We start from the raw sequence: 111,426 nt of genomic DNA on the forward strand, positions 1-111,426 counted from the left end.
CTGCAGCAGGCGCGCCACGAGCTTGGCCACCACGGTCTTGCCGTTGGTGCCGGTGATGCCAACCACGGGAATGCGGCCGTCGTCGGCCACGCCGTTGCGGGTCGGGAACAGGTGCTCGACGATGGCGGGGCCCACGGGGCGCGGTTCGCCGTCGGCGGGCTTGATGTGCATCAGCAGTCCGGGGCCGGCATTGACCTCGACGATGGCACCGCGCTGCTCGGCGAGCGGGCGCGAGATGTCCTCGGCCACCAGGTCCACGCCGGCGATGTCCAGCCCGACGATGCGCGCGGCCAGCGCGGCATGCGCAGCCACGCTCGGGTGCACGCGGTCGGTCACGTCGAAGGCCACGTTGCCGTTGCGCTGGATCAGCACGGTGCGGCCCTGGGGCGGTACGGCGCTGCCATCGGCATAGCCCTGGCGCTTCAGCTCCAGGCGGGCGGCCGAATCCAGGCGCACGCGGTTCAGCGGATGATCCTCGGTGCTGCCACGGCGCGGGTCGGAATTGATCTGCGATTCGATCAGTTCGTCGATGGTCTGCTTGCCGTCGCCCACCACGGAGGCGGTCTCGCCCATCGCGCAGGCCACCATGCGGCCCCCCACGATCAGCAGGCGGTGCTCGTTGCCGGGCACGAAGCGTTCGACGATGACACCGTTGCCTTCCTCGATGGCCACGGCGTAGGCGGTCAGCACTTCGTCGCGCGTCATCAGGTTGGTGAACACGCCACGGCCATGGTTGCCGTCGTACGGCTTGACCACCACCGGCAGGCCGATGCTTTCGGCGGCGTCCCAGGCGTCTTCGGCGCTATCGGCCATGCGGCCTTCCGGCACGGGCACGCCGCACGATTCCAGCAGCGACTTGGTCAGGTCCTTGTCGCGCGAGATCGATTCGGCGATGGCGCTGGTGCGGTCGGTCTCGGCCGTCCAGATGCGGCGCTGGCGCGCGCCGTAGCCAAGCTGCACCAGGTTGCCGTCGGACAGGCGGATCGACGGAATGTCGCGGTCGTCGGCGGCATCGACGATGCAGGCGGTGCTGGGCCCGAGGCAGTGTTCGTCAACGAGGTCGCGCAGCGTTTCCACGGCGGCGTCCACGTCGAACGGGCGGTCCTCGATGGCCGCCATGACCAGGTCACGCGCGGCAAACAGCGCGGCGCGTGTCACCTGCTCGTGCCAGGCCCGCACGATGACCTTGTAGACGCCACGGACCGGGGTCTCGCGCGCCTTGCCGAAACCGCCGGGCATCCCGGCCAGATTCTGCAGCTCAAGCGTGACGTGTTCCAGGATATGGCCGGGCCAGGTACCTTCCTTCAACCGCATCAGAAAGCCGCCGCGCACGCCCGGGCTGCAGCGGTGCTCGATCAGCGTGGGCAGCCACGCCGACAGGCGCTCGTAGAACCCCGGAATCTTGTTGGAGGGAAAATCCTCCAGTTCGCCGATATCGACCCATGCCTCCAGCACTGGCCGATATGTCCACATATTCGGGCCGCGCAGCGACATGACATCGAAAATCTCAATGTCCTTCTTTTTCATTGAATTTGCTTGAGGCTGTGGGCGAGTGCCCGGGAAATGGAAAGCTAATCTTTCGTTAACGTTACTGTAGCCTCAGGGTTGACCCGTCATTACCCTTTGAGACCGGCAACGCATTGTGCAGCGCACCAAGGTGCCCGCCTGTTTGCGTTATGTATACTTGCGGGCAAAATTGCGGGCCGCCAGCCTGGCGAACCGCTTAATTGTTTCAAGTTATGTCCGTATTTGATCTGTTTTTGTGTCTGCGGACGCGCTTTTATCGCTTTTTGCGCCAACAATGACCCAGTCCTCCCCGTCTGCTTCCAACCACCCCGGCCCGCAAGGTCCCTGGGCCGCCGAACTCGGCGCCGGCCTGCTGCCCGGGGAAATCGTCCTGGCCGGGCTCATGCTGGACCTGGACGCAAGGCTGCATTTTACCCAAGGGTGGCTGGTTGTGACGGATCGTCGTCTGATCTGTCGCGCCCCCGGCGAAACCGCCCTGCGAAGCTGGGACATCACGCCTGACCTGACGCTTGCCCACGGCGACCATGCCGGCGTGGGCACGCTGGAACTGGGCGATGGCCGGGAGCGCCTGGCCACCTGGCGCTACACGCTTGGTTACAATCCTGACGCATTGCGGCTGGCCGACCAGTTCGATGCACGCCGCAATCTGCTGGCCACCGGGCATTCCGCCGAGCCCGATGCCGAAATCTGCCCGACCTGCAAGGCGCCCATCCCGCCGGGCGAAGAGCAGTGCCCGCAATGCAGCCGGGAGCTGGAGACCCCACCTTCCACCTGGGCGCTGCTGCGCCTGTGGCGTTTTGCCCGGCCCTACCGCTGGGAACTGCTGGGCGGTTTCGCGCTGCTGCTGCTGGGTACGGCCGCCACGCTGGTGCCGCCTTACCTGACCATGCCGTTGATGGACAAGGTGCTGATCCCGTATCAGAACGGCGTGCCGATCGACTACGACCTCGTCAAGCTCTACCTGGCCGGCCTGCTGGGCGCCGCGCTGGTGGCCTGGGGGCTCGGCTGGGCCCGTACCTACCTGCTGGCGCGCGTGTCGGAGCGCATCAGCGCCGACCTGCGCACCACCACTTACGAACACCTGCTCAAGCTGTCGCTCGAATACTTCGGCGGCAAGCGCACCGGCGACCTGATGGCCCGCATCGGGTCCGAGAGCGACCGCATCAGCGTGTTCCTGTCGCTGCATCTGCTCGACTTCGCCACCGATGTGCTGATGATCGCCATGACGTCGATCATCCTGATTTCCATCAATCCGTGGCTGGCGCTGGTCACCCTGGTGCCGCTGCCGTTCATCGCGTGGATGATCCACATGGTGCGTGACCGCCTGCGTCACGGTTTCGAGAAGATCGACCGCATCTGGTCCGAAATCACCAACGTGCTGGCCGATACGATTCCGGGCATCCGCGTGGTCAAGGCGTTCGCGCAGGAAAAGCGCGAGGTGGTGCGCTTTCGCGAGGCCAATCGTCACAATCTTGCGATCAATGACCGGGTGAACGCGGTGTGGTCGCTGTTCACGCCAACCGTGACGCTGCTCACCGAAGTGGGCCTGCTGGTGGTCTGGATCTTCGGTATCTGGCAGGTCAGCCACAACGCCATCACCGTCGGCGTTCTGGTGGCGTTCCTGACCTATATCAGCCGGTTCTATACGCGCCTCGATTCGATGAGCCGGATCGTGTCGGTGACCCAGAAGGCCGCCGCCGGCGCCAAGCGGATCTTCGACATCCTCGACCACGTGTCGAGCGTGCCCGAGCCGCAGAAGCCCGTGCGCCTGGAGAATGTGCGAGGCGCCATCGAGATGCGCGACCTCGGCTTCCGCTATGGCAATCGCGCCGTGATCCGCGGCCTGAACCTGACCATCGAGCCGGGCGAGATGATCGGCCTGGTCGGCCACAGCGGATCGGGCAAGAGCACGCTGGTGAACCTGATTTGCCGTTTCTACGATGTATCGGAAGGCGCGATCCGGGTGGACGGTGTCGATATCCGTTCGCTGCCGGTATCGGATTTTCGCCAGAACATTGGCCTGGTGCTGCAGGAGCCGTTCCTGTTCTTCGGCACGATTGCCGACAACATTGCCTACGGCAAGCCCGAAGCCACGCGCGAAGAGATCATCGCCGCCGCACGTGCGGCGCATGCGCACGAGTTCATCCTGCGGCTGCCGCACGGCTATGACTCGCTCGTCGGCGAGCGCGGCCAGGCGCTGTCCGGCGGCGAGCGGCAACGTATTTCGATTGCCCGCGCGCTGCTGATCGATCCACGCATCCTGATCATGGACGAGGCCACGTCGTCGGTGGATACGTCCACGGAGAAGGAGATTCAGAAGGCGCTGGACAACCTCGTGCAGGGTCGCACCACCATCGCCATTGCGCACCGGCTCTCCACCTTGCGAAAGGCCGATCGACTCGTGGTGATGGACCGCGGCCAGATCGTCGAAGTGGGCAGCCACGACGAACTGCTGGCGCGCGAAGGTGCGTACTACAGGCTGTATCAGGCGCAGGCGCGCAATGTCGATACCGACCCCGATGACACGAGCGCCGGCAACCGTGCCGAAGTCGCGGAGGCCGTCAGTGCCCAGTAATCCATCAGTCAAAGAAACGGCTATGCAAACGCCTGAATTCCACCTGTCCCGCAACAGCCTCGGCAAGCTCGTGCTGACAACGGCTGACGGTGCGCAGCACGAGGGCGTGGTGCCCGTGCGCGCGTTTCCGATTTCCGCTGCCGACGATGGCGTGGGGATGATGAGCACCGATGGCAAGGAACTGGCGTGGATTCCTCGTCTGGACAAACTGCCGGCGCAGACCCGTGAGCTGATCGAAGCCGAGCTGGCATCGCGCGAGTTCATGCCCGAGATTCAGAAGATTCTGGGTGTATCGACCTACGCGACGCCCAGCGTGTGGACCGTACAGACCGATCGCGGCCAGACCGACCTGGTATTGCGCGGCGAAGAGAACATCCGGCGGCTGACGGGTACCACGTTGCTGATTTCGGACAGCCATGGCATTCACTATCTGATCCGGGACCAGTTCGCGCTGGACAAGCACAGCCGGAAGATTCTGGATCGCTTCCTCTGATCGCGCCTCCGGTCGCATGCAAAACGGCACGCCTGGGCGTGCCGTTGTTGTTTGCGGGCGGTCAGTGCAGGACCGTGGGCGCGTCGTCGTCTTCCTCGTCGTCCCAGTCCTCGTATTCAAGTGGCGCGTCGGGTGCCATGTCCCAGACCATCGAATGAAAGCGGACCGTGAACCAGTCGCGGAACATGGCCAGCGACAGGGCTTCGGGCCAGACCGAATCGTCGAACCACTCGCCCAGCATGAATTCAAAAAACGGGCGCCACCGCTTTTCCACCCAGCGCAGCGCGTTCTCGGGCGTGTCGGCCACCTCCGCGGGCAACAGGAAAACGCTCGCATCGTCGCGCACGTCACTGAGCGTCAGCGTGGGGACGGGGTCGGGGTCCACCGCCTGGATCCAGTCAAGAAAGGGCTGCTCGGGCAGGAGCATGACCATGGATCGGCTGACAGTGAAACGGGGGTGGTCGGACATGAGGGCAGGGCGTAGGACAGCGACGGCCTATTGTAGCGTTCATGCCGGCGGCAACCGCATGGATTCGTTTTGGCCGATGGATTGATCGTCGGCATGGCACTGGCCATTTTAGGACGATTCCGATTTCCAACGTGTTTTGTGGCGCGTCAAATCGCGCAGCCGTTCTCGCCCCAGGCGAGGACGTTGAACCACGTCTTCTAGGAAAATCGCGATGTCCCATAAAGCAATCGGTATCGCCTGTCTGGCGCTTGCCGCGACCGCTGTGCCGCTTTCCGCGCAAGCACACGGCACGATGGAGCTGCCCGCCAGCCGGGTGCTGACCTGCTACAACGAAGGTGCCGAGCAACCGAAATCGGGAGCCTGCCAGGCGGCTCGCGCGGTCGGCGGTGCGCAGCAGTTCTACGACTGGAACGGCGTGCGCCAGGGCAATGCCGCCGGCAATCACCGCGCATTGATCGCCGATGGCGAGCTTTGCTCGGGCGGATCGGCAAGCTTCCGCGGGTTGGACCTTGCGCGGCTCGACTGGCCGCAAACCTCGATCGTGCCCACCGCCAGCGGTGACTACACATTCGTCTGGCGAGCTTCCGCGCCGCATGCCACGCAGTATTTCAAGTACTACATCACACGCGATGACTGGGACCCCGGCATGCCGCTGCGCTGGACCGATCTTGAAGAATTTGCGACGGTGCCCGGCGCGCAGGCGGTGCAGGAAAGCGGCAAGTACCGCATGACAGTGCAACTGCCGGCGGGCAAGAAGGGCAGTCACATCCTCTACAGCATCTGGCAGCGCGGCGACAGCCCCGAGGCGTTCTACGCGTGCGCCGACGTGAAGTTCCCCGGAGACGGTCTGGCGGTGCGCGAGATTGGCTGGGAGGACCAAGGTGTACTCGCGGCCAAGGGCGATCTGGTGGTGGGCACGAAGCTGACGTTCCGGGCCATGGACGCCACGGGGCGCGATGCGGGCAAGCATGTGCTGACGATCACCGCCGCCAATGCCCGGGCGCGCACGTGGGCGTATCAGCTGGCGCAGAAGGTCAACGTCGAATCCCAGATCTTCCGCATCGGCGAGTTGCAGGCACGCAATGGCGCGTCGAGTATCGTGCCGCTGGGTTCCGCCACGGCAAACCGCGTCTACCTGAGCAAGTCGTATCCCGGATACCGCTTCGAGATCGACAAGGAGGCGCCCAGCGCCAGCGGCCGTTCGGGCAGTGGCGGCGGTGGCGCCGCTTCGACGGGTCAGCCGGACGGGAGCACGCTCGATACGTGGCGCGAGGGGCCTGCCTATGAAATCGGTCAGGCCGTCACGTACCAGGGCAAACGCTACGTCTGCCTGCAGCGTCATACCGCCTGGCGCGGTGCAGGATGGACCCCTGCCGTAACACCGGCTCTGTGGCGTTTGATCCGCTAAGTGTTGTTTTTTCGCCGGAACTGTTCGAATCTGTTCCGATCGCTTCAGTTTTCGGCGAAATTGGCCGTCATTGTTGGCATACGGGGTTAGGAGCCGTCTGATGAGCTTTACCTTTCTCCCGCCAGGCGACACGTTCATGCCGACCATGACGGAACGGTTTGCCGAGGCGGAAAAAATCGAAGATCGCGCCGAGCGTTGGACTGCCCAGGCAGAAATCGCGCTGGATACGGGCGACATGTACCTGGTCGGACTGGTGCTGTTCAAGGCCATCCAGGAATTCGGGGTCGATGCCTTCGCGGCGCATTCGGGGGAATCGCACGCGCGGCTGCAGCGGCTATGGATGCCGGGCATGATCGGCTCGGTGGATCACGCGAAAAGCCTGTACCTGCACCTGGGCGTCAGCCTGCCGGTGGACCGCTACTATGCCGCCCGACTCGAAAGCATGCCGGTCGATGGCGTGGTGGTGCACTGAACGGCACCGGAGAGCATAAAAAAACGGGCCGCAAGGCCCGTTTTTCATTGCCCCGGATGTGCTGCGTGCCCGGAGCGGTGCGGTGTACTGGTGGAGCCGGCGGGAATCGAACCCGCGTCCGCAAGCCCTCCACAGAGAGTTCTACATACTTAGTTCTGTCATTTGATTTAACCGGCGCATCGCGGACGAACACGCTCTACGACGGCGAGTCACTAGGTTTTCGTCCTCGGGCCCGTGACACTCCCGAAGCTTATCTGACGTAAATGACCTCGCTGGTTCTTGCGAACCCTAGCCCGTCAGCGAGCCAGTGCGAGGACGGCGGCCCTTAGGCTGCCAGTGCGTAACGTTCGTCGTTAGCAGTTATTGCATTCCCATTGATTAACGAGGTGACGGGTCCTCGGTATGCCCTCACTGCTTCGTAACCCACGTCGAAACCAGGTCGGCCCCAATGTGCGCTGTGAAACGCGAAGAAAACGGATTGTACCCGGTTTCGACGCCCATGGCGTGCCTCCGGTTCCGTAGTGCAAGCTGGGGGCTTATCCCAGCAATTCAAGCAGTTCGGCCGGGTGATGGATCAGGTAGTCGGCGCCCCAGGTTTCGGGCGGCTCACCCTCGCCGCAGTAGCCGTAGGCGGCCGAGACCGTCGCCATGCCTGCGGCCTTGCCGGCCTGGATGTCGCGCAGGTCGTCGCCGACATAGAGGCAGCGCGCCGCGGCCACACCGCTCAGTTCGGCGGCGTGCAGCAGCGGGGCCGGGTGAGGCTTGGCGTGGGGCGTGGTATCGCCGCTGACCACGGCCGAGGCGCGCGGTGCGAGACCGATGGCGCGGACCAGCGGCACCGTGAAGCGCGCGATCTTGTTCGTGACGATGCCCCAGGGCACGCCATCGGCTTCGAGCCTGGCCAGCACCGCATCCATGCCCTCGAACAGCCGGGTATGCACGGCGATGTCGGCCTCGTAGTAATCGAGGAAGGTATCGCGCAGTGCGGGGAATTCGGGGTCTTCCGGACGCTTGCCAAAGGCTGCGCCGATCAGCCCGCGCGCGCCGTGCGAGGCTACGGGGCGAAGCTTTTCGTAGGCGACCGGTGCCATGCCGTGTTCCACGACAAGCCGGTTGGCCGCTGCCGCGAGGTCGGGGGCCGTATCGGCCAGCGTGCCGTCGAGATCAAAGAAAACCGCGTCGAACTTCGCCATCGTCATGCCACCTTCCGGAACGCCATCATGTAGTTCACGTCGGTATCGCGGCTGAGCGAATAGATCTGCGTCAAGGGATTGAAGGTCATGCCGCGCATCTCGACCATCTCCAGGCCGACATTGCGCGCGAAGCGTGCCATCTCGGAGGGCGTGATGAATTTCTGATAGTCGTGCGTGCCGCGCGGCAGCATGTTCAGTACGTACTCTGCGCCGACGATAGCCAGCAGGTAGGCCTTCAGGTTGCGGTTGATCGTCGAGAAAAACACGTGTCCGCCCGGTTTGACCAGCGTCATGCAGGCGCGAACGATCGATTGCGGATCGGGCACATGCTCGAGCATTTCCATGCAGGTCACCACGTCGACGCTGGCTGGCATGCGGGCCGCCAGGTCTTCCACGGCGATTTCCTCGTAGGTCACTGCCACGCCCGATTCCAGGCTGTGCAGGTCGGCCACCTTCAGCGCCTTGCTGGACAGGTCGATGCCCCTGACCGTGGCGCCAAGGCGCGCCATGCTTTCCGACAGGATGCCGCCGCCGCAACCCACATCGACGACCTGCTTGCCCGACAGGTGCGCGATACCGTCGATCCAGCCCAGGCGGAGCGGATTGAGATCATGCAACGGCTTGAATTCACTGTTCGGGTCCCACCAGCGGTGGGCCAGCTCGCTGAACTTGTCGATCTCTTTCGGATCGGCATTGCGGCTGGTTTGGGGCGAGGCGTTGAGGGTGGTCGAATGCGACATCGTTGGCGCCGCGCAGGCGGCAAGTCTGATGAGAAGGCTGCGGCAACTTTACCAAAAAATCGGTGCCGCGCCGAATATGGCGGGTCTGACCCGCTGCCGGCGAAAACCGTCGGAGGCAGGGCGAAAAAAAAGCCCAGCGTACGCTGGGCTTTTCTTCATCGGAGAGGATCCGATTAACGTGCGCTGCGGGTGCCGACCACTTCGACTTCCACGCGGCGGTTCGGCTGCTGGCAGGCGATCTGAGCGGTGCGGTTGCCCTTGCACGACTTCGGATCCACCTTCAGCTGACGCTTGCCCTTGCCTTCCGTGTACACGCGGTTGGCTTCGACGCCCTTGCTCACCAGGTAAGCCTTGACCGATTCGGCACGACGGATCGACAGGCGATCGTTGTACTTGTCCGAACCGAACGAGTCGGTGTGGCCAACGGCGATGATGACTTCCAGCGTGATGCCTTGCAGCTTCGAGACCAGGTCGTCCAGCTTGGCCTTGCCTTCGGGCTTCAGAACAGCCTTGTCGAAGTCGAACAGGGTGTCAGCAGCAAAAGTGACCTTCTCGCTGGACACAACCGGCGGAGCGACCGGGGTCGGTGCCGGAGCCGGAGCAGCAGCCGGAGCCAGTGCGCCATCGCACAGGGCATTGGCCGTTGCCGGGGTCCAGGAGCTGTCGCGCCAGCAGAGCTCGTTCGTGCCATTCTTCCACACGTACTCGCTCGTACCGTTGCCCCAGTTATCGTTCACTGCCTTCTTTTCGTAGGGGACGGACTGGGCTTGAGCGGATGCAGCCATTACTGCGGTAGCTGCAACGAGCGCGAGCTTGGCAAATTTTTTCATATTTCTCCTCTCAGGATGAGATCACCGCAGGGTTACTGCGAGCAAATGGACGAAAACAAGTCATACATTCTTCGGAGTATAACATTCTCGATGTGGTGGATGCTCCACTTCGAACAATGTCTGGCTCTTCGCTGGGGAATTGTGCCACAAGGCTCGTTTCCTAAGAAGTAAATATATTCGATTCAACCACGTGGTTTTAGGCCTGTGGTGTTTGTGCAACATCGGTCTTGCGGCGCCTGCAAACCCTTGTCCTGTATGGGTTGCAGGGCATCGGGGTGGGACGCGTGGTGCGTCGGCGGGGGCGGTGGAGGGGTGGTTCCGGCGGGGGCGGGAAGGGGTTCCGCGCGTGATAGAATGCCATGTTCGCCCGTCGCCGGCATGGTCACTTCATGCCGTCAGATTCACGGGCTTCATTTGCTTAAACCCGCCGCATAAACCACGCCGCAATGGATCAATTCGCCAAAGAAACCCTTCCGGTCTCGCTGGAAGAGGAAATGCGCCGCTCTTACCTCGATTACGCAATGAGCGTTATCGTGGGGCGCGCGCTTCCCGACGTCCGGGACGGCCTGAAGCCGGTACACCGGCGCGTGCTCTTTGCGATGCATGAGCTGAATAACGACTGGAACCGGGCCTACAAGAAATCGGCGCGTATCGTCGGTGATGTGATTGGTAAGTATCACCCGCACGGTGATACTGCCGTCTACGACACGATCGTCCGCATGGCGCAGAATTTCTCGCTGCGCTATATGCTGGTCGACGGCCAGGGTAACTTCGGTTCGGTGGATGGAGATAACGCTGCGGCGATGCGTTATACCGAAATCCGCCTGGCGAAGATCGCCCATGAAATGCTTCACGATATCGACAAGGAAACTGTCGATTTCGAACCGAACTATGACGGTTCGGAGAAAGAGCCCGGTATTTTGCCGGCGCGAATCCCGAATTTGCTGATCAATGGTTCGTCGGGTATTGCCGTGGGTATGGCAACCAATATCCCGCCGCATAACCTCAATGAGGTTGTCGACGCCTGTCTGCATCTGCTCCGAAATCCCGATACCACGATCGACGAACTGATCGAACTGGTACCGGCGCCTGATTTTCCGACGGCCGGCATTATCTATGGTATCCAGGGCGTGCGGGAGGGTTACCGCACCGGCCGGGGCCGCGTGGTCATGCGCGCGCGCACGCACTTTGAGGATATCGACCGCGGCGCGCGCCAGGCGATCATCGTCGATGAGCTGCCGTACCAGGTGAACAAGCGGACCCTGCTCGAGCGCATTGCCGAGCTGGTGACCGAGAAGAAGATCGAGGGCATCTCCGACATCCGCGACGAGTCTGACAAGTCAGGCATGCGCGTGGTGATCGAGCTCAAGCGCAACGAAGTGCCCGAGGTTGTGCTGAACAACTTATATAAGAACACCCAGCTGCAGGACACGTTCGGCATGAACATGGTGGCGCTGGTCGATGGCCAGCCGCGCCTGCTGAACCTGAAGCAGATGCTGGATGCCTTCCTGTCGCATCGCCGGGAAGTGGTGACGCGCCGCACGGTGTTCGAGCTGCGCAAGGCGCGCGAGCGCGGGCACGTGCTGGAAGGCCTGGCCGTGGCGCTGGCGAACATCGACGAGTTCATCGCGATCATCAAGGCTGCGCCAACGCCGCCGCTGGCCAAGCAGGAACTGATGGCCAAGCCCTGGGATTCGGGCCTGGTGCGCGAAATGCTGTCGCGTGCCGAGAGCGACACGGCAGGCGGCCGCGCCTCGTATCGACCAGATGGCCTGCCGGCCGTGTTCGGCATGCAGCCCGATGGCCTGTATCGCCTGTCCGACGGCCAGGCGCAGGAAATCCTGCAAATGCGCCTGCAACGCCTCACGGGCCTGGAGCAGGACAAGATCGTCCAGGAATACCGCGAAGTAATGGGCCTGATTGCCGACCTGCTCGACATCCTGGCCCGCCCGGAGCGCATCACCACGATCATCACCGAGGAACTGGGCGCCATCCGCGCCGAGTTCGGCGACGAGCGCCGCTCGCAGATCGAACACAACGCGACCGAACTGGACACGGAAGACCTGATCACCCCGCAGGACATGGTGGTCACGCTGTCGCACTCGGGCTACATGAAGAGCCAGCCGATTTCCGAATATCGCGCGCAGAAGCGCGGTGGCCGCGGCAAGCTGGCCACGGCGACCAAGGAAGACGACTGGATCGATACGCTGTTCGTGGCCAACACGCACGACTACATCCTGTGCTTCTCGAATCGCGGCCGTCTGTACTGGCTCAAGGTCTACGAAGTGCCGCAAGGGTCGCGTAACTCGCGTGGACGTCCGATCGTGAACATGTTCCCGCTGGCCGACGGCGAGAAGATCAACGTGATACTGCCGGTGCGCCAGTTCGACGCCGAGCACTTCATCTTCATGGCCACCGCTCGCGGCACGGTCAAGAAGACGGTGCTGACCGATTTCTCGAATCCGCGCAAGGCCGGCATCATTGCGGTCGACCTCGACGAGGGCGACTTCCTGATCGGCGCCGCCATCACCGATGGCCAGCACGACGTGATGCTGTTCTCCGATGCCGGCAAGGCGGTGCGTTTCGACGAGAACGACGTGCGTCCGATGGGCCGTCAGGCGCGTGGCGTGCGTGGCATGAACCTCGACGAAGGCCAGGCCGTGATCGCCATGCTCGTGGCCCCGGCCGAAACGGCAGAGGGCGAGAGTGGGGCGGCCGAGGGCGTCTCGATCAGCGCGGTGGGCAGCGTGCTGACCGCCACCGAGAACGGCTACGGCAAGCGTACGCCGATCTCCGAGTACACTCGACACGGCCGTGGCACCAAGGGCATGATTGCGATCCAGACGAGCGAGCGCAATGGCCGGGTGGTGGCCGCGGCACTGGTTTCGCCCGAAGACGAGATCATGCTGATCACCACGGGTGGCGTGCTGATCCGCACCCGCGTGGCCGAGATCCGCGAGATGGGCCGAGCCACGCAGGGCGTGACGCTGATCAACGTGGACGAAGGTACGAAGCTGTCGGGCCTGCAGCGCATCGTCGAGTCGGATGCCGATAACAGCGGCAACGTCGAAGACGAAGACGTGGCGGACCATGCCAGCGGCGCGGCCAATGCCGATGGCGATACCGGAGCGGGCGCCGCCGACGCAGACGCGAATTCGTAATTTGTTGCAACAACGGGACGACGGCCGGAACTCGCCAGACGGCCGTTCGGACTAATCCGGACGTATTTACCAGGGAGTCATAATGCTCAAAACCTATCGACGTATCGCTGTTCTGGCTGCTTTCGCTCCGATGATGATGCTGGCGCAAGGCGCGCACGCTCAGGAAGACAAGGACAAGACCGCGGCCATCAAGGAACTGCTGACCGTCATGCAGGCCGACCAGGCTGTCAAGGGTCAGGCCGACAACTGGCAACAGGGCGCCAAGCAGGAAGCGCCGCTGGTGCTGGAGCAGGTTCTTGTCGAGAACAAGACGTTGAACGACAAGCAGAAGCAGGCCGCTGTCGACAAGCTCAAGAAGAACGGCGCCGTGCAGCGCATGGTCGACGGCGCCGGTACGGCGTTCAACACCGACGGCTTCCGTCAGGACGCCATCAAGGCGCACTACGATGCCTTCGGCAAGTACTACTCGACCCAGGAAATCAAGGATCTGACCACGTTCCTGAAGTCGCCGACGGGCCAGAAGTTCATGGCCAACCAGGGCAAGGCCACCCAGGAAATCTGGGGTTCGATGATGCAGAAGTACGGCCCGCAGGTTGGCAAGTCGATGCGCGACGCCGCCGAGAAGGAAATCGCCGCCGCTTCGAAGTGATCGACGGCTGACCTCTCGGGCCCTTCGGGCCGGGGAGGTCGCAGGTCCAGACCCGCTCCGGATGCCCTTGGTGTCCAAGGGGCGCAGGTTTTGGGCGATAATGGCTGCCTGGTTCCATCCGGCAGCCATTTTTCTTTTCTCCCTCCATGAACGATCCCCAGAACCCCGCCCTCGCCGGCCTGCAACGTTCCCTGGCCGAGCGCGTCTTCAATTTCTCGCCTGGCCCGGCCGCGTTGCCGACCGAAGTCCTGCAGCAGGCCGCCGAGGAAATGCTGTCATGGCGCGGAACTGGCGTTTCGGTGATGGAGATGAGCCACCGCAGCAAGGAATTCGAGAGCATCCACCATCAAGCGATGACGGATCTGCGCGAACTGCTGCATGTGCCGAAGAACTTCAAGATTCTGTTCCTGCAGGGTGGCGCCATCGGCGAGAACGGCATCGTGCCGCTGAACCTGGCCAATCGTGTCAATGCCGCCAAGCCGAAGACGGACTTCGTGGTGACCGGCACGTGGTCGGTCAAGACCGAGCAGGAAGCGCGCCGCTATGGCGAGGTGAATATCGCCGCATCCAGCAAGGACCAGAAGTGGCACAAGATTCCCGACGTGAAGACGTGGAATCTGTCGGACGATGCCGCCTATGTGCACCTGTGCACGAACGAGACCATCGTCGGCGTGGAATTCCAGGACATTCCCGACATCGGCCAGACCGGCACGCATGACAAGGGACGCATCGTCGTGGCCGACGCGTCGAGCCATATCCTGTCGCGCCCCATCGACTGGTCGCGCGTGCAGGTGGTGTACGGCGGCGCGCAGAAGAACATCGGCCCGGCCGGCGTGACGATCGTCATCGTGCGCGAAGACCTGATCGGTTTCGCGCATCCGCTTTGCCCTTCGGCGTTCAACTGGCGCCTGGTGGCCGAGCACGACTCGATGTACAACACGCCGCCCACCTATGCGATCTACATCGCCGGGCTGGTGTTCCAGTGGCTCAAGGCCCAGGGCGGCGTGGCCGGGATCGAACAGCGCAATATTGCCAAGGCGCGCGCGCTGTACAGCTTCCTGGACCAAAGCGACTACTACCGTAACGAAATCGATCCCGGCAGCCGCTCGCGCATGAACGTACCGTTCTTCCTGCGCGATGAATCGCGCAACGAAGCGTTCCTGACCCAGGCGCGCGCGAATGGCCTGGTACAGCTCAAGGGCCACAAGTCCGTGGGCGGCATGCGCGCCAGCATCTATAACGCGATGCCACTCGAAGGTGTGACCGCGCTGGTGGAATTCATGCGCGAGTTCGAGCGCACCGCCGCCTGACGGTGGTGCTTTCTGTCGCGGCCCTTGCAGCGCGAGGGCCCGGCATCAGCCCAGACTTTTCGCGGCTGCGCGATGCGCGGCCCACAGGCCTATGACACAGCAAGACAAGCCGGGGGTGGCCGCCTCCGGCCATGACAATGCCGCACCAAGCCCTCAGGAGCAGGCGCTGTCCGCCGACCTGGCGCCGCTGCGCGACCAGATCGATGCCGTCGACCGCGAACTGCTGGCCCTGCTGAACCGTCGCGCGCAGCTGGCGCTCGACGTGGGCGAGGTCAAGAAGAAGTACGGCGCGCCGGTGTTCCGCCCCGAACGTGAGCTGCAGGTGATCCGCAAGGTGCAGGGCGCCAATCCGGGCCCGCTGCTTGGCGAAAGCGTGGCGTCGATCTGGCGCGAGGTGATGTCCGCCTGCCGCGGGCTGGAAAAGCCGCTGGAGATCGCCTTCCTGGGCCCGGCCGGCACGTTTTCCGAGCAGGCGCTGTACGCGCACTTCGGCCACGAGGTCTCGGGCGTGCCGTGCCCGAGCATCGACGAGGTGTTCCGGTCGGTGGAATCCGGGACGGTGGAGTACGGCGTGGTGCCGGTCGAGAATTCGACCGAGGGCGCCGTGTCGCGCACGCTGGACCTGTTCCTGCAGACGTCGCTGAAGATCAGCGGCGAGATCGCGCTGAAGGTCCATCACAACCTGATGGCATCGTCGCCCGACATGAAGGGCGTGACCGTGGTGCGCGCGCATGCGCAGGCGCTGGCGCAGTGCCAGCACTGGCTGACCGCCAACTATCCGCATCTGGAGCGCCAGGCCGTGTCCAGCAATGCCGAGGCCGCGCGCATGGCCAGCGAGGACCCCACGGTGGCGGCGATTGCCGGCGAAACGGCCGCCAACCGCTATCACCTGCATATCGTGCGGGCGAACATCCAGGACGATCCGCACAACCGCACGCGCTTTGCCGTGATCGGCCGCTACGAGACCGAGCCGTCAGGCAGCGACCAGACGTCGATGATCCTGTCGGTGCCGAACAAGGCCGGTGCCGTGTACCAGCTGCTGGCGCCGCTGGCGGACAACGGCGTGTCGATGTGCCGATTCGAGTCGCGGCCGGCCCGTAGCGGCGCGTGGGAGTACTACTTCTATGTCGATGTGGAAGGCCATCAGCACGACCCGTCCGTGGCACGGGCAATCCAGGCGCTGCGCGCCAACGCCGCGTACCTGAAGGTGCTCGGGTCCTACCCGTCGAGCAAATAACGCAGGCAGGAGACACGCATGGCACAGCAGGAAAGCGGGGCGGCGAATGTGGCGGCCAATGTGGCCGATTATTTCGGCCCGACGTACGTCCGCAAGATTTCTCCGTACATCGCAGGAAAGCCAATTTCGGAAGTCGCACGCGAGTTCGGGCTCGACGAAGCACGCATCGTCAAGCTGGCCTCGAATGAGAATCCGCTCGGCATGCCGGCCTCGGCCAGGGCCGCCATCGCGGCGGCCACGGCAGACCTGGGGCGTTATCCGGACAGCAACGGCTTCGAACTGAAGGCCAGGCTTTCGGAGAAATTCGATGTCCCGGCCGAGTGGCTGACACTGGGCAACGGCAGCAACGACATTCTGGAGCTTGCCGCGCATGCGCTGGTGCGCGCTGGCGAGTCGATCGTCTACGCCGAATACTCGTTCGCGGTCTACGCGCTGGCCACGCAGGAAGTGGGCGCGCGCGCCATCGAGGTGAGGGCGCGCCAGTATGGCCATGACCTCGATGCGATGGCCGCCGCGATTGCGCCGGACACGAAGCTCGTTTTTATCGCCAATCCGAACAACCCGACCGGCACCTTCGTGTCGGCCGCCGAGATCGAGGCGTTCCTGGCCAAGGTGCCGCCGCACGTGGTGGTGGTGCTGGACGAGGCGTACAACGAATATCTGGACGCCGACCAGCAGTACGAATCGATTGCCTGGGTGCGCAAGTATCCGAACCTGATGGTGTCGCGCACGTTCTCGAAGGCCTACGGCCTCGCGGGGCTGCGGGTCGGGTATGGCGTGGCCCAGCCGCCGCTGACGGACCTGCTCAACCGCGTGCGGCAGCCGTTCAACGTCAACAGCCTGGCGCAGGCCGCAGCCGTGGCGGCGCTGGGCGACGCGGCATTCCTGCAGCGCAGCGCGGAGCTCAATCGTGCCGGCAAGGCCCAGCTGGTAGCGGCCTTCGAACGCATGGGGCTGGAGTACGTGAAGTCGTCGGGCAACTTCGTCATGGTCCGCGTGGGCACGGACGACGGTGCCGGCGCCCGTGTGAACCTGGCCATGCTCAAGCAGGGCGTGATCGTGCGCCCGGTGGCGAACTACGGTCTGCCGCAGTGGCTGCGTATCACGATTGGCCTGCCTGACGAGAACGCCGCCTGCATCGCGGCGCTCGAACAGGCATTGAAGTGAAACCGAATCGATCTGAAGCCGTGAGTGCTCTGCATTTTTCCCGTGTTGTGATTGTCGGCGTCGGCCTGATTGGCGGATCGCTGGCGTTGTCGCTCAAGCGTGCCGGCGTGGTCGGCACCGTGGTGGGGGTGGGCCGGTCGGCGGCGTCGCTCGAAAAGGCGAAGATGCTGGGCGTCATCGACGAGGCCGCCGAATCGCTGGCCGAAGCCGCGCGCGGCGCCAGCCTGATCGTGCTGTGCGCGCCGGTGGCGCAGAACTTTGCGCTGCTCCATGCGCTGGAGCCGCATCTGCAGCCCGGCACCATCGTGACGGACGCCGGCAGTACCAAGTCCGACGTGATCATGGCCGCCAAGACGGCGCTCGGTGACAAGGTGGCGCAGTTCGTGCCCGCCCACCCGATTGCCGGCCGCGAGCTGCACGGCGTGGAGGCCGCGCTGAATGACCTGTACCTGGGCAAGAAGGTGGTGATGTGCCCGCTGCAGGAAAACAGCCGCGTCGATGTGGCGGCGGTGCGCGCCATGTGGGAGTCCACGGGTGCCGATGTCCACGTGATGTCGGCCGTGCAGCATGATGCCGTGTTCGCATCGGTGAGCCATCTGCCGCACGTGCTGTCGTATGCGCTGGTGGCGCAGGTGGCCAATGCCGAGGACGCGGCGCTGAAGCTCGATTTCGCGGGCGGTGGCTTCCGCGACTTCACGCGCATCGCCGCGTCGTCGCCCGAGATGTGGCGCGACATCTGCATCGCCAACAAGGAGGCGCTGCTGCGCGAGATCAACACGTACGAAGCCGTGCTGGGTCACCTGAAGGCACAGATCAAGGCAGGCGACGGTGCCGCGCTGGAGCGGATCTTCGCGCGCGCCAGCGACACACGCCTGAAGTGGGGCGCGGCGCGCGCCGCCACCCATAACGTAGAACCCTGATGCCGTGGCGCCTTTCCGGGCGCCAGGCCGACGCTGCAAAGACCATGGAACATCTGACCCTCGGCCCGCTGACCCGCGCATCGGGCACCGTGCGCCTGCCTGGCTCGAAGAGCATCTCCAACCGCGTGCTGCTGCTATCCGCACTGGCAACCGGCGAGACACGCGTTCGCGATCTGCTCGATTCCGACGACACCCAGGTCATGCTCGAAGCACTGAAGGTGCTGGGCGTGACCTGGCGCCGTGACGGCGGCGACTGCATCGTGACTGGCGTGGGTGGCCATTTTCCGAACAAGGCCGCCGACCTGTTCATGGGCAATGCCGGTACGGCGATTCGTCCGCTGACGGCGGCGCTGGCGCTGCAGGGCGGCGCGTACAGGCTCAGCGGCGTGGCGCGCATGCACGAGCGGCCGATCGGCGATCTCGTGGACGGCCTGCGGCAGGTTGGCGCCGCCATCGAATACCTGGGCACACCGGGCTATCCGCCGCTGGAGATCAAGCCCGCGCAGATCCGCATCGATACGCCGATCCGCGTGCGTGGCGATGTGTCGAGCCAGTTCCTGACCGCGCTGCTGATGACGCTGCCGATGGCGTCGGCGCCGTCGGGGCGGATCGAGATCGAAGTGGTGGGTGAGCTGATCTCGAAGCCGTACATCGAGATCACGCTGAACCTGCTGGCGCGCTTTGGCATCGTGGTCGAGCGGCAGGGCTGGGAACGTTTCATCCTGCCGGCCGGCGCGCAGTACCGCTCGCCGGGCGAGATCTACGTCGAGGGCGATGCCTCGACCGCATCGTATTTCCTGGCTGCCGGCGCGATTGGCGGCGGTCCGGTGCGGGTCGAAGGCGTGGGTTTGTCGAGCATCCAGGGCGATGTGCGCTTTGCCGATGCGCTGAACCGCATGGGCGCCAACGTGATGGCGGGCGACAACTGGATCGAGGTACGCGGCACCGAGCGCGACGACGGCCGGCTCAATGGCATCGAACTCGACTGCAACCATATTCCCGACGCCGCGATGACGCTGGCCGTGGCGGCACTGTTCGCCGAAGGCACGACCACGCTGACCAATATCGCCAGCTGGCGCGTCAAGGAAACCGATCGTATTACCGCCATGGCGACGGAGCTGCGCAAACTGGGCGCCACGGTGGAAGAGGGCGCAGACTACCTCAAAGTGACGCCTCCGGCATCAAACGCGTGGCAGACCCCGGCCGACGGCATTGGCACCTATGATGATCACCGGATGGCCATGTGTTTCTCGTTGGCCGCTTTTGGGCCGCTGCCGGTGCGGATCAACGATCCGGGCTGCGTGGCGAAGACGTTCCCGGAATATTTCTCGGTGTTTGCCGGGGTGGCGCGGTAAGCGGCCACTCCGGTTCAATAGCAGTGTTCAGGCGGCGGCCAGGTGGGGCGCCGCCGGCGCTTCACGGCTGGCTCCGGCCGTTGCGGGATTTCCGCGGCGTTCACGGCGCTCCCAGTACTTGTCGAAGAAATAGTGGGCGACCGTGTTGACGGCCGGTTCGATGAAGGTGATGGCGCCGCTGATGGCCAGGCTGCCGGTCAGCGCGTAGGTCACGCTGAAGGCGATGCCCAGGTGCATGATGCCGAAGGTCAGGGTTTTGGCCATGGTGGATTGCTCGCGTCGAAAAATGTCGGGATGGTCGCGCAGCGCCTTTTGTAGGGAACGGGAACGCTGCAGCCGCGCAACCATGGATTAGATGATAACGACTCTCAATCAAAGTCGAAAATCAATAGTTTCAAGCTAACTAATTAAGAATGACTATCATTGACGTCATCACCATAGATGGACCAACCGCTTCCGGCAAGGGAACGGTGGCCCACAAGGTGGCAGATGCCCTGAGCTTCCATCTGCTGGACAGCGGCGCGCTGTATCGGCTGGTGGCGCTGGCCAGCGAACGTGCCGACGTGGACATCGGCGACGTCGATACCCTTGCAAAGATCGCCTTGCGCCTCGATGTGAAGTTCGGCCCGGACCGGGTCTGGCTCGAAGGCGAAGAGGTCAGCCAGCTGATTCGCCAGGAGGCAATCGGCAACCGGGCGTCGGCGCTGGCCGTCCATCAGCCCGTGCGTGATGCGCTGACCGCACTTCAGCGCGGCTTTCGCAAGCTGCCCGGCCTCGTGGCGGACGGCCGCGACATGGGCACGGTGATCTTCCCGGAGGCCCGCCTCAAGGTGTTCCTGACCGCGAGTGTCGAGGCGCGCGCCCGCAGGCGCTATAAACAATTGATTGATAAGGGAATTTCTGCTAATATCGAAGACCTTTTGCGTGACCTCGAGGCGCGCGACGCGCGGGACCGTTCCCGTGCCGCCGCACCGTTGCGTCCCGCGGAAGACGCGCAACGCCTGGACACCTCCGAAATGACGGTGGACGAGGCGGTGGCGCAGGTGCTGGAGTGGTTCGCCGCGGTGCGGTGAGTAAAACCATGAGGCACCGAACCGGGCCTGTATCGGAACCCAACCCGTCCGGTACAGGTTGTTCAACCTGACCCCGCTGCGTAAGGCAGACTGTGCACGATACGCGTGCCGGCCTACGTACTGCGGATTGCTACTTTACGTTTATGTCCGACCTGCAAACTAACGAATCCTTTGCCGCACTGTTCGAGGAATCGATCGCCCGCTCCAATATGAAGGCTGGCGAAGTGATTTCCGCTGAAGTCGTGCGCATCGACCACAATTTCGTGGTCGTCAACGCCGGCCTCAAGTCCGAAGCATTTGTGCCGGTGGAGGAGTTCCTGAACGACCAGGGCGAGCTCGAAGTGCAGGCCGGCGACTATGTCTCCGTGGCCATCGATGCGCTCGAGAACGGCTATGGCGACACCATCCTGTCCCGCGACAAGGCCAAGCGCCTGGCATCGTGGCTGAACCTCGAGAAGGCGCTGGAAGACGGCGAGATCATCTCGGGTACCGTGACCGGCAAGGTCAAGGGCGGCCTGACCGTCATGGTCAACGGCATCCGTGCCTTCCTGCCCGGTTCGCTCGTCGACGTGCGTCCGATCAAGGACACCACGCCGTACGAAGGCAAGACCCTCGAATTCAAGGTCATCAAGCTCGACCGCAAGCGTAACAACGTCGTGCTGTCGCGCCGCGCCGTCGTGGAAGCCACGCTGGGCGAAGAGCGCCAGAAGCTGATGGAAACGCTGAAGGAAGGCGCGATCGTCAACGGTATCGTCAAGAACATCACCGACTACGGCGCGTTCGTGGACCTGGGTGGTATCGACGGCCTGCTGCACATCACCGACCTGGCATGGCGTCGTGTGCGTCACCCGAGCGAAGTGCTGTCGGTTGGCCAGGAAATCACCGCCAAGATCCTCAAGTTCGACCAGGAAAAGAACCGCGTCTCGCTGGGCGTGAAGCAACTGGGCGAAGATCCGTGGGTGGGCATCTCGCGCCGCTACCCGCAAGGCACGCGTCTGTTCGGCAAGGTGACGAACCTGACCGACTACGGCGCATTCGTGGAAATCGAAGCCGGTATCGAAGGCCTGGTCCACGTGTCGGAAATGGACTGGACCAACAAGAACGTGGCCCCGTCGAAGGTTGTCCAGCTGGGCGACGAAGTCGAAGTCATGGTTCTGGATATCGACGAAGACAAGCGTCGTATCAGCCTGGGCATGAAGCAGTGCAAGGCCAATCCGTGGGACGATTTCAGCCGCAACCACAAGAAGGGCGACAAGCTGACGGGCCAGATCAAGTCGATCACCGACTTCGGCGTGTTCATCGGTCTGCCGGGCGGCATCGACGGTCTGGTGCACCTGTCGGACCTGTCGTGGCAAGAGTCGGGCGAAGAAGCCGTGCGCAAGTACAAGAAGGGCGACGAAGTGGAAGCTGTCGTCCTGGGCATCGACGTCGACAAGGAACGCATCTCGCTGGGTATCAAGCAGCTGTCGGGCGATCCGTTCAACAACTTCATCTCGGCCAACGACAAGGGTTCGCTCGTCAACGGCACGATCAAGGCTGTGGATGCCAAGGGCGCCGTGGTGCAACTGGCTGACGACGTCGAAGGCTACCTGCGCGCATCGGAAATCTCCGCTGACCGCGTGGAAGATGCCCGCAACGTGCTGAAGGAAGGCGAGCAGATCACCGCCCTGGTGGTGAACGTCGACCGCAAGTCGCGCAACATCAACCTGTCGATCAAGGCCAAGGACAGCGCAGAGCAGCAGGAAGCGATGCAGAAGTTCCAGGCTGACACCGGCACGGCTGGCACGACCAACCTGGGCGCGCTGCTGAAGGCCAAGCTGGGCCAGGAAAACCAGTAATCTAGAGCGCCGCGCGAAGCGAGACCGCCCATGACCAAGTCCGAGCTCGTCGAAAAACTGGCTGCCCGTTTTCCGCAGTTGCTGCTGCGGGATGCGGACATCTCGGTAAAAACGATTCTCGACGCGATGTCCGAAGCCCTGGCCGATGGCCATCGCATCGAGATCCGTGGCTTCGGCAGCTTTGGTCTGAACCGGCGGCCGCCTCGCGTGGGCCGCAACCCCAAGTCCGGCGAACGCGTGCTGGTGCCCGAAAAGCGGGTGCCGCATTTCAAGGCGGGCAAGGAGTTGCGGGAGCGGGTAGACCGCCCTGTATCGCCACAGGGTGGCGTCGCGACCGTCAACGGTCAGGCGCCGCACGGCAAGGCAGGGCAGTCGCTGGCCCCGTCGCAACCGGCTCCGGCCGGCCTGCACGAGGACAATCAGCTCAATCTGGTCCGTTCCTGATGCATGCTCGCCATACTGGCAAGTCTGTGGAAAAACGCCCCTTCGGGGGCGTTTTTTGTTTGCGCGCGGATGACGGCCGGCTGCCGCGGCGGCCGGCGCGCCCGGCGACCAATCGTTACCGTTTGCGAGAAGTGATTCCGCTACAATGCCGAGAATCCTTGGCCGGGTGCGCCGGATCGCTGTTGCGTGACCGGTTGTGCACCCCTGATCCGATGGCATTCACCGCATGAAACTCATCACCTGGATCTTCCGCATCGTCCTGTTCGTGCTGCTGTTCGTGCTGGCACTGCGCAATACCGGCGATGCCGACCTGCAGCTGTTCTTCGGGGCGGTCTGGCATGCCCCGCTGATCCTGATCCTGCTGGCGGCGTTCGGGCTGGGCATCGTGGCCGCCTTGGCTGCCGTGGCGCCGGGGCTGATGCGCCAGCGCATGGAAGCGTCGCGCCTGCGTCGTGCCCTGGGCGCGGTGCGGGCCACGCCGGCGGTGGATGTCGTGCCGCCCGAGGCCAAGCCGGGCGTACCTTATAACGTAGTCGGTCCGAAAGTCTGACCCATGATGTTTGAAACCTGGTGGCTGCTGGCGCTGCCACTTGTATTTGGCCTTGGCTGGATGGCTGCGCGCTTCGACCTGCGCCAGCTGATGAGCGAACAGGGCGCGTTGCCGCGTTCGTATTTCAAGGGCCTCAATTTCCTGCTCAACGAGCAACCCGACAAGGCCATCGACGCCTTTGTCGAGGTGGCGCGTCTCGACCCCGAGACCACCGAGCTGCACTTTGCGCTGGGCGCGCTGTTCCGCCGACGCGGCGAGACCGAGCGCGCGATCCGCGTGCATCAGAACCTGGCCACCCGGCCAGACCTTCCCGAACCCGAACGTGAGCACGCACTCTATGAACTGGGCCAGGACTTTCTGCGTGCCGGTCTGCTGGACCGTGCCGAGGAGTCGCTGCGCCGGCTGATGTCCGGCCCGTACGCGGCATCGGCCAAGCGCGTGCTGCTGGAACTGTACGAAGTCGAGAAGGAATGGTCGAAGGCCATCGACGCCGCACGCGAACTGCAGACGCTGGACCAGAAGGACTACCGCGTGCAGATCGCCCAGTTCTGCTGTGAACTGGCGCAGGACGCGCTGCAGAAGAAGAAGCCCGAAGAAGCCATCGAATGGCTGCGTCGTGCCCGCGAGGAAAATCCGGCCAATGTACGTGCGCCGATCCTGCTGGGCGATGTGGCCGCCGCGGCGGGCGACCAGACCGGCGCGCTGGAGCACTGGCTCGGCATCGAAAGCCAGGATGCGGCCTATCTGCCGCTGGTGGCTGACCGGGTGGTCAAGGCCTACGCGACGCTGGGCGAGCAGGACAAGGCCCTGCAGTGGCTGCGCGACCTGCTCAAGACCAAGCTGGCACCGGAACTGCTCGATACCGCCTATCGCACCGAACTCGAAGCGAACGGCCCGGTGGCCGCTACCGCGCTGATGCGCGACCAGTTGCGCCGCCAGCCGACGCTGCTGGCCCTGACCCGGTATTTCGAGGCGCAGGCGGCCGAGACCAAGGCGCAGCAGCCTGTCGGCGCCAATGGCGAGGCGCCGGCCGAAGGCGCGGACGCAGGCGCCGATCCGGACGACCAGACGAAGGAAATCGAGGCGATCCGCGACCTGCTGCAACTTCGCACCCGTAATCTGGCGCGCTATACCTGCCGCGAATGCGGCTTCCGCGCCCGGCTCTTCTACTGGCAGTGCCCCGGCTGCAACCGCTGGGAGACCTATGCGCCGCGCCGCTCCGAAGCGCTTGGCTAATCCATCTCAAGCGACCCCGAATTCCCTGGAGCTTCCGCAATGAAAGTTACGATTATCGGCAGCGGCTATGTTGGCCTGGTGACCGGTGCCTGTCTGGCCGAACTCGGCAATTCCGTGTTCTGCCTCGATGTCGACGAAAAGAAGATCGCCCTGCTGAACGCCGGTGGCGTGCCCATCTACGAACCGGGCCTGAAGGAACTGATCGACCGCAACCGCGCGGCAGGCCGGCTGACGTTTTCCACCGATGTCGCCGCCAGCGTCGAGCATGCCGATGTCCAGTTCATCGCCGTGGGCACCCCGCCTGACGAGGACGGCTCGGCCGATCTGCAGTACGTGCTGGCCGCCGCGCGCAACATCGGCCGCCATATGACCGGTTTCAAGGTGGTGGTGGACAAGTCGACCGTGCCCGTGGGCACCGGCGACCGCGTGGCCGCCGTGATCCGCGAGGAACTGACGGCGCGCGGGCTGGAAGACCTGCAGTACTCGGTGGTGTCCAACCCCGAGTTCCTGAAGGAAGGCGCGGCCGTGGAAGACTTCATGCGTCCGGACCGCATCGTGCTGGGCTGCGCGCCGGATGTCGCCGGCCGCCACGCGCAGGCCATCATGCGTCAGCTGTACTCGCCGTTCAACCGCAACCACGAGCGCACGTTCTACATGGACGTGCGTTCGGCCGAATTCACGAAGTACGCGGCCAATTCGATGCTGGCCACGNCGGATGGGCATCGGCTCGGACCCCCGCATCGGCTACAGCTTCCTGTACGCGGGCGCCGGCTACGGTGGCTCCTGCTTTCCCAAGGACGTGCAGGCGCTGATGCGCACAGCCAGCGCCTATGGCAAGCCGATGCGGGTGCTGGAGGCCGTGGAGGCCGTCAACGATGCGCAAAAGCAGGTGCTGGGCCGCAAGGTGGTCAATCGCTTTGGTGAGGATCTGACCGGCAAGACTTTCGGTGTCTGGGGCCTGGCATTCAAGCCCAATACCGACGACATGCGCGAGGCGCCGGCCCGCGTGCTGGCCCGTGAGCTGGTATCGCGCGGCGCGTCGCTGCGCGTGCACGACCCCGTGGCGATGCACGAGGCCCGCCGCGTGCTGGAGACCGACCTGGCCGACATGCCCGGCGGCATGGATCGTGTGCAATTCTGCGACGCCCAGATGGACGTGCTGAAGGACGCCGATGCGCTGGTGATCGTGACGGAGTGGAAGGTTTTCCGCAGCCCCGATTTCACGCAGATCCGCGCGTTGCTCAAGACGCCGGTCATCATCGACGGCCGTAACCTCTATGAACCGGATGCCATGGCTCAGGCCGGCATCGAGTATCACGCGATCGGGCGCTCTACCGCCGCGCACTGATTCGTTTCAACCGCGTAACCAGACCGACCCGCCGCACCGTTCCGGCACGGCGTGTCGCAAAGGGAAGTTCATGAGCAAGAACACGATTCCGCAGGACCAGATCCGCCAGTCTCAGGTGCTGGTGGTGGGCGACATGATGCTGGACCGCTACTGGTTCGGCGATGTGGAGCGCATCTCGCCGGAAGCGCCCGTGCCCGTGGTGCAGATCAAGCGCAGCGACGAGCGCCTGGGCGGCGCCGCCAACGTGGCCCGCAACGCCGCCGCGCTGGGCGCCCGCGTGGGCATGCTCGGCGTGGTGGGCGACGACGAGCCGGGCCGCACGCTGGAGGCGCTGCTCAACGAGAGCCACGTCCAGCCGTACCTGCATCGCGACGCCAGCCTGAACACCACCATCAAGCTGCGTGTGGTGGCACACCAGCAGCAGCTGTTGCGGGTGGATTTCGAGAACGCACCGGCCAGCGAAGTGCTGGCTTCGGTACAGGACCGCTACCAGCACCTGGTCAACGACTACCAGGTGCTGGTGCTGTCGGACTACGGCAAGGGCGGCCTGACCCATGTCGGCCGCATGGTCGACGCGGGCCGCGCGGCCGGGCGCACCGTGCTGATCGACCCCAAGGGCGACGATTACTCGCGCTACCGCGGCGCCACGCTGATCACGCCGAACCGCGCCGAAATGCGCGCCGTGGTCGGCGCCTGGAAGACTGAGGCCGACCTGACCATCCGCGCCCAGAACCTTCGCCGCGAGCTTCAGCTCGAAGCGTTGCTGCTGACGCGCTCGGAAGAGGGCATGACGCTCTATACCGAGGCCGAAGTGCTGCATGTCTCGGCCCAGGCGCGCGAAGTCTATGATGTATCGGGGGCCGGCGACACGGTAATCGCCACGCTGGCCACCATGCTGGGCGCCGGTGTGCCGCTCAAGGAAGCCGTGCAGCATGCCAACCGCGCCGGCAGCATCGTCGTCGGCAAGCTGGGTACCGCCGTTGTCACTTATCCCGAATTGTTTGGCGCTGCCTGAGGCGCGCCTGCCAGCCTGAATCCGCCATGACCATCATCGTGACCGGCGCTGCCGGCTTTATCGGCAGCAACATCGTCAAGGGCCTGAACGAACGCGGCGAATCGCATATCGTCGCGGTCGACAACCTGACGCGAGCCGAGAAATTCAACAATCTCGTGGACTGCGAGATTGCCGACTACCTGGACAAGGCCGAGTTCGTCGAGCGTTTCAAGCGCGGCGATTTCGGCCATGTGCGCGCGGTATTCCATGAGGGCGCCTGCTCCGACACCATGGAAACGGACGGCCGCTACATGATGGAGAACAACTACCGCTACACGCTGGCGCTGATGGAAGCCTGCCTGGAGCAGGGCACCCAGTTCCTCTATGCGTCGTCGGCCGCCACTTATGGCGCTTCTACGATGTTCCGCGAGGATCGCGAGTACGAAAAGCCGCTGAACGTCTACGGCTATTCGAAATTCCTGTTCGACCAGGTGGTGCGCCGCCGGCTGCCGTCCGCGCATTCACAGATTGTCGGCTTCCGCTACTTCAACGTCTACGGCCCGCGCGAATTCCACAAGGGCCGCATGGCGTCGGTGGCGTTCCACCATTTCAACCAGTTCCGCGCCGAAGGCTCGGTCAAGCTGTTCGGCGAGTACAACGGCTATGCGCCGGGCACGCAAAGCCGCGACTTCGTGTCGGTGGAAGACGTGGTCAAGGTCAACCTGTACTTCCTGGATCATCCGGAAAAGTCCGGCATCTTCAACCTTGGCACCGGCCGTTCGCAGCCGTTTAACGATATTGCGGTGTCGGTGGTGAATGCGTTGCGCGAGTCCGAGGACAAGCCGCCCCTGTCGCTGGAAGACATGGTGCAGGAAGGACTGGTCGAATACGTGAAGTTTCCCGATGCATTGCGCGGCAAGTACCAGTGCTTCACGCAGTCCGACGTGTCGCGCCTGCGCTCGGCCGGCTATGAGGCGCCGTTCCTGACGGTGCAGGAAGGCGTGAGCCGCTACTGCAAGTGGCTGCTCGACCGTAGCTGAAGCGCGCGGCCGCGCATGGCCGTGTCGCGCCCGCGCCACGGTCCAACCTGGCCGGACTCGGAGAAGTCCGGCAGTACATCACCAATATTGCGCTTGGACACACAAACGCGCGGATATTGTGAACTCATGTGTCCAGCCATTTCTGACGTCCGATCGGACTCCTATCCTGACCGCTTCCGTTGCCATCCGGCGGCGGACAGCAACCCGAAAGGAAAGGAGTTTCATCGATGCACAAGACGTACGACGCCGCCCAGGCGAATGCGCCGGCGGCCCTGACCGGCAACTTTCTGACCAGCACATCGCGAAGCGCGCACCGCGCGTGGCGGCGCGCCAGCCTGGCCCTTGCGTTCACGCTGGCCATGGCTGGCATGGGGCCGGCCCACGCCGAGGTCGACGTGAATAGCGCCGACGAGGTGGCGCTGACCACGATCAAGGGTATTGGCCCGGCAACGGCCAAGCGCATTCTGGCGGAGCGCGACAAGAACGGGGCGTTCCAGGACGCGGCTGACCTTGCAGACCGCGTGCCGGGGGTGGGGGCGAAATCGGCGGCCAATCTCCAGGAAGCGGGGCTGACGTTCGGCAAGCCGTCCGCTACCACGGCAGCCGCACGCAAGGATGGCAAGCCCGCGCCGAAGCCGGCGCCCCAGGCGGCGCCGAAGACCACGCCAGCGCGCTGAGGCCGGCGCTCGCGCCCCGGGTCAACAGCCCGGGGCTGGTATGCGTTGTGCTTCGCTGGCGTGGCATGCGCGCCGCAGTCCCGATTTGCACCACCGGGGGTGCGGGGTATCATGCGCATCGCCGTTGCGGGCCGACGCCTGGCGCCGGCCCGCAACCGGGATTTCCATACCGATAATTCAACCGGCAACGCAGCCGTGCCGCTGACAGGGAGAGAACAACATGGCGAATGGCCAGGACAGCATTGACGACGGGAGTTTCCTGCCGAAGTGGCGGCTCAGGACCGAGGGGGTGATCGCTCCCGACGAACGTCTGCCGGCAGGTCAGACGATTCTCGCGGGCATTCAGCACGTGGTGGCGATGTTCGGCTCCACGGCGATTGCCCCGATCCTGATGGGCTTTCCTCCCAATATCGCGATCCTGTTCTCTGGCATCGGCACCTTGCTGTTCTTCCTGTGCGTGCGCGGCCGCGTGCCCAGCTACCTGGGATCGAGCTTCGCATTCATCGCCGTGGTGATCGCGGCGACCGGCTACAGCGGTAGCGGCCCGAACGCGAATATCCCGGTCGCCCTGGGCGGCATCATCGCCGCCGGCGCCGTGTACACGATCATCGGACTGATCGTGCAGACCGTGGGCTATGCGTGGGTGGAAAAACTGATGCCGCCGGTGGTGACGGGTGCCATCGTCGCTGCCATCGGCCTGAACCTGGCGCCGGTGGCCGTCAAGGCGGTCAGCGGGGCGGCGCTCGATACCTGGGTGGGCCTGCTGACGGTGCTGGCCGTGGGGCTGATCGCGGTACGGGCGCCGGGCATGCTGGGGCGCCTGCCGGTGCTGCTTGGCGGCCTGGCAGGCTACCTCGCGTATTTCGTGGCGACCAATCTGATGGGCATGGGCCACCCCATCGACTTCTCCGGCGTGGCCGCCGCCAGCTGGTTCGGCATGCCGGCGTTCACCACGCCGGTCTTCCAGGCCAACGCGATGCTGCTGATCGCGCCAGTGGCCATCGTGCTGGTGGCCGAGAACCTGGGCCATATCAAGGCCATTGGCGTGATGACGGGGCGCAATCTCGATCCGTACATCGGCCGCGCATTCATCGGCGATGGCGTGGCCACGATGCTGTCGGCGTCCGGCGGCGGCACCGGCGTGACCACGTACGCCGAAAACATGGGCGTGATGGCCGTCACCCGCATCTATTCGACGCTGATCTTCGTGGTGGCCGCGGCGGTGGCGATCCTGCTCGGTTTCTCGCCCAAGTTCGGCGCGCTGATCCTGACGATTCCCGGTCCGGTCATCGGGGGCCTGACCATCGTCGTGTTCGGCCTGATCTCGGCCACGGCCGGGCGCATCTGGGTGCAGAACCACGTGGATTTTTCCAGCTCGCGCAACCTGATCACGGTCGGTGCGACGCTGACCGTGGCCGCTGGCGACCTGACGCTGAAATTCGGCGGCATGACGCTGGGCGGCATCGGGACGGCCACGTTCGGCGCGATCCTGCTGTACCACCTGCTGGGCAGCCGTCATCCGGAAGACCAGGGCCTGACGCACTGAACCGGCGCGCGCCGGCACGGGCCGGAATGGCCCGGCCGCCGGTGCGGGTAAGGTTGGTGCATTACAATGGCCGACGAAAACCGACCTCCCCGCACCATGGCCTACAAAACGATTGAAGACACCATCGGCAACACGCCGCTGGTACGACTGCAGCGTATTCCCGGCGCTGCCATCGAAGCGCGCGGCAACGTGATCCTTGGCAAGCTCGAGGGTAACAACCCGGCCGGCTCGGTCAAGGACCGCCCCGCGCTGTCGATGATCCGCCGCGCAGAAGAGCGTGGCCGCATCAAGCCTGGCGACACGCTGATCGAAGCCACGTCGGGTAACACGGGCATCGCACTGGCCATGGCAGCCGCCATCCGCGGCTATCGCATGGTGCTGATCATGCCCGAGGATCTGAGCCTGGAGCGTCGCCAGAGCATGGCGGCCTATGGCGCGGAAATCATCCTGACCCCGGTCAAGGGCGGCATGGAGTATGCGCGTGACCTGGCCGATGCCATGGAGCGCGAGGGCAAGGGCGTGATCCTGGACCAGTTCGCCAACCCGGACAATCCGCTGGCACACTACGAGTCCACGGGCCCGGAACTCTGGCAGGACACCGAGGGCCGTATTACCCACTTCGTCTCGGCAATGGGCACGACCGGCACCATCACCGGTGTTTCGCGCTTCCTTAAGGAAAAGAACCCCGCCATCCAGATCATCGGTGCCCAGCCCGCCGAAGGGTCGCGCATTCCGGGGATCCGCAAGTGGCCCGAAGCGTATCTGCCGAAGATCTACGATCCGAAGTTCATTGATCGCCAGGAGCCTGTCACGCAGGCCGATGCGGAACACATGGCACGCCGGATGGCGCGCGAGGAAGGTATTTTCTGCGGAATCTCGGCCGCTGGCGCCCTGTGCGTGGCGCTGCGCATTGCCGAGGAAGTGGAGAATGCGACGATCGTTTTCGTGGTATGCGATCGTGGCGACCGCTACCTCTCGACGGGGGTCTTCCCGGCCTGATTGCGGCACCCGAGCCCCAGTCACTCGCCAGCCAATAAAAAGCCCCGCCGGCAACGCCGCGGGGCTTTTTACCTGACAGGGGCCTGGCGCTCAACCCATGGCGGCCTTGACGGCTTCGCCCAGTTGATACACCGCCAGCGCGTAGAAGAAACTGCGGTTGTAGCGCGTCAGGACATAAAAGTTGCGCAGACCGATCATGTACTCGGTCGGCTGGTCCGGCGTCGGCAAGTCGACGACCAGCACCCCTGTTTCGCCTTCGCGCTGCACGTCGATGGGTTCGTCCACGCGCAGCCCCGCCTTGGTCAACTGGTTCAGCGTGCGCGTCGGCCAGGGTTCGCCGTCGGCCGCGGCCGTGGCCACGCCAAGGCTGCCCGCATCGCCGGCGATCCGCCAGACCACGGGCCGGCCCTGTTCCCAGCCATGCAGTTGCAGGAAGCGGCCAACGCTGCCGATGGCGTCGGTGGGGCTGTTGCGCAGATCGACATGGCCGTCGCCGTCGTAGTCAATGGCGTACTCCCGCAGGCTGGTCGGCATGAATTGCGGAATGCCCACGGCGCCGGCGTATGAGCCCAGGACCGAGTACACGTCGGTCCTGGTGTCGCGGCACCAGACCAGGTAATCGGCCAGCTGGTTGCGGAACAGCGTCGTGCGGGCGTCGCGATTCGGCGTGTCGGGGTAGTCGAACGCCAGGGTGGACAGCGAGTCGAGCACGCGGAACGTGCCCATGTCCCGGCCGTAGATCGTTTCCACGCCAATGATGCCGACGATGACCGATGCCGGCACGCCGAACTCGGCCTCCGCGCGGCGCAGCGCCTCGCGGTTCTGTTGCCAGAAGCGGACACCGGCATTGATGCGGATCGGTTCGATAAAGCGCGACCGGTACGCACGCCAGCTCTTCTTGCCCGGCGTGGTCGGCGGCATGATCAGCCGCGAGACCGTGGCCGAATACACGGCCTGGCTGAAATACGATTCCAGTTCGGCCCGCTGAAAGCCGTTGCGCGCCACCATCTCGTCGATGAATGCCTGCGTCTTCGGATGATTCCGGTAGCGGCCCGGTTCGATTTCCTCTTCGCGGACACTTACGCGTCGGCCGGCGGCCAGGAGTCCTGGAGAAACGCCGCACAGGCCCAATGCGGCAGCGGTGAGTGCGGCGCCCAATAGCGGGCGGCGCAAGGAACGCTGTTGGTCGGTCATGATGTCCTTTGCAAGTCGCACCGAGTATAGCGGATGCGATACACGCGACGCCCCGTTCCGGGGGGATTGGTTACGAAGTTCCGGCGTCGCCGAGTCCGGGTACGTCCTGTGCTAACGTAATGGCTGGAGACAAACTTGACCCACAATCCAAAATGCCAACGGGTTATTACACGCATCCGTCGTTCCTGCAGCACGAGATGGGGTTTTTCCATCCCGAATGCCCGGAACGCCTGCAGGCCATCGAAGACCATCTGATTTCGCATGGGATGGACGGCCTGCTCGACCGGCGCGATGCCCCGGCCGCCACCGAGGAGCAGATCGAGCGCGTGCATCGGCACGACTACGTTGCCAGCCTGAGCGCCAACAGTCCATCGACCGGCTACTACCCGATCGACCCCGACACGTCCATGAACTGCCACACCCTCACCGCCGCCACCCATGCGGCCGGTGCGGCCGTGGCCGCCACCGACGCGGTGATCGCAGGCCAGCTCGAAAATGCATTCTGCTGCGTGCGTCCGCCCGGCCATCACGCCGAGCCCGACCATGCGATGGGTTTCTGTTTCTTCAACAACGTGGCCATTGCGGCCCGGCACGCCATCGCGGCCCACGGCCTGCAGCGCGTGGCGGTTGTCGATTTTGACGTGCATCACGGCAACGGCACCGAAGCGGCCTTCCGCGACGACCCGCAGGTCATGATGTGCAGCTTCTTCCAGCATCCGTTCTATCCGTACAGCGGCACCGAGCACCTGGCGCCGAACATGTCGAATATTCCGCTGCCGGCGTACACCAACGGCATGGCCGTGCGCGAGGTGGTGGAAACCATCTGGCTGCCGCGTCTGAACGAGTTCAAGCCCGAGATGATCTTCATCTCGGCGGGCTTCGACGCGCACCGCGAGGACGACCTGGGCCAGATGGGGCTGGTCGAGCAGGACTACACCTGGATCACCGAGCAACTGGTGCAGGTGGCCAGGACCCACGCCCACGGCCGCATCGTCAGTTGTCTGGAGGGCGGCTATAACCTCAGCGCGCTCGCGCGTAGCGTCTTCGCCCATCTCAAGGTGCTGATGGAAGCCTGAATATGCCTTATTCGGCTCAAAATACCGGCCTATATGACGTGAACGCATAAAGGCATCGGAAAAATCTCGTTTGAGGTATGAAGCGGATCGCATAAAATGCGGGCTTCACAAAAATAAGACCCGGCAACACCGCAGGAGACCCCGCGCTGTTGCCGTTTTCTTTTCTCTTCATGATCGAACTGCAAGGACTCTCGCAGCGGTTCCCCGGCGGGTCGGGGGAAGTGCATGCCCTGCGCGATGTCAGCCTCTCCATCGCCGCCGGCGAGATCTTCGGCATCATCGGCCGAAGCGGCGCCGGCAAGAGCACGCTGGTGCGTGCCATCAACCTGCTGAACCGGCCTTCCAGCGGCCGCGTGATCGTCGACGGCCAGGATCTCACCGCGCTGAACAACGGCGCGCTGCGCGAGGCGCGTCGCGAGATCGGCATGATCTTCCAGCACTTCAACCTGCTGTCGTCGCGCACCGTGTATGACAATGTGGCGCTGCCGCTCGAACTGGCGGGCAAGTCGAAGCAGGACATCGCCGCGACCGTCGAGCCGTTGCTGGAACTGGTTGGCCTGTCAAAGCTGCGCGACCGCTATCCCGCGCAGATCAGCGGCGGGCAGAAGCAGCGTGTGGGTATCGCCCGCGCCTTGGCCAGCAAGCCCAAGGTGCTGCTGTCGGACGAAGCCACGTCGGCGCTGGACCCGGAAACCACGCGCTCGATCCTGGAACTGCTCAAGCAGATCAACCGGGAACTGGGCCTGACCATCGTGATGATCACGCACCAGATGGAAGTCATCAAGCAGGTCTGCGACCGCGTGGCCGTGCTCGAAGCCGGGCAGGTCGTGGAATCGGGTCGCGTGATCGACGTATTCCTGCGCCCGCAGCACGAGGTCACCCGCGCGATGATCGGCGACGTGATTGCGCAGGAACTGCCGGCCAGCGTGCTCAAGCGTGTGGAAAGCCGCCTGGGCAATGGCCGCGACCATGTCTACCGCCTGGCATTCACCGGCGAGAACGTGGACCAGCCGGTGCTGGCGCAAGCCATTCGCCAGCACGGTCTGGACTTCAACATCCTGCACGGCCATATCGACGAGATCCAGGGCCAGGCATTTGGCTCGCTGGCGATCATGGCCACGGGCGAACCTGCCGCGGTGCGCGCGGCGATGGACTATCTGCAGACGCAGGGCGTGGTCGTGGAGGAGATCGAACATGTGGTCTGAAATGTTTGACCTGTTCCTGTCGTCGTTCGGCGAGACCTTGCTGATGGTGGCCATCTCGGGCGTGGTCGGATCGCTGCTCGGCGTGCCGCTGGGCGTGCTGCTGCACCTGACCAATCGCGGCGGCGTGCTGTCGCATCCGCTGTTCAACCGCACGATGGGCGTGGTCGTGAACGCGGTGCGCTCGATCCCGTTCATCATCCTGCTGGTGGTGGTGATCCCGTTCACGCGCTTTATCGTCGGGTCGTCGATCGGCACCACGGCGGCCATCGTGCCGCTGACGATCGCCGCCGTGCCGTTCATCGCGCGCCTGGTGGAAGCCGCGCTGCGCGAGGTGGACAAGGGGCTGGTGGAGGCCGCGCAATCGATGGGCGCCACCACGGGCCAGATTGTCTGGAAGGTGCTGCTGCCAGAAGCCATGCCCGGCATCGTAGCGGGTTTGACGATCACGTTCGTGAGCCTGGTTGGCTATTCGGCCATGGCCGGCGCCATCGGCGGCGGCGGGCTCGGCGACCTGGGCATTCGCTATGGCTACCAGCGGTACATCACCGAGATCATGGTGGCCGTGGTGCTGATCCTGATCGTGTTCGTCCAGGCCGTGCAGAGCTTTGGCGACTGGCTGGTCCGCCGTATCAGCCATCGGTGAGCCATCGGTGAGCCATCGGCCGGCCATAACAATTTCTACGCAGGGAAACTCAGGGGTAAATCGCAATGCAACGTCGTAGTGTGATCAAGAGCGCCATCGTCGCGCTGGGTGTGGTGGTGTCGGCAGGCGCGTTCGCGCAGGACAAGCCGATCAAGATCGGCGTCACGGGTGGCCCGCACGCGCAGATCATGGAGCAGGTCAAGAAGGTGGCGGCCAAGGACGGCCTGAATATCCAGGTGGTGGAATTCAGCGACTACATCCAGCCCAACGCGGCGCTGGCCGCAGGCGATCTCGACGCCAACAGCTACCAGCATCTGCCGTACCTGGAAGCCCAGATCAAGGATCGCGGCTACAAGTTCACGCATGTCGCCTTCACCGTGACGTTCCCGATGGGCGTCTACTCGAAGAAGATCAAGTCGCTCGACCAGATCAAGCAGGGCGCCCGCGTGGGTGTGCCGAACGATCCCACCAACGGTGGCCGCGGTCTGCTGCTGCTGCAGGCCAAGGGTCTGATCAAGCTGCGCCCGGATGCCGGCCTGAAGGCCACGCCGCTGGACATCGTCGAGAACCCGAAGAAGATCAAGATCGTGGAACTGGACGCCGCGCAGCTGCCGCGTTCGCTCGACGACCTGGACGCCGCTGCCATCAACGGCAACTACGCCGAATCGGCCGGCCTGTCGCCCACGCGTGACGCCATCGCCATGGAAGGCCCGAAGGGTCCGTACGCCAACCTGATCGCCATCCGTACCGCCGACAAGGACAAGCCATGGGTGGCCAAGCTGGTGAAGGCGTACCACTCGCCTGAAATCAAGCAGTACGTGCAGAGCACTTTTAAGGAATCCGTGATTGCCGCCTGGTAATTTCTGGAGGTTTTCATCCAAACCGTGCGCCGGCAGGGCATCCTGCGGCACAATCGCGATGATTTTTTTGGATTGCCGGCTATGCCCGGCAATTCTTTGTCGATAAAATAGTACGATCGTTCGAAAAACAAGAGAGTCGCCACCCCGGTGGTTATAATGGCGAGCGATTCAAAAACTTTGGAACTATCAGCTATCAGTGGAGTGAGCGCATGAAAGTACTCGTCGCAGTCAAGCGGGTGGTGGACTACAACGTCAAGGTCCGCGTGAAGTCGGATGGCACGGGCGTTGACCTGGCCAACGTCAAGATGAGCATGAACCCGTTCGACGAAATCGCCGTCGAAGAGGCCGTGCGCCTGAAGGAAGCCGGCGTCGTCACCGAGGTAATCGCCGTGTCGTGCGGCGTGGCCCAGTGCCAGGAAACCCTGCGTACCGCGATGGCCATTGGCGCCGACCGCGGCATCCTGGTGGAATCGAACGAAGACCTGCAGCCGCTGGCCGTGGCCAAGCTGCTGAAGGCACTGATCGACAAGGAACAGCCGAGCCTGGTGATCCTGGGCAAGCAGGCCATCGACGACGACTCGAACCAGACCGGCCAGATGGTGGCCGCGCTGGCCGGCCTGCCGCAAGCCACGTTCGCCTCGAAGGTGGTGGTGGCCGACGGAAAGGCTTCGGTCACGCGTGAAGTGGATGGCGGTCTGGAAACGCTGTCGGTCAAGCTGCCGGCCGTGGTGACCACCGACCTGCGCCTGAACGAGCCGCGCTACGTGACGCTGCCGAACATCATGAAGGCGAAGAAGAAGCCGCTGGATACCGTGAAGCCGGAAGACCTCGGCGTCGACGTGAAGCCGCGCCTGCAGACCGTCAAGGTTGTCGAGCCTGCCAAGCGCAGCGCCGGCGTGATGGTGCCGGACGTTGCCACGCTGGTGCAAAAGCTGAAGTCGGAAGCCAAGGTTATCTGAGCGCGGGGGAGAAAAGAACATGACTGCACTTGTCATTGCTGAACACGACAATCAATCGATCAAGGCCGCCACGTTGAACGCCGTGACGGCTGCCGCCCAGTGCGGCGGCGACGTCCACGTGCTGGTGGCCGGTTCCAACGCCCGCGCCGCGGCCGATGCCGCCGCGAAGATCGCCGGCGTGTCGAAGGTCCTGCTGGCCGACGCACCGTACTTTGCCGACGGCCTGGCCGAAAACGTGGGCGAACAGATCCTGGCCATCGCCAGCGACTATTCGCACATCGTTGCCCCGGCGACCGCTTCGGGCAAGAACATCCTGCCGCGCGTGGCCGCCAAGCTGGACGTGGCCCAGTTGTCGGACATCACCAAGGTGGATTCGCCCGACACGTTCGAGCGTCCGATCTACGCCGGCAACGCCATCGCCACGGTCAAGTCGCAAGACAAGATCAAGGTGATCACGGTGCGTGGCACGGCATTCGACCCGGCTGCCGCCGAAGGTGGCTCGGCTGCGGTGGAAACGCTGCCGGCCGTGGCCGACGCGGGCATCTCGCAATTCGTGTCGCGTGAAGTGACCAAGAGCGACCGTCCGGAACTGACCGCCGCCAAGATCATCGTTTCCGGTGGCCGTGGCGTGGGTTCGGGCGAGAACTACACCAAGGTGCTGACCCCGCTGGCCGACAAGCTCGGCGCGGCGCTGGGCGCATCGCGTGCCGCAGTCGATGCCGGCTTCGTGCCGAACGACTACCAGGTCGGCCAGACCGGCAAGATCGTCGCCCCGCAGCTGTACATCGCCGTCGGTATCTCGGGCGCGATCCAGCATCTGGCCGGCATGAAGGACTCCAAGGTGATCGTCGCGATCAACAAGGACGCGGAAGCCCCGATCTTCTCGGTGGCGGACTACGGCCTGGTGGGCGACCTGAACACCGTGGTGCCCGAGCTGGTGGCAGCACTGGGCTGATAACGCCCGACCGGCCGGTTCGACATCGCATTGAACCGGCCGCAAGCAGAACTACTATAAAGCCGTTCCGGGTAGCTTCCCGCGAGCGGCTTTTTTGCAGGATCGTGGAGACATACGATGACCTATCGCGCACCACTCAAGGACATGCAGTTCGTCATGAACGAACTGGCAGGGCTTGAACAGATCAGCCAGTTGCCCGGCTACGAAGAGGCAACCCCCGATACGGCGCAGGCCGTGCTGGAAGAAGCCGCCAAGTTCAACGAACAGGTGGTGGCGCCGCTGAACCGTCCGGGCGACCTCAGCCCCAGCAGCTGGAAGGATGGCGTGGTCACCACCACGGCCGGCTTCAAGGATGCTTTCCGGCAGTTTGGCGAAGGTGGCTGGCAGGGCGTGCTGCATCCGGCAGAGTTCGAAGGCCAGGGCCTGCCCAAGCTGGTGGCCACGCCGTGCATCGAAATGCTGAACAGCGCGAACCTGTCGTTCGCGCTGTGCCCGCTGCTGACCGACGGCGCCATCGAGGCCCTGCTGACTGCCGGCAGCGATGACCAGAAGGCAACTTTCCTGCCCAAGCTGATCTCGGGTGAGTGGACCGGCACGATGAACCTGACCGAGCCGCAAGCCGGGTCGGACCTGGCTGCGGTGCGCACGCGCGCCGAGCCGCAGGGCGACGGCACGTTCAAGATTTTCGGCACCAAGATCTTCATCACGTATGGCGAGCACGACATGGCGGACAACATCGTCCACCTGGTGCTGGCGCGCACGCCAACCGCGCCCGAGGGCGTGAAGGGCATCTCGCTGTTCATCGTGCCCAAGTTCAAGGTGAACGCCGATGGGTCGCTGGGCGAACGCAACGACGTGCAGTGCGTGTCGATCGAGCACAAACTTGGCATCAAGGCCAGTCCCACGGCGGTGCTGCAGTTCGGCGACCACGGCGGTGCCATCGGCACGCTGGTGGGCGAGGAGAACCGCGGCCTCGAGTACATGTTCATCATGATGAACTCGGCGCGCTTCGCGGTGGGCATGCAGGGCATTGCGATTTCCGAGCGCGCCTACCAGCAGGCCGTGGCGTACGCCAAGGACCGCGTGCAGAGCCGGCCGGTGGATGGATCGGCGCGCGAGGCGGTGACGATCATCCATCATCCGGACGTCAAGCGCATGCTGATGACGATGCGCGCGCTGATCGAAGGCGCCCGCGCCGTGGCCTATGTGGCCGCCGCCGCCAGCGACATCGCCCACCAGCATCCCGACGAAGCCGTGCGCCGCGAGAACATGGCGCTCTACGAGTTCCTGGTGCCGGTGGTGAAGGGCTGGAGCACCGAGCTGTCGATCGACGTGACGAGCCTGGGCGTGCAGGTGCACGGCGGCATGGGCTTCATCGAGGAAACGGGCGCGGCGCAGCACTATCGCGACGCCCGCATCCTGACGATCTACGAAGGCACGACCGCCATCCAGGCCAACGACCTGGTCGGTCGCAAGACCGTGCGCGACGGCGGCGCCGTGGCGCGTGCCATCTGCGCGAAGATCGCCGAAACCGAAGCCGAACTGGGCAAGCACGGCGGCGCGTCGTTCAAGGCCGTGCAGACGCAGCTGAGGCTGGGCCGCGAGGCGCTGGAAGCCGTGGTGAAGTTCGTGGTGGAAAATGCCAAGGGCGATCCGAACGCCGTGTTTGCCGGCAGCGTGCCTTACCTGAAGCTCTGCGGCATCGTACTGTCGGGCTGGCAACTGGGCCGCGCCATGCTGGTGGCCGACGCGAAGCGTGCGGAAGATCCGGCGTTCTACGACGCCAAGATCGCCACCGCGTATTTCTTTGGCCAGCACATCCTGTCGCAGGCCTCGTCGCTGCGCGCGGCCATCGTGGAAGGCGCGGAGCCGGTCAAGGCCATGACGGCCGATCAGTTCTGATGCGCGTCACGCCATCGTAGCAATGCGAAAAGGGCGACCCGCGGGTCGCCCTTCCTGTCTCTGCAGCGCAGGCAATCAGGCCGGCACCGGACGCGGCACGTGGTGCGTGCGCGGCGGCTTGCGATAGCGATCCACCGACAGGTCGTCGGCGCGAATCGCCGGGCGCGTGCCCGATACCAGGTCGGACAGCAACTGGCCCGAGCCGCAAGCCATGGTCCAGCCCAGCGTGCCGTGGCCGGTGTTGAGCCACAGGCCGCGAATGCCGGCAGGGCCCACCACGGGCGTGCCGTCCGGCGTCATCGGACGCAGGCCAGTCCAGAACGTGGCGCGGCTCACATCCCCGGCACCCGGGAACAGGTCGGTCACCACGTGTTCGAGCGTACGGCGCTTGTTCGGATCGAGCGAGCGGTCGTAGCCGACGATCTGTGCCATGCCGCCCACGCGGATGCGGTCGTCAAAGCGCGTGATCGCCACCTTGTAGGTCTCGTCCAGCACCGTCGACACCGGGCTCTTGTCGGCATCGCGCAGCGGCACCGTAATCGAGAAGCCCTTGAGCGGATAGACCGGCAGATTCGACAGGCCCGGCAGCACCGGCTTCACGAACGGCGTGGACCAGCTGCCCAGCGCCACCACCACGGCATCGGCCAGCATCGGCTCGCCGCCGACGATGGCGCCGGTCACGGCATCACCCTGGGTCAGCAGGCCGTCGATCGACCGGTTGTACTGGAACTGCACGCCGATCGACGCAGCCATGGCTGCCAGCCGTTCGGTAAACAGCTGGCAGTCCCCGGTTTCATCGTTCGGCAGGCGCAAGCCACCCGCCAGCTTTTGGCCGGCGGCGGCAAGCGCCGGTTCGCTCGCGCCGAGTTCGTCGCGCGAGAGCAATTCGTAGGGCACGCCGGCTTCTTCCAGCACGGCAATGTCGCGCGACGCGGCTTCCATCTGCGCATCGGTACGGAACACCTGCAGCGTGCCCTGCTGGCGGCCCTCGTAGGCAATGCCGGTCTCGGCACGCAGCGTGCGGATGCAGTCACGGCTGTATTCGGCCAGGCGCACCATGCGTTCCTTGTTCACGGCATAGCGGTCGGCCGTGCAGTTCTGCAGCATCTGCCACATCCACTGCAACTGGAACAGCGAGCCATCAGGCTTGATGGTCAGCGGCGCATGTTCCTGGAACATCCACTTGATCGCCTTCAGCGGCACCCCCGGAGCGGCCCATGGCGACGCATAGCCCGGCGAGATCTGGCCGGCATTGGCAAAGCTGGTGCCCAGTGCCGGGCCGCCTTCGCGGTCCACCACGGTCACTTCGTGACCGGCACGGGCCAGGTACCACGCACTGGTGACGCCAATCACGCCACTGCCAAGAACAAGAACGCGCATTTTCGGGGGCTCCGTACTGCCAACCAAGGCTATAGAAGAATTCGCTTCTATACTATTGACTTCGAAGCAGTGTTAGTTCGCGAATTTCTTACAAAAACAGGAAAGATTCATGAGAACAAGCCGCCAGCCGGTCCGCTCGCTGGACCGCCTGGATCGCAAGATCCTTGGGGTGCTGCAGGGCGATGGCCGGATATCGATGAAAGACCTGGCGGAAGCCGTGGGGCTGACGATCACGCCCTGCATCGAACGCGTGAAGCGGCTGGAGCGCGACGGCGTCATCATGGGCTACTACGCGCGGCTGAATCCGGCCCTGCTGGGCAGCGCGCTGCTGGTGTTCGTCGAGATATCGCTGAACAACAAGTCGGGCAACATGTTCGAACAGTTCCGGCGCGAGGTGCTGCGCATCCCCGAGGTGCTGGAGTGCCATCTGGTGTCGGGCGATTTCGATTACCTGATCAAGGCACGCATCCGGGAGATTGGCGAGTACCGCCGGCTGCTGGGCGACATCCTGTTGCAACTGCCCGGCGCCGCGCAGTCGAAGAGCTACGTCGTGATGGAAGAAATCAAGGAAACGCTGGCGATCGCGGTGGACGCCAAGGAAAGTAGCGTATCCGGCACGACCTGAATTCGGGCTTGGATCACGGTCATCGATACTGTATATTTGTACAGTATTCCCTTGCCCCCAAGACCCACCCCATGCCCCCGATTCCCATGCCGCCCCGAAAGGGCCGCGGCGCTGTCAGCAACCTGCAGGGACGCTTCGAGCGCGATCAGCGCGAGGCGTTCGACGATGGGTGGCTGGCGCCGGAGGAATCCCCATCCGGCGACGGGGCGGGCGCAGACGCGGCGCTGCCGCCCCGGCTGGTCACGCACGTGACGCGGGAACAGGCCAGGTCGATTCTCTCGCGCAATGCATCGCCCGATATTCCGTTCGATACGTCGCTGAATCCGTATCGCGGCTGCGAACATGGCTGCATCTACTGTTTTGCGCGCCCGACGCACGCCTACCTGGACCTGTCCCCGGGGCTCGATTTCGAGACGAAGCTGTACGCCAAGGCCAACGCCGCGGAGCGCCTGCGTGACGAATTGTCCCGGCCATCGTATCGCTGCGAGACGATTGCGCTGGGCGTGAATACCGACGCCTATCAGCCAATCGAGCGCGAGCAGCGCATCACACGTGGCGTTCTGGAAGTGCTGCACGAGACCGACCACCCGGTGGCGCTGATCACCAAGTCATCGCTGATCGAACGCGACATTGACCTGCTGGCACCGATGGCCGCACAGCGGCTGGCGGCGGCAGCCGTGACCATCACCACGCTCGATGCCGACGTGGCACGCACGCTGGAGCCCCGCGCGGCCACGCCGTCGCGCCGGCTGCGCACGATCCGGGAATTGACCGATGCCGGGATTCCGGTGGGCGTGAGTGTAGCCCCGGTCATCCCGTTCATTACGGAGCCCGATCTGGAAAGAATTCTGGAAGCCGCGCGTGACGCGGGGGCGGTCTACGCCAACTACGTCGTGTTGCGTTTGCCGTGCGAAGTGCGCCCGCTGTTCCAGGAATGGCTGCAGGCGCATTTTCCAGACCGTGCCGAGCGGGTCATGAACCGCGTACGCGACATGCGTGGCGGCAAGGATTACGACGCCGATTTCGCTTCGCGCATGCGCGGCACGGGGATCTGGGCCGATCTGATCCGGCAGCGGTTCTACAAGGCCGCGGATCGTCTCGGATTTCGCTATAACCGCTTCGAGCTCGATACGTCGCGGTTCAGGCCACCGCCCAGACCGACGCGATCGACGCGGCCGTGCGGCGGCGAAGACAGGCAAGGCTCGCTCTTCTGAGTCTCCTTGCGTGCTGTCGCCGGTGCATCCAGGCTGTCGTCGATCATGCGGCAGGCAAGTTCCAGTGCCGCCCGGGCACTGGTCGGCGGCAAGCCCGACGACATGGCCAGGCGCACGGCAATCGCCGCCAGGCGTCCTTCCTCGTAGCTGGGATGTTCCATCAGCGTCTCCTTCGCAGCCCTGCAGCGGTGCAGTGCCGCCTGTCATTTGGACCTAAGCAGTATGGTCGTTTTACGAGTTATCGACAGGCTTATTGCGTGGGGTCTTGCGATCGGTCAAAGGGGCGCTATTCCTGTGACAGCGCCTTGGCGGCTTCGACCTGCGATTCGAAGAAGGCCTGGAAGCTGATCGCCAGCCCGGCCATCAGCAGGCCCGTGCCGATCATCAGCGAGAGGATGACGAGAATCACCACCGGCCAGCCCGAGCGCGTGGGCGTACCGTGCGCGTTATAGCGGGCATCCCATTTATCGTCGGGCCGCAGGCCGAATACGATGGCGGTCAGGAAGGCGCTGATGACCGATACGCCACCCGCCACGGCAAACATCCAGCTCAGGGCCGGATTGCCGGCGCCCACGATCAGCGAGGTCACGCCGATGGCACCCGCTGCCGTGGCCAGCAGATGGGCCCAGCCGAACGGGTCACGCAGACCTTTCAGATAAAAGCGATGTGCTCCGAGGCTGCCAAGCAGGAAGGCCAGCGCAACGGTGATCAATTTGGATTTTCCGCCACGCGCTGTGGGTGGGCTGGCGGGTTCACGGGCAATGGCGGGGGCTTGGCTGGCGGCAGGCATCGTAGGCGAGGCTAGGCGAACGGAAAATCCCTTCGATGCCGGCGGCATCGGCGCCATTGTAGCGTCAGGACGGCCAGATCGACGCCAGGGCACCGGCCACCATTTTGGAGATATGCGTTTCGCTGTACAGCACCAGGGTCAGCATCAGCATGAACAGCAGCGACAATGACAACTGGCCCGCGTGTCGGGCCAGGTCGTGAAGAAGGGGAGACATGATGAACCTCGACAGATCGTTCTTGTGGAGGCCGCGCCCAGCCTCCGGGACCCGGACAGTGGGTGCCGGGCAGAGGCAGGTCAGTTTGATTGCCGTCCGCGCAACAACGGCACGCTGGAGATCCCGGACAGCGCCGGGCGGCAGCCTGTGCGGCGTTTTCTGGCACGCACGTCAAGACTGACCATGAAAAAAGGCCGGAAGTTCCGGCCTTTGGGGTGGGCTTCTCGGGAAGTGCGTCAGCGTCCGCCGTCGCGGCCGCGCGCCTGCCAGCCGGGTCCGACGTGGGCGGGGCGCATCTCGGTGCCGCGCATCGAAGCGTCGCCACCGTTGTTGCGATCGGCGCCGCCGGACTGGCGTGCGGACCGTTCATCGCTCTGGCCGCCTGGGCCAGGCGGGCGGCCACTCAGCCGGTCGTCATTGCGCGCGCGCTGTTCCATCCGGTCGATCTGCGCCTGTACGTGATCGCGGTTTTCCGCGCGTACGCTGGCAACGTCCCACCCGGGGCCCACACGGCCCATACGAACCGGATGCTCGGCGAAGGCGCGCTGCCAGAAGGCAACTTGTGCGTGGCTGGTGGCAACTGTGCCAACCAGGCCGATGACGGCCACGGCACCAGCCACCAGATGGCGCAGGTGGGGGCGTGTAAGCATGCGGAATCCCAATGTCCTGTAGCAGGTGATGAGTCAGGCGTTGGTTCATGGTACGCAGCGGGGCTGTGATGGCCTATGCGAAACCCGTTACTGGTGTAACGGATTGTTTCGTCATTTTTGCCACGTTTGGCGGGTCAGCCGAGACCCCGCGTCGCGTCTCGGCTGGCGCCGATTAGAGCCCTGATTCGAGGCGTGCAGGAATGCTGCTTCCAGGCGAAAATGCCAGCGCGAGGGCGGTCATCGCGCGGCACAGGCCCCTCGCGCCAGAAAAGTGTCGATTCGGGCTCGCGGCATACCGCCGGTCCGCGGTTTCCCCACCACGCCATGCCGCAATTGTTGCGTCAACGGCGCTCCGCACGGGCGGTATCATGCTGGAAAGCCCTAAGTGTTTGTTTGGACTCGGGAAGTGGGCTATACTCTTGCGTTTCGTGTTCGCACACCCCGTTTTTTCGAGGAATTAACATGGTCGTAATCCGTCTGGCTCGCGGCGGCAGCAAGAAGCGCCCGTTCTTCAACATCGTTGCTACCGATTCGCGCAACCGTCGCGATGGCCGTTTCATCGAGCGCGTTGGCTTCTACAACCCGCTGGCTTCCGACAAGGAAGAAGGCCTGCGCGTTGCGCAAGACCGTCTTGCTTACTGGCAAGGCGTTGGCGCCCAACTGTCGCCGACCGTTGCCCGCCTGGTCAAGCAAGCCGCCGTCAAGGCTGCTGCCTGATAGTTGTTCAGGCGCACCCGCTTGCGGTGCGCGCTGACGCGTAAAGACGCTCCGCCAACGTGACTGGCAACGCCACCGGCCGCAAGCCGCTGAACCTGTCGACTGCCGCCACGCAAGGTGGCACCGCCGGCCGGCCAGCAAAGCTGCCTGCCTCGCTGCTGTTCACGGACAGCCTGCCGGACGATCTCGTCGAGGTTGGCTACGTGGGCGCCGCATATGGCATCCGGGGCTGGATCAAGGTCCAGCCGCATGCGGACGACGCCTCCGCATTGCTGCATGCCCGCCGCTGGTGGCTGCTGCGTGCGCCGGCTGCCGGTGTGGTCACGGCGCCTGCCGAGGCGGCGGAAGCTGTCAGCGTCAAGATTTCCCAGTCGCGGGAACATAGCGGTACCGTGGTGGCGCAAGCCACCGGCGTTTCGGATCGCAATGTGGCGGAAATGCTCAAGGGCCGCCGCGTCTGGATCCGGCGTGCGGATTTTCCCGCGCCGGAAGAAGGTGAGTTTTACTGGGTCGACCTGATCGGTTGCGCCGTGGTCAACGAGCAGGGCGAATCGCTCGGCAACGTGACCGGGCTGATCGACAACGGCGCCCACCAGATCCTACAGGTGGCATACCAGCTGCCGGACGGCAAGGCCGCTGAGCGGCTGATCCCGTTTGTCGACGCATTCCTGCGCGCGGTCGATACGTCGGCCCGGCGCATCGTGGTCGACTGGGGGCTGGACTACTGACGTTCCTGAATTGCCGTCGAGGGAGGCGCTGATGCAGTTCGATGTAATCACGCTGTTTCCCGAGATGTTTCGCGCGCTGACCGACTGGGGTATCACCAGCCGGGCGGCGAAGCAGCAGCGTTATGCGCTGCGCACCTGGAATCCCCGCGACTTCACGGTCGACAATTACCGTACGATCGACGATCGCCCCTACGGCGGCGGGCCTGGCATGGTGATGCTGGGCAAGCCGCTAGAAGATGCGATCGATGCCGCCAGCGCGGCACAGTCGGACGCTGGTGTCGAGCGGCCGCACGTGGTGCTGATGTCGCCGCAAGGCGCGACGCTGAACCATGGCAAGGTCATGGAACTGGCGCAGCGCCCGGGGCTGGTGCTGCTGTGCGGGCGGTACGAGGCGATTGATCAGCGCCTGATCGACCGTCGCGTGGACGAGGAAATCAGCCTCGGCGATTTCGTGCTGTCGGGTGGCGAACTGCCTGCGATGGCGCTGATCGACGCGGTGGTGCGGCATCTGCCCGGTGTGCTGGGCGATGCGCAGTCGGCGGTGCAGGACAGCTTCGTCAATGGCCTGCTCGACTGTCCGCATTACACGCGGCCGGAAGAATATGAAGGTGTGCGGGTGCCCGATGTGTTGCTCGGGGGCCATCATGCCGAGATTGAAAAATGGCGGCGCCAGCAGGCGCTGGCCAATACCGCGCGCAAGCGTCCCGATCTGATCGTGGCGGCGCGCGCGCAAGGGTTGTTGTCCAAGGCCGACGAGAAATACCTGTCGACCCTGGCAGCGAAAGCAGGGCAGGAGTTCGCTCCTGCCAAGTGAAACCCCATCCTCTGCCGGGGCCCGAATATGGGTATTAACGCCGGTAAGATGGTTAAGGAGAAAACGATGAACCTCATCGAGCAAATCGAGAAGGAAGAGATCGCGCGTCTGACCGCGAACAAGACCATCCCCGCATTCGCACCTGGCGACACCGTGATCGTCAACGTGAACGTGGTGGAAGGTAACCGCAAGCGCGTGCAGGCTTACGAAGGCGTGGTGATCGCCAAGCGTAACCGTGGTCTGAACAGCTCCTTCATCGTGCGCAAGATCTCGTCGGGTGAAGGCGTGGAACGTACGTTCCAGCTGTACTCGCCGCTGATCGCCGGCATCGAAGTGAAGCGTCGCGGTGACGTCCGTCGCGCGAAGCTGTACTACCTGCGCGAGCGTTCGGGCAAGTCGGCACGTATCAAGGAAAAGCTGGTGACGAAGGCCAAGGCCGCTGCCGTCGCCGCAGAATAAGCTTTTCCGCGCCACGCACCGGGCAACCGGTGCCCAGCCGGCATTGCGAAGGACACCCTCGGGTGTCCTTTTTGCATTTCCGGCGATGCGCCATGAACCATCATGTTGCGATGCAACATTCTGACGTTCTGTCATACTTGACGACGTTATGCGCCCCAAATTCGATCCTGAGGCGCTGCCGGTTATCGAGACCGACAGCCGCCGCGCGCCGCTCAGTGCGCCGCGCATGCAACCCGATTTCATCCGGCACCGGCTGCTGTCGCCGCCGGCGTGGGAGCCCGAGCTGACCGACGAGTCGCGCGTCTACGATCGCACCCGCGGGTTGCGGCAAGCTTCGGTGCTGGTGCCGCTGGTCGAACACCCGGACGGCCTGACCGTGCTGCTGACCCAGCGCAATGCGAACTTGAACGCACATGCCGGCCAGATCAGCTTCCCGGGCGGCAGCCAGGAAACCTTTGACGCCGACCGCATTGCCACGGCCCTGCGCGAGACCGAGGAGGAAATCGGTCTCAAGCGGGACTTCATCGAGGTTCTGGGATCGTTGCCGGACTACATCACCGGCACGGGCTTCCACGTGAGCCCGGTGGTGGGCCTGGTTCATACCGGCTTCACGCTGCAGCCCGATGCGGGCGAGGTGGCCGAAATCTTCGAGGTGCCGCTGGCGTTCCTGATGGACCCCGCACGGCACGAGCGCCGCCTGCTGCGCTGGGAAGGCGGCGAGCGCCAGTTCTATTCGATGCCGTATCCGCGCGAGGGCGGCGGCCATCGCTTCATCTGGGGCGCGACGGCCGGCATGCTACGCAATCTCTACCACTTGCTGGCCGCCTGAGGATCAGGCGGCGGCAGGGGCGACGGCAGTGTCGGCGCAGTGCGGGCAGCTCTGGCCCACGACATACTTCGGGTGCTGCTGCTCCTCGGGCGTCACCACGGCGCGGCAGGCAAAGCACTGCACCGGGCCGGCCGGCTCCAGATTCGGGTTCAGCGCGGTGCGGTAGTCGAACACAAAGCAGTCGCCGTGGTAGTGGCTGCCGCCGACTTCCTCGAAATACTTGAGGATGCCGCCTTCGAGCTGGTACACGCGCTCGATGCCCACTTCCTGCATGTGGATGGCTGCCTTTTCGCAGCGAATGCCGCCCGTGCAGAACGACACCACGGTCTTGCCGTCGAGCGCCGCCCGGTTTTCGGCCACGGCGGTCGGAAACTCGCTGAATTTCGTGATGTTGTATTCGACCGCATCGTCGAACGTCCCCACCGCGACTTCGAAATCGTTGCGCGTGTCGAGCATCACCACCGGGCGGCCTTCGTCGTCATGGCCCTGGTCGAGCCAGCGTTTGAGATCCACCGGGCGCACCGACGGCGCACGGCCGGCTTCCGGCCGGATCAGCGGCATCTTCATGGTGATGATTTCCTTCTTGGCACGCACCAGCATGCGCTTGAAGGGCTGGTTTTCCGACAGGCTTTCCTTGGGGACGATATCGGCGAAGCGGGCATCGGCGTGCAGCCACGCCATGAAACCGTCGATCTGCCCGCGGGTGCCGGCCAGGAACATGTTGATGCCTTCCGGCGCCAGCAGGATCGTGCCTTTCAGTCCCGCCGCCTCGCAGCACTCGCGCATGGCGGGGCGCAGGGTCTCGATATCGTCGAGCGTGACGAACTTGTAAGCCGAAATGTTGACGATCTGCATGGAATGATGCCGCCGGCCGGGCGCCGCAGGGTTGCTGCAGGGCGCGCCAGCGCGCTTGGTAACTGCCTGATTGGAAAGGCGAAATTATAGCCGCTTGGCGCCGCCCCCGAAACCCGCCGGCTGCGGGTCCGGTGAGTGGCGCGCGGGGCATGCCGAGGTGTTACTTTGCGAAAACTCTCAGAGTGAGCGGCGGGGGGAGCCGGTACAATGGCGCCCTATGTCTGCACCCCGCTTTGTACACCTTCGCCTCCATTCCGAATACTCGGTGGTGGACGGCATCGTCCGTCTCGATGACGCCGTCAAGGCCGCTGCCAAGGACGGCATGGGCGCGCTCGCGCTGACCGACCTGGCCAACGCCTTCGGCCTGATCCGCTTCTACAAGGAAGCCCGTGGCAGCGGGATCAAGCCCGTGGTCGGCGCCGATGTGTGGCTGACCAACGCCGATGACCGCGACAAGCCGGCACGCATGCAGCTGCTGGTGCAGGACCGCATCGGCTACCTGAACCTCTGCACGCTGCTGTCGCGCGCCTGGTTGAGCAACCAGTATCGCGGTCGTGCCGAGCTGGAGCCGGGCTGGTTCGAGGAGCCGGGCGAGGAAGGCCTGCCGCTGGCCACCGGGCTGATCGCGCTGTCCGGCGCGATGGGCGGCGACGTCGGCCTGGCGCTGGCGAACGGCAATTCCGACGCGGCGCGCCGCGCGGCACGCCATTGGGCCACGGTGTTCCCGCAGCGGTTCTACATCGAACTGCAGCGCGCCGGGCATCCCGGCACCGACGCCTATGTGCAGCAGGCCGTGCAACTGGCCGCCGCGCTGCAGCTGCCGGTCGTCGCGACGCATCCGGTGCAGTTCATGACGCCGGACGATTTCACCGCGCACGAGGCACGCGTGTGCATCGCCGAAGGCGAGCTGCTGGCCAACCCGCGCCGCACCCGCAAGTTCACGACCGACCAGTACTTCAAGACGCAGGACGAGATGTGCGCGCTGTTCGCCGACATCCCGTCGGCGCTGCAGAACTCGGTCGAGATCGCCAAGCGATGCAACCTGACGCTGGAACTGGGCAAGCCGCGCCTGCCGCTGTTCCCGACGCCCGATGGCATGTCGCTGGACGACTACCTCGTGTTCATGGCCAAGGACGGCCTGGAAAAGCGCCTTGCCGTGCTGTTCCCCGACGAGGCCGAGCGCGAGAGCAAGCGCCCCGAGTACTACGCACGGCTCGAATTCGAGACCGGCACCATCATCAAGATGGGCTTCCCGGGCTACTTCCTGATCGTGGCGGACTTTATCAACTGGGCCAAGAACAACGGCGTGCCGGTGGGGCCGGGCCGGGGGTCGGGCGCTGGCTCGCTGGTGGCCTACGCGCTGGGCATTACCGACCTGGACCCGCTCAAGTACGCGCTGCTGTTCGAGCGTTTCCTGAATCCGGAGCGGGTGTCGATGCCCGACTTCGATATCGACTTCTGCCAGCACGGCCGCGATCGCGTGATCACGTACGTCAAGGAAAAGTACGGCAAGGAAGCCGTGTCGCAGATCGCCACGTTCGGCACGATGGCCGCCAAGGCGGCGGTGCGCGACGTGGGCCGCGTGCTGGATCTGGGCTACGGCTTTGTCGACAGCGTGGCCAAGCTGATTCCGTTCAAGCCGGGCAAGCTGGTGACGCTGGAGGAAGCCAAGAAGGAAGAGCCGGCGCTGGCCGAGCGCGAACGCAACGAGGAAGAAGTCCGCCAGCTGCTGGAGCTTGCCCAGCGTGTGGAAGGCATGACGCGTAACGTCGGCATGCACGCCGGCGGCGTGCTGATCGCACCGGGCCGCCTGACCGATTTCTGCCCGCTGTACACGCAGGGCACCGACGGCATGAGCGGTGTGGTGAGCCAGTACGACAAGGACGACGTGGAAGCGGCCGGCCTGGTCAAGTTCGACTTTCTGGGCCTGACCACGCTGACGATCCTGGACTGGGCCGAACGCTACATCCGCCGCCTGGACCCGAGCAAGACCGACTGGAACTGCAGCCAGATCCCGCTCGACGACGGCCCCGCGTTCGAGATCCTCAAGAGCGCCAACACGGTGGCGGTGTTCCAGCTGGAAAGCCGCGGCATGCAGGGCATGCTCAAGGACGCCAAGCCTGACCGCTTCGAGGACATCATCGCGCTGGTGGCGCTGTACCGTCCGGGTCCGATGGACCTGATCCCCAGCTTCTGCGCCCGCAAGCACGGCCGCGAGAAGGTGGAATATCCGGACCCGCGCGTCGAGCCGGTGCTCAAGGAGACCTACGGCATCATGGTCTACCAGGAGCAGGTGATGCAGATGGCGCAGATCATCGGCGGCTACTCGCTGGGCGGCGCCGACCTGCTGCGCCGGGCCATGGGCAAGAAGAAGGCCGAGGAAATGGCCAAGCATCGCGAGCTGTTCCGCGAGGGGGCCGCGAAGAACGGGCTGAGCGCGCAGCAGGCCGACGACATCTTCGACCTGATGGAGAAGTTTGCGGGCTACGGCTTCAACAAGTCGCACGCGGCCGCCTACGCGCTGCTGGCGTACTACACGGCGTGGCTCAAGGCGCACCATCCGGCCGAATTCATGGCAGCCAACATGTCGCTGGCCATGGACGACACCGACAAGGTCAAGATCCTCTACGAGGATTGCCGCCTGAACAAGATCGTTGTCCTGCCGCCGGACGTCAATGCTAGCGAATACCGCTTTGCCCCGACCGATGCGAAGACCATCCGCTACGGCCTGGGCGGCATCAAGGGATCGGGCCAGGGCGCCATCGAGGACATCCTGCGCGCGCGCGAAGAAAAGCCGTTCGAGGACCTGTTCGATTTCTGCGAGCGGGTGGACCGCCGCCAGGTCAACCGCCGCACGATCGAGGCGCTGATCCGCGCCGGCGCGTTCGACAGCCTCAATGACAACCGCGCGCAGCTGCTGGCCTCGGTGTCGATCGCGATGGAAGCGGCCGAGCAGAAGGCGGAGTCGGCCAACCAGGTGTCGCTGTTCGATCTCATGGACGATGCCGGCGACGCCCATCGCCCGGCACTGATCGACGAACCACGCTGGACGGCCAAGCGCACGCTGCAGGAAGAAAAGCAGGCGCTGGGCTACTACTTCTCGGGCCACCTGTTCGACGCCTCGCGCGACGAGGTGCGCAAGTTCGTGAAGGGCACGCTGGCCGCGCTGGAAAAGGAAGTGCAGGGCAACGGCGGCGGCTACGGCCGCGACGTGCGCGGCAAGGTGGTCGCCGGCGTCATCATGGGCGTGCGCACGCAGATGACCCAGCGTGGCAAGCTGATCATCGTCATGATCGACGACGGCACGGCCCAGATCGAAATGACCGTGTTCAACGAACTGTACGATGCCAACCGCCACATGTTCCGCGAGGACGAGCTGATCATCGCCCAGGGCAATGCGCGGCACGATACGTTCACGGGCGGCGTGCGCTTCACGGCCGAGTCGGTGATGGACCTGGTGACGGCGCGCGCCCGGTACGCCGATGCGGTGTGCCTGGGTTTCAACGGCAATGCCTCGACCGAGCGCCTGCGGGAACTGCTGACGCCGTTCCTGGCCAACGGGGCCCAGGTGCCGGGCGTGCCGGTGCGCATCCGCTATGTCAACAAGTCGGCCCAGTGCGAAGCCACGCTGGGCGACCAGTGGCAGATCACCCCCTCCGAGGAGGCGCTGACCACCCTGCGCGATGCGCTGGGCGACAGTGTGCGCATGCTATATGCCTGAGCGAGCGACGGTCGGCATGCGCAGGCAACGCATCCTGTTTCACGTCACCCATTTCCTGCATGGTGGCATCGAGACCTCGCTGGTCTCGCTGCTGACATCGCTGCAGGACAGGTTCGATCTGGCGCTGACGGTCACCTATCCCTCGCCGGAGCTGGCGTCGCACTTCCGGGCCCGGCTGCCCGCCAGCGTGGATGTCCACGTGCTGGCGCCCGAACGCTGGCTGTCGCATTGCCGCCAGCTGAAGAAACAGCGCAAGCTGGGCGTGCTGGGCAAGATCTACGAGGAAGCCCTGCTGCCCCCGGTGCGCAAGCCGATCGTCCGGCGCCGCTTCATGGCGATCCTGGAACAGGGCTTCGACATGGTCGTGGACTACGACATGTCGCTATCGCGCATTACCGGGCCGCTACCGGTGCCGATGATCGGCTACCAGCATTTCAGCGTGGCGCACCTGGCGCGCGGCCATGGCCGCAAGCTGCGCAAGCTGCGGCATCAGTGCAAGGTCGATTACGACGCGGTGGTCATGCTGACCGACAGCATGCTGGCCGATGCCCGCGAACTGATGCCCGACGCGGCGCACAGGCTGGTGCGGCTGTACAACGCCATCGACCTCGACAATATTCGCGCCCGGGCCGCGCAGCCGCTGGAGCCGGGGCTGGCGCCCGCCGCGCCGTTCATTGTCTCGATAGGCCGGCTGGAGGAAAGCCAGAAGGACTTTACTTCGCTGCTGCATGCCTATGCGCGGCTGGTCGAACAGGGAATCGACGAGCGACTGGTGCTGGTGGGCGATGGCGCGTCACGACCCAGGCTCGAAGCCCTGGCGCAATCGCTGGGCCTGGCCGGGCGCGTGACATTCGCCGGTTTCCAGTCGAACCCCTACGCCTGGATTCGCCAGGCGCGCCTGATGGCGTTCAGTTCGAAGATGGAAGGCCTGCCCAACGTCCTGCTGGAAGGGCTGGCCGTGGGCCAGGTGGTGGTGAGCACCGATTGCCCGACTGGCCCCCGCGAGATTCTTGACGACGGCCGCGCCGGCCTGCTGGTGCCGGTGGGCGATGTGGAAGGGCTTGCCGCGGCGATCCGCAGGGGCCTGCAGGATGCCGCGCTGCGCCAGTCGCTGCTGGCCCACGCCGCCCGCCACATCGAACAGATGGGCTTTGGCCCGACAGGCCAGGCGTTCGGCGCGCTGGTCAATCGGCTGACGCAGGCGGATGTTTCGCCTGCTGGTGCAGCAGCCAGAGCTTGATGTACTTGTAATAGCTGGCCTGGCCGTTCATCAGCGCGACCGCCAGCCCCTGCGGGCCATCCAGAAAGCCCCGCCGCAGCAGCCAGGTGCGCACGAACGCCCAGCTGCCGTGGGTCCAGGCGCTGAACACGGTGGCGCGCTTGCCGCGCTGGAATGCCTGTCTGGCGCCCAGCGTGGAGTATTGGTCGATCTTGCGCAGCACCTGCGAGAAATCGTCGTAGGTGTAGTGCAGCAGCGGGGTTTGCAGATGGCCGATCGGGCTGTCGGTGACCACGTTCTCGTGGACGATATCGTCGGTAAAGCGGGCGCGGCCGGCGCGGAACACGCGTGTCAGACGGTCGGGATACCAGCCGCTGTGGCGCATGAAGCGGCCGCAGAAGCGCGACAGGCGCGGCATGTCGTAGGCGTCGGCGCGGCCGGAGTCGATGGCGGCCAGGATTTCGTCGCGCAACGCGGGCGTGACGCGCTCGTCGGCGTCGATCGACAGCACCCATTCGCTCTGGACCTTGGACAGGGCGAGGTTCTTCTGGGGGCCGAAACCGGGCCAGTTAGCCGTTTCATGAACTTCGGCACCCATGGCGCGGGCAATCTCCAGCGTGCCGTCCGTGCTGCCGGAGTCCACTATAATCGCGCGGTCGCACCAGGAGACGCTTTCGAGGCAGTCCCGGATGTTGTGTGCCTCGTTCTTTGTAATCAGTACGACAGAGATTTTCATAGACATGCTTGCGATGGATCCCGCAGACCGGATTTGCCCGCCATTCTAGCGGCAGTCGGTGCGGGCCCCGATCGGCAAGTGGAGCCAACGTGAAAGACAGCAAAAAGCAAACGCCCCAGGAAACCGACACCCTCAAGCGCGTCTGGGCATACCTGAAGCCCGAGATGCGCAACTTCGTGCTGGCGATCCTGGCCATGGCACTCGTGGCGGCCAGCGAGGGCATTATCCCGAAGGTGGTCAACGACCTGCTCGACAAGGGCTTTGGCGGCAGCTACGCCGGCAAGCTCTGGCACGTGCCGGCGCTGCTGGTCGGCGTGGCGCTGGTGCGCGGCGTGGCGCAGTTCGCGTCCGGGTATCTGCTGTCGCTGATCTCGAACAAGGTGCTGCTGAAGATGCGCATGCAGATGTTCGAGCGCATGCTGCACGCGCCGGCGCTGTTCTATCACCGCAACACCGCCGCATCGCTGATCAACGCCGTGATTTTCGAGGTCAACCAGGTCATGCAGATCCTGACCGGCGTGCTGATCACGCTGGTGCGCGACTCCCTGACCGTGCTGGCGCTGCTGGTGTACCTGTTCTACACGAACTGGCGCCTGACGCTGGTGGTGGCCGTGCTGCTGCCGACCATCGGCTTCGTGATGTCGAAGGTGAACCGCCGCCTGCGCCGGCTGAACCGGGAGCACCAGGCACTGACCAACACCGCGGCCTACGTGGTCGAGGAAGCGGCTGGCGGCTACAAGGTCGTCAAGCTGCACGGCGGCGAGGCATACGAAACCGCGCGGTTTGCCACGATGGCCGAGCGCCTGCGCGGCTATTCGATGCGCATGGCCGTGGCCGGTGGCCTGAACCAGCCCGTGACGGCGTTCCTGGCGTCGCTGGCGCTGTCGGTGATCCTGACCATCGCGATGATCCAGGCACAGGGCAACCAGACCACCATCGGCGGGTTCACCGGCTTCGTGATGGCCATGCTGCTGCTGATTTCGCCGCTCAAGCACCTGACCGACCTGAACCAGCCGCTGCAGCGCGGCCTGACCGCCGCCGAGATGATCTTCGGGCTGATCGACGAGCCGATCGAGCCGCAAACCGGCGGCCTGCCGCTGGAGCGCGCCCGGGGTGACCTGGTGTTCGAAAACGTCGGCTTCCGCTATGGCGATGCCGCCCGTCCGGCGCTGAACCGTGTGAACTTCCACGCCGCCCCGGGCGAGGTGGTGGCGCTGGTCGGGCCGTCCGGCAGTGGCAAGACCACGCTGGTGAACCTGCTGCCGCGCTTCTTCGACCCGACCGAAGGCCGCATCATGCTCGACGGCAAGCCGATCGACCAGTTCGGCCTGAACGACCTGCGCCGCCAGATCGCATTCGTGAGCCAGGACGTGGTGCTGTTCAACGATACGGTGGCCGCCAATGTGGCCTATGGCGTACATCCGCGCGAGAAGATCGACATGGCGCGCGTCGAGCGCGCGCTGGCGGCGGCTTACCTGACCGATGTGGTCAAGGGCCTGCCCGAAGGTCTGGAAACCAATATCGGCGACAACGGCATGAAGCTGTCAGGTGGCCAGCGCCAGCGGCTTGCCATTGCGCGGGCCATCTACAAGGACGCCCCGATCCTGATCCTGGACGAAGCCACGTCGGCGCTGGACTCCGAATCGGAGCGCCAGGTGCAGGCGGCGCTGGAATCGCTGATGGTGGGCCGTACCACGCTGGTGATCGCCCACCGGCTGTCTACGATCGAAAACGCCGACCGCATCGTGGTGCTGGAGCATGGCCGCGTGGCCGAAGCGGGCAGCCACGGTGCCCTGCTGGCCGCCAACGGGCTGTACGCCGGCTTGCACCGCATCCAGTTCGCCACGGCGGCGGAGTAAGCGACACACGGTTTTGACGGCCATGGTGCCCTGCCATGGCCGGGCATGTACACACACGGGAAACCTACCCGGAGGAGACAGACATGACCCAGGCATCACCGTCCACCCGACCCCCGATCAGCCGCTATCCCGTCCCGGAGATAGCCGGCCTGCCCGACGACCTTCGCCAGCGCGTGCTGGAAGTGCAGGAAAAGGCCGGGTTCGTTCCCAATGTGTTTCTGGCGCTGGCGCACCGGCCCGACGAATGCCGGGCCTTCTTTGCGTACCATGACGCGCTGATGCTCAAGGAGCGTGGCAACCTGACCAAGGGCGACCGCGAGATGATCGTCGTGGCCACTTCGGGCGCCAACCAGTGCCTGTACTGCGTAGTGGCGCACGGCGCCATCCTGCGCATCTACGAAAAGAAGCCGCTGGTGGCCGATCAGGTGGCCGTCAACTACCGCAAGGCCGATATCGCGCCGCGGCAGCGCGCCATGCTCGATTTCGCGATGAAGGTGTGCGAGGCGTCGCATACGATCGGCGAGGCCGATTTCGACGCACTGCGCGTCCATGGTTTCGACGACGAGGACGCGTGGGACATCGCCGCCATCACGGCGTTCTTTGGCCTGTCGAACCGCATGGCGAACACCATCGGCATGCGTCCGAACGACGAGTTCTTCCTGATGGGCCGCGTGCCCAAGGCGAAGTAGCCCGATCTGGCAGGCACCCAGGCAGGCCGGGCGCGGCGGCGGCCCGGCCTGCGCTCTTCAGCGGATCTGTGCGCAGTTGCCGTTACGTGGATCGAACAGCACCGGCCAGGCCTGCTCGTAGATGCCCGGCGTGCAGTGCTTCTCGCACCGTGCGTGGGCCAGCGTGATGCGGCGCGGGTCCTGCCACACCATCAGCTTGCAGCCGCTACCGTCGATGGCATGCAGTTCGATGTGCGGCGTCTGCTGCACCTGCTTGAATTCGTCGAGGTCGAAGTGGCACGACCCCTTGCGCGACACCCACAGTTTCCAGGTCAGCGTCTCCACGGCATTGTGCGATACGCGTACCACGGCATCCTCACGGAAGCCGTCCTCCTCGGTCCGCCTGCAGGTGCCTGTCATATTGATCTCGTGCGGCGGGATCGGCGTGGGGCGCGCCAGCGGGGCGGGTGGGTAAGTGGTGTCGGCATTGACCTGCGCGCCCGCCAGCGGCGGCGATCGATCAACCTTCTGCGGCAGCAGATCCGCGCATCCCGCACATAAAAAAATGGCCAGCATCGCTGGCACCGTGATCCGCATTGACATCATGTCGACCCCTTCAAGCTCCCGCCACCTGCATCTCCAGAGTAGGGGATAGCGGTGCAAAGGCCAGCCACCAGTGATGAGGACTAGTCCTACCGTGCCAGCGCCCCGCGTAGCGCCTATAGTCAATGAATGTGGCCGCGCGCCGATGCGCGGCCTTTTTCATGGCTGGGCGGGCGACATTGCCGAACGTGCGTTTGATCGCGCGCCGGTGCGCGGGGTCAGGCCACGGCCGGCGCTTCGGCCGCGCGCGCGGCGGTACGCGAGGCCGCATGGTGGACGGCCGGATAGCCTGCCGTAAACACCAGACGGCCGGCTGACCACGTGTGCGTGACCAGCGGCTGGCCGGCCACGCTGGCCACGGCGATCACGTCGGCGCGCTTGCCGGGCAGCAGCCGGCCACGGTCGTCGAGCATGCACGCGTCGGCCGGGTTGGCACTGACCAGCGCCAGCGCGTCGTTGAGCGGCAGCTCGGCCAGGCGCGCGGCGGCGAAGGCGGCGGCGATCAGCGTCGATGGCTGGTAGTCCGAGCAGAGGATATTGCCGACCCGGGCGTGGATCGCGTCGATGGCCCGCATCGATCCGCTCTGGCTCTTGCCGCGCAGCACGTTGGGCGCGCCCAGGATGGTCGGGAGTGCGTGGGCGGCGGCGGCCTGCGCCGTTTCCAGGTTGATCGGGAATTCGCTCATGCGCACACCCAGCGCATGCATGGCGGCAATGCGCTGTGGCGAATCGTCGTCATGGCTCGCCGTGGGCACGCCCAGCGCATGGGCCTTCGACACCAGCCGGTTGACGCGCTCGGTGGCGCCGTCGAGTTCGGCCGCCTTCTTCGCGGCGGCGTTGGCCGCCTCGTCGCGGCTCATGCCATGGTTGCCCATCATGTACGACAGGTAGGCGTCGAGCGTCTTGAACTGGCCCTGGCCGGGCGAGTGATCCATCACCGACAGCAGGTCCACCACGCCTTCGGCCATCAGCATTTCCAGCACCGGCACGGCGGCCGCATCGGTCACTTCGTAGCGGCAGTGGATGCGGTTGTCGACCAGGCTGTGCTTGCGGTACTCGGCCACCGTGCGCACCAGCGTGGCGGCGGTGTCGTTGTTGCGCACGCCGAACTGGTTGCTGGCGAACGAGAGGGCGTGGTAAGGCGTGGTGATGCCGGCGGCGGCATTGCGGCGATCGACCTGCGCCACGGCAAAGTCGAGCGGGAACAGCACGTTGGCGCGCGGCTCGGCTTCCTTTTCGATGGCATCGCAATGCACGTCGATCAGGCCCGGCATCACGGTATGGCCGCGCAGGTCGATCACCGCGGCATGGGCGGGAGCCGACTCGGGTTCGATGGCGGCGATCTGGCCGTCGGCAATCAGCAGGGCGCTGTCGTGCAGCACGCCGTCGGGCAGAACGAGCGTGGCGTGCGTCAGGTAGGTGGTGGACATGTCCGGTTCCGTGTCGGGCTCAGGGCAGGTTTGTCGGGGGCGGTGTCGATGTTGGCAGGCGTGGGGCGTCAGGCGTTGGCGGCCGCCACCGGCTGCAGCGGCAGCGCACGTGTGGCCACGGCATCGCGCACGGCTTCGTCGTGGAAGATGCCGATCAGCGCGCGGCCCTCGGCCAGCGCCTCGCGGATCAGCGCGATCACCACCGCGCGGTTGTCGGCATCGAGCGAAGCGGTCGGCTCGTCGAGCAGCAGGATCGGATGGCCGCCGATCAGGCCGCGCGCAATGTTCACGCGCTGCTGCTCGCCACCCGAGAAGGTGGCCGGGGGCAGGTCCCACAGCCGGCGCGGCAGGTTCAGGCGTTCGAGCAGCACGGCGGCGCGGGCGCGGGCTTCCTCGTGGCTGACGCCACGCTGCTGCATCGGATCGGCCACCACATCGAGCGCCGAGACACGCGGGATGGCGCGCAGGAACTGCGACACATAGCCGATCACGTCGCGGCGCAGCTTCAGCACGCGCTGCTCGGGCGCATGGGTCAGCTCCACCCACGGCTCGCCCGCTTCGCTGGTATCGCGCAGCCGGATGGTGCCTTCGGTAGCCAGGTAGTTGCCGTACAGGCAGCGCAGCAGCGTGCTCTTGCCGGTGCCCGAGCGGCCCGACAGCACCAGGCATTCGCCGCGCGACGCGTCGAAGTCGATCGCCTGCAGCACGGGCAGGCGGATGCCGCCCTGGTTGTGCAACGTGAACATCTTGCCGAGGCCACGGACCTCGATCAGCTTCCGGGTATCTGCTTGCATCGTGATCAGCCCTGCAGGATGGAGGAAACCAGCAGCTGGGTGTACGGATGCTGCGGGTCGTCGAGGATCTGGTCGGTCAGGCCTTGTTCGACCACGCGGCCGCCCTGCATCACCAGCGTGCGGTGGGCCAGCAGGCGCGCCACGGCCAGATCGTGCGTGACGAGGACGGCGGCCAGGCCCAGGTCCGTCACCAGCCGGCGCATCAGGTCCAGCAGGCGGGCCTGCACCGAGACATCCAGCGATGCGGTGGGCTCGTCCATGAACACCAGGCGCGGGTGCGTGACCAGGTTGCGTGCGATCTGCAGGCGCTGCTGCATGCCGCCCGAGAACGTGCTGGGCACATCGTCCAGGCGGCCGAGGTCGATTTCCATCTTTTCGAGCCAGGCGCCGGCGATCTCGCGCAGGTCGCCGTAGTGGCGGTTGCCCACGGCCATCAGGCGTTCGGCGATGTTGGCGCCGGCGCTGACCTGCATGCGCAGGCCGTCGCGGGCGTGCTGGCGCACGAAGCCCCAGTCGGTGCGCGCCAGCAGGCGCATGCGCGCGCTGGACAGCGAGGCCAGGTCGGTCAGGCCCGTTTCGCGCATGTCGTAGCTGACGCTGCCGCGCTGCGCGCGCACCTGCATCGACAGCGCCTGCAACAGCGTGCTCTTGCCCGAGCCCGATTCGCCGACCACGCACAGCACTTCGCCGGGGTACAGGTCGAAGGTGACGTCGTGGCAGCCGTGCACGCCGTCCCAGGTGTGCGTGAGCTGCCGGACGCAAAGCAGTGGCGTGGCGTTCATGGTTGGCCTCCGGCGGCGGTCTTGACGGCCAGGGCCGCCTGGCGGTCGGCGCAGTACTCGGTGTCCGAGCACACGAACATGCGCGTGCCGGCATCGTCGGTGATGATCTCGTCCAGATAGCTGTCGGTGGCGCCGCATTGCGCGCAGCAGCTCGACCATTTCTCGACGGTGAACGGGTGGTCGACAAAGTCCAGGCTCTTGACGGACGTGTACGGCGGCACGGCGTAGACGCGCTTCTCGCGGCCGGCGCCGAACAGCATCAGCGCGGGGCTGCGGTCGAGCTTGGGATTGTCGAACTTGGGGATCGGCGACGGGCGCATCATGTAGCGCTGGTTGACGATCACCGGGTAGTCGTACGTGGTGGCGATGTGGCCGTGGTGGGCGATGTCCTCGTAGAGCTTCACGTGCATCGATCCGTATTCGGCCAGCGCGTGCATCGTGCGCGTTTCGGTCTCGCTCGGCTCCAGCCAGCGCAGCGGCTCGGGGATGGGCACCTGGTACACCATGGTCTGGCCTGCGCGCAGCTTCGTCTCCGGAATGCGATGACGCGTCTGGATGATGGTGGCCTCGGCGGTGCGCTCGGTGGTCCGCACGCCGGTCACGCGGCCGAAGAAGCGGCGGATGTTGATGGCGTTCGTGGTGTCGTCGGACCCCTGGTCGATCACCTTGAGCACGTCGTGGCGGCCGATGATGGCGGCGGTCACCTGGATGCCGCCCGTGCCCCAGCCATACGGCAGCGGCATTTCGCGGCTGCCGAACGGCACCTGGTAGCCAGGAATGGCCACCGCCTTCAGCAGCGCGCGGCGCAGCATGCGCTTGGTGGATTCGTCCAGGTAGCCGAAGTTGTAGTGGTCGTCGCGCGCAATGGTTGCGGTGGCGGCGCCGGGGTTGGCGTTGGCGGTGGTCATGCCAGCGACTCCTCTTGCGATGGCGACGGCTGCGGCGCGCCGGTGGATGCGGTGGGTGGTGCGGCCGGGCCTGGCTGCTCGGCGCGCAGCCGGCGCAGCAGTTCCAGGTTGGCCTGGAAGTCCACGTAGTGGGGCAGTTTCAGGTGCTGCACGAAGCCGGACGCTTCCACGTTGTCGCTGTGGTACAGCATGAATTCGATGTCGTTGGCGGGGTTGTCGGCGGCTTCGCCAAGCTCTTCGGCGCGCATGGCGCGGTCCACCAGCGCCATCGACATCGCCTTGCGCTCGTTGTAGCCGAACGTAAGCCCGTAGCCGCGCGTCAGGCGCGGTGCTTCGTCGGCGTTGCCGGCGAACTGGCTCACCATCTGGCATTCGGTCAGTTCCACTTCGCCGATGGTCACGGCGAAGCCCAGTTCCTCGATGAACATTTCCACTTCGGTGCTGCCGTAGCGGATCTCGGCGGCGAACGGGTGTGAATTGCCGTAGCCGCGCTGCGTCGAGTAGCCCATGGCCAGCAGGAAGCCTTCGTCGGCGCGAGCCAGGTTCTGCAGGCGCGCGGGGCGCTCGGCCGGGAAGGTCAGCGGCTCGCGCGTAAGGTCTGGCGGCGCGGGGTCGCCGGCGGGAATCGTGTCGGCTTCGACCAGCGATTCGGCTTCGAGCAGTCCGGTCACGCGCGGCATGTTCGACGCCAGCGGTTCGGGCGACGGCGCCAGCGGGGCCGGGTCGCGGCCCGCTTCGAGCGTGAAGTCGAGCAGGCGCTGCGTGTAGTCGTACGTCGGTCCCAGCACCTGGCCGCCCGGCACGTCCTTGAACGTTGACGAGATGCGGCGCTGCAGCGTCATCGTGCCGGTATCGATCGCCTGGGTGTAGCCGAAGCGGGCCAGCGTGGTGCGATAGGCGCGCAGCAGGAAGATGGCCTCGATCTGGTCGCCGGCGGCCTGCTTGATGGCCAGCGCGGCCAGGTGCGGGTCGTAGAGCGAGCCCTCGGCCATCACGCGGGCCACGGCCAGCGGCATCTGCTCGCGGATCTGCGCCAGCGTGACTTCGGGCACCGACGTGTCGCCACGGCGGTAGGTGTCCAGCATCTGGTACGAATTGAGGATGGCGCGCTCGCCACCCTTGACGGCTACGTACATGTCAGTCCTCCACGCGTGTCGTGCGCGTCAGGGCGCAGAATTGCTGCCCGCTGGCCAGCAACAGGTCCACGCCCAGCGGAAAGCGGGCGTTGTTGGCGCGCCAGGCCGGCCGGAAACCGGCGGGCAGGCCGCGCACGTGCAGCGCCTGCGTGGTCTCGATGCCGGGGCCGGTCAGCGAAAGCGTGTCGCCGTCGCGCAGCGAATCGACCTCGACGATCAGTGTGGCTGAGCGGTCCGGATAGGCGGGCAGGCCTTGCGCGCAGTCGGCCAGCGCGGGCATGGCATGCCCGGCGGGCACGCACACGAAGGTGGCGTCGGCGAGGGCATCGACCAGCGGGCACCCGCAGTGAAAACGCAGGAAAGCGCGCGCGGCGGCCGGTACGTCGGCGGGCAGCCACACGGGGGTATCCGGATCGGCCAGCGTCAGCAGCAGCGCGGTCAGCGCCGGGGACAGGCCTTCGGGCTGGCCGCTGCCGACGGGCAGCACTTCCAGGCGGCCCGGATGCGCGAACGCTTCGAGCGTGGCGCGGAACATGGCCTGCGCATCATCGACCGGATTGTCGAAGCCGGGCAGCAGCGAGGTGGCCGGGGTGGAGCTGGGAGCGAAGGCCTGCATCGTATTCTGGGGGGACGGCATCTCAATCTTCTCCGCGGGCCATCGTGAAGAATTCCACGCGGGTTTGCGCGGCGGTGGCGGCCTGCCGCGCGGCGCGTTCGGTCAGGGCCTGCGCCAGCGGGGCGACGACCACGTCCTGCACGCGCTGGTGCCAGGACGGCCGTTGCAGCAGGGCATCGAGCACGGCTGCCTGTTCGGCGTGGCGCTGGCCGCGACCCTGCACATACGCGACGCCGGCCGTGGCCGCCACCTCTGCAGATTCGTCCAGCACCACGGCGCACCGTGTGACCGACATTTCACCCAGGTTGAACTGGGCGCCGGTGCCGCCTGCCCGGGCGCGCACCATGGCCATGCCCGATTCGGGCTTGCGCAGCAGGCGATACCCCGGCAAGGTGGCCTGTTCCTGCAGCCGGGTGTACGCCGCATCGAGCGCGTCCGACGGTGCCAGCGCCAGCACCCGCAGCCAGGCGGCGCGTGCCGCATTGGCCTGGTTGGCGGTTTCACTTTGCATGATCACCCCTATACGTCTATACGTTTAGATGTAAAATACCACAACACGGCGATACTAGACCACAGCCAGATGAACGTTTCGTGACGGGTGGGGGACTTTGCTCGGACACCTCACCGGCGCGCCGGGACTCGGGCACAATCGCACGGCAACCATGAAGGCTTGATGACACAGGGCAGAGCAAAGATGTCTGATCGGGAAGTGGAACGGGGCTCCGGCGTGGCGGTGTGGCGCCAGATTGGCGAGGCGCTGGCGGAGGACATCCGCAACAAACTCTATGGTCCCGGCGAGCAGCTGCCGCCGGAGCCGGAACTGGCCACGCGCTTTGCCGTGAACCGGCACACCATCCGCCGTGCGATGGGCGAACTGGAACTGAGCGGTCTGGTGCGCATCGAGCAGGGCCGCGGTACCTTCGTGCAGGAGCATGCGATCGACTACGCGATCGGCCGCCGCACGCGCTTTTCGCAGAACCTGGCGGCGCAGGGCATGCGCGGGCATCTGGAGATCGTCGACAGCCAGCCGCTGCGCGCGCCGGAGATTGCCCGGCACCTGGGCCTGCCGCGCACGGCCGATATCCTGCATATCCAGATGGTGGGCAAGGCCGAAGCGCGCACCATCGACGTCGCCGAGCATTATTTCGATCCGAAGCGGTTTCCGGGCCTGGAAGACGCCGTGCGCGAGACGCAGTCCATTTCGCGTGCGCTGGCGCAGTTCGGCATTGCCGACTACACGCGCAAGTGGTCGCGCATCACCGCGGCCATGCCCACCGCCCCGGTGGCGCGGCTGCTGAACCAGCCCAAGACCCGCCCCGTGCTGCAGGTGGAGGCGCTCAACGTCGATATCGACGGCGTGCCCGTGCAGTACAGCATGACCCGATTCGCTGGCGACTGGGTGCAGCTTACGGTGTCCGACAACGACTGACAGACGGGCCGTGTGCCCTGGCGGCACAGTCGGCCTCATGGCTTGATCCGGCATGCGACCACATTGGTCTAGACATATGTATGTCATTTGCCGGCGCTAACTTGCTGGCGAACCCGTAACGCCCATCATGCAAACGACAATACAAACCTGTTCGCTCCCGCTGCACGGCATCACTGGCCGCCGTGTGCTGGGTGCCGGTACCATCGCCCCCGTCACGCTGGGCTTCGAGCAAGGCAACATCGCGCAGCAGGCCGGCGGCAGCGGCCCCTGCATCGACGCCGGAGACCTGCTGGTGCTGCCCGGCATCGTCGATATCCATGGCGATGCGTTCGAACGGTCGGTGATGCCGCGCCCCGGCGTCAGCTTTCCGTATGGCCCGGCCCTGCTCGATGTGGACCGCCAGTTGCTGGCGCATGGCATCACGACCGAATTCCATGGCGTGACGCTGTCCTGGGAAGGGGGCCTGCGGGGTGAAGCCTACGCGGTGCGCATGTTCGAGGCGCTGTCGCAACTGGCGCCGGTGCTCGGTGCGTCGCACAAGGTGCACCTGCGCTTCGAGGCCTATCACCTGGCTGGCGTGGAGACCGCCCTGCAATGGATGGCCGACGGCCGCGTGAGCCTGCTGGCCATCAACGACCATCTGCCGACCATGGCGCGCCGCATGAACGACGAGCGCAAGCTGGCCCAATACGCCGAGCGCGCCGAGTGCGACATGGAGGCATTCCGCAACCGGCTGCGCACGGCCAGCCGCCACGCGCAGGACGTGCCGGCCGCCGTTTCGCAACTGATCAGCGCCGCGCGCGAGGCTGGCCTGCCGGTGGCGTCGCACGACGATCCCGATGTGGCCACGCGCCAGCACTACCATCGCCAGGGCTGCGCCATCGCCGAATTTCCGCTGACCGTGGAAGTGGCCAGGCTGGCGCGCCAGATCGGGGGCGAGACGGTGTTCGGCGCCCCCAATGTGCTGCGCGGCCAGAGCCACACCGGCGCGCCCAATGCCACCGAAATGATTGCCGCCGGCCTCTGTACCGTGCTGGCTTCGGATTATTACTATCCCGCGCCGCTGCAGGCTGCGTTCAAGCTTGTGCAACTGGGTGTCTGCAGCCTGCCTGAGGCCTGGCATCTGGTGTCGCGTAACCCGGCACGCGCCGCTGGCCTGCGCGACCGTGGCGCGCTGGCGCCGGGCATGCGTGCCGATGCGGTGCTGGTCGACGACAGCCTGCCGGGCCTGCCGCGCGTGTGCGGCACCATCGTCAACGGCGAACTGCGCCACGCCGCCGTGGCGCTGCCGCTGATCGACCTGGCCGACCAGGCCAGCCTGGCCGCATGAGCCCGGCGACCCGGCCCTCCCGGTCCGCCCATCGCTATGCGATCTACCTGGCACCTGGCGAGCCATTCCGCAGCTTCGGCGCGCAATGGCTGGGCCGCGATGCCGATACGGGTGCCGCGCTGCCGCTGCCCCCGGGCATCGCACAGCGGCCCGCCGAGTGGGTCAAGGCCCCCGCGCACTACGCGCTGCATGCGACCTTGAAACCGCCATTCCGGTTGGCCGAAGGCACGGACGCGGCCATGCTCGATGGCGCCATGCGCGCCTTCGCTGCGGCGCGCCAGCCGTTCGACGCCCCGCTGACGCTGCGTGCGCTGCGCGGCTTCCTGGCCTGGTGTCTGGACGATGCCGACGGCGAGGGCGGCCGGCGGATGCATGCGCTGGCCGATGCCTGCGTCACCGCGTTCGATCGCTTCCGCGCGCCGCCCACCGAAGCCGAGATCGCACGCCGCAACCCGGACCGGCTGAGTCCGGCGCAACGGCGGCATCTCGAAGCGTGGGGCTATCCGTATGTGTTCGACACGTTCACTTTCCACATCACGCTGACCGGCATGCTCGACGCGGCCGACGAGGCCGCGGCCTTCGACAGGCTGTCGGCGGCGGGCGGCCGGCTGCTGGAGCAGCCGCTGCGCGTGGACAGCATCAGTGTTTATGTGCAACCCGAGGCCGGCGCCGACTTCGTCGCCGCGCGTCACTATCGCTTCGACGGCACCACGGTGGACGGTGCCGGCGCGGCCTGGCTGGCATGAGTCTCCGACCTGAGACCGACGGCAATGGCCTGTTCTACGTGATGGGCCCGTCCGGCAGCGGCAAGGATTCACTGCTGCGGGCCCTGCACGAACGGCTGAAGCCGGCCGACCCGGTGGTCATCGCCCATCGCTATATCACGCGCGCGGCCGATGCCAACGAGGCGTCGGTGGCGCTGACCGCCGATGAGTTCACGCGCCGCGTCGGGCTGGGCTGCCTGGCCATGCACTGGCAGAGCCACGGCCTGCATTACGGCATCGGCGTGGAGATCGAGCAGTGGCTGGCGCAGGGCCTGAAGGTTATCGTCAACGGATCGCGCGAATACCTGCCCGATGCGGCGGCGCGCTACCCGAAGCTCTGTGCCGTGCATGTGCGCGTGAAACCCGAGGTGCTGGCGGTGCGCCTGCGCAATCGTGGCCGCGAAACCGAGGCGGCAATTGCCGGGCGCCTGGCACGCGCGACGCAGCCCTTCGATGTGCCGGCTGGCTGCCGGCTGGTCGAAATCGACAACAGCGGTGAACTGAACGATTCTGCTGACGCGTTTGCCAGCCTGATCGCTGGTTGACCGGCGCACCCTCTCCCCCGGGCCCTCTCTCGCTTGGCGGAAGAGGGGAGCAACCAGATCGCGGCGGATATCCGCTGGTTTTCTCCCTTCTCCCGCGTGGCCGGAGCGGGGCGGGGAAGCGGGCCAGCGTCTCAATCCCTGGCGCGCCCCGCGTCAGGCATCGCGCCTCACACGTGGCGCACGCAGCGCGCCGCCGGACGTCATACCAGCACCTTGCGGATCTGGGCCGACATCATGTCGATGGCCACCACGAACAGGATGATGATGATCATCACCGCGCAGGTCTGGGCGTACTGGAAGCTGCGAATGATCTCCCACAGCACGGTGCCGATGCCACCGGCGCCGACGATGCCCACCACCGACGCCGAGCGCACGTTCGATTCGAAGCGATACAGCGCGAACGACAGCCACAGCGGCAGCACCTGCGGGATCACGCCGTAGACGATTTCCTCGATCGGGCCGGCGCCGGTGGCGCGCACGCCTTCCACGGGACGCGGGTCGATAGCCTCGACGGCTTCGGCAAACAGCTTCGCCAGCACGCCCATGGTGTGGATCCAGATGGCCAGCACGCCGGCGAACGGACCCAGGCCCACGGCAACGATGAACAGCATCGCGAACACCATTTCATTGATGGCGCGGCAGGCATCCATGATGCGGCGGGCGGGCTGGTACACCCATGCCGGCACGATGTTGGCCGAGCACAGCAGCCCCAGCGGCACGGCCATCAGCACGGCCAGTGCGGTGCCCCACAGCGCGATCTGTACCGTCACCAGCATCTCGTCGAGATAGTTCTGCCAGTCGCGGAAGTTGGGCGGGAAGAAATCGGCGGCGAACTTTGCCATGTTGCCGGCATCGCGCAACAGGTCCAGCGGGCGCATGTCGGCGCCTTGCCACGACATGGCGAGCAGGGCCAGCAGCACTGCCCAGATCAGCATCACGGACAGGGACGTGCGCGGCGGCCGAACGTGGCTTTGGGGCGAAGGGGGCAGGCCAGGCTTGGCGGTGGCGGTCATGGGCAATCCGGAATTGAAGGCGTGAAACGGGGAAGACCGGCAGCGCCCGCATCGGGCATCGCCGGTCTCCGGTACGGCTTACTGCTGCGTGGTGGCGGCGGCCGCCTTGTCCAGGTCGGCCAGGCGACGCGTCACGTCGGCCAGCTTCTTTTCCTTGTCGGCGGCGGCCAGCGTGGTATCGGTCTCGATCCTGGTCTTTTCCTTGGCCAGCTCGATCTGGCGGATCGGCACCAGTTGGGCATCGCTCGACGGGCGGAAGCCCTGGTACGTCAGCGCGGCCAGCGTTTCCTTCTCGCGCGCGGCGTTGGCGCCCTTGCCGTAGTTGACGAAGAAGGTCTGGATCTTCTTCTTCATCTCCGGCGACAGGTCCTTGCGGTAGACCAGCGGATCGGCCGGGATCAGCGGCGACTTCCACAGCACGCGCACTTCGTCATAGGCGTTCTTGCCCGTATTGATGCGATAGCGTTCGAAGTTCTCGGTGTTGTTCACGGCCACATCCACCTGCTTGTTCAGCACCGACAGCAGGTTGGTTTCGTGGTTGCTGATGCGCACGGCCTTGAACAGCGCCTTCGGCTCTACCTTGTTGGCGGCCCACAGGTAGTAACCCGGCACGGCCGTGCCCGACGTCGAATTCGGGTCGCCTGCACCGTACGACAGATCGCGGCCGCGCCTGATCACGTCCTCGACCGACTTCAGGTCGCTGTCCTTGCGCACGATCAGCAGCGACCAGTAGCCCGGGTTGCCGTCCTTGTCGATCACCGACGCGAACACTTCGCCATTGGCGCGGTCCACGGCTTCCATGGCCGACTTGTTGCCGAACCAGGCGATCTGCACCTTGTTGAAGCGCATGCCTTCGATGATGCCGGCGTAGTCCGAGGCAAAGAACGGCTTGACCGGCACGCCCAGCGTCTTGCTCAGGTCGTCGATGACCGGCTGCCACGCATTCTTCAGGTTCGACGACGATTCGGTCGAGATGAAACCGATGTTCAGGGTCTTGGCATCCTGGGCAAAGGCGGGCAGCGCCACGACACCCGAGGCCACCACGGCGAGGAAGGTTCTGCGAAGCATCGAAAACTCCGTTTGGAAAGACTGATGGGGAAACGCGGTCTGGGTAATTCGTAAAAATGCGATCAGGCGGTGGCCAGGTCCATCCGGACCATGGCCGGGACGGGTACGCCGGCGGCCGGCGCCGGCGCGTCGGGCACGCTGTCGTGCAGCAGCTCGTCGGCCTCGGTGCCGTACAGGTCGCGCAGCATCTTCGGCGTCAGCGCGGCCGACGGACCGTCGTACACCACCTTCCCGTGGCGCAGGGCCACTACACGGGGGCAGTAGCGCATGGCCACATCCACCTGGTGCAGCGACACCACCACGGCTACCTTGCGGGTGCGATTGATCTGGGTCAGCAGCGACATCACGCGACGCGACGATTCGGGGTCCAGCGACGCAATCGGCTCGTCGGCCAGGATCACGCGTGCGTTCTGCACCAGCGTGCGGGCGATGGCGGCGCGCTGCTGCTGGCCTCCCGAGAGCGTCGAGGCGCGCTGAAACGCATAGTCGTCTATACCAACCTGGGCCAATGCATCGAGGCCGGTCTGTACCTCGTCCGCCTTGAAATAGCGGATCAGGCTGCGCCACTTGGGCACGCGGGTCAGCAGGCCGACCAGCACGTTGGTGATCACCGGCAGGCGGCCCACCAGGTTGAACTGCTGGAACACGAATCCAATCTCTGCGCGCACCTTGCGGACATCGCGCGCCAGTCGGCCGTTGCGCTGCACCGTGCGGCCGTTGACGAGAATCTCGCCCGCGCCGGTGTCGCCAGCGACAAAGCCGGCCACGTGGCGCAGCAGCGTCGACTTGCCCGAACCCGAGGCGCCCAGCAGGGCAACCATCTCGCCGGGGGCGATGTGCAGCGTGACGTCGTCAAGCGCCTTGCGGTCCGCGCGGAACGACTTGCTCAGGCCGCGCACTTCGATTGCATGCGTCATGTCGACTCCCTTGCTTGAATGACCTGCGCATTCTGGCGAGGGCGGATGACAGAACGATGACGTGAGGCAGAGGTTTTTCGATGCGGGGGGAGGCGAGTGCGCGATGGGGCGCAGGGCGGGGTGGCAGGCGGGAAGATGGCCGAAGCGGCGCGCAGCGGGCCGTGCAACCGATGTCAGGCCCGTGGCACGGCCCCTGGCTCCGTGCCGGAGCCGGGGCTGTGCCTTACATCAGGATGATGTCGTACTGTTCCTGGTGGAACGTTGATTCCACCTGCAGCGAAATCGGCTTGCCGATGAAGTCGCCCAGCATGGCCATGTGCTGGCTTTCCTCTTCGAGGAACAGGTCGATCACTTCCTGCGAGGCCAGGATGCGGAATTCGCGCGGGTTGAACTGGCGCGATTCGCGCATGATCTCGCGCAGCACGTCGTAGCAGACCGTACGCGCGGTCTTGACCTGGCCCTTGCCGGTGCAGACCGGGCATTGCTCGCACAGCACATGCGCCAGCGATTCGCGCGTGCGCTTGCGCGTCATCTCCACCAGGCCCAGCTGCGAGAAGCCGTTCACCGTGATGCGCGTGCGGTCGCGCGACAGCGCGCGCTTGAGCTCCGAGAGCACCGCGTCGCGATGCTCCACGTTCTCCATGTCGATGAAGTCGATGATGATGATGCCGCCCAGGTTGCGCAGGCGCAGCTGGCGCGCGATGGTGTGGGCGGCTTCAAGGTTGGTCTTGAAGATCGTGTCGTCGAAGTTGCGCGCGCCGACGTAGCCGCCGGTATTGACGTCGATCGTCGTCATCGCCTCGGTCTGGTCGATCATCAGGTAGCCGCCGGACTTCAGGTCCACCCGGCGCGACAGCGCCTTCTCGATCTCGGCGTCGATATTGAACAGGTCGAAGATCGGGCGCTCGCCGGTGTAGTGCGACAGGCGCGACAGCACCGCCGGCGTGTATTCCTGGGCAAACTCGACGAGCTTCACGAAATTCTCGCGCGAATCCACCTGGATCACGCCCGTGGCGTCGTTGATGAAATCGCGCAGCACGCGCTGGGCCAGGTTCAGGTCCTGATACAGCAGGCTCGGCGCCGGCTGCGTGGTGGCGTTCAGCCGGATCGACGCCCAGATCTTGCGCAGGTAGGCGATGTCGTTGCTCAGTTCCTCGTCGCTGGCTTCCTCGGCAATGGTCCGCACGATGAAGCCGCCGCGCTCGTCGCCCGGCACCAGGCCCTGCACGCGCGAGCGCAGTGCCTCGCGGTCGATTTCGCCTTCGATGCGCTGCGAGATGCCGATATGCGGGTCCTGCGGCAGGTACACCAGCGTGCGGCCCGCGATGCTGACCTGCGTGGACAGCCGCGCGCCCTTGGTGCCGATCGGGTCCTTGATCACCTGCACCATCAGCGCCTGGCCTTCGAACAGCGTCTTCTCGATGGCCAGGTGGCCGTTCTTCTCGCCGTCGCGCGGATGCCAGATGTCGGCCACGTGCAGGAACGCCGCGCGCTCCAGGCCTACATCGATGAATGCCGACTGCATGCCCGGCAGCACGCGCACGACCTTGCCCAGATAGATGTTGCCAACCAGCCCGCGCGTGAGCGTGCGTTCGACGTGCAGTTCCTGCACGGCCGCCTGCTGCACGATGGCCACACGGGTCTCTTGCGGCGTGATATTGACGAGGATGTCTTCGGTCATAGCCATGGATGCCGTCGCCGGTCTGCCGGCGCTTGTTGTTGTCGCCCGGGGAGACCGGGCATCTGACCCCTGCATGCCCTGGCCGGATGCGGCGGAGGGGGCGAGGTCAGAAGCGCAGACCCGCCTCGCGCAACAGCGCCGCCGTCTCGAACAAGGGCAGGCCCATGATACCCGAATAGCTCCCGTCGATACGCTCGACGAACTCGGCTGCGCGCCCCTGAATGCCATAGGCGCCGGCCTTGCCGAGCGGCTCGCCGCTGGCCACGTAGCGGTCGATCTCGGCGGCGCCCATGGCGCGGAATGTGACGTGCGAGATCGACAGCGCATGGCGCTGGCCCAGCGCCGACACCACCGTCACCGCCGTCAGCACGCGGTGCGTGGTGCCGGACAGCGTAGCCAGCATGCGCGCGGCATCTGCGGCGTCAATCGGCTTGCCAAGGATGTCGCCACCCCGGCAGACGGTGGTATCGGAGGTCAGGATCGGCGCATCGGGCAGGCCGCGCCGCACGCGGCGCTGCAGTGCGGCATCGGCCTTGAGGGCGCAGACCCGCTGTACGTAGGCGTCGGGCGATTCACCGGGCAGTATGGCTTCGAGCGCCTCGGCGTCTCCGCCGGCATCGGCCAGCAGCAGTTCGTACTGGACGCCAAGCTGGGTCAGCAGCTCGCGGCGGCGTGGGCTTTGGGAAGCAAGATAGAGGAGTGAGGTCACGGAAATCGGCCAGCAGTTGTTGGCGACGATTGTACCGGCTCGGAATCGGCTTCCGCGGCCCGCGTGGGCCTGGTTCCCCTCTCCCTCATGGCGGGAGAGGGAGTAGGGCGGTTCAAATTGCCACAGGTCGGCAAGCAGAACCTCGATGCCCTCACCCCCAGCCCCTCTCCCGCGAGCGGGAGAGGGGAGCGAACCAGGGGGGGATTGGATCAGGCGCGATGGTAGGGGTGGTTCTGCGTGACCGACCAGGCGCGGTATAGCTGTTCGGCCAGCAGCACGCGCACCATGCCGTGCGGCAGGGTCAGGCTGGACAGGCGCACCAGCGTCTGGGCGCGCGCCTTGAGTGCGGGATCGAGTCCGTCGGCACCGCCGATCAGGAAGGCGACGTCGCCGCCTTCGCGCTGCCACCCGGTCAACTGCTCGGCCAGCTGCACGGTGGTCCAGTCCTTGCCCCGCTCGTCAAGCGCGACAATCCGCAACTGCTTCGACAGCGAACCCAGCACGGCCTCGATGCGCGCCGCTTCGCGCTGCATCACCGTGGCGGCGTTGTTGCTGGACGACCGCGCTTCGGGCTTGACCTCGCGAAGCTCGATGCGCAGCTCGGGCGGCATCCGCTTGGTGTACTCGGCAAAGCCGGATTCGATCCACGCGGGCATCTTGTGGCCAACGGCCACGATCACGAGTTGCATGTGCGATGCCCGGTGGAAATACCTTCAGGACGGCGGGCCGCCTGCGCTCAGGCCGAGCGCGTGGCGCGCTTGCGCGGCGCGGCGGTCTTGGCGGCTGCGGTCTTGGTGGCGGCCGTCTTGCGTGCCGGGGCCTTGGTGGCCGTGCCGGCGGCGGTCTTGCGTGCCGGGGCCTTGGCGCCGGTGCCGGCGGCCGTCTTGCGCGCCGGGGTCTTCGCGGCCGTGCCGGACGACGTCTTGCGGGCCGTGGTGGTCTTGCGCGCCGGCGCCTTGGCGGCCGTGCCGCTGCTGCTGGTCTTGCGGACCGGCTTGCGGATCGTGGCGATGGCGTCCGGGTCGGTGTCCTCGTGGCCCATCGGCGGCGACGGCTCCTTCATGCCTTCGGGCAGGCGGGCCAGTGCCGGGCGCAGGTTCGACGCACGGCGCACGCGCGGGGCCGGTTCGGCGTCCTCGTCGTCCATCGGCTCGCTGGCCTTGGCCAGGCCCTTGGCAGCGGCCAGCTTCACGCGGACCGGCTTGTCGCCCCAGATTTCCTCGAGGTTGTAGTACTGGCGCAGTTGGGGCTGCAGGATATGCACCACGGCGTCGCCGCAGTCCACCAGCACCCACTCGCCGGTTTCCAGACCTTCCACGGCCACGATATGGCCGCCGGCGTCCTTGACCGTTTCCCGTACCGATGCCGCCAGGGCCTTGGTCTGGCGGTTCGAATTGCCGCTGGCGATCACCACCCGGTCGAACAGTTCGGTCAGGTGAGTGGTGTCGAACACCTTGATGTCCTGCGCCTTCACATCCTCGAGCCCGTCGACGATCGCGCGCTGCAGTTTACGAATATCCATGGTGTCTTTCTTGTTCAGCTTCATTCGGGTAGGGGCGCGTCGGGCGAGGGGTGTCGGTACAACCCGTGACGCGCGATGTAGTGTGCCACGCCGGCCGGCAGTCGGTCATCCTTCTGGTCCGGCAACAGGCCTTCGGCCAGGTGCTCGCGCAGGCCGGTGGACGACAGGTCGACGGCCAGCGTCTGGTCGATCCACATATGTCCGGAGGGCGAGCATTGTATCAGGTGCGTGTCCGCCAGGCGTTCCTGCAGCGCGGCAAGCACCGGCCCGCCCAGTTCTTCCAGGTGAAAGCCCGGTCGCGTGGCGATGCACAGGTGCACCTGTTCGAACAGCGCCTCCCAGCCGTGCCAGGTGTGCAGCCGCAGCAACTGGTCGGCGCCCATCAGCCACGCCATCGACGTATGCGGGCCGTATGCATCGCGCAGGTGGCGTACGGTGTCGATCGTGTAGCTCGGGCCGTCGCGGTCCACTTCCATGCGGCTGACACGTACCTTGGCGCGGCCCGGCACCAGCGATGCGGCCGCCAGTTCGGTCATGGCGAAGCGGTCGGCGGCCGGGGTCACGTGGTCGCCCTTCTGCCACGAATGGCCGGTCGGGATCCAGACCAGTTCGTCCAGGTCCAGGTGGTCGATGCACAGTTGCGCCAGCGCGACATGGCCGCGATGGGGCGGGTCGAAGGTGCCGCCGAGGATACCCAGGCGGTAGGGGCGCTGCGGATCGTCGATGCGGGCGGCGGCTTGGGGGGCTTCGGTCATCAGGTTCAGGCCCACGCGCGCGCCGGCAGGAAATCGGTATAGAGCGCCGCTTCCGGCGTGCCCGGCTGAGGCTGCCAGTCGTAGCGCCAGGTCACCTGCGGGGGCATCGACATCAGGATCGACTCGGCCCGGCCGCCCGACTGCAGCCCGAACAGCGTGCCGCGATCGAACACCAGGTTGAATTCGACGTAGCGCCCGCGACGATAGGCCTGGAAGTCGCGCTCGCGTTCGCCATAGGGCGTGTCCTTGCGCGCGCGCAGGATCGGCAGGTAGGCGTCCAGGAAGGCATCGCCCACCGAGCGCATCATCGCAAAGCTCAGGTCGAAGCCCGGGGCGGAGAAATCGTCAAAGAAGATGCCGCCGATGCCGCGCGCCTCGCCGCGATGCCTGAGGAAGAAATACTCGTCGCACCACTGCTTGAAGCGCGGGTACAGGTCATCGCCAAACGGTGCCAGCGCCGCCTTGCAGGTACGGTGGAAGTGCGCGCAGTCGTCGGCGACGCCGTAGTAGGGCGTCAGGTCCATGCCGCCGCCAAACCACCAGACCGGCTCGGCACCGGGCTTCACGGCGATGAAGCAGCGCACGTTCATATGCACGGTGGGCACATGCGGGTTGCGCGGATGGAAAACCAGCGACACCCCCAGGGCCTCGAAGCTGCGCCCGGCCAGTTCGGGCCGGTTGGCGCTGGCCGATGGCGGCAGCGTGTCGCCGCGCACGTGCGAAAAGCCCACGCCGGCCCGTTCCATGACCGCACCGCCCTCCAGGATGCGCGTGCGCCCACTGCCGCGCAGGCGTTCGGTGGGGGGCTTCTCCCAGCTGTCGGTCAGGAACGCCTGGCCGTCGATGGCGGCAACGGCGTCGGTGATGCGGTCTTGCAGGCCGAGCAGATAGTCACGGACTGCCTGGGAATCGATCATGATGGGCGGGTGAGGGTGGCCGGTGGCAAAGACGGCCGGGCGGGGCCGGCCGTCATCGCGGTGTCACGATTGTACCGGCTGGATTCGCCCCACGGGGACCGGGGCGAATCCGGGCAAAACCGGTCTGACGACGGCGGCGGGCGCGGTCAGCGCTTGATGGCGCGGTAGCCGATGTCGGTCCGGAACTGCATGCCGTCGAAGTGGATCTGCTCCACGGCGGCATAGGCGTTCTTCTGCGCGGCCTTGACCGTGTCGGCCAGGCCCACCACGCACAGCACGCGGCCGCCGGACGTGCGCAGCGTGCCGTCCTGCAGCGTGGTGCCCGCGTGGAACGTCACGGCGTCGTCGGTTTCGGCGGGGATGCCGGTGATGACGTCACCCTTGCGGGGGTTTTCCGGGTAGTCGTAGGCGGCAATGACCACGCCCAGCGCGGTGCGGCGGTCCCAGTCCAGCTCGATCTGGTCCAGCTTGCCATCCACGGCGGCTTCCATCACGTCGACCAGGTCGGTCTTCAGGCGCGCCATGATCGGCTGCGTTTCCGGATCGCCCATGCGGCAGTTGAATTCCAGCGTCTTCGGGTTGCCGTCCTTGTCGATCATCAGGCCGGCGTAGAGGAAGCCCGTAAAGGGGATGCCGTCCTTTTCCATGCCGCGCACGGTCGGCAGGATGATCTCGCGCAGCGCGCGGGCGTGCAGGGCCGGCGTCACCACCGGGGCCGGCGAATAGGCGCCCATGCCGCCCGTATTGGGGCCGGCGTCGGCGTCCAGCAGGCGCTTGTGGTCCTGGCTGGTGGCCAGGGCCAGCACGTTCTTGCCGTCCACCATCACGATGAAGCTGGCTTCCTCGCCTTCCAGGAATTCCTCGATCACCACGCGGGCGCCGGCATCGCCAAGCTTGTTGTCGGCCAGCATCATGTCCACGGCGCCGTGCGCTTCTTCCAGCGTCATCGCCACCACCACGCCCTTGCCCGCGGCCAGGCCGTCGGCCTTGATCACGATCGGCGCGCCCTGCGCGTCGATATAGGCGTGGGCGCCGGCGGCGTCCGAGAACGTCTTGTAGAAGGCGGTCGGAATGCCATGGCGATGCATGAACGCCTTGGCGAAGTCCTTCGACGATTCCAGCTGCGCGGCAGCCTTGGTCGGCCCGAAGATGCGCAGGCCGCGGGCGCGGAACACATCGACGATACCGGCGGCCAGCGGGGCCTCGGGGCCCACCACGGTGAAGGCCACGCCTTCACGCTCCACAAAGGCGGCCAGCACTTCGGGATCGGTCAGCGGCACGTTCTGCAGGCGCTTGTCGAGCGCTGTGCCGCCGTTGCCCGGCGCCACGTAGACGACCTGCACCTTGGGCGACTGGGCCAATTTCCAGGCCAGTGCGTGCTCACGCCCACCGGAACCGACAACCAAAACTTTCATGATCCACTGCCAGAAAAGAAACGCATGCGAAAAGCGGCAGCTGGACTGGGGTCCGGGCTGCCGCCGTGGGGCGCGGCGCGAGGAACTTATTCCTCGATCACCGCGTTGGTGAAGACTTCCTGTACGTCGTCCAGGTTTTCCAGCGCGTCCAGCAGCTTCTGCATCTTGACGGCGTCGTCGCCGGTAAAGCCGACCTCGTTCTGCGGCTTCATCACCACGTCGGCCAGTTCGGCCTTGAAGCCGGCCGCTTCCAGGGCAGCCTTGACCGCGCCGAAATCGTTGGGCGGGCAGGTGACTTCGATCGAGCCGTCGTCGTTGGTCACCACGTCGTCGGCGCCGGCTTCGAGCGCGGCGTCCATCAGCTTGTCCTCGGGCGTTTCCGGCGCGAACAGGAACTGGCCGCAGTGCGTGAACATGAACGCCACCGAACCCTCGGTGCCCATGTTGCCGCCGTGCTTCGAGAACGCGTGGCGCACTTCGGCCACGGTACGGGTACGGTTGTCGGTCAGGCAGTCAACGATGATCGCGGCGCCGGCCAGACCGTAGCCCTCGTAGCGGATTTCTTCGTAGTTGGCGCCTTCCAGGCCACCCACGCCGCGCTGGATCGCCCGCTGGATGTTGTCCTTGGGCATGTTGGCGTCCATGGCCTTTTCCATGGCCAGGCGCAGGCGCGGGTTCGAATCGATGTCACCGCCGCCGAGCTTGGCGGCCACGGTGATTTCCTTGATCAGGCGTGTCCAGATCTTGCCGCGCTTGGCGTCAGCGGCAGCTTTCTTGTGTTTGATGTTGGCCCATTTGGAATGACCGGCCATGTTTCTCTCCGAAGCGGAAAACGTGTCGTGTGGTGTGGGAACCCGGCGGCATTGCGCCGGCGGGGCCGGGCCGGATGGGTCTCTGGGACGAATCCTGACGATCCGGCGGCCACGCCATGTGATTGATGTGCCAATCTGCTGGCTATAATCAGCGCAGGATTTTATCACGCGCCCCTGCCGCCGCAGTGCCATGTATGGGTTGTTTGCCCCGCCTGCACGCGTTCCCTATCCGCAGCGCACCTGTTTCCTGCCCCGACCGCCGACCGACGAGACCCCGCCATGGCCGATCCCATCCTCATCGCCAAGAACGCCGACCACGAAATGGTGCTGCTGCCTGAAATGGGCAACCGGCACGGCCTGATCACCGGCGCCACCGGCACCGGCAAGACCGTCACGCTGCAGACCCTGGCGCAGGGCTTCTCGCGGCTGGGCGTGCCGGTATTCATGGCCGACGTCAAAGGTGACCTTACCGGCATATCCCAGCCGGGCCAGCCATCGGACAAGTTGAAGGCCCGCCTGGCGGAACACGGCCTGCCCGAGCCCGTGTGGGGCGGCTGCCCGACCACGCTGTGGGACGTTTTCGGCGAAAAAGGCCATCCGGTGCGTGCCACGGTGTCGCACATGGGCCCGCTGCTGCTGTCGCGCATGCTGGAACTCAACGACACCCAGCAGGGCGTGCTGAACCTGGTGTTCCGCATTGCCGATGCCGGCGGCCTGCTGCTGCTCGATGCCAAGGACCTGCGCGCGATGCTGCAGTACGTGGGCGACAACGCGAGTCAGTTCACCACCGAGTACGGCAATATCTCGTCGGCGTCGATCGGGGCCATCCAGCGCGGCCTGGTGGCGCTGGAATCGCAGGGCGCCGACAGGTTCTTCGGCGAACCGATGCTGAACCTGGACGACTTTATCCAGACCGAGAAGGGCCAGGGCGTCGTCAATATCCTGGCGGCCGACAAGCTGATGAACGCGCCGCGCCTCTATGCCACCTTCCTGCTCTGGATGCTATCGGAATTGTTCGAAAAGCTGCCCGAGGCCGGTGATCTCGACAAGCCCAAGCTCGTGTTCTTCTTCGACGAGGCGCATCTGCTGTTCAACGACGCCCCCAAGGCGCTTCTCGACAAGATCGAGCAGGTGGTGCGGCTGGTGCGGTCCAAGGGCGTAGGGGTGTATTTCGTGACGCAGAACCCCGTGGATATCCCAGACACCGTGCTGGGCCAGCTGGGCAACCGCGTGCAGCACGCGCTGCGCGCCTTCACGCCGCGCGACCAGAAGGCGGTCAAGGTGGCGGCGACGACCATGCGGGCCAATCCGAAGCTGGACCTGGAGCAGGTGATCGGTGAGCTGGGCGTGGGCGAGGCGCTGGTGTCGTGCCTCGATGCCAAGGGCACGCCGGGCGTGACCGAGCGCGCCTGGGTGCTGGCGCCGGGCAGCCGGATTGGTCCGATCAACGACGACGAACGCAGGGCGCTGATCGCCGGTTCGCTGGTGGCCGGCACGTACGAGCAGACCATCGATCGTGAATCGGCCTACGAAAAACTGCGTGGCGCCGTGGCGCAGGCGCCCAACGGCGCGCCGGCCGATGCGAAGGTTCCCCCGAAGCCTGGCGCCCAACCGGGCGGCGCCCCGGCACAGGAAGAGGGCGGCTGGGTCGGTGAAGTCTGGGGCTCGCTCACGCGCGGCACGGGCAAGACCGGGCGCGGCGATTCGATTCTGGAGTCGGTGGCCAAGTCGGCGGCGCGTACGGTGGGGTCGCAGGTCGGGCGCGAACTGATTCGCGGTGTGCTGGGCAGCCTGCTGGGCGGCGGCAAGAAAAAGTAGTCATCCGCCAGGACCGCCATGTGGAAACGCCCGCGTTGCGCGGGCGTCTTTTATTGCGGGCGACCCGATGATTCCGAGCCGCGCCTGGCGGCTTCCGCATCCTCGCGCGCCTTGCGGGCGAACAGGCAGGCATAGAAGGCCGCCATGCCGATGATGAATGCGATGACGGCCAGGCTGGCCAGGCCGGTCGCCGTGGAGGTCAGGATTTTCAGTGCTTCCATGGGGTGGCTCCTTGCTTGGAATATGCCGTAGACGGCATTCCAGTCTGGATCAGCCGGCCCCCATCAACATTGAGGCGCGTCAAATGCCGCTGGCTCGGACAACGCCAGCCGGCGTCACGGACACTCAGTTCTTGGTGCCGAACAGGCGGTCGCCCGCATCGCCCAGGCCCGGCACGATATAGGCGTGCGCGTCCAGATGGCTGTCCAGCGACGCCACGAACAGCTTCACGCCCGGATGCGCCTTCTGAAACACTTCTACGCCTTCCGGCGCGGCGACCAGCGCCACGAACGTGATGGCTTCGTCGGGGACGCCACGGCGCTTGAGCACGTCCACCGCATGCGCGGCCGAATAGCCGGTGGCCACCATCGGATCGCACAGGATGAACGAGCGGTCTTCCAGGTCCGGCAGGCGCACCAGATATTCCACCGGGCGGTGCTGTTCGTCGCGGTACACGCCGATGTGGCCGATCCGCGCCGACGGAATCAGCTCCACCAGGCCGTCGCTCATGCCCACGCCGGCGCGCAGCACCGGCACGATCGTCAGCTTCTTGCCGGCGATGACGGGAGCGTCCACTTCCACCAGCGGGGTCTCGATGCGGCGCGTGGTCAGCGGCAGGTTGCGCGTGATCTCGTAGCCCATCAGCAGCGTGATCTCGCGCAGCAGCTCGCGGAACGTGCGTGTCGACGTTTCCTTGTCGCGCATGTGCGACAGCTTGTGCTGGATCAGCGGGTGATCGAGGATGAAGAGGTTGGGGAAGCGGGGATCCTGTTTCATGGCGGGCTCGGCAAACGGTAGGGGCCCTCCCTGAGGCGAGAGGGCCCGATGCAGCGCGATTGTAATGGATGCGCGCCGGGCCGAGCGAGGCGGCTGGGCGGTCAGTCCACCGTGATGGCCGCCGATTTTGCGACCTTTCCGAACCGCTCGTACTCGGTTTGCGTCAGCGTCTGCAGTTCATTTGCGCTCGATCCCTTCGGGTTGAAACCGGCCTGGGCCAGCTTGTCGCGCACGTCGGGGCGGGCCAGGGCCTCGACGAAGGCGGCGTTCAAGGCCTGGGTCACCGGGGCGGGCAGGTTGGCCGGGCCATACACGCCAAACCACGGTTCCACGGCATAGCCGGGCAGGCCGGCTTCGGCCAGCGTGGGCACGTTGGGCAGCGACGGCGAGCGCGTCTTGCCCGCCACGGCCAGCGCGCGCAGCTTGCCGGCCTGGATATGGGGCAGCGACGCGGGCAGGTTGTCGAACATCACCTGGATATGACCGCCCAGCATGTCGTTGATGGCCGGGCTGCTGCCCTTGTAAGGCACATGGACCAGCCCGGTCTGCGTCATCTGCGAGAACATCGCGCCGGCCAGGTGCATCGACGTGCCGGTGCCCGCCGTGGCATAGGTCAGCCCCGGATGCGCCTTGGCATAGGCGATCAGTTCCGGCACCGTCTTCACGGGCAGGTCGTTGTTCACTTCCAGCACGATGGTCGAGGTGCCCAGCAGGCTGATGGCCGTGAAATCGCGGCGCGGATCGAACGGTACGTGCTTGTAGATATGCGGGTTCAGCGCGTTGGTCGAAATGGCGCCAAAGCCGATCGTGTAGCCATCGGCAGGCGCCTTGGTCACGGCTTCCATGCCGATGTTGCCGCCCGCGCCGGGCCGGTTCTCGATCACCACGGGTTGCCCCAGCTTCTCGGCCACGCGCTGCCCGACGGTGCGCGCCACCAGGTCAGTGGTGCCGCCCGCCGCGTAGGGCACGACAAAGCGGATGGGTTTGCTCGGGAAGGCGTCGGCGGCCAGGGCACCGCCGGCGCCGGCCAGCATCGACAAGGCGGATGCGGCCAGTGCGGTACGAACGGTGGCGGACAGGAAAACGCGACGGTGCGCGGCAAGGCGATGGAGCGGCATGGCTCGGGAATCTCCGGAATGTTGTTATATGGCCAGCGCACGCACCATGACGGTGCGTGGCCCGGCGCGACCCATTGTATGGGAAAGCAGGCATTGCCGCCGGGATGCCCGGGCGCCGCGGGCCGGCCCCCGAGCACTGGCGGCTGTTGACATACAATCGGCGGGTTCCGCCGTGCCGCCTGCGTTGAGCGTGGGCGCGGCCCGGCGTCAAGATTCCCGCGTCCCCGTGCCTGCTTCCCAGAAGTCTCTCTCCCCGTCCGCCGAAGTGCCTGTCGCACAGCGCGTCGGACTTGCCACCGCGGCCGTCGGCGCCGTGCTGTTTTCCGCCAAGGCCATCGTGGCCAAGCTCATGTACCGCTACAGCGTCGATGCCGTGATGGTCATCACGCTGCGCATGCTGTTCGCGGTGCCGCTGTTCATGGCCATCGGGTGGTGGCAGGCGCGCAAGCTGCCGGCGCTGTCATGGGCCGATCGCGGCCGGGTGGTGTTCCTCGGGTTCATCGGCTATTACCTGTCGAGCTTCCTGGATTTCCTGGGCCTGCAGTACATCACGGCCGGGCTGGAGCGGCTGATCCTGTTCCTGACGCCGTCGTTCGTGCTGCTGGTCACGGCGCTGGTGTTCCGCCGCCATATTCATGCCCGCCAGTGGATTTCGCTGCTGCTGGCCTATGCGGGCATCGTGCTGGTGTTCGCGCACGATCTGGATGTCAGCGGCGGCCAGGTCTGGCTGGGCGGCGCGCTGGTGCTGGCCAGCGCGATGTCGTATGGTGTGTATCTGATTCTGAGCGGCGAACTGGTCAAGCGCGTGGGGTCGCTGCGGCTGGTGGCGTATGCGATGTGCGTCTCCACGCTGTGCTGCGTGATCCAGTACGTGGTGCTGGGCCGGCCGCTGGCCGAACTGGCGCAGCCGGCACCCGTGCTGTGGCTGTCGGTCATCAACGCGGTATTTTGTACCGTGCTGCCGGTGTCGCTGACGATGATCGCGGTGTCGCGCATCGGGGCGCCGCTGGCATCGCAGGCCGGCATGATCGGCCCGGTCTCCACGCTGGCGCTGGCGTTCTGGCTGCTGGGCGAGCCGGTCACGGGCGTGCAGCTGGCCGGTAGCGCACTGGTGCTGGGTGGTATGTATCTGCTGTCGAGCCGGAAGGCCTGAAACAAGTCATTCGAAGAGAACCAACCAAGGAAGGAGAGGGAAGCCATGGATTTTGGACTGCGCGGTAAGCATGCGCTGGTGTGCGGCGCCAGCAAGGGGCTTGGGCTGGCGTGTGCCGATGCGCTCGCGGCGGAAGGTGTCGATGTGGTGATCGTGGCCCGTGGCGCCGAGGCGCTGGAGAAGGCCGCCGCCGACCTGCGCGCCCGCCATGGCCGCCGCGTGATCGCGGTGGCTACCGACATCACCCGGCCGGAAGGCCGCAAGCTGGCCCTGGACGCCGTGGCCAAGCTGGGCGACCTGGACATCCTGGTGAACAACGCCGGCGGCCCGCCGCCGGGCAACTTCCGCGACTGGGGCCGCGACGAGTGGATCGCCGCGCTGGACGCCAACATGCTGACGCCGATCGAACTGATCAAGTCGACCATCGACGGCATGATCGCGCGCCGCTGGGGCCGCATCGTCAACATCACCAGCGGTGCCGTGAAGGCGCCGATCGACGTGCTGGGCCTGTCCAATGGTGCCCGTTCGGGCCTGACCGGTTTCGTGGCCGGCCTGGCGCGCGAAGTGGCGCAGCATGGCGTGACCGTGAACAACCTGCTGCCGGGGCCGTTCGACACCGACCGCCTGAAGAAGACGATGGAAGGCGGCGCCCAGAAGGCCGGTATCAGCATCGAGGAAATGGCCAAGCGTCGCGCTGCCGCCAACCCGAGCCGCCGCTTCGGCGATCCGGCCGAGTTCGGCGCCACCTGCGCGTTCCTGTGCAGCAAGCAGGCCGCCTACATGACGGGCCAGAACGTGCTGCTGGACGGCGGCGCCTACCCGGGGACGTTCTGATGGGACCATCGGAAATCGTGCCGGAGCCCCGGCCCCGAATCGCGCTGATCGCGCACGATCACAAGAAGGACGACATCGTGGCCTTTGCCGGCCGCCATCGCGACTTCCTGGCGCGGTGCGACCTGCTCGCCACCGGCACGACAGGCGGCCGTATCGCGGCCGAGGTCGGACTGGATGTCACCCGTATGTTGTCCGGCCCATGGGGCGGCGACCTGCAGATCGGCGCGCAACTGGCCGAGGGGCGGGTCACGGCGGTGATTTTCCTGCGTGACCCGATGACCCCGCAGCCGCACGAACCGGACATCAACGCGCTGGTGCGTGCGTGCGACGTCCACAATGTGCCGTGCGCCACCAACCTGGCCACGGCCGAGTTGCTGGTGGTGGAACTGGCGCGGCACTGCTTCGTGCCGAAGGCCTGAACGCCGGCCAGCCTCGCGCCCATGAAAAAACCGCTGCTTTCCGCAGCGGTTTTTCTTTGGGTGACGCGGGGGGGGGGCGCCAGCGTCAGCGCGGCCTGACCGTGGTGGCGGTGGCGCGCATCTCGGCCTGGCGCAGGATGTGCGGTGGCAGGCGCTTCAGAATCAGATGAACGGCCAGCGGAATGATGACGACGTCGTCCACGATGCCGAGGCCGGCGATCACGTCGGGGATCAGGTCGATTGGCGAGATCGCGTAGCACAGCAGGCCGAACGCGGCCGGCTTGAGCCAGGGCGGCGCGTCGGGGTGGCGCAGGGCAAACCAGAACAGCCGGCCGTCGCGCCGTACCAGCGTCCACAGGGCTGACAGTCGCTTCCACATGATGGGCCTCCTTGGTCACACGTTCAGCAGGGCATGAACGAGTAGCTTGGGCCGATCAAAGCGTATTCAAGTTCCTGAGGGTTTCTCCCCTCCTCAGTGTTTTCTCCCCTCTCCCGCCGGGCGGGAGAGGGGAGCAGGCTGGGGGCTTGAAAGATCAGCCCGGCACGTTGCCTTCCACGCCTTCGACGTAGAACTTCACGTTGTGCAGGAAGGCGTCGTCGGCCACGGCGCCGCCGGCGACCTGTTCCTTGCCGGCGTTGTCCTTGATCGGACCCTTCCAGATCGGCGCGCTGCCGTCGACGATGCCCTTCTTGCGCTCCTCGACCAGCGCCTTGACGTCTTCCGGCACCGCGGCGTTGAAGCCCTTCAGGTCGATCATGCCTTCCTTGAGGCCCCACCAGATGGTGCTGTTCTTCCACTGGTTGTTGAGCACGTCGTCCACCACCTTGGTGTAGTAGACGCCCCAGGAGATCACCGATGCCGCCAGGTGCGCCTTCTCGCCGAACTTGCTCATGTCGCTGTCCCAGCCGAACGCGTACACGCCTTTTTCCTGCGCGGTCTGCACCACGGCGGCGGAGTCGGTGTTCTGCATCAGCATGTCCACGCCCTGGCCGATCAGCGTCGTGGCGGCCTCACGTTCCTTGCCCGGGTCGAACCACTTGTTGACCCACACCACCTTGACCGTGGCCTTCGGGTTCACCGAGCGCGCGCCCAGCGTGAACGAATCGATGTTGCGGATCACCTCGGGAATCGGCACCGATGCCACCACGCCCATCTTGCCGGTCTTGCTCATCTTGCCGGCCACCACGCCCGCCAGGTACGCGCCTTCATAGGTGCGCACGTCGTACTGGGCCAGGTTGTCGGCGGTCTTGAAGCCCGTGGCGTGCTCGAACTTCACGTCCGGGAATTCCTTGGCCACCTTCAGCATCGATTCCATGTAGCCGAACGTGGTGCCGAAGATCAGCTTGTTGCCCTGGCTGGCCAGATCGCGGAACACGCGCTCGGCGTCGGCGGCGGACTCGGGCACGTTTTCCACGTACGTGGTCTTGACCTTGTCGCCGAACTTCGCTTCCACGGCCTTGCGGCCCGCGTCGTGGGCGTACGTCCAGCCGGCATCGCCCACCGGCCCGATGTAGACGAAGGCCACCTTCAGCGGTTCGCTGGCGGCAGCAGCGGGGGCGGATGCCGGCGCGGCGGTCCCGGCCGGCTTCTCGGCTTCCTTCTTGCCGCATCCGGCCAGGGCCAGCACGGCGGTGGCGGCCAGGGCAGCCAGCGTGGTCCTGCGTGTCACGATCATGCGATCTCTCCTAGTAAGACGTCTTCTGTGATGAGGTTGTACTTCGGATACTGCTGTTTTTTAAGACTTCGGTGATGCGGTACAGGGGTGTTCAGGCGTTGCCCGGACGGAACGGCTTGCCCAGCGATGCGGGCATGTTCAGGCGAATCCAGGCCGGGTTGCGCGAAATCAGGGCCAGCACGACGATGGTGGCGGCGTAGGGCAGCATCGACAGGAATTGCGACGGCACCGATACGCCGATGCCCTGCAGGTAGAACTGCAGGATCGTCACGCCGCCGAACAGCCAGGCGCCCACCAGCACGCGGCCCGGCCGCCACGTGGCGAACGTGGTCAGCGCCAGCGCGATCCAGCCACGGCCTGCGACAAGGTTTTCCACCCACATCGGCGTGTACACCAGCGACAGGTAGGCTCCGGCCAGCCCGCAGCAGGCACCGCCGAACAGCAGCGCGCCAAAGCGGATCCAGCGCACCGGATAGCCCAGCGCATGCGCCGATTCTGGCGATTCGCCGATGGCGCGCAGCGTCAGGCCGGCGCGCGTGCGGAACAGGAACCACATGATGGCAAAGCACAGCAGCAGGCTGACATACACCATCCAGTGATGCTGGAAGAATGCCGGGCCGATGAACGGGATGTCGGCCAGCCCCGGGACGGCACTGGCCTTGGCCGGCATGGCGTAGCCCACGAACCGCTGTGCGATGAACGCGGACAAGCCGGTGCCGAAGATCGACAGCGCCAGGCCGGTGGCTACCTGGTTGGTGGCCAGCACCAGCGCCAGCCACGAAAACAGCGTGGCCATCAGCATGCCGGCCCCAGCGCCGGCGACGAAGCCCAGCAGCGGGGATTGGGTCTGATACCCGACCATGAAGCCGAAGGCGGCGGCCACCAGCATCATGCCTTCGGCACCCAAGTTCAGCACGCCGGCGCGTTCGTTGACCAGCAGGCCCAGCGCGGCCAGCAGCAGCGGGGTGCCGGCGTTGATCGCGGTGGCGATCAGGGGAGCAAGTTGTTCCATATTGTTGTCAGCTCCGGATCAGGCGGCACGCGCACGCCAGCGCAGGTGGTTGTCGATCAGTGTGTCGCAGGCCAGCAGGAAGAACAGCAGCATGCCCTGGAACACCCAGCCCAGCGCCGACGGCAGGCCCAGCCGGGACTGCGCCATTTCGCCGCCGATATAGAACAGCGACATCACGATGCCGCCGAACACGGCGCCCACCGGATGCAGCCGCCCGACGAAGGCCACGATGATCGCGGTAAAGCCATAGCCGGGCGAGATCGACGGCAGCAGCTGCCCGATCGGCCCGGTCACCTCGAACGCGCCGGCCAGCCCCGCGAAGGCGCCCGAGATCATCAATGCCGTCCACAGCACGCTGCGCGACGAGAACCCGGCATAGCGCGCGGCCAGCGGCGCGGTGCCGCCCACCTGCAGGCGGTAGCCGGCAAAGCTGCGGAACACGAACACGGTCATGACGGCCACCAGCGCCAGCATCACGGCAAAGCCCATGTGCAGGCGCGAACCGGGCAGCAGGTTGGGCAGCAGGAACATCGACGAAAACACCTTCGACTGCGGGAAGTTCATGCCGTTGGGGTCCTTCAGCGGACCGTTGACCACCCACAGCAGCAACTGCTGGGCGATATAGGTCAGCATCAGCGACACCAGGATCTCGTTGGCATTGCAGCGGTCCTTGAGCAGCGCCGTCAGCGATGCCCACAACATGCCGCCGACGCAGCCGGCCAGCGCGGCCAGCACCAGCACCACCGGGCCGCTCCAGGTGCTGCCGGGCGTATCGAACCAGAGCACCGTGGCGCCGGCCAGGATGCCGCCGGCAATCAGCTGGCCATCGGCGCCGATATTCCAGACGTTGGCGCGATAGCAGACCGAAAGCCCGAGCGCGCACAGCACCAGCGGCACGGTCTTGAGCAGCACCTCGCCAATCGCGCGCTTGTCCTTGAGCGGATCGACCAGGAATACCTTGAGGCCCGCCACGGGGTCCTTGCCCAGCGCCAGGAACAGCAGCGCGCCGAACAGCAGCGTCAGCACCAGCGCGAACACGGGCGAGGCATAGGCCATCGGGCGCGACGGCGCGCCGCGCGGGGCCAGCACAACGGGAGATAGCACTTTAGCCATGGCTCGGCACCTCCGCGTCGGCGTGGTCGCGCCGGCTGGCCGGCCCGCCTTCCCACAGCCCGCTCATCCACAGGCCCACCTGCTCGCGCGTGGCGATATCCACGGGAATCGACGGCGACAGCTGGCCCTTGGCAATCACGTGCAGGCGGTCGCAGATGGCGAACAGTTCGTCGAGTTCTTCGGATACCACCAGCACCGCGCACCCGGCGGCCTTCAGCGACAGGATCTCGTTGTGGATCTGCGCGGCCGCGCCGACATCGACGCCCCACGTGGGCTGCGCCACGATCAGCACCTTCGGGCCGGCCTCGATCTCGCGGCCGACGATGAACTTCTGCAGGTTGCCGCCCGACAGGCTGCGCGCCAGTGCCGCAGGCCCGCTGGCCTTGACGCGGAACCGGCTGATGATGCTGGCGGCCAGGCCTTCGGCTGCCCTGGGCGACACCATGCCGCCCTGCACGTAGGGCGGCGTCTGGTGCGACAGCCACACATTCGACGCCAGGCTCATGCCCGGCACCGCGCCACGGCCGAGCCGTTCCTCGGGCACGAAGGCCAGCCCCGCACGGCGGCGGCCGCGGGCATCGAGCCGGCCCACGGGCTTGCCGTCCAGATCGATGGCTGCGCCGGCCGTGCGCGCATCCTCGCCGGACAGCGCAGCCAGCAGCTCCTGCTGGCCATTGCCCGACACCCCCGCGATGCCGACGATTTCGCCGGCGTGCACGTCCAGTGCAATGTGTTGCAGTTCCGTGGCGAACTGGTGGGCGCGCGGCATCGACAGGTTGCGCACCGACAGCTTCACCGCGCCGCGCTGGGTGGCCACACGCGCTTCGCGCGGCGGTTCGCCACCGATCATCAGCCGCGACAGCTCGGCCGCGCTTTGCTGGCGCGGGTCGCAATTTCCGGTCACCCGGCCCATGCGCATCACGGTGGCGTGGTGGCAGAGAGCTCGGATTTCGTCCAGTTTGTGGCTGATATAGAGGATGCTGGTGCCTTCGGATGCCAGCTGGCGCAGCGTGACAAACAGCGTTTCCACGGCCTGCGGCGTCAGCACCGAGGTGGGTTCGTCCAGGATCAGCAACTGCGGGTTTGCCAGCAGCGCGCGCACGATCTCCACGCGCTGGCGCTCGCCCACGGACAGGGTATGCACGTGCCGTTGCGGTTCCAGCGGCAGACCATACCGCTCGGCCGTGGCGCGGATGCGTTCCGATAGCTGCTTCAGATTGCCGGCATCGGCGGGCGACAGGCCCAGTGCGATGTTCTCGGCCACGGTCAGCGTGTCGAACAGCGAAAAATGCTGGAACACCATGGCGATGCCCAGGTTGCGGGCGTCGTGGGGGCTGGCGATGGAAACCGGCGCCCCATTGAAGTGCATCTCGCCGGCGTCGGGACGTACCGCGCCGAAAATGATCTTCATCAAGGTGGACTTGCCGGCGCCGTTTTCGCCAAGGACGGCGTGGATCTCGCCGGGCGCGACGGTCAGGCTGACGTCGTCGTTGGCGGTCACGCCGGGATAACGCTTGGTGATATGCGCAAGCGCCAGCCTGGGGGGGGATTGTGATGTCACTGAGGCGGCTCGAATTGTTGTGGCAGCAACGTTCTGTTTTTCAGGCACGTGACGACGGCTGTGCGTGGCGCAGCATCGCCGCGAGGCAGGTCGTCATCATCATGATTGCGTGATGCCCGGAATTTGGGGTGGATTATATAAGTGCGTGGGGGCTGGACGGACCACTTTGGCCCTCCAGCCATGCCCCACAACGGGTACCGGGAGGTTGCAAGTCGCGTGCCGGCCACAGCCGCAAAGAAAAACCGCCGCGCTGCCGGCTAGGGCAGGGCGGCGGTCAGGGTTGACCCGAATCAGTTGTCCGTGTCAGGCGGCGCTGGCGGGGATCGTCGCAAACCGGCCGTCTCGGAAATCGGCCAGCGTCTGGTAGATCTGATCCTGCGTGTTCATCACGAACGGGCCGTACTGCGCGATGGGCTCGTTCAGCGGCTGGCCCGCGATCAGCAGGAAGCGGGTGTCCTCGTCCGCGGTGACCACCACGCCATCGGACTCGCCCGCGTTGTCCAGCACGCCCATGCGCTGCGCTTCCACCACCGCGTCGCCGATCGTCACGGCGCCGCGATAGACGTAGACAAACGCGTTATGCCCGGCCGGCAGGGCCTGCGTGAACGACTGGCCAGCCGGCAGATGCACGTCCAGGTACAGCGGTTCGGTGACCGGACGCGTCACGGCACCGGCCACGCCATGCGAGGCACCGGCCAGCACGCGCACCGTGCCGCCCGACGGCAGTGCCACGGTCGGGATTGCCGCCGCCGGCATGTCGCGATACCAGGGCGTGGTCATCTTGTCCGCCGCCGGCAGGTTCAGCCAGAGCTGGAAACCTTCCATCCGGCCGTCTTCCTGCTCCGGCAATTCCGAGTGCACGACGCCGGAGCCGGCCACCATCCACTGCGCGCCGCCGTTTTCCAGCAGGCCTTCGTGGCCGGCGCTGTCGCGGTGGCGCATGCGGCCGGCCAGCATGTACGTGATGGTCTCGAAGCCGCGGTGCGGGTGATCGGGGAAGCCGCCGATGTAGTCGTCCTTGTTGTCGGTGCCAAAGGCATCGAGCATCAGGAACGGGTCGAGCCGGCGTTGCAGGTTCTGCGTCAGCACGCGGGTCAGCTTCACGCCGGCGCCGTCAGACGTGGCGATGCCGCGAACCACGCGATCCACGGCGCGCGAACGCTGCACGGTTTCCGTGGCGGTGGCCGGAACGGTGGCGATACGGGTGGTCATGTGAAATCTCCAGTTGGGACGGCCTGGAAACCCTGGCTTCCGGCCGTCGTGTCTACCCCCACAATTTAAGGGTTTGGCGAGAAAGCGGTAGAGGGTCGGCGGGCAACAGATTGTTCTGTAGGTGGAACGAATCGGCGTTGATCGATAGCGTGAATGCAACGAAGCCGGGTTCGGAAATTTCGCGCGAAACCGCGTTATTTCGGAGACGGAAACGGTGAAGATGACAGGATCGCAGAAGTTGTGTAGAATAGCGGTCTCTTTGTCATCCGTTGCCAAAAATTGCTGTGGTCGGGGCTGCACCCCGAACCCCGCAATCCGTTGTCTGGCAACGGCCGATTGACCGGCGGCGCCATACCGACACGACATCTGTCGGGCATCAATCGCCGCCACTGGCCAACCTTTCCGGGTTGCGCCGCTCCTGCGGGTTTGGGCTTCATGCCTGGACCCCATCAATCGGGTGTTTCGCCGGTCTCCACGCCGGTGCCGCACCCAATAGTCCGTCCGCTGGCAATCGTGCCGGTCATGGCGGCAAGGCAATCTGAACCAGGGCCCCGGCGGGCACCCCATCGACATTTCCGCCGGCCCTTTTGTTTTCCGCATCCGGGATGTGGTGATTCATGCATTTGCATTGGCATTGGCATGGTTGGCCGCCCCGGGGTTGGAGAGGGGAAATATGTCAAAACGAACCATCCGGGCGTTGGCCTGGGGGGGCGTCGTTGCCGTTGCGGTGGCCGGACTGGTCGCGTGGATCGGCGTTGACGTCATCCATCAGTACCAGGACCGCCTGTTCTACGACGTGGCCGACCATCTGCGCCTGGTGGCGATCTCGATGGCACTGGCCCTGCTGACCGGCGTGCCGGCCGGCATCGCGCTGAGCCGCCCGTGCATGCGCCGCTGGGCCGACCGGCTCATGCAGGTCTTCAACATCGGCAATACCGTGCCGTCGCTGGCGGTACTGGCCCTGGCGCTGGCCGTGCTGGGCATCGGCGAGCGTCCGGCGATCCTGGCGCTGTGGCTGGCCTCGCTGCTGCCGATCGTACGCAATACGTACGAAGGGCTGCGCACCGTGTCGCCCGCCCTCAAGGAAGCCGCGCGGGGCATCGGCATGACGCCGTGCCAGCGCCTGGTGCGCGTGGAACTGCCCAACGCGCTGCCCGTGATCCTGGCCGGCGTGCGCATCAGCCTGGTGATCAACGTGGGCACCGTGCCGCTGTCGTTCCTGATCGGCGCGAACAGCCTGGGCGAACTGATTTTCCCGGGCATCTACCTGAACAACCAGCCGTTGCTGTTGCTGGGCGCCGCCGCTACCGCGCTGCTGGCCCTGGTGCTGGACGCGCTGTTCGCCGCCGCCGGCCAGATCTACCTGCGGCGCCGCGGGCTGGCGCAGTGAGGAATCGTATGAAATCCAAATCCGTGAATCGTCTGGTGGAAGGCCGCGTGTTCTGGCTGGCCGCCGCCATCGGCATCGCGCTGGCCGCGCTGCTGCTGACCACGGCCCCGGCGCGCGCGCAGGAAGGCGCGGGCCCGGTGCGGGTGGGCGGCAAGAACTTCACCGAGCAGCTGATCCTGTCGTCGATGACCACGCAGTACCTGAAGGCCAAGGGCATCGACACGACGCTGACCTCGGGGCTGGGCAGCACGCTCATGCGCCAGGCGCTGGAATCGGGCCAGCTCGACGTGGTGTGGGACTACACCGGCACCGCGCTGATCGTGTTCAATAAGGTCGAGGAAAAGCTCGACGGCCCGGAAAGCTACAAGCGCGTGAAGACGCTCGATGCCGCGAAGGGCCTGGTCTGGCTCGATGCCTCGCAGGTCAACAACACCTACGCATTTGCCATGCCGAAGGAGCGCGCCGGCGATATCCGCACGCTGTCGGCCTATGCCGAGAAAATGCGCGCCGAGGGCGAGAGCACGAAGCATCCGCTGGCCGTGGACATGGAATTCGCCGCGCGCCCCGACGGCCTGGAGCCGCTGAAGGCCGCGTACAAGCTGCCGTTCACGCGCAAGGACGTGATCCAGCTCGATCCGGGCCTGGTCTACACCGCGCTCAAGAACAACCAGGTGGACCTGGGGCTGGTCTACACGACCGATGGCCGCGTGAAGGGCTTCGACCTCGTCCTGCTGGAGGACGACCTGCATTACTTCCCGCCGTACAACGCGGTGCCGGTGGTGCGCCGCGCCGTGCTCGACGCGTATCCGCAACTGGGCGGGCTGCTCAACGCGCTGGCAGCAAAGCTCGACAACGCGGCGATGACCGACATGAACTACAAGGTCGACATCGACCAGCAACCCGTGGACAAGGTGGCAGGCGACTTCCTGCGCAGCCACGGCCTGATCTGAGGAGTGCCGCATGGATCTGCTGACTTACCTTCACCATAGCTGGCCGACACTGCTGCGGCTCACCGGCGAGCATCTCGCGCTGGTGGGCTCCGCGGTGGGCATGGCCATCGTGATCGGGGTGCCGCTGGGCATCCTGATCACCCGCCACCGTTTTCTGGCCACGCCGTTGCTGGCGCTGGCCACCGTGGTGCTGACGCTGCCGTCGATCGCGCTGTTCGGGCTGATGATCCCGATCTTCGCGCGCTTCGGCCACGCGCTGGGCTACGTGCCGGCCGTGACGGCGGTGTTCCTGTACTCGCTGCTGCCGATCATGCGCAACACGTACACCGCGCTGACCCATATCGATGACGGCATCCAGGAAGCGGGGCGCGGCATCGGCATGACCACGTGGCAGCGCATGCGCCTGGTGGACCTGCCGCTGGCCGTGCCCGTGATCCTGGGCGGCGTGCGCACGGCGGTGGTCATGAATATTGGCGTGGCCACCATTGCCGCCATCATCGGCGCCGGTGGCCTGGGCGTGCTGATCCTGCAGGCGATCAGCCAGAGCAACATGAGCAAGCTTGCCGTGGGCGCCGTTCTCGTGAGCCTGCTCGCCATCGTGGCCGACGTCGCGCTGCAAAGCCTGCAGCGTGCCCTGACACCGAAAGGAATCCGACAATGATCGAACTCGACAAACTCACCAAGGCCTTCCCGCAGAAGGACGGCACCGAAGTGCGCGCCGTCAACGAGGTCAGCATGACCGTGCCGCGCGGCGAGATCTGCGTGTTCCTGGGGCCGTCAGGCTGCGGCAAGACCACCACGCTGAAGATGATCAACCGGCTGATCCAGCCGACGTCGGGCACAGTGCGCATCGACGGCGAGGACACCACCGGCATCGACGGCGTCACGCTGCGCCGCAAGATCGGCTACGTGATCCAGCAGATCGGCCTGTTCCCGAACATGACCATCGAAGAAAACATCATGGTCGTGCCGCGCCTGCTGGGCTGGAACAAGAAGCAATGCCGCGAACGGGCGCGCGAGCTGATCCGCATGGTGCAGCTGGACCCGGACAAGATGCTCAAACGCTATCCGCGCGAGCTGTCCGGCGGACAACAGCAGCGGATCGGCGTGATTCGCGCGCTGGCCGCCGACGCGCCCGTGCTGCTGATGGACGAGCCGTTCGGCGCGGTGGATCCGATCAACCGCGAGAGCATCCAGAACGAGTTTTTCCAGATGCAGCGCCAGTTGGGCAAGACCGTGATCATGGTGTCGCACGATATCGACGAGGCCATCAAGCTGGGCGACAAGGTGGCCGTGTTCCGCGCCGGCCGGCTGGTGCAGTTCGACCATCCCGACGCGCTGCTGGCCCATCCGGCCGACGACTTCGTGCAGGCCTTCGTGGGCCACGACAACACGCTCAAGCGCCTGCTGCTGGTGCGCGCCGGCGACGCGGCCACGCTGCCGCCTAGCTGCCGCCCCGACATGACGCTGGCCGAAGCGTTCGGCGTGATGGACGATGCCGACGTGCGCCACCTGCCCGTGGTGGACGACGCCCAGCGCGCGCTGGGCTACGTGACGCGCCGCGACGTGCGCAACGCGCTGGCCAAGGGCGGCCAGTGCGCGGACGTGATGCGCCAGTTCACCACCACGGCCGCATTCGACGAGCACCTGCGCATCGTGCTGTCTCGCATGTACCAGCACAACACGAGCTGGCTGCCGGTGATCGACGGGGACGGCGTCTACCTGGGCGAAGTCACGCAGGAATCGATTGCCGACTACCTGAGCTCGGGCCGCTCGCGCGGCACCGCGCCGGTGATCCAGCCGCCCGCCAGTTCGCCGGTGACGACGATCGGGCCGGCGCCCGTAGTGGCGCCGCAGAAGGATCGTGTTGCGGCTTGAACGGCAAGCGCATCCCTCACGACACCATAAAAAAACGGCCGCTCGTCACAGAGCGGCCGTTTTTCATTCATCCAGCAAAACCGATCACGCGTGGCCCAGTTCGCCGTCCTTCAGGCGCCACACATTCAGCGGATTGCCGTCCTTCAGCGCGTCCGGCAGCAGGTCGGCCGGGAAGTTCTGGTAGCAGACCGGACGCAGGAAGCGGTCCAGCGCCGTGGTGCCCACCGACGTGGTGCGCGTGTCCGAGGTGGCCGGGAACGGGCCGCCGTGGACCATCGCGAAGCACACTTCCACGCCGGTCGGGAAGCCGTTGAACAGGATACGGCCCACCTTGCGCTCCAGGGCCGGCAGCAGCCTGGCGGCAATGGCATGGTCGCCGGCATCGGCCTGGACCGTGGCAGTCAGCTGCCCTTCGAGGATGCGGGTGACATCCACCAGCGCGTCGGCGTCCTTGCAGACCACCAGCACGGTGGACGGGCCGAACACTTCGGCATGCATGCGGTGGTCGGCCACGAACTTGTCGGCCGACGTTTCGAAGAACACCGGGCGGGCCTGGTTCGGGCCCGTGGCGTCCACGCCGCAGGCGGCGCGGGTCAGGCCCGAGATTTCCGACAGCTGGGCCACGCCACGCTCGAAGGCGGCGTGGATGCCCGGCGTCAGCATGGTGGCGGCCGGCTTGCCGGTCAGCGCGCCATGCGCCGCGGCGCGGAATGTCTCCAGCGCCGGGCCTTCGATGGCCAGCAGCAGGCCCGGGTTCGTGCAGAACTGGCCCACGCCCATCACCAGCGAATCGACCAGGTCGCGGGCGATCTGCTCGCCGCGGGCGGCCAGCGCCTCGGGCAGCAGGTACACCGGGTTGATGCTGCTCATTTCGGCGTAGACGGGGATCGGCACCGGGCGGCTGTTGGCCACGTTCATCAGGGCCAGGCCGCCGGCGCGCGAACCCGTGAAGCCCACGGCCTGGATGACCGGGTGCGCCACCAGCGCCGTGCCGATGGCGTTGCCCACCCCTTGCACCAGCGAGAACACGCCTTCGGGCAGGCCAGCATCGGCCACGGCCTTCTGGATCACGCGGCCCACCAGTTCCGACGTGCCCGGGTGTGCCGGGTGTGCCTTGGCGATGACCGGGCAGCCAGCGGCCAGCGCCGAGGCGGTGTCGCCACCGGCCACCGAGAAGGCCAGCGGGAAGTTGCTGGCGCCAAACACGGCCACCGGGCCGATGGCGATGCGCTGCATGCGCAGGTCGGGGCGCGGTGGGGTGCGCTCGGGCAGGGCGCTGTCGAGTGTGGCATCTTGCCAGCGGCCATCGCGCAGCACGCGTGCGAACAGCCTCAGCTGACCGGCGGTGCGGCCGCGTTCGCCTTGGAGGCGGGCGATCGGCAGGGCGGTTTCCAGATGCGCGCGCTGGATCAGGGCGTCGCCCAGGGCCTCCAGCCCGGCGGCGATCGATTCCAGGAATGTGGCGCGTTGCTCGGGGGACGTGGCGCGATAGGTGTCGAACGCGGCTTCGGCCAGCGCGCAGGCACGGTCTACATCGGCCGAGGTGCTGCCCTGGTAGGCCGGTTCGAGGCTTTCGCCCGTGGCCGGATTGATGCCGTAAAAGGTGGTTTCGGTGCCGCGAACGGCAGAGGCGCCGATCAGCATTTCGCCAGTCATCGTCATGATCTTGGGTCCTGCGGGAAATTGGGAAAGGAAGGCCAGAACACCGTCACGCAGGGCAAAGGCAGCCAGGGGTGGCTGTCATGAGTGTGCCTGCCGCAGTGCGTCTCGCCGTGGAAATGTTGTCAAGCCATCGTCGTAAGACATCATATGACATTGCGGGGCGCCTAGCAACCGCGTCGCCTGCCGGGGAAACGGTCAGGCGATGCACGGGGTTCAGGTCGGGGACCCGGCTGCCGCGGACGCCTTGCGCAGGCGTTCGCGGCTGTTGGTCAGGTGCATGCGCATGGCGGCCTTGGCGGCTTCCGGATCACGTCGCTCGATCGCATCGAAAATGCTCTCGTGCTCGAAGCTCACGCGCTCCAGGTACTGCTCGCGCTCGGGCTGGCTCACCTGCAGCCGGCTGCGCGGGATCACCATGGTGCCCAGGTGGCCCATGATGTCGGTGAAATAGCGGTTGCCGGTGGCGCGGGCAATCGACAGGTGGAATTCGAAATCCGAACCCACCGCGTCGCTGCCCTCGGCGGCGTTGCGCTTCATGTCGTCCAGCGCGCGGCGCATGGCGCGCAGCTGGTCGTCGCTGCGGCGCGTGGCGGCGAGGCTGGCGGCTTCGGCTTCCAGGCTCACGCGGAATTCGAGCATGGCCAGCACGTCCATGGCCGTGACCATCGCCGATGGATCGATGCGGAACGGCGAATGGGTCTCGATGGGCCGGTTCAGCACGAAGGTGCCGATGCCGTGGCGCGTTTCCACCAGGCCGCTGGCCTGCAGGCGCGACAGGGCTTCGCGCACCACGGTGCGGCTCACGCCGAGCGTGGCCATGATTTCGGATTCGGTCGGCAGCTTGTCGCCCGGCTTGAGCTGGCCTTGCTGGATGCTCTCGGTCAGGTTGCCGACTACTTCTTCAGCAAGCGTGCGGCCACGGCGGCGCAGGGGAGCGGGCGAAGTCATCGAAGCGTTGGACATGGGCGGGCACGTGTTGGAACCATTGTGGGGATGACCCTGACGGCGGCAATGTTGACCGCGCAGGTACGCGCTCATTATACTGCGTCATAAGTCATACGACGACCGATAACGCACAGGAACTTGCCGCCACGAAACCGTTGTGGCAGCACGATCGCCTCGCCCCACAGGTCAACTAATATATTAGCGTATGAGCAGCAGACAGCAGGGCGCATTTCCGCACATCAACGGGGAAGCGCGAACCCGGCGGCCCAGACACCAGGAATCGGAGACCCTCCACATGAACGCAACTTCCAAAGCCCCGGGCGCCTTGCCCGCCACGTCTTTCACGTCGGTCACGCCCGTCGTGACCGAACTGACCGTGGTGCCCGTCGCTGGCCACGACAGCATGCTGATGAATCTGTCGGGCGCACATGGCCCGTACTTCACCCGGAACATCGTCATCCTGAAGGACAGCGCGGGCAACACCGGCGTGGGCGAAGTGCCCGGCGGCGAAAGCATCCGCCAGACGCTGGAAGACGCGCGCCCGCTGGTGGTGGGGCAGGGCATCGGCCAGTACCTGGCCATCCTGAACAAGGTGCGCGAACAGTTTGCCAGCCGCGATGCCGGTGGGCGCGGCCTGCAGACGTTCGACCTGCGCATCACCATCCACGCCGTCACCGCGCTGGAAGCGGCGCTGCTGGACCTGCTGGGCAAGCACCTGCAGGTGCCCGTGGCCGCGCTGCTGGGCGAAGGCCAGCAGCGTGACGCCGTGGAAATGCTGGGCTACCTGTTCTATGTGGGCGACCGCAGGAAGACCACGCTCGACTACCGCACCGAACCCGGCGCCGACAACGCGTGGTTCCGCGTCCGCAATGAAGTGGCGATGGATGCCCAGGGCGTGGTGCGCCTGGCCGAAGCGGCCTATGAGCGATACGGCTTCAACGACTTCAAGCTCAAGGGCGGCGTGCTGAGCGGCGACGAGGAAATGGAAGCGATCCTCGCCCTGCACGAGCGGTTCCCGAAGGCGCGCGTCACGCTGGACCCGAACGGCGGCTGGCTGCTGAAGGACGCGATCCGCCTGTGCCGCGACAAGCACGGCATCCTGGCCTATGCCGAAGACCCCTGCGGCGCCGAGGACGGCTATTCGGGCCGCGAGATCATGGCCGAATTCCGCGCCGCCACCGGCCTGCCGACCGCCACCAACATGGTGGCCACCGACTGGCGCCAGATGGGCCATGCGGTGCGCCTGCAGTCGGTGGACATTCCGCTGGCCGACCCGCACTTCTGGACCATGCAGGGTTCGGTGCGCGTGGCGCAGATGTGCTCGGAATGGGGCCTGACCTGGGGCTCGCATTCGAACAACCACTTCGACATCTCGCTGGCGATGTTCACGCACGTGGCCGCCGCCGCGCCGGGCCGTGTCACCGCCATCGATACGCACTGGATCTGGCAGGACGGCGAACACCTGACGCGCCATCCGCTGAAGATCGAAGGCGGCCTGGTGCAGGTGCCGAAGACCCCGGGCCTGGGCGTGGAACTGGACATGGACGCGCTGGCGCGCGCCAACCGCCTCTATCAGGAAAAGGGCCTGGGCGCGCGCGACGACGCCATCGCCATGCAGTTCCTGATCCCCAACTGGAAGTTCAACAACAAGATGCCTTGCATGGTGCGCTGATCGACGTATCGGCCACATATTCAGAGAAGCCGCACAGCTTTCGTTCAAAGCAGGAGACAACAACATGATGTACACCTTCACGGCCGCCCCGCGCGCGGCTTTTGCTTCCATGTGGCTGCGCCGCCTTGCCGGCGTGGCCGTGGCGCTGGCGGCCGGCATGACGGTCAGCACCGCCGCCATGGCATCGGGCACCGCCTGGCCGCAACGTGCGGTCTCGGTCGTGGTGCCGTTCCCGGCTGGCGGGTCCACCGACACCATCGCGCGCCTGCTGGCCCAGCCGCTCAACGAGAAGCTTGGCCAGCCGTTCGTGGTGGATAACCGGCCGGGCGCCACCGGCGCCATCGGTGCCACGTTCGTCAAGCGTGCGCCGGCCGATGGCTACACGATGCTGGTGGCCTCGATTGGCGTTTTTGCGGTGAATCCGTTCCTCCAGAAGAACCTGCAGTACGACCCGGCCAAGGATTTCGACCTGCTGACGGTGGCCGTGCGCGCACCGAACGTGCTGGTGGCGAACCCGAACTTTCCGGCCAGGTCGCTGCAGGAACTGGTGGCCTACATGAAGAAGAATCCTGGCAAGGTGTCGTTTGCCAGCTCGGGTGCGGGCTCGTCGGATCACCTGACCGCCGCGCTGTTCTGGCAGAAGAGCGGTACCGAAGGCCTGCACGTTCCGTACAAGGGAGGTGCGCCGGCCATCTCCGACCTGCTGGCGGGCCAGGTGGATGTGTCGTTCCAGAACATCAACGCGGTGCTGCAGCATATCCGTACCGGCAAGCTCAAGGCACTGGCTGTGACCTCGGACAAGCGGTCGTCGGTGCTGCCGAACGTACCGACCATGGCCGAGGGTGGCGTCAAGGACGTGGATGTGTATTCGTGGCAGGGCGTGGCCGCGCCCAAGGGGCTCCCGGCTGACGTGAAAACCCGGCTGCACGGCGCCATCGTCGGCGCGCTCAAGGACCCTGGCATGCAGAAGAAGCTCAGCGAGCAGGGCTTCGAGGTCGTCGCCAACACGCCGGAACAGTTCGCCGAGTTCGAAAACCAGGAACTCAAACGCTGGAAGACCGTGATCGAGCAAGGCAGGATCACCGCCGAGTAATGCCTCCACGGAAGTTGCTGGACATTGGCCCCGCCTGCATGGCGGGGTTTTTCTTTGGGCGCCCGATGGCTCGCTGCGGGATTGCCTCCAAGCCCCGCCTGAAGTGGGGGTATCCCAGCCTCGGCCTCAACTATCGCGGGACATGTCCGATAACGATTTGGGCAGTGCCAGGCCAGCGGCATGCCGAAAATCTGACAAATGTGATCGGTGCCAGTAGTATTTCGCCCTTTTGCTATTGATGAATCTGGGCCGCTGGTCCATGTTGCCGGGTCGGCAAATGGCCGACCCTTGACGCTATCTGGAGAAATTGAAGTGAGGAATCTGAAGAGCTGCTGCCTGGCCGGGATCGTGGCCGCCATGGGCCTGGCCGGTTGCGCGACCGAAACGTCGACGGCCCTGCCGGTACAGAAGGTGGAAAGCGCGAGCCGCCCGTTCAACGGCGTGCGCACCCCGATCGCGGTGGGCAAGTTCGATAACCGCTCGAACTACATGCGCGGCGTGTTCTCGGACGGTATCGACCGCCTGAGCGGCCAGGCCAAGACCAGCCTGGTGACGCACCTGCAGCAGACCAACCGCTTCAACGTGCTGGAGCGCGAGAATCTCGACGAGATCAAGCGCGAAGCCGCCATCAAGAACCAGGCCCAGAAGCTCAAGGGCGCCGATTTCGTGGTCACTGGCGATATCACCGAGTTCGGCCGCAAGGAAGTGGGCGACGTGCAGCTGTTCGGCATCCTGGGCCGTGGCCGCGAGCAGGTGGCCTACGCGAAGGTCAACCTGAATATCGTCAATATCAGCACGTCCGAAGTCGTGTACGCCACGCAGGGCGCGGGCGAATACAAGCTGTCGAACCGTGAGGTGATCGGTTTTGGCGGAACGGCGAGCTTCGACTCGACGCTCAACGGCAAGGTGATGGACCTGGCCATGCGCGAAGCCGTGAACAACCTGGTGAACGCGATCGAAAGCGGGGCCTGGAAGCCCGTTCAGCAGTAAGTCGTTACCAACAAAAAGCGAGAAAAACATGAAGCAATGGGTCACGCTGCGCAACGCGGCGTTTTTGTCGGCGGCCGGCCTGCTGGCTGGGTGCGCCGGTCCGCAGTCCATGTACCAGTGGGAAGGCTACCAGTCGCAGGTCTACGAGTACTTCAAGGGTGAGTCGAAGGAAGCGCAGATCACCGCGCTGGAAAGCGGCCTGGAAAAGATCAAGGCCAAGGGCGGTTCGGTGCCGCCGGGTTATCACGCCCAGCTTGGCATGCTCTACCTGAACGTGGGCAAGGGCGACCAGACGGTCAAGGAATTCCAGACCGAAAAGACGCTGTTCCCCGAGTCCACGCCGTACATGGACTTCCTGATGCGCAACATGAAGACCGACGAGCGCAAGGAAGCGGGGTCCGCCACCGCACCGCAGACCAGGGCTGAAACCACGGCCGCCGCCAGGTCTGACGTCACCGCAGGGAGCACCAAATGATGCGCCGCCTTCTGACCTGTATCGCCACCCTGGGCACGGCCGCGCTGTTCGCCGGCTGCGCCGTGCCGACCACGCAGGTGAATTACGCCGCGTTCAAGCAAGCGCGCCCGCGTTCGATCGTGGTGCTGCCGCCGCTGAACGAGTCGCCCGACATCAAGGCCACCTACGCGATGCTGGCGCAGGCCACGTATCCGCTGGCCGAATCGGGCTACTACGTGCTGCCGGTGGCGCTGGTCGACGAGACGTTCCGCCAGAACGGCCTGACCGTGCCCGGTGATATCCATACCGTGCCGGTGCCCAAGCTGCGCGAGATCTTCGGGGCCGACGCGGCGCTGTATGTGACCGTGACCGACTACGGCTCGCGCTACCAGGTGCTGAGCAGCGTGACCCGCGTGGCCGCGAAAGCCACGCTGGTGGACCTGAAGACCGGCGATGAACTCTGGAGCGGCAGGGCGGTGGCGGCGCAGGACAGCAGCAGCAGTGGCGGTGGCCTGATCGGCATGCTGGTCACGGCAGCCATCAACCAGGCGATGAACCACCTGACCGACGCCAGCTATCCCGTGGCCGGCACCGCGAGCGCACGCCTGCTGTCGGCCGGGACGCCCAACGGCCTCCTGTACGGCCCGCGTTCGCCGAAGTATCAATCTGACTGAATCGGACTGAGTCGGACCGATCTGGCCGCCTGCGGGCGGCCAACAAAAAATGCCGCGGCACTGGCTCCAGATCGGAGCGGTGCCGCGGCATTTTTCGTTTGTCTGGCGGAAGCGGTGAGATTCGAACTCACGGATGGGTCACCCCATCGGCAGTTTTCAAGACTGCTGCCTTAAACCACTCGGCCACGCTTCCTTTCGGGTTGGATACCGGGCGCGGCATGTCATCCGTCATGCCCGGCCGCGCATTATACAAGGTCGCAGGGCCTGGCAGTGTGCGGCTTGATGGGCGCATGACAGGTCGCATGGTTGACGGCTCCATGACGGCTTCGGCCCGGAATGGGCCAGGCACTGGCGCATTTGTCGGTCTTTGTCGGACAGCGCGGAACCATGTTGGGGCTGTAAGGTTCCTAGAAAGGTCGATTTGCGGGCGCTTGCCGCGCAGGTCCACCTTTCCAAACGCCTCAATCAGCTATCAGAGGAGAATTGATCATGCAGGAACAACACAAGGACAACAAGGACACGCCGAGGTCGTGGCTGGCGCTTGGCGGCCTGGGCGCACTGGCGCTGGCCGCTGGCCTGGCCGGCTGCGCGCAGCCCGGTTACGGCGGCTACGGCAACTACAACACGGCCCCGCCTCCGCAGCCTTATCAGCAGCCGGGCACCAACAGCTACCAGGCGCCGAGCGGTTCGGTCTTTACCGGACGCGTGGAATCGATCGAGCCGATCCAGACGACGCAGGGCAGTTCGGGCCTGCTGGGCACCGTGATCGGCGGCGCGGCTGGCGGCCTGCTGGGTCACCAGGTCGGCGGCGGACGCGGGCAGACCGCGGCCACGATCGTCGGTGCCGTGGGTGGCGCCGTGGCCGGCAACCAGATCGAGAAGCGCGCCGGCAGCAGTACGTCGACCGCCTACCGCGTGAACGTGCGGCTTGACGATGGCCGCGTGGCCACGGTGACGCAGAGCAATCTGGGCAATCTGCGCGTGGGTGACCGCGCGCGCGTGGCCAACGACATGGCGACGCCGTACTGATCGTCAGTCAGCCAACGCAGTACATAGTAAAAGCGCCACACCTGATCAGGGTGTGGCGCTTTCGCTTTGGATTCGACTTCGTCGAACGACCATGAGCCATGCCGGCTCAATCCTTCAGGAACATCTCCTGCAGGTCATTGAGGAACCGGCGGCCCAGTTCGGTCGGCTTGATCGTCGTGGGGTCTGCTTCGAGCAGCCCCTTTTTCTCCGCCGCGGCCAGTTGCTTGCCGATCGTGTGCAGGGGCAGGCCGGTGTAGTCGTGGAAGCTCGATGCCGGCACGCCGTCGGTCAGCCGCAGCGCGTTGAGCATGAACTCGAACGGCAGTTCGTCCGCGCCAACTTCGCGGGCTTCCTGCACGGCGTTGCCGGCCATGGCCTGTTCCATATAGGTGGCCGGATGCTTGTGGCGCATCTGGCGCAGGATACGGTTCGGAAACGACAGCTTGCCGTGCGCGCCGGCGCCGATCCCCAGGTAATCACCGAAACGCCAGTAATTGAGGTTGTGCCTGGCCTCGCGATGCGGGCGGGCATAGGCCGACGTTTCGTAATGGCGAAAACCCGCCTGTGCCGTGCGGGCCTCGATGATGTCCTGCATCTCGTAGGCGATGTCCTCGTCCGGCAGGGCCGGCGGATACTTCGCGAACAGCGTGTTGGGCTCCAGCGTCAGGTGGTACAGCGACAGGTGCGTGGTGCCATAGGACAGCGCGGCTTCGAGATCGCGCACGCATTCGTCGATGGTCTGGCCGGGCAGGGCGTACATCAGGTCCAGATTGACGTTGTCGAAGTGCTTCAGCGCGATGTCGATGGCCGCCCGCGCTTCACGCTCGCCGTGGATACGCCCCAGCGCCTGCAGGTGCCGGTCGTCAAAGCTCTGGATGCCGATCGACAGCCGGTTGATGCCGCTGGCCCGGTAGCTCGCGAAGCGTTCGGCCTCGAACGTGCCCGGGTTGGCTTCCATCGTGATCTCGGCGTCGGCATCGAGCGGCAGCAGCGCGCGGATGTCGGACAGCAGGCGGTCCATGCCCGCCGCCGACAGCAGGCTCGGCGTGCCGCCGCCGATGAACACCGTATGCACCGGGCGGCCCCACACGAGCGGCAGCGACTGCTCCAGGTCGGCGCGCAGCGCATCGAGATACATGTCCTCGGGGATGTCGTGACTGTCGTTCTTGCCCGGTGCCGCATGCGAGTTGAAATCGCAGTACGGACATTTGCGCACGCACCAGGGGATATGGACATACAGCGACAGCGGCGGCGAGCCGGGCAGGGCGATCTGGCCCGGTTTGAGCCAGAGCTGCTGGTTGCCGGCCGGCGACACGTCAGCCGGCTTGCCGCTGCCGGCAGGGATGATCGGGATCATGCGCCTACCCTGAGACTGGCGGCCTGCAACCGTGCCACCAGCCCTTGCAGGGCCAGCGCGCGATGGCTGATGCTGTTCTTCTCGTCCGCGCTCAGTTCGGCGGCCGTCTTGCCGATCCGGGGCAGCAGGAAGTGCGGGTCATAACCAAAGCCGCCCGCGCCGCGCGGGGCGTCCACCACTTCACCCGCCCACGTGCCTTCGGCGATGATCGGACGCGGATCGTCGGCATGGCGCACCAGCACCAGCACGCAGTAATAGTGGGCGTGGCGGTTCAGCTTGCCCGCCAGTTGCGAAATCAGGTGCGCGTTGTTGGCGGCATCGGACTTCGGCTTGCCGACCATCTGCGCGTAGCGGGCCGAATAGACGCCGGGCGCGCCATCGAGGGCGTCCACGCAGATGCCCGAGTCGTCGGCCAGCGCCGGCATGCCCGACAGGCGGCTGGCATGGCGGGCCTTGGCCAGCGCGTTTTCGACGAAGGTGACGAACGGCTCCTCGGCTTCCGGAATGCCCAGCTCGCCCTGCGGCACGACGTCGAATCCGAGCGGCGACAGCAGCGCGCTGAATTCGCGCACCTTGCCGGCGTTGTTGGAGGCCAGGACCAGGCGTTGCATCGTCATTCCCTCCCGCGCGTCAGAGCCCAAGCGCCTGCTTCTGGTGGCGCACCAGTTCGGCGATGCCGGCTTCGGCCAGGCGCGTCATGGCGTCGAGGTCGGCGCGGCTGAACGGCGCGCCCTCGGCCGTGCCCTGGACTTCGACAAAACCGCCGCTGCCGGTCATCACCACGTTCATGTCGGTGTCGCAGGTGCTGTCCTCGGCATAATCGAGGTCCAGCACCGGCACGCCATCGACCATGCCGACCGATACCGCGGCCACGAAGTCGCGGATCGGGCTGGCCGGGATCGCGCCGCTGCGCAGCATGGTGCCGATGGCGTCATGGGCGGCCACGAAGGCGCCGGTGATGGCGGCCGTGCGCGTGCCGCCGTCGGCCTGCAGCACGTCGCAATCAAGATGGATCGTATATTCGCCAAGCGCGGACAGATCGAACACCGAGCGCATGGCCCGGCCGATCAGGCGCTGGATTTCCTGGGTGCGGCCGGTCTGCTTGCCGCGTGCGGCCTCGCGGTCCGACCGCGTATGCGTGGCGCGCGGCAGCATGCCGTATTCGGCGGTGACCCAGCCTTCGCCGCTGCCCTTCTTGTGCGGCGGCACCTTGGCCAGCACGCTGGCCGTGCACAGCACCTTGGTATCGCCAAAGGCACTCAGTACCGAACCTTCGGCGTGGCGGGTGTAGTGACGGGTCAGGCTGATGGGTCGCAGCGCGTCGGCCGCGCGTCCGCTGGGTCGCATGGGGAATCTTTCGTTGGAATCGGGTAAGACCGCGATTCTAACGCCGGCGGGGCGATCTTGCGTCCTTGCGGGCTGCCTGGCGTGTCAGCGCATCAGGTTCGAGGTCTTGTCGATGGCCGCGCGGATCTCCGCGATCGAGCGCTCGATTTCTTCCTCGGACAGCAGGTCGGTGTCGGTGCCGGTACGTTCCAGGATCGACGTGGTAAACGCGTTCAGCGGCAGCGTGTCGGTGAGCACCGCGTCCTCGTTGGGCACGGTGGCGTCCGCCTCCCACATCATGGCAATGGCTGTGGTGTTGTCGGCACCTTCGCCGGCGTTGGCCAGGGCCTGCTCGATCAGGTCCGGGATGGCGTGGACGACCGACAGGTGGGTCACCTTGTCGACGATGACCTTTTCGTCCAGCACGCCCCACAGGCCGTCCGAGCACAGCAGCGCCACATCGCCCGGCTCCAGCCGCACCGGGCCGCCGATATCGATCAGCGGCAGGTTGGGCGACCCGAGGCAGTTGTAGAGCTTGTTGCGCTCCGGGTGGTTGGCCACTTCCATGGGCAGCACCCGTTCCTGCTGAAGCAGGTTCTCGATCTTCGAGTGGTCGCGTGTGCGGGTCAGCAGTGCGGCCTTGCGCATCAGGTAGAAGCGCGAATCCCCGGCGTGGGCCCAGTGGATCTGGCCGTTCTGGATCAGGCAGCAGACCACCGTGGTGCGGGGCACATCGGGCAGCTTGTTGGCTTCGGCGTAGCGATGGATCTCGCGGTGCGCCAGCATGACCGTGTCCTGCAGGAAGTCTGCGGGGTTGCGGATCGACGGGCGGGCCTGCGACTGGAACTGGCGTGCCAGCGTCTGCAGCGCCTGCTGCGCCGCGACTTCGCCAAAGGCATGGCCGCCCAGGCCATCGGCCAGCACCATGAGCAGGGCATCGCGTGTGAAGCAATAGCCCATGCGGTCCTGGTTGATCCGGCGGCCGCCTTTCCGGCTTTCCTGATAGACGGAGAATCGCATTGCGGTAATTCGTGTCGGGTTCGTGCGTTAGTCGCCGCTTCGGCCGGTTTCTTCGGCGTGAACGGGCTTGGCGGCGGTCGGCTTGTCGATGCTCTTGTCTTCGCGACGCCGCAGCAGCGTCATGAAGCGGCTGGTGGCATTGACGCGTTCGCCGGTCGTCGCCGCCGGGGCGCTGGCCGCCGCGGCGGCCGATTGCTCGCCCAGCGCATTGCTCTGGTCGCGCAGCTCCTTCTGAAGCCGGAACACGCTCTGCGGCCGTTCGGACGGCGTCAGGCGCAGGCACCACTCGACCAGGTCGACCAGGCCATTGGTGTAGGTGGCGCGCAGCCGCGTGAAGGATTCGGCCATGCGGTCTTCCTTCTCGCGCTGGTTGGCCTCCTGCGGCGGCATGCCGGCCATGCACGCGTACAGCGTGGCGCCCAGGCTGTAGATGTCAGTCCACGGGCCCAGTTCGGAATGCTTGCCATAGAGTTCGGGCGCCGCGAAGCCGGGGGTGTACATCGGCTGGAAGCGCGCGTTTTCCATGGTCAGGATCTGCCGCGCCGCACCGAAATCGAGCAGGATCGGCGATTCGTCCTCGCGCAGATAGATGTTGCCGGGCTTGATGTCCAGGTGCAGCAGTTTGTGAATATGCACTTCGCGCAGGCCGCTCATGAGGTCGTGGAAGACCTTGCGGATGAACCGTTCGCGCAGCACCTTCGACTTGCCTTGCTGCCGGGCCTGCAGGATATGCTCCTGCAGCGTCTTGCCCAGCTCGTAGTTCATCACCATGTAGACCGTGGAGTTCTCGCGGAAGAAGTTCACCACGCGAACCACGCTGGGGTGCGAAATACGCGCCAGCGAGCGGCCTTCCTCGAAGAAATACTTCAGGCCAAGGCGAAACGAGGCGGCATTTTCGTCGGGGACGACCGGAATCAGTTCGCCGGGATTGCGGCGCGCCAGCGAAGACGGCAGGTATTCCTTGATGGCAACCGGGGCGCCGGTCTCGTCGGTGGCGAGGTAGACGAAACTGAACCCCCCGCTGGCCAACTTCTTTACAATACGGTAGTTGGCAAGCAGCGTGCCGATAGGGAGCGGCGCGCTCTTGGGTTGGTTGGCGCCCTTGGACTCTGTCATAGGATTCGGGACCTCATTTGCTCCCGGATTCTCCGGTCTAATCGGTCACTTGTAAAGAAATCATTAGCGGGGAGTGTTGCCAAAACTCCGCGCTTTCCGACCGCCGCTTTCCCATTGATTTTTCGGGCGTTTTAGCGCCTGTACGGCCGCGCTGGCCGGGCCGCCGGCCCCGGTTTTCGTGCCGAATCTTGATTTTTCGACTCTTTCGCGAGATTAACGACGATGATCCACAGCATGACAGGCTATGGCCTGGCCACCCGCCAGGCACCGCTGACCAACGCCCAGGGCGAACCCAGCGGCCGCACGGCTTCGGTTTCCGTGGAATTCCGCACTGTCAATTCGCGTTTTCTCGACCTGTTGTTCCGTGCCCCGGAAGAGTGCCGGGCCTTCGAGCCGGCGCTGCGTGAAATGCTGATGGGCGAGCTGTCGCGCGGCAAGCTCGAATGCCGTATCAACCTGCAGCGCACCGACACCGGCGGCGCCACGCTGGCGCTGAACCAGGGCCTGCTGGACCAGATCCGCGCGCTGGAATCCACCGTGGCCGGCACCTTTGCCGGCGCGGGCACCATGCGCATGGGCGAGATCCTGCGCTGGCCGGGCGTGCTGGTGGAACCCGAACTGTCGCAGGAAGCCCTGCGCGAAGCCGTGACCGGTGCCGCGCGCGACGCCCTGAAGCAACTGCTGGAGGCCCGCGGCCGCGAGGGCGCCGCGCTCAAGGCCACGCTGGAGGAGCGTATCGACGCCATGCTGGCCATCGTCGAGCGGCTGACGCCGATGATCCCCCAGCTGATCGCCCACCATCAGGAAAAGCTGACCGAGCGCCTGCAGGAGGCCTTCAACCTGGCCGCGCCGAACGGCATGCCGTCGATGAGCCGCGAAGAAGTGGCCGAGCGTATCCGCCAGGAAGCCACGGTCTACGGCATCCGCATCGACATCGCCGAAGAGCTGTCGCGCCTGCAGGCCCACCTCAACGAAACGCGGCATATCCTGAAGAAGGGCGGCCAGGTCGGCAAGCGTCTGGATTTCATGATGCAGGAGCTCAACCGCGAGGCCAACACGCTGGGCTCGAAGGCCGCTGCCAAGGAACTTGCCGATGCGTCGATGGAGCTGAAGCTCCTGATCGAGCAGATGCGCGAACAGATTCAAAACCTCGAATAAGATCATGAGCGACACCACCCACACCGCCATCGATACCGCCTATCCCGGCAACCTGTTCATGGTGGTGGCACCGTCAGGGGCCGGCAAATCCACGCTGGTCAATGCGCTGCTGGCACAGGACCAGTCCATCCGCCTGTCGATCTCGCACACCACCCGCAAGCCGCGCCCCGGCGAGCAGAGCGGTCGCGAGTACCACTTCACCACGGTCGAGGAATTCCGCGCCGCGCGCGATCGCGGCGAATTCCTGGAATGGGCCGAAGTGCATGGCAACTACTACGCCACGTCGCGCGTCTGGATCGAGCAGCAGATGGCCCAGGGCAACGACGTGCTGCTGGAGATCGACTGGCAGGGCGCGCAGCAGGTCCACAAGCGTTTTTCCAACGCCGTGGAGATTTTCATCCTGCCGCCGTCGCTGACCGCCCTGGAAGACCGCCTCAAGAAGCGGGGCCAGGACGAGCCGAACGTGATCGTGCGGCGCCTGCTGGCGGCCGGTAGCGAAATGGCCCATGCTTCGGAGTCCGATTACGTGATCATCAACGAGGTTTTCGAAGACGCGCTGAAGCAGCTCCAGAACGTCGTTCACGCGACCCGTTTGCGCTTTTCGTCGCAGAAGGCCCGTCACGCCGAGCTGTTTATCGAGCTCGGCATTCATTGATTGCAGGCCCGTCGCCGGAAGGTTCCGGCGGCGTGCTGTAAAATACCGGCCTGTCGAACAGGTTTTATCCCAAGGTGGATTTGATATGGCGCGTATTACCGTCGAAGATTGTCTGAAACACATCCCGAACCGCTTCGAGCTCGCGCTCGCCGCGACTTACCGGGCACGTCAGCTCGTGCAAGGCCATACGCCCAAGGTTGAGGCGAAGGACAAGCCCACCGTGGTGGCGCTGCGCGAAATCGCGACTGGCCAGGTGGGTATCGAGATGCTCAAGAAGGTACCGACCTGATTGCCAGGGCGGCCCGTGGTTCATTCATGCTTCGCGTGCGTACGCATCCCGCCGCGCATCCGGTTGAATTCCAGGGGCTGCCATGCCTTCGTCGCCGACCGATCCCGCCATTGCTCCCCCGGCCAACGCCGGGGTCGGGCATTCGCGTGCATTGCCGGCAGCGAAGCATCCTGGCGCCGTGCCGGCT

The 111,426-nt window shown here is 65.6% G+C and carries 108 protein-coding genes, 1 tRNA gene, 1 other RNA gene and 1 pseudogene (1 of these 111 only partly in view); 61 read left to right on the plus strand and 50 right to left on the minus strand.

All coding sequences use genetic code 11. The annotated features are described in order from the left end of the window. A protein-coding gene (cphA, locus tag D9X30_RS11985) for a cyanophycin synthetase (RefSeq protein WP_153946780.1) crosses the window boundary here: on the minus strand, positions 1-1,527 show its 5' portion. The gene continues 1,125 nt to the left of window position 1, outside the view; the window shows 1,527 of its 2,652 coding nt (coding positions 1-1,527); its start codon is at positions 1,525-1,527; its stop codon lies beyond the left edge, outside the window. A 274-nt stretch (positions 1,528-1,801) separates the two neighbouring features. On the opposite strand from cphA, the gene D9X30_RS11990 reads away from it, so the two are divergent. Together D9X30_RS11990 and D9X30_RS11995 are read left to right on the plus strand one after the other, a co-directional pair. Further along, positions 1,802-4,102, plus strand: coding sequence for a cyanophycin metabolism-associated ABC transporter (locus tag D9X30_RS11990; protein ID WP_153946781.1), 2,301 nt, complete (start codon positions 1,802-1,804; stop codon positions 4,100-4,102). A gap of 22 nt (positions 4,103-4,124) precedes the next feature. After that, positions 4,125-4,595: a cyanophycin metabolism-associated DUF1854 family protein gene (locus D9X30_RS11995; protein ID WP_153946782.1), complete on the plus strand. Its 471-nt coding sequence runs from the start codon at positions 4,125-4,127 to the stop codon at positions 4,593-4,595. A gap of 61 nt (positions 4,596-4,656) precedes the next feature. On the opposite strand, the gene D9X30_RS12000 is transcribed toward D9X30_RS11995, so the two are convergent. Beyond that, positions 4,657-5,064 carry a hypothetical protein gene (locus tag D9X30_RS12000; RefSeq protein WP_153946783.1) on the minus strand — a complete coding sequence of 136 codons (408 nt, stop codon included), beginning with the start codon at positions 5,062-5,064 and terminating at the stop codon, positions 4,657-4,659. Between the two features lie 211 nt (positions 5,065-5,275). Here D9X30_RS12000 and D9X30_RS12005 point away from each other — a divergent pair, with 211 nt between their 5' ends. Both D9X30_RS12005 and D9X30_RS12010 read left to right on the plus strand, forming a co-directional pair. Next, a complete protein-coding gene (locus D9X30_RS12005; RefSeq protein WP_153946784.1) occupies positions 5,276-6,472 on the plus strand; it encodes a lytic polysaccharide monooxygenase in 1,197 nt (398 codons plus the stop codon). Positions 6,473-6,572: 100 nt separating this feature from the next. Next, complete coding sequence (locus D9X30_RS12010) at positions 6,573-6,944, plus strand: hypothetical protein (protein WP_153946785.1); 372 nt, start codon at positions 6,573-6,575, stop codon at positions 6,942-6,944. An 88-nt stretch (positions 6,945-7,032) separates the two neighbouring features. Here D9X30_RS12010 and ssrA read toward each other — a convergent pair. The 4 genes from ssrA to ompA all read right to left on the minus strand — a co-directional run bounded on the left by ssrA (position 7,033) and on the right by ompA (position 9,707). Then, positions 7,033-7,391, minus strand: a transfer-messenger RNA (tmRNA) gene (gene ssrA, locus D9X30_RS12015). An 89-nt stretch (positions 7,392-7,480) separates the two neighbouring features. Further along, entirely contained in the window at positions 7,481-8,137 is a 657-nt protein-coding gene (gene gph, locus D9X30_RS12020; RefSeq protein ID WP_153946824.1) for a phosphoglycolate phosphatase, read from the minus strand. Positions 8,138-8,139: 2 nt separating this feature from the next. Further along, a complete protein-coding gene (gene ubiG, locus D9X30_RS12025; protein WP_153946786.1) occupies positions 8,140-8,877 on the minus strand; it encodes a bifunctional 2-polyprenyl-6-hydroxyphenol methylase/3-demethylubiquinol 3-O-methyltransferase UbiG in 738 nt (245 codons plus the stop codon). A gap of 173 nt (positions 8,878-9,050) precedes the next feature. After that, positions 9,051-9,707 (minus strand): outer membrane protein OmpA, encoded by a 657-nt coding sequence (ompA, locus tag D9X30_RS12030; protein ID WP_066739225.1) that lies wholly within the window; start codon positions 9,705-9,707, stop codon positions 9,051-9,053. Between the two features lie 446 nt (positions 9,708-10,153). On the opposite strand from ompA, the gene gyrA reads away from it, so the two are divergent. The 7 genes from gyrA to aroA all read left to right on the plus strand — a co-directional run bounded on the left by gyrA (position 10,154) and on the right by aroA (position 19,506). After that, a complete protein-coding gene (gene gyrA / locus D9X30_RS12035) occupies positions 10,154-12,868 on the plus strand; it encodes a DNA gyrase subunit A (RefSeq protein ID WP_153946787.1) in 2,715 nt (904 codons plus the stop codon). Positions 12,869-12,950: 82 nt separating this feature from the next. Further along, the gene (locus D9X30_RS12040; protein WP_092594880.1) at positions 12,951-13,517 is read left to right on the plus strand and encodes a DUF2059 domain-containing protein; all 567 of its coding nucleotides are present in this window, start codon (positions 12,951-12,953) and stop codon (positions 13,515-13,517) included. A gap of 146 nt (positions 13,518-13,663) precedes the next feature. Next, positions 13,664-14,827: a 3-phosphoserine/phosphohydroxythreonine transaminase gene (serC, locus tag D9X30_RS12045; RefSeq protein WP_153946788.1), complete on the plus strand. Its 1,164-nt coding sequence runs from the start codon at positions 13,664-13,666 to the stop codon at positions 14,825-14,827. Positions 14,828-14,918: 91 nt separating this feature from the next. Continuing rightward, entirely contained in the window at positions 14,919-16,064 is a 1,146-nt protein-coding gene (pheA, locus tag D9X30_RS12050; protein WP_153946789.1) for a prephenate dehydratase, read from the plus strand. An 18-nt stretch (positions 16,065-16,082) separates the two neighbouring features. Then, positions 16,083-17,231 carry a histidinol-phosphate transaminase gene (gene hisC / locus D9X30_RS12055; protein WP_153946790.1) on the plus strand — a complete coding sequence of 383 codons (1,149 nt, stop codon included), beginning with the start codon at positions 16,083-16,085 and terminating at the stop codon, positions 17,229-17,231. 20 nt (positions 17,232-17,251) lie between these two features. Continuing rightward, positions 17,252-18,151 (plus strand): prephenate dehydrogenase, encoded by a 900-nt coding sequence (locus D9X30_RS12060; RefSeq protein WP_092595513.1) that lies wholly within the window; start codon positions 17,252-17,254, stop codon positions 18,149-18,151. 44 nt (positions 18,152-18,195) lie between these two features. Continuing rightward, a complete protein-coding gene (aroA, locus tag D9X30_RS12065; RefSeq protein ID WP_153946791.1) occupies positions 18,196-19,506 on the plus strand; it encodes a 3-phosphoshikimate 1-carboxyvinyltransferase in 1,311 nt (436 codons plus the stop codon). A gap of 27 nt (positions 19,507-19,533) precedes the next feature. Here aroA and D9X30_RS12070 read toward each other — a convergent pair whose 3' ends face one another. Further along, positions 19,534-19,770: a DUF2061 domain-containing protein gene (locus D9X30_RS12070; protein ID WP_153946826.1), complete on the minus strand. Its 237-nt coding sequence runs from the start codon at positions 19,768-19,770 to the stop codon at positions 19,534-19,536. A 149-nt stretch (positions 19,771-19,919) separates the two neighbouring features. On the opposite strand from D9X30_RS12070, the gene cmk reads away from it, so the two are divergent. The 11 genes and pseudogenes from cmk (at position 19,920) to cysM (ending at position 31,251) form a co-directional block, all read left to right on the plus strand. Next, positions 19,920-20,579 carry a (d)CMP kinase gene (gene cmk / locus D9X30_RS12075; RefSeq protein WP_153946792.1) on the plus strand — a complete coding sequence of 220 codons (660 nt, stop codon included), beginning with the start codon at positions 19,920-19,922 and terminating at the stop codon, positions 20,577-20,579. Positions 20,580-20,722: 143 nt separating this feature from the next. Continuing rightward, complete coding sequence (gene rpsA / locus D9X30_RS12080) at positions 20,723-22,417, plus strand: 30S ribosomal protein S1 (protein ID WP_092594869.1); 1,695 nt, start codon at positions 20,723-20,725, stop codon at positions 22,415-22,417. A 30-nt stretch (positions 22,418-22,447) separates the two neighbouring features. After that, positions 22,448-22,861, plus strand: coding sequence for an integration host factor subunit beta (locus tag D9X30_RS12085; protein ID WP_092594867.1), 414 nt, complete (start codon positions 22,448-22,450; stop codon positions 22,859-22,861). A gap of 226 nt (positions 22,862-23,087) precedes the next feature. After that, positions 23,088-23,411 (plus strand): LapA family protein, encoded by a 324-nt coding sequence (locus tag D9X30_RS12090; RefSeq protein WP_153946793.1) that lies wholly within the window; start codon positions 23,088-23,090, stop codon positions 23,409-23,411. 3 nt (positions 23,412-23,414) lie between these two features. Further along, positions 23,415-24,647, plus strand: a complete 1,233-nt coding sequence (gene lapB / locus D9X30_RS12095) for a lipopolysaccharide assembly protein LapB (protein ID WP_153946794.1) — start codon at positions 23,415-23,417, stop codon at positions 24,645-24,647. Positions 24,648-24,686: 39 nt separating this feature from the next. Continuing rightward, positions 24,687-25,995, plus strand: a pseudogene (locus D9X30_RS12100) (UDP-glucose dehydrogenase family protein). Positions 25,996-26,065: 70 nt separating this feature from the next. Continuing rightward, complete coding sequence (rfaE1, locus tag D9X30_RS12105) at positions 26,066-27,010, plus strand: D-glycero-beta-D-manno-heptose-7-phosphate kinase (RefSeq protein ID WP_153947440.1); 945 nt, start codon at positions 26,066-26,068, stop codon at positions 27,008-27,010. Positions 27,011-27,036: 26 nt separating this feature from the next. Beyond that, positions 27,037-28,029, plus strand: coding sequence for an ADP-glyceromanno-heptose 6-epimerase (gene rfaD, locus D9X30_RS12110; RefSeq protein ID WP_153947441.1), 993 nt, complete (start codon positions 27,037-27,039; stop codon positions 28,027-28,029). Positions 28,030-28,256: 227 nt separating this feature from the next. Further along, the gene (locus D9X30_RS12115) at positions 28,257-28,706 is read left to right on the plus strand and encodes a ComEA family DNA-binding protein (protein ID WP_153947442.1); all 450 of its coding nucleotides are present in this window, start codon (positions 28,257-28,259) and stop codon (positions 28,704-28,706) included. A gap of 220 nt (positions 28,707-28,926) precedes the next feature. Beyond that, positions 28,927-30,252 (plus strand): solute carrier family 23 protein, encoded by a 1,326-nt coding sequence (locus D9X30_RS12120; protein WP_153947443.1) that lies wholly within the window; start codon positions 28,927-28,929, stop codon positions 30,250-30,252. Positions 30,253-30,348: 96 nt separating this feature from the next. Beyond that, complete coding sequence (cysM, locus tag D9X30_RS12125; protein WP_092594854.1) at positions 30,349-31,251, plus strand: cysteine synthase CysM; 903 nt, start codon at positions 30,349-30,351, stop codon at positions 31,249-31,251. A gap of 90 nt (positions 31,252-31,341) precedes the next feature. Here the strand turns inward: cysM and mltB are convergent, their stop codons facing one another. Beyond that, a complete protein-coding gene (gene mltB / locus D9X30_RS12130) occupies positions 31,342-32,445 on the minus strand; it encodes a lytic murein transglycosylase B (protein WP_153947444.1) in 1,104 nt (367 codons plus the stop codon). A gap of 152 nt (positions 32,446-32,597) precedes the next feature. Between mltB and D9X30_RS12135 the strand changes: the two genes are divergently transcribed. From D9X30_RS12135 to D9X30_RS12165, 7 genes are all read left to right on the plus strand, one after another. Beyond that, positions 32,598-33,521, plus strand: a complete 924-nt coding sequence (locus D9X30_RS12135) for a histone deacetylase family protein (protein ID WP_153947446.1) — start codon at positions 32,598-32,600, stop codon at positions 33,519-33,521. A 170-nt stretch (positions 33,522-33,691) separates the two neighbouring features. Further along, complete coding sequence (locus D9X30_RS12140; protein ID WP_153947641.1) at positions 33,692-34,726, plus strand: methionine ABC transporter ATP-binding protein; 1,035 nt, start codon at positions 33,692-33,694, stop codon at positions 34,724-34,726. Then, positions 34,716-35,369, plus strand: coding sequence for a methionine ABC transporter permease (locus D9X30_RS12145; RefSeq protein WP_153947450.1), 654 nt, complete (start codon positions 34,716-34,718; stop codon positions 35,367-35,369). The genes D9X30_RS12140 and D9X30_RS12145 overlap by 11 nt, the downstream gene beginning before the upstream one ends. Positions 35,370-35,434: 65 nt before the next feature. Continuing rightward, positions 35,435-36,229 carry a MetQ/NlpA family ABC transporter substrate-binding protein gene (locus tag D9X30_RS12150; protein WP_153947451.1) on the plus strand — a complete coding sequence of 265 codons (795 nt, stop codon included), beginning with the start codon at positions 35,435-35,437 and terminating at the stop codon, positions 36,227-36,229. A 209-nt stretch (positions 36,230-36,438) separates the two neighbouring features. Then, complete coding sequence (locus tag D9X30_RS12155; RefSeq protein WP_066739205.1) at positions 36,439-37,188, plus strand: electron transfer flavoprotein subunit beta/FixA family protein; 750 nt, start codon at positions 36,439-36,441, stop codon at positions 37,186-37,188. 19 nt (positions 37,189-37,207) lie between these two features. Then, complete coding sequence (locus D9X30_RS12160) at positions 37,208-38,143, plus strand: electron transfer flavoprotein subunit alpha/FixB family protein (protein ID WP_153947452.1); 936 nt, start codon at positions 37,208-37,210, stop codon at positions 38,141-38,143. Between the two features lie 117 nt (positions 38,144-38,260). Beyond that, positions 38,261-40,045, plus strand: a complete 1,785-nt coding sequence (locus D9X30_RS12165) for an acyl-CoA dehydrogenase (protein ID WP_153947453.1) — start codon at positions 38,261-38,263, stop codon at positions 40,043-40,045. A 75-nt stretch (positions 40,046-40,120) separates the two neighbouring features. Here the strand turns inward: D9X30_RS12165 and D9X30_RS12170 are convergent, their stop codons facing one another. After that, the gene (locus D9X30_RS12170) at positions 40,121-41,425 is read right to left on the minus strand and encodes a D-amino acid dehydrogenase (protein WP_153947455.1); all 1,305 of its coding nucleotides are present in this window, start codon (positions 41,423-41,425) and stop codon (positions 40,121-40,123) included. A gap of 109 nt (positions 41,426-41,534) precedes the next feature. On the opposite strand from D9X30_RS12170, the gene D9X30_RS12175 reads away from it, so the two are divergent. Both D9X30_RS12175 and D9X30_RS12180 read left to right on the plus strand, forming a co-directional pair. Beyond that, positions 41,535-42,050, plus strand: a complete 516-nt coding sequence (locus D9X30_RS12175; protein ID WP_153947457.1) for an Lrp/AsnC ligand binding domain-containing protein — start codon at positions 41,535-41,537, stop codon at positions 42,048-42,050. A 71-nt stretch (positions 42,051-42,121) separates the two neighbouring features. Next, positions 42,122-43,264 (plus strand): PA0069 family radical SAM protein, encoded by a 1,143-nt coding sequence (locus D9X30_RS12180; protein WP_194946500.1) that lies wholly within the window; start codon positions 42,122-42,124, stop codon positions 43,262-43,264. Between the two features lie 286 nt (positions 43,265-43,550). On the opposite strand, the gene D9X30_RS12185 is transcribed toward D9X30_RS12180, so the two are convergent. From D9X30_RS12185 to D9X30_RS12195, 3 genes are all read right to left on the minus strand, one after another. After that, positions 43,551-44,054, minus strand: coding sequence for a TM2 domain-containing protein (locus tag D9X30_RS12185; protein ID WP_153947458.1), 504 nt, complete (start codon positions 44,052-44,054; stop codon positions 43,551-43,553). A gap of 64 nt (positions 44,055-44,118) precedes the next feature. After that, on the minus strand, positions 44,119-44,268 hold the full coding sequence (locus D9X30_RS12190; RefSeq protein ID WP_194946501.1) for a hypothetical protein: 150 nt from the start codon (positions 44,266-44,268) through the stop codon (positions 44,119-44,121). 236 nt (positions 44,269-44,504) lie between these two features. Next, positions 44,505-44,918 carry a hypothetical protein gene (locus D9X30_RS12195; protein WP_153947460.1) on the minus strand — a complete coding sequence of 138 codons (414 nt, stop codon included), beginning with the start codon at positions 44,916-44,918 and terminating at the stop codon, positions 44,505-44,507. A gap of 462 nt (positions 44,919-45,380) precedes the next feature. On the opposite strand from D9X30_RS12195, the gene rpsP reads away from it, so the two are divergent. From rpsP to D9X30_RS12220, 5 genes are all read left to right on the plus strand, one after another. Beyond that, positions 45,381-45,635, plus strand: coding sequence for a 30S ribosomal protein S16 (rpsP, locus tag D9X30_RS12200; protein ID WP_092594826.1), 255 nt, complete (start codon positions 45,381-45,383; stop codon positions 45,633-45,635). A gap of 59 nt (positions 45,636-45,694) precedes the next feature. After that, complete coding sequence (rimM, locus tag D9X30_RS12205) at positions 45,695-46,363, plus strand: ribosome maturation factor RimM (RefSeq protein ID WP_249640945.1); 669 nt, start codon at positions 45,695-45,697, stop codon at positions 46,361-46,363. Positions 46,364-46,394: 31 nt separating this feature from the next. After that, positions 46,395-47,177, plus strand: coding sequence for a tRNA (guanosine(37)-N1)-methyltransferase TrmD (gene trmD, locus D9X30_RS12210; RefSeq protein ID WP_153947461.1), 783 nt, complete (start codon positions 46,395-46,397; stop codon positions 47,175-47,177). Positions 47,178-47,243: 66 nt separating this feature from the next. After that, a complete protein-coding gene (rplS, locus tag D9X30_RS12215; RefSeq protein ID WP_092594821.1) occupies positions 47,244-47,636 on the plus strand; it encodes a 50S ribosomal protein L19 in 393 nt (130 codons plus the stop codon). Between the two features lie 148 nt (positions 47,637-47,784). Further along, positions 47,785-48,465, plus strand: a complete 681-nt coding sequence (locus D9X30_RS12220; RefSeq protein ID WP_153947463.1) for a CoA pyrophosphatase — start codon at positions 47,785-47,787, stop codon at positions 48,463-48,465. A 3-nt stretch (positions 48,466-48,468) separates the two neighbouring features. Here the strand turns inward: D9X30_RS12220 and D9X30_RS12225 are convergent, their stop codons facing one another. Then, entirely contained in the window at positions 48,469-49,320 is an 852-nt protein-coding gene (locus D9X30_RS12225) for a sulfurtransferase (protein WP_153947464.1), read from the minus strand. Between the two features lie 217 nt (positions 49,321-49,537). On the opposite strand from D9X30_RS12225, the gene dnaE reads away from it, so the two are divergent. After that, positions 49,538-53,041 (plus strand): DNA polymerase III subunit alpha, encoded by a 3,504-nt coding sequence (gene dnaE / locus D9X30_RS12230; protein WP_153947466.1) that lies wholly within the window; start codon positions 49,538-49,540, stop codon positions 53,039-53,041. Positions 53,042-53,057: 16 nt separating this feature from the next. Beyond that, complete coding sequence (locus D9X30_RS12235) at positions 53,058-54,281, plus strand: glycosyltransferase (RefSeq protein ID WP_153947467.1); 1,224 nt, start codon at positions 53,058-53,060, stop codon at positions 54,279-54,281. Here the strand turns inward: D9X30_RS12235 and D9X30_RS12240 are convergent. After that, positions 54,226-54,996 (minus strand): glycosyltransferase family 2 protein, encoded by a 771-nt coding sequence (locus D9X30_RS12240; protein ID WP_153947644.1) that lies wholly within the window; start codon positions 54,994-54,996, stop codon positions 54,226-54,228. The two genes, D9X30_RS12235 and D9X30_RS12240, sit on opposite strands and share 56 nt — an antisense overlap. Before the next feature lie 89 nt (positions 54,997-55,085). On the opposite strand from D9X30_RS12240, the gene msbA reads away from it, so the two are divergent. Continuing rightward, positions 55,086-56,855 (plus strand): lipid A export permease/ATP-binding protein MsbA, encoded by a 1,770-nt coding sequence (gene msbA, locus D9X30_RS12245; RefSeq protein ID WP_283780787.1) that lies wholly within the window; start codon positions 55,086-55,088, stop codon positions 56,853-56,855. Between the two features lie 83 nt (positions 56,856-56,938). Then, a complete protein-coding gene (locus D9X30_RS12250) occupies positions 56,939-57,544 on the plus strand; it encodes a peroxidase-related enzyme (protein WP_153947468.1) in 606 nt (201 codons plus the stop codon). Between the two features lie 57 nt (positions 57,545-57,601). Here D9X30_RS12250 and D9X30_RS12255 read toward each other — a convergent pair whose 3' ends face one another. From D9X30_RS12255 to phnG, 8 genes are all read right to left on the minus strand, one after another. Continuing rightward, positions 57,602-58,126: a hypothetical protein gene (locus D9X30_RS12255; protein WP_153947646.1), complete on the minus strand. Its 525-nt coding sequence runs from the start codon at positions 58,124-58,126 to the stop codon at positions 57,602-57,604. Positions 58,127-58,344: 218 nt separating this feature from the next. Next, a complete protein-coding gene (locus D9X30_RS12260; RefSeq protein ID WP_153947469.1) occupies positions 58,345-59,556 on the minus strand; it encodes an alpha-D-ribose 1-methylphosphonate 5-triphosphate diphosphatase in 1,212 nt (403 codons plus the stop codon). Positions 59,557-59,624: 68 nt separating this feature from the next. After that, positions 59,625-60,350: a phosphonate C-P lyase system protein PhnL gene (phnL, locus tag D9X30_RS12265; protein ID WP_153947470.1), complete on the minus strand. Its 726-nt coding sequence runs from the start codon at positions 60,348-60,350 to the stop codon at positions 59,625-59,627. A 5-nt stretch (positions 60,351-60,355) separates the two neighbouring features. Next, positions 60,356-61,132 carry a phosphonate C-P lyase system protein PhnK gene (gene phnK, locus D9X30_RS12270; protein WP_153947472.1) on the minus strand — a complete coding sequence of 259 codons (777 nt, stop codon included), beginning with the start codon at positions 61,130-61,132 and terminating at the stop codon, positions 60,356-60,358. Beyond that, the gene (locus D9X30_RS12275; RefSeq protein WP_153947473.1) at positions 61,129-62,040 is read right to left on the minus strand and encodes an alpha-D-ribose 1-methylphosphonate 5-phosphate C-P-lyase PhnJ; all 912 of its coding nucleotides are present in this window, start codon (positions 62,038-62,040) and stop codon (positions 61,129-61,131) included. The genes phnK and D9X30_RS12275 overlap by 4 nt, the downstream gene beginning before the upstream one ends. Continuing rightward, complete coding sequence (locus tag D9X30_RS12280; protein ID WP_153947475.1) at positions 62,037-63,176, minus strand: carbon-phosphorus lyase complex subunit; 1,140 nt, start codon at positions 63,174-63,176, stop codon at positions 62,037-62,039. The genes D9X30_RS12275 and D9X30_RS12280 overlap by 4 nt, the downstream gene beginning before the upstream one ends. Position 63,177: 1 nt before the next feature. Then, positions 63,178-63,813, minus strand: a complete 636-nt coding sequence (gene phnH, locus D9X30_RS12285) for a phosphonate C-P lyase system protein PhnH (protein WP_228770875.1) — start codon at positions 63,811-63,813, stop codon at positions 63,178-63,180. 1 nt (position 63,814) lies between these two features. Further along, positions 63,815-64,303, minus strand: a complete 489-nt coding sequence (phnG, locus tag D9X30_RS12290; protein ID WP_153947476.1) for a phosphonate C-P lyase system protein PhnG — start codon at positions 64,301-64,303, stop codon at positions 63,815-63,817. 183 nt (positions 64,304-64,486) lie between these two features. Here phnG and phnF point away from each other — a divergent pair, with 183 nt between their 5' ends. From phnF to phnN, 4 genes are all read left to right on the plus strand, one after another. Continuing rightward, on the plus strand, positions 64,487-65,221 hold the full coding sequence (gene phnF, locus D9X30_RS12295; RefSeq protein WP_153947478.1) for a phosphonate metabolism transcriptional regulator PhnF: 735 nt from the start codon (positions 64,487-64,489) through the stop codon (positions 65,219-65,221). Positions 65,222-65,348: 127 nt separating this feature from the next. After that, a complete protein-coding gene (locus tag D9X30_RS12300; protein WP_153947480.1) occupies positions 65,349-66,551 on the plus strand; it encodes an alpha-D-ribose 1-methylphosphonate 5-triphosphate diphosphatase in 1,203 nt (400 codons plus the stop codon). Beyond that, a complete protein-coding gene (locus D9X30_RS12305) occupies positions 66,548-67,297 on the plus strand; it encodes a DUF1045 domain-containing protein (RefSeq protein ID WP_153947482.1) in 750 nt (249 codons plus the stop codon). Before D9X30_RS12300 ends, D9X30_RS12305 begins: the two co-directional genes overlap by 4 nt. Continuing rightward, positions 67,294-67,860 (plus strand): phosphonate metabolism protein/1,5-bisphosphokinase (PRPP-forming) PhnN, encoded by a 567-nt coding sequence (phnN, locus tag D9X30_RS12310; protein WP_153947483.1) that lies wholly within the window; start codon positions 67,294-67,296, stop codon positions 67,858-67,860. The genes D9X30_RS12305 and phnN overlap by 4 nt, the downstream gene beginning before the upstream one ends. Positions 67,861-68,060: 200 nt before the next feature. Here phnN and phnE read toward each other — a convergent pair whose 3' ends face one another. The 11 genes from phnE to D9X30_RS12365 form a co-directional block, all read right to left on the minus strand. Beyond that, entirely contained in the window at positions 68,061-68,873 is an 813-nt protein-coding gene (phnE, locus tag D9X30_RS12315; protein WP_153947485.1) for a phosphonate ABC transporter, permease protein PhnE, read from the minus strand. A 78-nt stretch (positions 68,874-68,951) separates the two neighbouring features. Continuing rightward, positions 68,952-69,941 (minus strand): phosphonate ABC transporter substrate-binding protein, encoded by a 990-nt coding sequence (gene phnD, locus D9X30_RS12320; protein ID WP_153947486.1) that lies wholly within the window; start codon positions 69,939-69,941, stop codon positions 68,952-68,954. Positions 69,942-70,003: 62 nt separating this feature from the next. After that, a complete protein-coding gene (phnC, locus tag D9X30_RS12325) occupies positions 70,004-70,858 on the minus strand; it encodes a phosphonate ABC transporter ATP-binding protein (protein ID WP_153947488.1) in 855 nt (284 codons plus the stop codon). A 223-nt stretch (positions 70,859-71,081) separates the two neighbouring features. Beyond that, positions 71,082-72,539 carry a ribonuclease G gene (gene rng / locus D9X30_RS12330; protein ID WP_153947648.1) on the minus strand — a complete coding sequence of 486 codons (1,458 nt, stop codon included), beginning with the start codon at positions 72,537-72,539 and terminating at the stop codon, positions 71,082-71,084. 106 nt (positions 72,540-72,645) lie between these two features. Then, the gene (locus tag D9X30_RS12335) at positions 72,646-73,248 is read right to left on the minus strand and encodes a Maf family protein (RefSeq protein WP_249640946.1); all 603 of its coding nucleotides are present in this window, start codon (positions 73,246-73,248) and stop codon (positions 72,646-72,648) included. A gap of 209 nt (positions 73,249-73,457) precedes the next feature. Continuing rightward, positions 73,458-73,937 carry a 23S rRNA (pseudouridine(1915)-N(3))-methyltransferase RlmH gene (gene rlmH, locus D9X30_RS12340; RefSeq protein WP_153947490.1) on the minus strand — a complete coding sequence of 160 codons (480 nt, stop codon included), beginning with the start codon at positions 73,935-73,937 and terminating at the stop codon, positions 73,458-73,460. A gap of 47 nt (positions 73,938-73,984) precedes the next feature. Next, positions 73,985-74,770, minus strand: a complete 786-nt coding sequence (gene rsfS / locus D9X30_RS12345) for a ribosome silencing factor (protein WP_194946502.1) — start codon at positions 74,768-74,770, stop codon at positions 73,985-73,987. A gap of 20 nt (positions 74,771-74,790) precedes the next feature. Then, the gene (locus D9X30_RS12350; RefSeq protein WP_153947493.1) at positions 74,791-75,525 is read right to left on the minus strand and encodes a nicotinate-nucleotide adenylyltransferase; all 735 of its coding nucleotides are present in this window, start codon (positions 75,523-75,525) and stop codon (positions 74,791-74,793) included. Between the two features lie 5 nt (positions 75,526-75,530). Further along, on the minus strand, positions 75,531-76,442 hold the full coding sequence (gene hemF, locus D9X30_RS12355; RefSeq protein ID WP_153947494.1) for an oxygen-dependent coproporphyrinogen oxidase: 912 nt from the start codon (positions 76,440-76,442) through the stop codon (positions 75,531-75,533). A gap of 146 nt (positions 76,443-76,588) precedes the next feature. Beyond that, complete coding sequence (gene purD, locus D9X30_RS12360) at positions 76,589-77,857, minus strand: phosphoribosylamine--glycine ligase (protein ID WP_153947496.1); 1,269 nt, start codon at positions 77,855-77,857, stop codon at positions 76,589-76,591. 86 nt (positions 77,858-77,943) lie between these two features. Beyond that, positions 77,944-78,669 carry a YebC/PmpR family DNA-binding transcriptional regulator gene (locus tag D9X30_RS12365; RefSeq protein WP_153947498.1) on the minus strand — a complete coding sequence of 242 codons (726 nt, stop codon included), beginning with the start codon at positions 78,667-78,669 and terminating at the stop codon, positions 77,944-77,946. Positions 78,670-78,948: 279 nt separating this feature from the next. On the opposite strand from D9X30_RS12365, the gene D9X30_RS12370 reads away from it, so the two are divergent. After that, positions 78,949-80,487, plus strand: coding sequence for a helicase HerA-like C-terminal domain-containing protein (locus D9X30_RS12370; RefSeq protein WP_153947499.1), 1,539 nt, complete (start codon positions 78,949-78,951; stop codon positions 80,485-80,487). A gap of 50 nt (positions 80,488-80,537) precedes the next feature. Here the strand turns inward: D9X30_RS12370 and D9X30_RS12375 are convergent, their stop codons facing one another. The 3 genes from D9X30_RS12375 to D9X30_RS12385 all read right to left on the minus strand — a co-directional run bounded on the left by D9X30_RS12375 (position 80,538) and on the right by D9X30_RS12385 (position 82,601). Continuing rightward, the gene (locus D9X30_RS12375; RefSeq protein WP_092594764.1) at positions 80,538-80,708 is read right to left on the minus strand and encodes a DUF3149 domain-containing protein; all 171 of its coding nucleotides are present in this window, start codon (positions 80,706-80,708) and stop codon (positions 80,538-80,540) included. Between the two features lie 124 nt (positions 80,709-80,832). After that, on the minus strand, positions 80,833-81,483 hold the full coding sequence (upp, locus tag D9X30_RS12380; RefSeq protein ID WP_153947501.1) for a uracil phosphoribosyltransferase: 651 nt from the start codon (positions 81,481-81,483) through the stop codon (positions 80,833-80,835). A gap of 101 nt (positions 81,484-81,584) precedes the next feature. Next, positions 81,585-82,601 (minus strand): Bug family tripartite tricarboxylate transporter substrate binding protein, encoded by a 1,017-nt coding sequence (locus D9X30_RS12385; RefSeq protein WP_153947503.1) that lies wholly within the window; start codon positions 82,599-82,601, stop codon positions 81,585-81,587. 265 nt (positions 82,602-82,866) lie between these two features. On the opposite strand from D9X30_RS12385, the gene D9X30_RS12390 reads away from it, so the two are divergent. Genes D9X30_RS12390 through D9X30_RS12400 form a run of 3 tightly spaced genes read left to right on the plus strand, consistent with a single transcriptional unit; the run spans position 82,867 to position 85,007 of the window. Beyond that, entirely contained in the window at positions 82,867-83,754 is an 888-nt protein-coding gene (locus tag D9X30_RS12390; protein ID WP_249640954.1) for a DMT family transporter, read from the plus strand. 45 nt (positions 83,755-83,799) lie between these two features. Further along, positions 83,800-84,588: an SDR family oxidoreductase gene (locus D9X30_RS12395; protein WP_153947504.1), complete on the plus strand. Its 789-nt coding sequence runs from the start codon at positions 83,800-83,802 to the stop codon at positions 84,586-84,588. Beyond that, positions 84,588-85,007, plus strand: coding sequence for a methylglyoxal synthase (locus D9X30_RS12400; protein WP_153947506.1), 420 nt, complete (start codon positions 84,588-84,590; stop codon positions 85,005-85,007). The genes D9X30_RS12395 and D9X30_RS12400 overlap by 1 nt, the downstream gene beginning before the upstream one ends. Positions 85,008-85,092: 85 nt before the next feature. Here the strand turns inward: D9X30_RS12400 and D9X30_RS12405 are convergent, their stop codons facing one another. The 6 genes from D9X30_RS12405 to D9X30_RS12430 form a co-directional block, all read right to left on the minus strand. After that, entirely contained in the window at positions 85,093-85,386 is a 294-nt protein-coding gene (locus tag D9X30_RS12405; RefSeq protein ID WP_153947508.1) for a YkvA family protein, read from the minus strand. A gap of 154 nt (positions 85,387-85,540) precedes the next feature. Continuing rightward, positions 85,541-86,683 (minus strand): BMP family ABC transporter substrate-binding protein, encoded by a 1,143-nt coding sequence (locus D9X30_RS12410; RefSeq protein ID WP_153947509.1) that lies wholly within the window; start codon positions 86,681-86,683, stop codon positions 85,541-85,543. 91 nt (positions 86,684-86,774) lie between these two features. Further along, positions 86,775-87,695: an ABC transporter permease gene (locus D9X30_RS12415; protein ID WP_153947511.1), complete on the minus strand. Its 921-nt coding sequence runs from the start codon at positions 87,693-87,695 to the stop codon at positions 86,775-86,777. A gap of 18 nt (positions 87,696-87,713) precedes the next feature. Further along, positions 87,714-88,808: an ABC transporter permease gene (locus D9X30_RS12420; protein ID WP_153947512.1), complete on the minus strand. Its 1,095-nt coding sequence runs from the start codon at positions 88,806-88,808 to the stop codon at positions 87,714-87,716. Beyond that, positions 88,801-90,369, minus strand: coding sequence for an ABC transporter ATP-binding protein (locus tag D9X30_RS12425; RefSeq protein WP_249640947.1), 1,569 nt, complete (start codon positions 90,367-90,369; stop codon positions 88,801-88,803). Before D9X30_RS12425 ends, D9X30_RS12420 begins: the two co-directional genes overlap by 8 nt. A 303-nt stretch (positions 90,370-90,672) precedes the next feature. Continuing rightward, entirely contained in the window at positions 90,673-91,581 is a 909-nt protein-coding gene (locus tag D9X30_RS12430) for a pirin family protein (protein ID WP_153947513.1), read from the minus strand. A gap of 673 nt (positions 91,582-92,254) precedes the next feature. Here D9X30_RS12430 and D9X30_RS12435 point away from each other — a divergent pair. From D9X30_RS12435 to D9X30_RS12450, 4 genes are read left to right on the plus strand one after another with little or no spacing between them, the layout of a single operon-like run. Next, the gene (locus D9X30_RS12435; protein ID WP_153947514.1) at positions 92,255-92,971 is read left to right on the plus strand and encodes an ABC transporter permease; all 717 of its coding nucleotides are present in this window, start codon (positions 92,255-92,257) and stop codon (positions 92,969-92,971) included. A gap of 8 nt (positions 92,972-92,979) precedes the next feature. Continuing rightward, positions 92,980-93,921, plus strand: coding sequence for a glycine betaine ABC transporter substrate-binding protein (locus tag D9X30_RS12440; protein WP_153947515.1), 942 nt, complete (start codon positions 92,980-92,982; stop codon positions 93,919-93,921). A gap of 10 nt (positions 93,922-93,931) precedes the next feature. Then, the gene (locus D9X30_RS12445; RefSeq protein ID WP_153947516.1) at positions 93,932-94,582 is read left to right on the plus strand and encodes an ABC transporter permease; all 651 of its coding nucleotides are present in this window, start codon (positions 93,932-93,934) and stop codon (positions 94,580-94,582) included. Then, positions 94,579-95,799, plus strand: a complete 1,221-nt coding sequence (locus tag D9X30_RS12450) for an osmoprotectant ABC transporter ATP-binding protein OsmV (protein WP_153947517.1) — start codon at positions 94,579-94,581, stop codon at positions 95,797-95,799. Before D9X30_RS12445 ends, D9X30_RS12450 begins: the two co-directional genes overlap by 4 nt. Before the next feature lie 84 nt (positions 95,800-95,883). On the opposite strand, the gene D9X30_RS12455 is transcribed toward D9X30_RS12450, so the two are convergent. Beyond that, on the minus strand, positions 95,884-97,461 hold the full coding sequence (locus tag D9X30_RS12455) for an aldehyde dehydrogenase (NADP(+)) (protein ID WP_153947518.1): 1,578 nt from the start codon (positions 97,459-97,461) through the stop codon (positions 95,884-95,886). Between the two features lie 213 nt (positions 97,462-97,674). After that, positions 97,675-98,424, minus strand: coding sequence for a FadR/GntR family transcriptional regulator (locus D9X30_RS12460; RefSeq protein ID WP_153947519.1), 750 nt, complete (start codon positions 98,422-98,424; stop codon positions 97,675-97,677). 277 nt (positions 98,425-98,701) lie between these two features. Between D9X30_RS12460 and gudD the strand changes: the two genes are divergently transcribed. The 5 genes from gudD (at position 98,702) to D9X30_RS12485 (ending at position 103,289) form a co-directional block, all read left to right on the plus strand. After that, positions 98,702-100,078, plus strand: a complete 1,377-nt coding sequence (gene gudD / locus D9X30_RS12465) for a glucarate dehydratase (protein WP_153947520.1) — start codon at positions 98,702-98,704, stop codon at positions 100,076-100,078. A gap of 67 nt (positions 100,079-100,145) precedes the next feature. Further along, on the plus strand, positions 100,146-101,171 hold the full coding sequence (locus tag D9X30_RS12470; RefSeq protein WP_153947652.1) for a tripartite tricarboxylate transporter substrate binding protein: 1,026 nt from the start codon (positions 100,146-100,148) through the stop codon (positions 101,169-101,171). 357 nt (positions 101,172-101,528) lie between these two features. Then, on the plus strand, positions 101,529-102,161 hold the full coding sequence (locus D9X30_RS12475; protein WP_153947653.1) for a CsgG/HfaB family protein: 633 nt from the start codon (positions 101,529-101,531) through the stop codon (positions 102,159-102,161). 28 nt (positions 102,162-102,189) lie between these two features. Continuing rightward, positions 102,190-102,636, plus strand: a complete 447-nt coding sequence (locus D9X30_RS12480; protein ID WP_153947521.1) for a DUF4810 domain-containing protein — start codon at positions 102,190-102,192, stop codon at positions 102,634-102,636. Further along, positions 102,633-103,289 carry a DUF799 domain-containing protein gene (locus tag D9X30_RS12485; protein WP_153947522.1) on the plus strand — a complete coding sequence of 219 codons (657 nt, stop codon included), beginning with the start codon at positions 102,633-102,635 and terminating at the stop codon, positions 103,287-103,289. Before D9X30_RS12480 ends, D9X30_RS12485 begins: the two co-directional genes overlap by 4 nt. A 103-nt stretch (positions 103,290-103,392) precedes the next feature. Here D9X30_RS12485 and D9X30_RS12490 read toward each other — a convergent pair. Continuing rightward, positions 103,393-103,482, minus strand: a tRNA-Ser gene (locus D9X30_RS12490). Between the two features lie 296 nt (positions 103,483-103,778). Between D9X30_RS12490 and D9X30_RS12495 the strand changes: the two genes are divergently transcribed. After that, a complete protein-coding gene (locus tag D9X30_RS12495) occupies positions 103,779-104,318 on the plus strand; it encodes an outer membrane lipoprotein (protein ID WP_228770876.1) in 540 nt (179 codons plus the stop codon). A 106-nt stretch (positions 104,319-104,424) separates the two neighbouring features. Here the strand turns inward: D9X30_RS12495 and hemW are convergent, their stop codons facing one another. The 5 genes from hemW to D9X30_RS12520 form a co-directional block, all read right to left on the minus strand. After that, positions 104,425-105,675 carry a radical SAM family heme chaperone HemW gene (hemW, locus tag D9X30_RS12500; RefSeq protein WP_153947523.1) on the minus strand — a complete coding sequence of 417 codons (1,251 nt, stop codon included), beginning with the start codon at positions 105,673-105,675 and terminating at the stop codon, positions 104,425-104,427. Continuing rightward, positions 105,672-106,286, minus strand: coding sequence for an RdgB/HAM1 family non-canonical purine NTP pyrophosphatase (gene rdgB, locus D9X30_RS12505; RefSeq protein ID WP_153947524.1), 615 nt, complete (start codon positions 106,284-106,286; stop codon positions 105,672-105,674). Before rdgB ends, hemW begins: the two co-directional genes overlap by 4 nt. A 19-nt stretch (positions 106,287-106,305) precedes the next feature. Beyond that, entirely contained in the window at positions 106,306-107,022 is a 717-nt protein-coding gene (gene rph, locus D9X30_RS12510; RefSeq protein ID WP_153947525.1) for a ribonuclease PH, read from the minus strand. An 84-nt stretch (positions 107,023-107,106) separates the two neighbouring features. Next, entirely contained in the window at positions 107,107-108,021 is a 915-nt protein-coding gene (locus tag D9X30_RS12515) for a PP2C family protein-serine/threonine phosphatase (protein ID WP_153947526.1), read from the minus strand. 27 nt (positions 108,022-108,048) lie between these two features. Then, positions 108,049-109,137 carry a serine/threonine protein kinase gene (locus tag D9X30_RS12520; protein ID WP_153947527.1) on the minus strand — a complete coding sequence of 363 codons (1,089 nt, stop codon included), beginning with the start codon at positions 109,135-109,137 and terminating at the stop codon, positions 108,049-108,051. A 222-nt stretch (positions 109,138-109,359) separates the two neighbouring features. On the opposite strand from D9X30_RS12520, the gene D9X30_RS12525 reads away from it, so the two are divergent. The 3 genes from D9X30_RS12525 to rpoZ all read left to right on the plus strand — a co-directional run bounded on the left by D9X30_RS12525 (position 109,360) and on the right by rpoZ (position 111,239). Continuing rightward, positions 109,360-110,295 carry a YicC/YloC family endoribonuclease gene (locus D9X30_RS12525; protein WP_153947528.1) on the plus strand — a complete coding sequence of 312 codons (936 nt, stop codon included), beginning with the start codon at positions 109,360-109,362 and terminating at the stop codon, positions 110,293-110,295. A gap of 4 nt (positions 110,296-110,299) precedes the next feature. Then, positions 110,300-110,950 (plus strand): guanylate kinase, encoded by a 651-nt coding sequence (gene gmk, locus D9X30_RS12530; protein ID WP_153947529.1) that lies wholly within the window; start codon positions 110,300-110,302, stop codon positions 110,948-110,950. 85 nt (positions 110,951-111,035) lie between these two features. Beyond that, positions 111,036-111,239: a DNA-directed RNA polymerase subunit omega gene (gene rpoZ, locus D9X30_RS12535; protein ID WP_092594707.1), complete on the plus strand. Its 204-nt coding sequence runs from the start codon at positions 111,036-111,038 to the stop codon at positions 111,237-111,239. The last annotated feature ends 187 nt before the right edge of the window (positions 111,240-111,426 follow it).

Source organism: Cupriavidus sp. U2 (assembly GCF_009663685.2).
GTDB lineage: Bacteria > Pseudomonadota > Gammaproteobacteria > Burkholderiales > Burkholderiaceae > Cupriavidus > Cupriavidus necator_C.

Excerpts from the sequence above, each read along its gene's own strand:
- D9X30_RS12180 (WP_194946500.1), top strand. The coding sequence starts at position 42,122 with ATGCCCCCGATTCCCATGCCGCCCCGAAAGGGCCGCGGCGCTGTCAGC.
- D9X30_RS12150 (WP_153947451.1), top strand. The coding sequence starts at position 35,435 with ATGCAACGTCGTAGTGTGATCAAGAGCGCCATCGTCGCGCTGGGTGTG.
- D9X30_RS11995 (WP_153946782.1), top strand. The coding sequence starts at position 4,125 with ATGCAAACGCCTGAATTCCACCTGTCCCGCAACAGCCTCGGCAAGCTC.
- D9X30_RS12225 (WP_153947464.1), bottom strand. The coding sequence starts at position 49,320 with ATGCAGATCGTCAACATTTCGGCTTACAAGTTCGTCACGCTCGACGAT.
- D9X30_RS12470 (WP_153947652.1), top strand. The coding sequence starts at position 100,146 with ATGTACACCTTCACGGCCGCCCCGCGCGCGGCTTTTGCTTCCATGTGG.
- D9X30_RS12410 (WP_153947509.1), bottom strand. The coding sequence starts at position 86,683 with ATGATCGTGACACGCAGGACCACGCTGGCTGCCCTGGCCGCCACCGCC.
- rpsP (WP_092594826.1), top strand. The coding sequence starts at position 45,381 with ATGGTCGTAATCCGTCTGGCTCGCGGCGGCAGCAAGAAGCGCCCGTTC.
- phnG (WP_153947476.1), bottom strand. The coding sequence starts at position 64,303 with ATGCAAAGTGAAACCGCCAACCAGGCCAATGCGGCACGCGCCGCCTGG.
- phnF (WP_153947478.1), top strand. The coding sequence starts at position 64,487 with ATGTCTGATCGGGAAGTGGAACGGGGCTCCGGCGTGGCGGTGTGGCGC.
- D9X30_RS12240 (WP_153947644.1), bottom strand. The coding sequence starts at position 54,996 with ATGAAAATCTCTGTCGTACTGATTACAAAGAACGAGGCACACAACATC.
- D9X30_RS12235 (WP_153947467.1), top strand. The coding sequence starts at position 53,058 with ATGCGCAGGCAACGCATCCTGTTTCACGTCACCCATTTCCTGCATGGT.
- D9X30_RS12405 (WP_153947508.1), bottom strand. The coding sequence starts at position 85,386 with ATGTGGAAGCGACTGTCAGCCCTGTGGACGCTGGTACGGCGCGACGGC.
- hemF (WP_153947494.1), bottom strand. The coding sequence starts at position 76,442 with ATGATCGATTCCCAGGCAGTCCGTGACTATCTGCTCGGCCTGCAAGAC.
- D9X30_RS12385 (WP_153947503.1), bottom strand. The coding sequence starts at position 82,601 with ATGCCGCTCCATCGCCTTGCCGCGCACCGTCGCGTTTTCCTGTCCGCC.
- phnN (WP_153947483.1), top strand. The coding sequence starts at position 67,294 with ATGAGTCTCCGACCTGAGACCGACGGCAATGGCCTGTTCTACGTGATG.
- rdgB (WP_153947524.1), bottom strand. The coding sequence starts at position 106,286 with ATGCAACGCCTGGTCCTGGCCTCCAACAACGCCGGCAAGGTGCGCGAA.
- D9X30_RS12005 (WP_153946784.1), top strand. The coding sequence starts at position 5,276 with ATGTCCCATAAAGCAATCGGTATCGCCTGTCTGGCGCTTGCCGCGACC.
- rfaD (WP_153947441.1), top strand. The coding sequence starts at position 27,037 with ATGACCATCATCGTGACCGGCGCTGCCGGCTTTATCGGCAGCAACATC.
- cysM (WP_092594854.1), top strand. The coding sequence starts at position 30,349 with ATGGCCTACAAAACGATTGAAGACACCATCGGCAACACGCCGCTGGTA.
- D9X30_RS12520 (WP_153947527.1), bottom strand. The coding sequence starts at position 109,137 with ATGACAGAGTCCAAGGGCGCCAACCAACCCAAGAGCGCGCCGCTCCCT.
- D9X30_RS12370 (WP_153947499.1), top strand. The coding sequence starts at position 78,949 with ATGGCCGATCCCATCCTCATCGCCAAGAACGCCGACCACGAAATGGTG.
- ompA (WP_066739225.1), bottom strand. The coding sequence starts at position 9,707 with ATGAAAAAATTTGCCAAGCTCGCGCTCGTTGCAGCTACCGCAGTAATG.
- hemW (WP_153947523.1), bottom strand. The coding sequence starts at position 105,675 with ATGATCCCGATCATCCCTGCCGGCAGCGGCAAGCCGGCTGACGTGTCG.
- rfaE1 (WP_153947440.1), top strand. The coding sequence starts at position 26,066 with ATGAGCAAGAACACGATTCCGCAGGACCAGATCCGCCAGTCTCAGGTG.
- lapB (WP_153946794.1), top strand. The coding sequence starts at position 23,415 with ATGATGTTTGAAACCTGGTGGCTGCTGGCGCTGCCACTTGTATTTGGC.
- purD (WP_153947496.1), bottom strand. The coding sequence starts at position 77,857 with ATGAAAGTTTTGGTTGTCGGTTCCGGTGGGCGTGAGCACGCACTGGCC.
- rpsA (WP_092594869.1), top strand. The coding sequence starts at position 20,723 with ATGTCCGACCTGCAAACTAACGAATCCTTTGCCGCACTGTTCGAGGAA.
- D9X30_RS12190 (WP_194946501.1), bottom strand. The coding sequence starts at position 44,268 with ATGTCTCCCCTTCTTCACGACCTGGCCCGACACGCGGGCCAGTTGTCA.
- D9X30_RS12400 (WP_153947506.1), top strand. The coding sequence starts at position 84,588 with ATGGGACCATCGGAAATCGTGCCGGAGCCCCGGCCCCGAATCGCGCTG.
- mltB (WP_153947444.1), bottom strand. The coding sequence starts at position 32,445 with ATGACCGACCAACAGCGTTCCTTGCGCCGCCCGCTATTGGGCGCCGCA.
- D9X30_RS12260 (WP_153947469.1), bottom strand. The coding sequence starts at position 59,556 with ATGTCCACCACCTACCTGACGCACGCCACGCTCGTTCTGCCCGACGGC.
- D9X30_RS12480 (WP_153947521.1), top strand. The coding sequence starts at position 102,190 with ATGAAGCAATGGGTCACGCTGCGCAACGCGGCGTTTTTGTCGGCGGCC.
- D9X30_RS12515 (WP_153947526.1), bottom strand. The coding sequence starts at position 108,021 with ATGCGATTCTCCGTCTATCAGGAAAGCCGGAAAGGCGGCCGCCGGATC.
- D9X30_RS12525 (WP_153947528.1), top strand. The coding sequence starts at position 109,360 with ATGATCCACAGCATGACAGGCTATGGCCTGGCCACCCGCCAGGCACCG.
- D9X30_RS12170 (WP_153947455.1), bottom strand. The coding sequence starts at position 41,425 with ATGCGCGTTCTTGTTCTTGGCAGTGGCGTGATTGGCGTCACCAGTGCG.
- D9X30_RS12475 (WP_153947653.1), top strand. The coding sequence starts at position 101,529 with ATGGGCCTGGCCGGTTGCGCGACCGAAACGTCGACGGCCCTGCCGGTA.
- D9X30_RS12090 (WP_153946793.1), top strand. The coding sequence starts at position 23,088 with ATGAAACTCATCACCTGGATCTTCCGCATCGTCCTGTTCGTGCTGCTG.
- trmD (WP_153947461.1), top strand. The coding sequence starts at position 46,395 with ATGCAGTTCGATGTAATCACGCTGTTTCCCGAGATGTTTCGCGCGCTG.
- D9X30_RS12435 (WP_153947514.1), top strand. The coding sequence starts at position 92,255 with ATGTCAAAACGAACCATCCGGGCGTTGGCCTGGGGGGGCGTCGTTGCC.
- D9X30_RS12375 (WP_092594764.1), bottom strand. The coding sequence starts at position 80,708 with ATGGAAGCACTGAAAATCCTGACCTCCACGGCGACCGGCCTGGCCAGC.
- phnC (WP_153947488.1), bottom strand. The coding sequence starts at position 70,858 with ATGACGCATGCAATCGAAGTGCGCGGCCTGAGCAAGTCGTTCCGCGCG.
- D9X30_RS12280 (WP_153947475.1), bottom strand. The coding sequence starts at position 63,176 with ATGTACGTAGCCGTCAAGGGTGGCGAGCGCGCCATCCTCAATTCGTAC.
- D9X30_RS12040 (WP_092594880.1), top strand. The coding sequence starts at position 12,951 with ATGCTCAAAACCTATCGACGTATCGCTGTTCTGGCTGCTTTCGCTCCG.
- phnD (WP_153947486.1), bottom strand. The coding sequence starts at position 69,941 with ATGCTTCGCAGAACCTTCCTCGCCGTGGTGGCCTCGGGTGTCGTGGCG.
- D9X30_RS12155 (WP_066739205.1), top strand. The coding sequence starts at position 36,439 with ATGAAAGTACTCGTCGCAGTCAAGCGGGTGGTGGACTACAACGTCAAG.
- gyrA (WP_153946787.1), top strand. The coding sequence starts at position 10,154 with ATGGATCAATTCGCCAAAGAAACCCTTCCGGTCTCGCTGGAAGAGGAA.
- D9X30_RS12495 (WP_228770876.1), top strand. The coding sequence starts at position 103,779 with ATGCAGGAACAACACAAGGACAACAAGGACACGCCGAGGTCGTGGCTG.
- D9X30_RS12300 (WP_153947480.1), top strand. The coding sequence starts at position 65,349 with ATGCAAACGACAATACAAACCTGTTCGCTCCCGCTGCACGGCATCACT.
- ubiG (WP_153946786.1), bottom strand. The coding sequence starts at position 8,877 with ATGTCGCATTCGACCACCCTCAACGCCTCGCCCCAAACCAGCCGCAAT.
- D9X30_RS12365 (WP_153947498.1), bottom strand. The coding sequence starts at position 78,669 with ATGGCCGGTCATTCCAAATGGGCCAACATCAAACACAAGAAAGCTGCC.
- rplS (WP_092594821.1), top strand. The coding sequence starts at position 47,244 with ATGAACCTCATCGAGCAAATCGAGAAGGAAGAGATCGCGCGTCTGACC.
- rpoZ (WP_092594707.1), top strand. The coding sequence starts at position 111,036 with ATGGCGCGTATTACCGTCGAAGATTGTCTGAAACACATCCCGAACCGC.
- cmk (WP_153946792.1), top strand. The coding sequence starts at position 19,920 with ATGACTATCATTGACGTCATCACCATAGATGGACCAACCGCTTCCGGC.
- D9X30_RS12115 (WP_153947442.1), top strand. The coding sequence starts at position 28,257 with ATGCACAAGACGTACGACGCCGCCCAGGCGAATGCGCCGGCGGCCCTG.
- D9X30_RS12255 (WP_153947646.1), bottom strand. The coding sequence starts at position 58,126 with ATGTCAATGCGGATCACGGTGCCAGCGATGCTGGCCATTTTTTTATGT.
- pheA (WP_153946789.1), top strand. The coding sequence starts at position 14,919 with ATGACACAGCAAGACAAGCCGGGGGTGGCCGCCTCCGGCCATGACAAT.
- D9X30_RS12175 (WP_153947457.1), top strand. The coding sequence starts at position 41,535 with ATGAGAACAAGCCGCCAGCCGGTCCGCTCGCTGGACCGCCTGGATCGC.
- D9X30_RS12450 (WP_153947517.1), top strand. The coding sequence starts at position 94,579 with ATGATCGAACTCGACAAACTCACCAAGGCCTTCCCGCAGAAGGACGGC.
- aroA (WP_153946791.1), top strand. The coding sequence starts at position 18,196 with ATGGAACATCTGACCCTCGGCCCGCTGACCCGCGCATCGGGCACCGTG.
- D9X30_RS12160 (WP_153947452.1), top strand. The coding sequence starts at position 37,208 with ATGACTGCACTTGTCATTGCTGAACACGACAATCAATCGATCAAGGCC.
- D9X30_RS12455 (WP_153947518.1), bottom strand. The coding sequence starts at position 97,461 with ATGACGATGACTGGCGAAATGCTGATCGGCGCCTCTGCCGTTCGCGGC.
- D9X30_RS12420 (WP_153947512.1), bottom strand. The coding sequence starts at position 88,808 with ATGGCTAAAGTGCTATCTCCCGTTGTGCTGGCCCCGCGCGGCGCGCCG.
- D9X30_RS12070 (WP_153946826.1), bottom strand. The coding sequence starts at position 19,770 with ATGGCCAAAACCCTGACCTTCGGCATCATGCACCTGGGCATCGCCTTC.
- D9X30_RS12165 (WP_153947453.1), top strand. The coding sequence starts at position 38,261 with ATGACCTATCGCGCACCACTCAAGGACATGCAGTTCGTCATGAACGAA.
- D9X30_RS12195 (WP_153947460.1), bottom strand. The coding sequence starts at position 44,918 with ATGCTTACACGCCCCCACCTGCGCCATCTGGTGGCTGGTGCCGTGGCC.
- D9X30_RS12430 (WP_153947513.1), bottom strand. The coding sequence starts at position 91,581 with ATGACCACCCGTATCGCCACCGTTCCGGCCACCGCCACGGAAACCGTG.
- D9X30_RS12085 (WP_092594867.1), top strand. The coding sequence starts at position 22,448 with ATGACCAAGTCCGAGCTCGTCGAAAAACTGGCTGCCCGTTTTCCGCAG.
- hisC (WP_153946790.1), top strand. The coding sequence starts at position 16,083 with ATGGCACAGCAGGAAAGCGGGGCGGCGAATGTGGCGGCCAATGTGGCC.
- D9X30_RS12485 (WP_153947522.1), top strand. The coding sequence starts at position 102,633 with ATGATGCGCCGCCTTCTGACCTGTATCGCCACCCTGGGCACGGCCGCG.
- D9X30_RS12140 (WP_153947641.1), top strand. The coding sequence starts at position 33,692 with ATGATCGAACTGCAAGGACTCTCGCAGCGGTTCCCCGGCGGGTCGGGG.
- D9X30_RS12000 (WP_153946783.1), bottom strand. The coding sequence starts at position 5,064 with ATGTCCGACCACCCCCGTTTCACTGTCAGCCGATCCATGGTCATGCTC.
- D9X30_RS12395 (WP_153947504.1), top strand. The coding sequence starts at position 83,800 with ATGGATTTTGGACTGCGCGGTAAGCATGCGCTGGTGTGCGGCGCCAGC.
- D9X30_RS12440 (WP_153947515.1), top strand. The coding sequence starts at position 92,980 with ATGAAATCCAAATCCGTGAATCGTCTGGTGGAAGGCCGCGTGTTCTGG.
- phnK (WP_153947472.1), bottom strand. The coding sequence starts at position 61,132 with ATGAACGCCACGCCACTGCTTTGCGTCCGGCAGCTCACGCACACCTGG.
- rlmH (WP_153947490.1), bottom strand. The coding sequence starts at position 73,937 with ATGCAACTCGTGATCGTGGCCGTTGGCCACAAGATGCCCGCGTGGATC.
- upp (WP_153947501.1), bottom strand. The coding sequence starts at position 81,483 with ATGAAACAGGATCCCCGCTTCCCCAACCTCTTCATCCTCGATCACCCG.
- serC (WP_153946788.1), top strand. The coding sequence starts at position 13,664 with ATGAACGATCCCCAGAACCCCGCCCTCGCCGGCCTGCAACGTTCCCTG.
- D9X30_RS12145 (WP_153947450.1), top strand. The coding sequence starts at position 34,716 with ATGTGGTCTGAAATGTTTGACCTGTTCCTGTCGTCGTTCGGCGAGACC.
- rph (WP_153947525.1), bottom strand. The coding sequence starts at position 107,022 with ATGCGACCCAGCGGACGCGCGGCCGACGCGCTGCGACCCATCAGCCTG.
- gudD (WP_153947520.1), top strand. The coding sequence starts at position 98,702 with ATGAACGCAACTTCCAAAGCCCCGGGCGCCTTGCCCGCCACGTCTTTC.
- D9X30_RS12350 (WP_153947493.1), bottom strand. The coding sequence starts at position 75,525 with ATGACCGAAGCCCCCCAAGCCGCCGCCCGCATCGACGATCCGCAGCGC.
- D9X30_RS12415 (WP_153947511.1), bottom strand. The coding sequence starts at position 87,695 with ATGGAACAACTTGCTCCCCTGATCGCCACCGCGATCAACGCCGGCACC.
- D9X30_RS12220 (WP_153947463.1), top strand. The coding sequence starts at position 47,785 with ATGCGCCCCAAATTCGATCCTGAGGCGCTGCCGGTTATCGAGACCGAC.
- phnH (WP_228770875.1), bottom strand. The coding sequence starts at position 63,813 with ATGCCGTCCCCCCAGAATACGATGCAGGCCTTCGCTCCCAGCTCCACC.
- D9X30_RS12010 (WP_153946785.1), top strand. The coding sequence starts at position 6,573 with ATGAGCTTTACCTTTCTCCCGCCAGGCGACACGTTCATGCCGACCATG.
- D9X30_RS12445 (WP_153947516.1), top strand. The coding sequence starts at position 93,932 with ATGGATCTGCTGACTTACCTTCACCATAGCTGGCCGACACTGCTGCGG.
- rng (WP_153947648.1), bottom strand. The coding sequence starts at position 72,539 with ATGACCGAAGACATCCTCGTCAATATCACGCCGCAAGAGACCCGTGTG.
- phnL (WP_153947470.1), bottom strand. The coding sequence starts at position 60,350 with ATGCAAGCAGATACCCGGAAGCTGATCGAGGTCCGTGGCCTCGGCAAG.
- D9X30_RS12460 (WP_153947519.1), bottom strand. The coding sequence starts at position 98,424 with ATGTCCAACGCTTCGATGACTTCGCCCGCTCCCCTGCGCCGCCGTGGC.
- D9X30_RS12185 (WP_153947458.1), bottom strand. The coding sequence starts at position 44,054 with ATGCCTGCCGCCAGCCAAGCCCCCGCCATTGCCCGTGAACCCGCCAGC.
- D9X30_RS12135 (WP_153947446.1), top strand. The coding sequence starts at position 32,598 with ATGCCAACGGGTTATTACACGCATCCGTCGTTCCTGCAGCACGAGATG.
- D9X30_RS12120 (WP_153947443.1), top strand. The coding sequence starts at position 28,927 with ATGGCGAATGGCCAGGACAGCATTGACGACGGGAGTTTCCTGCCGAAG.
- D9X30_RS12305 (WP_153947482.1), top strand. The coding sequence starts at position 66,548 with ATGAGCCCGGCGACCCGGCCCTCCCGGTCCGCCCATCGCTATGCGATC.
- rsfS (WP_194946502.1), bottom strand. The coding sequence starts at position 74,770 with ATGGATATTCGTAAACTGCAGCGCGCGATCGTCGACGGGCTCGAGGAT.
- gph (WP_153946824.1), bottom strand. The coding sequence starts at position 8,137 with ATGGCGAAGTTCGACGCGGTTTTCTTTGATCTCGACGGCACGCTGGCC.
- D9X30_RS12275 (WP_153947473.1), bottom strand. The coding sequence starts at position 62,040 with ATGACCACCGCCAACGCCAACCCCGGCGCCGCCACCGCAACCATTGCG.
- D9X30_RS12250 (WP_153947468.1), top strand. The coding sequence starts at position 56,939 with ATGACCCAGGCATCACCGTCCACCCGACCCCCGATCAGCCGCTATCCC.
- D9X30_RS11990 (WP_153946781.1), top strand. The coding sequence starts at position 1,802 with ATGACCCAGTCCTCCCCGTCTGCTTCCAACCACCCCGGCCCGCAAGGT.
- dnaE (WP_153947466.1), top strand. The coding sequence starts at position 49,538 with ATGTCTGCACCCCGCTTTGTACACCTTCGCCTCCATTCCGAATACTCG.
- gmk (WP_153947529.1), top strand. The coding sequence starts at position 110,300 with ATGAGCGACACCACCCACACCGCCATCGATACCGCCTATCCCGGCAAC.
- phnE (WP_153947485.1), bottom strand. The coding sequence starts at position 68,873 with ATGACCGCCACCGCCAAGCCTGGCCTGCCCCCTTCGCCCCAAAGCCAC.